This window comes from Paraburkholderia sp. MM5384-R2, from assembly GCF_014201025.1.
GTDB classification, from domain to species: domain Bacteria; phylum Pseudomonadota; class Gammaproteobacteria; order Burkholderiales; family Burkholderiaceae; genus Paraburkholderia; species Paraburkholderia tuberum.
In genome coordinates, this window is record NZ_JACHDI010000002.1 from 341,713 (window position 1) to 457,055 (window position 115,343).

Annotated in this window: 86 protein-coding genes and 1 pseudogene (2 of these 87 only partly in view); 45 read left to right on the forward strand and 42 right to left on the reverse strand. The window is 62.3% G+C overall.

Features of this window, described 5'->3' with window-relative positions; translation table 11 throughout:
• On the forward strand, nucleotides 1-101 hold the 3' portion of the coding sequence (locus HDG37_RS05530) for a 2-oxoglutarate dehydrogenase (protein WP_184045073.1). It extends 298 nt beyond the left edge of the window; 101 of the gene's 399 nt are visible here — the last part of the coding sequence; the start codon falls outside the window, past its left edge; it ends in the stop codon at nucleotides 99-101.
• Between the two features lie 116 nt (nucleotides 102-217).
• On the opposite strand, the gene HDG37_RS05535 is transcribed toward HDG37_RS05530, so the two are convergent.
• On the reverse strand, nucleotides 218-631 hold the full coding sequence (locus HDG37_RS05535) for a VOC family protein (RefSeq protein ID WP_090810736.1): 414 nt from the start codon (nucleotides 629-631) through the stop codon (nucleotides 218-220).
• A gap of 328 nt (nucleotides 632-959) precedes the next feature.
• Nucleotides 960-1,493 (reverse strand): helix-turn-helix transcriptional regulator, encoded by a 534-nt coding sequence (locus tag HDG37_RS05540; RefSeq protein ID WP_184045075.1) that lies wholly within the window; start codon nucleotides 1,491-1,493, stop codon nucleotides 960-962.
• 737 nt (nucleotides 1,494-2,230) lie between these two features.
• Here HDG37_RS05540 and HDG37_RS05545 point away from each other — a divergent pair.
• Nucleotides 2,231-4,345: a glycoside hydrolase family 28 protein gene (locus HDG37_RS05545; RefSeq protein ID WP_184045077.1), complete on the forward strand. Its 2,115-nt coding sequence runs from the start codon at nucleotides 2,231-2,233 to the stop codon at nucleotides 4,343-4,345.
• 159 nt (nucleotides 4,346-4,504) lie between these two features.
• Here HDG37_RS05545 and HDG37_RS05550 read toward each other — a convergent pair whose 3' ends face one another.
• Complete coding sequence (locus tag HDG37_RS05550; RefSeq protein WP_184023719.1) at nucleotides 4,505-5,578, reverse strand: AI-2E family transporter; 1,074 nt, start codon at nucleotides 5,576-5,578, stop codon at nucleotides 4,505-4,507.
• Nucleotides 5,579-5,994: 416 nt separating this feature from the next.
• On the opposite strand from HDG37_RS05550, the gene HDG37_RS05555 reads away from it, so the two are divergent.
• Complete coding sequence (locus HDG37_RS05555) at nucleotides 5,995-7,236, forward strand: hypothetical protein (RefSeq protein WP_184045079.1); 1,242 nt, start codon at nucleotides 5,995-5,997, stop codon at nucleotides 7,234-7,236.
• Between the two features lie 39 nt (nucleotides 7,237-7,275).
• On the opposite strand, the gene HDG37_RS05560 is transcribed toward HDG37_RS05555, so the two are convergent.
• Nucleotides 7,276-8,064 carry a hypothetical protein gene (locus HDG37_RS05560; RefSeq protein WP_184045081.1) on the reverse strand — a complete coding sequence of 263 codons (789 nt, stop codon included), beginning with the start codon at nucleotides 8,062-8,064 and terminating at the stop codon, nucleotides 7,276-7,278.
• Between the two features lie 380 nt (nucleotides 8,065-8,444).
• On the opposite strand from HDG37_RS05560, the gene HDG37_RS05565 reads away from it, so the two are divergent.
• Nucleotides 8,445-10,031, forward strand: a complete 1,587-nt coding sequence (locus tag HDG37_RS05565; RefSeq protein WP_184045083.1) for a phospholipase D family protein — start codon at nucleotides 8,445-8,447, stop codon at nucleotides 10,029-10,031.
• An 8-nt stretch (nucleotides 10,032-10,039) separates the two neighbouring features.
• Here the strand turns inward: HDG37_RS05565 and HDG37_RS05570 are convergent, their stop codons facing one another.
• The 3 genes and pseudogenes from HDG37_RS05570 to tssH form a co-directional block, all read right to left on the reverse strand.
• Entirely contained in the window at nucleotides 10,040-10,594 is a 555-nt protein-coding gene (locus HDG37_RS05570; protein ID WP_409259948.1) for a hypothetical protein, read from the reverse strand.
• 106 nt (nucleotides 10,595-10,700) lie between these two features.
• Nucleotides 10,701-11,084: an SHOCT domain-containing protein gene (locus HDG37_RS05575; RefSeq protein WP_184045085.1), complete on the reverse strand. Its 384-nt coding sequence runs from the start codon at nucleotides 11,082-11,084 to the stop codon at nucleotides 10,701-10,703.
• Between the two features lie 545 nt (nucleotides 11,085-11,629).
• Nucleotides 11,630-14,323, reverse strand: a pseudogene (tssH, locus tag HDG37_RS05580) (type VI secretion system ATPase TssH).
• A 650-nt stretch (nucleotides 14,324-14,973) separates the two neighbouring features.
• Between tssH and HDG37_RS05585 the strand changes: the two are divergent.
• From HDG37_RS05585 to HDG37_RS05620, 8 genes are all read left to right on the forward strand, one after another.
• Entirely contained in the window at nucleotides 14,974-15,555 is a 582-nt protein-coding gene (locus HDG37_RS05585; RefSeq protein WP_260332758.1) for a TagK domain-containing protein, read from the forward strand.
• Entirely contained in the window at nucleotides 15,539-16,375 is an 837-nt protein-coding gene (locus tag HDG37_RS05590) for a type VI secretion system accessory protein TagJ (RefSeq protein ID WP_184045088.1), read from the forward strand. The genes HDG37_RS05585 and HDG37_RS05590 overlap by 17 nt, the downstream gene beginning before the upstream one ends.
• Complete coding sequence (gene tssE, locus HDG37_RS05595; protein WP_184045090.1) at nucleotides 16,372-16,890, forward strand: type VI secretion system baseplate subunit TssE; 519 nt, start codon at nucleotides 16,372-16,374, stop codon at nucleotides 16,888-16,890. The genes HDG37_RS05590 and tssE overlap by 4 nt, the downstream gene beginning before the upstream one ends.
• A gap of 1 nt (nucleotide 16,891) precedes the next feature.
• Nucleotides 16,892-18,772: a type VI secretion system baseplate subunit TssF gene (gene tssF, locus HDG37_RS05600; RefSeq protein WP_184045092.1), complete on the forward strand. Its 1,881-nt coding sequence runs from the start codon at nucleotides 16,892-16,894 to the stop codon at nucleotides 18,770-18,772.
• A gap of 2 nt (nucleotides 18,773-18,774) precedes the next feature.
• Nucleotides 18,775-19,842 (forward strand): type VI secretion system baseplate subunit TssG, encoded by a 1,068-nt coding sequence (gene tssG / locus HDG37_RS05605; protein WP_090811834.1) that lies wholly within the window; start codon nucleotides 18,775-18,777, stop codon nucleotides 19,840-19,842.
• Complete coding sequence (locus HDG37_RS05610; protein ID WP_184045094.1) at nucleotides 19,839-20,912, forward strand: ImpA family type VI secretion system protein; 1,074 nt, start codon at nucleotides 19,839-19,841, stop codon at nucleotides 20,910-20,912. Before tssG ends, HDG37_RS05610 begins: the two co-directional genes overlap by 4 nt.
• A gap of 72 nt (nucleotides 20,913-20,984) precedes the next feature.
• Nucleotides 20,985-22,001, forward strand: a complete 1,017-nt coding sequence (locus tag HDG37_RS05615; RefSeq protein WP_184045096.1) for a fimbrial protein — start codon at nucleotides 20,985-20,987, stop codon at nucleotides 21,999-22,001.
• Between the two features lie 41 nt (nucleotides 22,002-22,042).
• Nucleotides 22,043-23,446 carry a GlcNAc-transferase family protein gene (locus HDG37_RS05620; protein WP_184045294.1) on the forward strand — a complete coding sequence of 468 codons (1,404 nt, stop codon included), beginning with the start codon at nucleotides 22,043-22,045 and terminating at the stop codon, nucleotides 23,444-23,446.
• Here HDG37_RS05620 and HDG37_RS05625 read toward each other — a convergent pair.
• The 17 genes from HDG37_RS05625 to HDG37_RS05705 all read right to left on the reverse strand — a co-directional run bounded on the left by HDG37_RS05625 (nucleotide 23,351) and on the right by HDG37_RS05705 (nucleotide 48,350).
• The gene (locus HDG37_RS05625; RefSeq protein WP_184045098.1) at nucleotides 23,351-26,785 is read right to left on the reverse strand and encodes an RHS repeat-associated core domain-containing protein; all 3,435 of its coding nucleotides are present in this window, start codon (nucleotides 26,783-26,785) and stop codon (nucleotides 23,351-23,353) included. The genes HDG37_RS05620 and HDG37_RS05625 overlap by 96 nt on opposite strands.
• Before the next feature lie 16 nt (nucleotides 26,786-26,801).
• Nucleotides 26,802-27,068: a PAAR domain-containing protein gene (locus HDG37_RS05630; RefSeq protein ID WP_090810707.1), complete on the reverse strand. Its 267-nt coding sequence runs from the start codon at nucleotides 27,066-27,068 to the stop codon at nucleotides 26,802-26,804.
• Between the two features lie 89 nt (nucleotides 27,069-27,157).
• Nucleotides 27,158-29,872, reverse strand: a complete 2,715-nt coding sequence (locus HDG37_RS05635; RefSeq protein WP_184045100.1) for a type VI secretion system Vgr family protein — start codon at nucleotides 29,870-29,872, stop codon at nucleotides 27,158-27,160.
• Between the two features lie 33 nt (nucleotides 29,873-29,905).
• Complete coding sequence (gene tssM / locus HDG37_RS05640) at nucleotides 29,906-33,871, reverse strand: type VI secretion system membrane subunit TssM (protein ID WP_184045102.1); 3,966 nt, start codon at nucleotides 33,869-33,871, stop codon at nucleotides 29,906-29,908.
• A 13-nt stretch (nucleotides 33,872-33,884) separates the two neighbouring features.
• The gene (gene tssL, locus HDG37_RS05645; protein ID WP_184045104.1) at nucleotides 33,885-35,219 is read right to left on the reverse strand and encodes a type VI secretion system protein TssL, long form; all 1,335 of its coding nucleotides are present in this window, start codon (nucleotides 35,217-35,219) and stop codon (nucleotides 33,885-33,887) included.
• Nucleotides 35,216-36,565 carry a type VI secretion system baseplate subunit TssK gene (gene tssK, locus HDG37_RS05650; RefSeq protein ID WP_184045106.1) on the reverse strand — a complete coding sequence of 450 codons (1,350 nt, stop codon included), beginning with the start codon at nucleotides 36,563-36,565 and terminating at the stop codon, nucleotides 35,216-35,218. Before tssK ends, tssL begins: the two co-directional genes overlap by 4 nt.
• 5 nt (nucleotides 36,566-36,570) lie before the next feature.
• A complete protein-coding gene (tssJ, locus tag HDG37_RS05655) occupies nucleotides 36,571-37,116 on the reverse strand; it encodes a type VI secretion system lipoprotein TssJ (RefSeq protein ID WP_184045108.1) in 546 nt (181 codons plus the stop codon).
• A 140-nt stretch (nucleotides 37,117-37,256) separates the two neighbouring features.
• Nucleotides 37,257-37,739: a type VI secretion system tube protein Hcp gene (locus HDG37_RS05660; RefSeq protein WP_184023663.1), complete on the reverse strand. Its 483-nt coding sequence runs from the start codon at nucleotides 37,737-37,739 to the stop codon at nucleotides 37,257-37,259.
• Between the two features lie 109 nt (nucleotides 37,740-37,848).
• Nucleotides 37,849-39,351, reverse strand: a complete 1,503-nt coding sequence (gene tssC / locus HDG37_RS05665) for a type VI secretion system contractile sheath large subunit (RefSeq protein WP_184045296.1) — start codon at nucleotides 39,349-39,351, stop codon at nucleotides 37,849-37,851.
• Nucleotides 39,352-39,397: 46 nt separating this feature from the next.
• Entirely contained in the window at nucleotides 39,398-39,931 is a 534-nt protein-coding gene (tssB, locus tag HDG37_RS05670; protein ID WP_184045111.1) for a type VI secretion system contractile sheath small subunit, read from the reverse strand.
• A gap of 205 nt (nucleotides 39,932-40,136) precedes the next feature.
• Nucleotides 40,137-41,816, reverse strand: coding sequence for an OmpA family protein (locus tag HDG37_RS05675; RefSeq protein ID WP_184045113.1), 1,680 nt, complete (start codon nucleotides 41,814-41,816; stop codon nucleotides 40,137-40,139).
• Nucleotides 41,813-42,520 (reverse strand): DotU family type IV/VI secretion system protein, encoded by a 708-nt coding sequence (locus HDG37_RS05680; protein WP_184045115.1) that lies wholly within the window; start codon nucleotides 42,518-42,520, stop codon nucleotides 41,813-41,815. Before HDG37_RS05680 ends, HDG37_RS05675 begins: the two co-directional genes overlap by 4 nt.
• A gap of 27 nt (nucleotides 42,521-42,547) precedes the next feature.
• Complete coding sequence (locus HDG37_RS05685) at nucleotides 42,548-43,108, reverse strand: fimbrial protein (RefSeq protein ID WP_260332759.1); 561 nt, start codon at nucleotides 43,106-43,108, stop codon at nucleotides 42,548-42,550.
• 74 nt (nucleotides 43,109-43,182) lie between these two features.
• On the reverse strand, nucleotides 43,183-46,020 hold the full coding sequence (locus HDG37_RS05690) for a fimbria/pilus outer membrane usher protein (RefSeq protein WP_184045298.1): 2,838 nt from the start codon (nucleotides 46,018-46,020) through the stop codon (nucleotides 43,183-43,185).
• A 12-nt stretch (nucleotides 46,021-46,032) separates the two neighbouring features.
• Nucleotides 46,033-46,797, reverse strand: coding sequence for a fimbria/pilus periplasmic chaperone (locus tag HDG37_RS05695; protein ID WP_260332760.1), 765 nt, complete (start codon nucleotides 46,795-46,797; stop codon nucleotides 46,033-46,035).
• 99 nt (nucleotides 46,798-46,896) lie between these two features.
• The gene (locus HDG37_RS05700; protein ID WP_184045117.1) at nucleotides 46,897-47,445 is read right to left on the reverse strand and encodes a fimbrial protein; all 549 of its coding nucleotides are present in this window, start codon (nucleotides 47,443-47,445) and stop codon (nucleotides 46,897-46,899) included.
• Between the two features lie 254 nt (nucleotides 47,446-47,699).
• Nucleotides 47,700-48,350 carry a response regulator transcription factor gene (locus HDG37_RS05705; protein ID WP_184045119.1) on the reverse strand — a complete coding sequence of 217 codons (651 nt, stop codon included), beginning with the start codon at nucleotides 48,348-48,350 and terminating at the stop codon, nucleotides 47,700-47,702.
• 763 nt (nucleotides 48,351-49,113) lie between these two features.
• Here HDG37_RS05705 and HDG37_RS39055 point away from each other — a divergent pair.
• Nucleotides 49,114-49,242, forward strand: a complete 129-nt coding sequence (locus HDG37_RS39055; protein ID WP_260332761.1) for a hypothetical protein — start codon at nucleotides 49,114-49,116, stop codon at nucleotides 49,240-49,242.
• 32 nt (nucleotides 49,243-49,274) lie between these two features.
• On the opposite strand, the gene HDG37_RS05710 is transcribed toward HDG37_RS39055, so the two are convergent.
• The 5 genes from HDG37_RS05710 to HDG37_RS05730 all read right to left on the reverse strand — a co-directional run bounded on the left by HDG37_RS05710 (nucleotide 49,275) and on the right by HDG37_RS05730 (nucleotide 57,879).
• Nucleotides 49,275-50,702, reverse strand: coding sequence for a basic amino acid/polyamine antiporter (locus HDG37_RS05710; protein WP_184045121.1), 1,428 nt, complete (start codon nucleotides 50,700-50,702; stop codon nucleotides 49,275-49,277).
• 69 nt (nucleotides 50,703-50,771) lie between these two features.
• Nucleotides 50,772-52,208, reverse strand: coding sequence for a basic amino acid/polyamine antiporter (locus tag HDG37_RS05715; RefSeq protein ID WP_184045123.1), 1,437 nt, complete (start codon nucleotides 52,206-52,208; stop codon nucleotides 50,772-50,774).
• A 141-nt stretch (nucleotides 52,209-52,349) separates the two neighbouring features.
• On the reverse strand, nucleotides 52,350-53,852 hold the full coding sequence (locus HDG37_RS05720; protein WP_184045125.1) for an efflux transporter outer membrane subunit: 1,503 nt from the start codon (nucleotides 53,850-53,852) through the stop codon (nucleotides 52,350-52,352).
• Nucleotides 53,849-56,908 carry an efflux RND transporter permease subunit gene (locus HDG37_RS05725; RefSeq protein ID WP_184045127.1) on the reverse strand — a complete coding sequence of 1,020 codons (3,060 nt, stop codon included), beginning with the start codon at nucleotides 56,906-56,908 and terminating at the stop codon, nucleotides 53,849-53,851. The genes HDG37_RS05720 and HDG37_RS05725 overlap by 4 nt, the downstream gene beginning before the upstream one ends.
• A complete protein-coding gene (locus HDG37_RS05730; RefSeq protein WP_184045129.1) occupies nucleotides 56,905-57,879 on the reverse strand; it encodes an efflux RND transporter periplasmic adaptor subunit in 975 nt (324 codons plus the stop codon). The genes HDG37_RS05725 and HDG37_RS05730 overlap by 4 nt, the downstream gene beginning before the upstream one ends.
• A gap of 982 nt (nucleotides 57,880-58,861) precedes the next feature.
• Between HDG37_RS05730 and HDG37_RS05735 the strand changes: the two genes are divergently transcribed.
• Nucleotides 58,862-61,057: an alpha/beta fold hydrolase gene (locus HDG37_RS05735; RefSeq protein WP_311541053.1), complete on the forward strand. Its 2,196-nt coding sequence runs from the start codon at nucleotides 58,862-58,864 to the stop codon at nucleotides 61,055-61,057.
• A gap of 2,030 nt (nucleotides 61,058-63,087) precedes the next feature.
• Here the strand turns inward: HDG37_RS05735 and HDG37_RS05740 are convergent.
• Together HDG37_RS05740 and HDG37_RS05745 are read right to left on the reverse strand one after the other, a co-directional pair.
• Complete coding sequence (locus HDG37_RS05740) at nucleotides 63,088-64,062, reverse strand: ParB/RepB/Spo0J family partition protein (protein WP_184045131.1); 975 nt, start codon at nucleotides 64,060-64,062, stop codon at nucleotides 63,088-63,090.
• Nucleotides 64,059-65,270, reverse strand: a complete 1,212-nt coding sequence (locus tag HDG37_RS05745; RefSeq protein WP_167368785.1) for a ParA family protein — start codon at nucleotides 65,268-65,270, stop codon at nucleotides 64,059-64,061. Before HDG37_RS05745 ends, HDG37_RS05740 begins: the two co-directional genes overlap by 4 nt.
• A gap of 1,047 nt (nucleotides 65,271-66,317) precedes the next feature.
• Between HDG37_RS05745 and HDG37_RS05750 the strand changes: the two genes are divergently transcribed.
• The gene (locus tag HDG37_RS05750) at nucleotides 66,318-67,721 is read left to right on the forward strand and encodes a replication initiation protein (protein WP_184045304.1); all 1,404 of its coding nucleotides are present in this window, start codon (nucleotides 66,318-66,320) and stop codon (nucleotides 67,719-67,721) included.
• Nucleotides 67,722-67,836: 115 nt separating this feature from the next.
• On the opposite strand, the gene HDG37_RS05755 is transcribed toward HDG37_RS05750, so the two are convergent.
• Together HDG37_RS05755 and HDG37_RS05760 are read right to left on the reverse strand one after the other, a co-directional pair.
• Nucleotides 67,837-69,333 (reverse strand): GntP family permease, encoded by a 1,497-nt coding sequence (locus tag HDG37_RS05755; protein WP_184045133.1) that lies wholly within the window; start codon nucleotides 69,331-69,333, stop codon nucleotides 67,837-67,839.
• A gap of 2 nt (nucleotides 69,334-69,335) precedes the next feature.
• On the reverse strand, nucleotides 69,336-70,379 hold the full coding sequence (locus HDG37_RS05760) for a patatin-like phospholipase family protein (RefSeq protein ID WP_184045135.1): 1,044 nt from the start codon (nucleotides 70,377-70,379) through the stop codon (nucleotides 69,336-69,338).
• A gap of 546 nt (nucleotides 70,380-70,925) precedes the next feature.
• Between HDG37_RS05760 and HDG37_RS05765 the strand changes: the two genes are divergently transcribed.
• The 7 genes from HDG37_RS05765 (at nucleotide 70,926) to HDG37_RS05790 (ending at nucleotide 77,474) form a co-directional block, all read left to right on the forward strand.
• Nucleotides 70,926-71,297, forward strand: coding sequence for a GFA family protein (locus HDG37_RS05765; RefSeq protein ID WP_090810665.1), 372 nt, complete (start codon nucleotides 70,926-70,928; stop codon nucleotides 71,295-71,297).
• Nucleotides 71,294-71,416, forward strand: a complete 123-nt coding sequence (locus HDG37_RS39060) for a hypothetical protein (protein ID WP_260332763.1) — start codon at nucleotides 71,294-71,296, stop codon at nucleotides 71,414-71,416. The genes HDG37_RS05765 and HDG37_RS39060 overlap by 4 nt, the downstream gene beginning before the upstream one ends.
• Nucleotides 71,417-71,423: 7 nt before the next feature.
• Complete coding sequence (locus HDG37_RS05770) at nucleotides 71,424-72,164, forward strand: response regulator (RefSeq protein ID WP_018422680.1); 741 nt, start codon at nucleotides 71,424-71,426, stop codon at nucleotides 72,162-72,164.
• On the forward strand, nucleotides 72,161-73,504 hold the full coding sequence (locus tag HDG37_RS05775; RefSeq protein WP_090810663.1) for an ATP-binding protein: 1,344 nt from the start codon (nucleotides 72,161-72,163) through the stop codon (nucleotides 73,502-73,504). The genes HDG37_RS05770 and HDG37_RS05775 overlap by 4 nt, the downstream gene beginning before the upstream one ends.
• Nucleotides 73,505-74,031: 527 nt before the next feature.
• Complete coding sequence (locus HDG37_RS05780; protein ID WP_184045137.1) at nucleotides 74,032-75,453, forward strand: basic amino acid/polyamine antiporter; 1,422 nt, start codon at nucleotides 74,032-74,034, stop codon at nucleotides 75,451-75,453.
• A gap of 125 nt (nucleotides 75,454-75,578) precedes the next feature.
• Entirely contained in the window at nucleotides 75,579-76,769 is a 1,191-nt protein-coding gene (locus HDG37_RS05785; protein ID WP_409259961.1) for an arginine deiminase, read from the forward strand.
• 369 nt (nucleotides 76,770-77,138) lie between these two features.
• A complete protein-coding gene (locus HDG37_RS05790) occupies nucleotides 77,139-77,474 on the forward strand; it encodes an RcnB family protein (RefSeq protein ID WP_184045140.1) in 336 nt (111 codons plus the stop codon).
• 98 nt (nucleotides 77,475-77,572) lie between these two features.
• Here HDG37_RS05790 and HDG37_RS05795 read toward each other — a convergent pair whose 3' ends face one another.
• From HDG37_RS05795 to HDG37_RS05810, 4 genes are all read right to left on the reverse strand, one after another.
• Entirely contained in the window at nucleotides 77,573-78,829 is a 1,257-nt protein-coding gene (locus tag HDG37_RS05795) for an MFS transporter (protein ID WP_184045142.1), read from the reverse strand.
• Complete coding sequence (locus HDG37_RS05800) at nucleotides 78,826-79,389, reverse strand: GAF domain-containing protein (RefSeq protein WP_184045144.1); 564 nt, start codon at nucleotides 79,387-79,389, stop codon at nucleotides 78,826-78,828. The genes HDG37_RS05795 and HDG37_RS05800 overlap by 4 nt, the downstream gene beginning before the upstream one ends.
• A 38-nt stretch (nucleotides 79,390-79,427) precedes the next feature.
• On the reverse strand, nucleotides 79,428-80,855 hold the full coding sequence (locus HDG37_RS05805; RefSeq protein ID WP_184045146.1) for an MFS transporter: 1,428 nt from the start codon (nucleotides 80,853-80,855) through the stop codon (nucleotides 79,428-79,430).
• 69 nt (nucleotides 80,856-80,924) lie between these two features.
• Entirely contained in the window at nucleotides 80,925-82,709 is a 1,785-nt protein-coding gene (locus HDG37_RS05810) for a gamma-glutamyltransferase family protein (protein WP_184045147.1), read from the reverse strand.
• A gap of 220 nt (nucleotides 82,710-82,929) precedes the next feature.
• Here HDG37_RS05810 and HDG37_RS05815 point away from each other — a divergent pair, with 220 nt between their 5' ends.
• A complete protein-coding gene (locus tag HDG37_RS05815) occupies nucleotides 82,930-83,607 on the forward strand; it encodes a FadR/GntR family transcriptional regulator (protein WP_184045149.1) in 678 nt (225 codons plus the stop codon).
• Nucleotides 83,608-83,647: 40 nt separating this feature from the next.
• On the opposite strand, the gene HDG37_RS05820 is transcribed toward HDG37_RS05815, so the two are convergent.
• Both HDG37_RS05820 and HDG37_RS05825 read right to left on the reverse strand, forming a co-directional pair.
• Complete coding sequence (locus HDG37_RS05820; protein WP_184045151.1) at nucleotides 83,648-84,973, reverse strand: type II toxin-antitoxin system HipA family toxin; 1,326 nt, start codon at nucleotides 84,971-84,973, stop codon at nucleotides 83,648-83,650.
• Between the two features lie 2 nt (nucleotides 84,974-84,975).
• The gene (locus HDG37_RS05825; RefSeq protein WP_184045153.1) at nucleotides 84,976-85,419 is read right to left on the reverse strand and encodes a helix-turn-helix transcriptional regulator; all 444 of its coding nucleotides are present in this window, start codon (nucleotides 85,417-85,419) and stop codon (nucleotides 84,976-84,978) included.
• 894 nt (nucleotides 85,420-86,313) lie between these two features.
• On the opposite strand from HDG37_RS05825, the gene HDG37_RS05830 reads away from it, so the two are divergent.
• The 3 genes from HDG37_RS05830 (at nucleotide 86,314) to HDG37_RS05840 (ending at nucleotide 88,958) form a co-directional block, all read left to right on the forward strand.
• Nucleotides 86,314-86,694, forward strand: a complete 381-nt coding sequence (locus tag HDG37_RS05830) for a hypothetical protein (protein WP_409259962.1) — start codon at nucleotides 86,314-86,316, stop codon at nucleotides 86,692-86,694.
• 11 nt (nucleotides 86,695-86,705) lie between these two features.
• Nucleotides 86,706-86,924 (forward strand): YMGG-like glycine zipper-containing protein, encoded by a 219-nt coding sequence (locus HDG37_RS05835; protein ID WP_018422694.1) that lies wholly within the window; start codon nucleotides 86,706-86,708, stop codon nucleotides 86,922-86,924.
• 468 nt (nucleotides 86,925-87,392) lie between these two features.
• Nucleotides 87,393-88,958 (forward strand): carboxylesterase, encoded by a 1,566-nt coding sequence (locus HDG37_RS05840; protein WP_184045155.1) that lies wholly within the window; start codon nucleotides 87,393-87,395, stop codon nucleotides 88,956-88,958.
• A gap of 113 nt (nucleotides 88,959-89,071) precedes the next feature.
• On the opposite strand, the gene HDG37_RS05845 is transcribed toward HDG37_RS05840, so the two are convergent.
• Nucleotides 89,072-90,232 carry an endo-1,4-beta-xylanase gene (locus tag HDG37_RS05845; RefSeq protein ID WP_184045157.1) on the reverse strand — a complete coding sequence of 387 codons (1,161 nt, stop codon included), beginning with the start codon at nucleotides 90,230-90,232 and terminating at the stop codon, nucleotides 89,072-89,074.
• A gap of 364 nt (nucleotides 90,233-90,596) precedes the next feature.
• Nucleotides 90,597-90,905, reverse strand: coding sequence for a BON domain-containing protein (locus HDG37_RS05850; RefSeq protein WP_184045159.1), 309 nt, complete (start codon nucleotides 90,903-90,905; stop codon nucleotides 90,597-90,599).
• An 846-nt stretch (nucleotides 90,906-91,751) separates the two neighbouring features.
• Here HDG37_RS05850 and HDG37_RS05855 point away from each other — a divergent pair.
• The 9 genes from HDG37_RS05855 (at nucleotide 91,752) to HDG37_RS05895 (ending at nucleotide 101,739) form a co-directional block, all read left to right on the forward strand.
• Entirely contained in the window at nucleotides 91,752-92,906 is a 1,155-nt protein-coding gene (locus HDG37_RS05855) for a porin (RefSeq protein WP_184045161.1), read from the forward strand.
• A gap of 198 nt (nucleotides 92,907-93,104) precedes the next feature.
• A complete protein-coding gene (locus tag HDG37_RS05860) occupies nucleotides 93,105-94,196 on the forward strand; it encodes a LacI family DNA-binding transcriptional regulator (RefSeq protein ID WP_184045163.1) in 1,092 nt (363 codons plus the stop codon).
• A 189-nt stretch (nucleotides 94,197-94,385) separates the two neighbouring features.
• Complete coding sequence (locus tag HDG37_RS05865; protein ID WP_184045165.1) at nucleotides 94,386-95,633, forward strand: ABC transporter substrate-binding protein; 1,248 nt, start codon at nucleotides 94,386-94,388, stop codon at nucleotides 95,631-95,633.
• Between the two features lie 129 nt (nucleotides 95,634-95,762).
• Nucleotides 95,763-96,797, forward strand: a complete 1,035-nt coding sequence (locus tag HDG37_RS05870; RefSeq protein ID WP_184045167.1) for a carbohydrate ABC transporter permease — start codon at nucleotides 95,763-95,765, stop codon at nucleotides 96,795-96,797.
• Entirely contained in the window at nucleotides 96,794-97,624 is an 831-nt protein-coding gene (locus tag HDG37_RS05875) for a carbohydrate ABC transporter permease (protein ID WP_184045169.1), read from the forward strand. Before HDG37_RS05870 ends, HDG37_RS05875 begins: the two co-directional genes overlap by 4 nt.
• A 58-nt stretch (nucleotides 97,625-97,682) precedes the next feature.
• A complete protein-coding gene (locus tag HDG37_RS05880; protein ID WP_184045171.1) occupies nucleotides 97,683-99,020 on the forward strand; it encodes a GH1 family beta-glucosidase in 1,338 nt (445 codons plus the stop codon).
• Nucleotides 99,021-99,133: 113 nt separating this feature from the next.
• Nucleotides 99,134-100,264 (forward strand): ABC transporter ATP-binding protein, encoded by a 1,131-nt coding sequence (locus tag HDG37_RS05885; RefSeq protein ID WP_184045173.1) that lies wholly within the window; start codon nucleotides 99,134-99,136, stop codon nucleotides 100,262-100,264.
• Nucleotides 100,265-101,020: 756 nt separating this feature from the next.
• Nucleotides 101,021-101,350, forward strand: a complete 330-nt coding sequence (locus tag HDG37_RS05890) for a type II toxin-antitoxin system Phd/YefM family antitoxin (RefSeq protein WP_409259954.1) — start codon at nucleotides 101,021-101,023, stop codon at nucleotides 101,348-101,350.
• A complete protein-coding gene (locus HDG37_RS05895) occupies nucleotides 101,350-101,739 on the forward strand; it encodes a type II toxin-antitoxin system VapC family toxin (protein WP_184045175.1) in 390 nt (129 codons plus the stop codon). Before HDG37_RS05890 ends, HDG37_RS05895 begins: the two co-directional genes overlap by 1 nt.
• Here HDG37_RS05895 and HDG37_RS05900 read toward each other — a convergent pair.
• Complete coding sequence (locus HDG37_RS05900; protein WP_311541059.1) at nucleotides 101,718-102,794, reverse strand: LacI family DNA-binding transcriptional regulator; 1,077 nt, start codon at nucleotides 102,792-102,794, stop codon at nucleotides 101,718-101,720. The two genes, HDG37_RS05895 and HDG37_RS05900, sit on opposite strands and share 22 nt — an antisense overlap.
• A 245-nt stretch (nucleotides 102,795-103,039) precedes the next feature.
• Between HDG37_RS05900 and HDG37_RS05905 the strand changes: the two genes are divergently transcribed.
• The 10 genes from HDG37_RS05905 to HDG37_RS05950 all read left to right on the forward strand — a co-directional run.
• Nucleotides 103,040-104,335, forward strand: coding sequence for an extracellular solute-binding protein (locus tag HDG37_RS05905; RefSeq protein ID WP_184045179.1), 1,296 nt, complete (start codon nucleotides 103,040-103,042; stop codon nucleotides 104,333-104,335).
• A 60-nt stretch (nucleotides 104,336-104,395) separates the two neighbouring features.
• A complete protein-coding gene (locus tag HDG37_RS05910; protein WP_244144714.1) occupies nucleotides 104,396-105,313 on the forward strand; it encodes a carbohydrate ABC transporter permease in 918 nt (305 codons plus the stop codon).
• Between the two features lie 3 nt (nucleotides 105,314-105,316).
• Entirely contained in the window at nucleotides 105,317-106,147 is an 831-nt protein-coding gene (locus HDG37_RS05915; RefSeq protein WP_184045181.1) for a carbohydrate ABC transporter permease, read from the forward strand.
• 69 nt (nucleotides 106,148-106,216) lie between these two features.
• Entirely contained in the window at nucleotides 106,217-107,347 is a 1,131-nt protein-coding gene (locus HDG37_RS05920; protein ID WP_090810616.1) for an ABC transporter ATP-binding protein, read from the forward strand.
• A gap of 279 nt (nucleotides 107,348-107,626) precedes the next feature.
• The gene (locus HDG37_RS05925; protein WP_184045182.1) at nucleotides 107,627-110,032 is read left to right on the forward strand and encodes a glycoside hydrolase family 3 N-terminal domain-containing protein; all 2,406 of its coding nucleotides are present in this window, start codon (nucleotides 107,627-107,629) and stop codon (nucleotides 110,030-110,032) included.
• A gap of 65 nt (nucleotides 110,033-110,097) precedes the next feature.
• A complete protein-coding gene (locus tag HDG37_RS05930) occupies nucleotides 110,098-110,865 on the forward strand; it encodes an SDR family NAD(P)-dependent oxidoreductase (protein WP_184045184.1) in 768 nt (255 codons plus the stop codon).
• Nucleotides 110,862-111,746, forward strand: a complete 885-nt coding sequence (locus HDG37_RS05935) for an SMP-30/gluconolactonase/LRE family protein (RefSeq protein WP_184045187.1) — start codon at nucleotides 110,862-110,864, stop codon at nucleotides 111,744-111,746. Before HDG37_RS05930 ends, HDG37_RS05935 begins: the two co-directional genes overlap by 4 nt.
• Nucleotides 111,747-111,902: 156 nt before the next feature.
• Nucleotides 111,903-112,898: a LacI family DNA-binding transcriptional regulator gene (locus tag HDG37_RS05940; protein ID WP_184045189.1), complete on the forward strand. Its 996-nt coding sequence runs from the start codon at nucleotides 111,903-111,905 to the stop codon at nucleotides 112,896-112,898.
• Nucleotides 112,899-113,079: 181 nt separating this feature from the next.
• Nucleotides 113,080-114,486, forward strand: coding sequence for an MFS transporter (locus HDG37_RS05945; protein WP_184045191.1), 1,407 nt, complete (start codon nucleotides 113,080-113,082; stop codon nucleotides 114,484-114,486).
• A 32-nt stretch (nucleotides 114,487-114,518) separates the two neighbouring features.
• Nucleotides 114,519-115,343: the 5' portion of an IlvD/Edd family dehydratase gene (locus tag HDG37_RS05950; RefSeq protein ID WP_184045193.1), read on the forward strand. 960 nt of this gene lie beyond the right edge of the window; the window shows 825 of its 1,785 coding nt (coding positions 1-825); the start codon lies at nucleotides 114,519-114,521; the stop codon falls past the right edge of the window.

Consider the following 115,343-nt stretch of genomic DNA (forward strand, 5'->3'; position numbering starts at 1 on the left):
TCGGCTATATCGCCAGGCATTTTGACGAGATCGATACCGCGCATTCGGGCCGCGTGACGTTGAACGACGTTCGGCAGTATCTGCAGCAGCATCAGCAGTGAGAGTCAGCTAGTCCAGTGGTCCGGGATGAAGGCCGGCGGTGCTTCGCGATCGTGCGACGTGGCGTCGGCCGTATGCGGCTGCGCGCCGCGCCCGGCGCGCGGCGGATCGCTCACGCTCACTTGCCCGTTGCCGCCTGGATCATCTTCCATCCATTGCCCGCCGGATCGCGAAAGCCCGCATCGACGCTGCCGAAACGATCCACCGGCTCCTGCGTGAATTCCACGCCGCGCGCCTTCAACTGCTCGTAGCTCGCGCGACAGTCGGCAACGGACAGCACCAATGGCGGCATTGCCCCCTTCGCGACCATCGCGCGCAGCGTTTGTGCGGTCGCTTCATCGTGGACCGGCGGCCCCGGCGCGAACAGTCCCAACTGGAAAGTCGGCTGTTCCGGGTGCTGGACCGTGAGCCAGCGGTAAGCACCGTTGCGCACGTCGGTGTGGACGCGAAAGCCGAGTTTGTCGACGTAGAACGAAAGCGCCGCATCCTGATCGTCGACGTACAAACCGACCACATTGATACCCTGATTCATAACTCCTCCTCGCTGGTTGAGGGTTCGACTGTATCGCTGGCCACGCGGCGGCGCTTCTCCAAAACTGCGATCGGCAGGTTCGGGCGTTTGCCCGGCCTTCGGCACGTTGGCGCGCCGGCTTCGGCGACGACCGCGCGAATCTCGTCCTCCGAGTAACCGAGCGCGCCGATCGGATCGGTCGGCGACGCGACGCCGCCGGAGGCCGCGAGACGCTAAAGCGCTCCGCAACGGTAGCGGGGCATCGGTATCGCGGCGCTCGCGCGTCGAACGCGAGCGCTGCGTCCCTTCTGATCGTCGACGTGCGCGCCGACCACATCGATACCCTCATTCACGACGTCTCGCTGGTAGGAGGCTCGGCAGTGTCGCCGACCACGCGGCGGCGCTTTTCCAGAACTGCCGTAGTCAGATCGGGGCGTTGCGCGGCCTTCAGCACGCAGGCGGGCACGCGATCGAGTTCAGCGGGATTGGCGCGTGCCTGCACGCGCATCTCGCTCGGGCTCAGGCCGGTAATGTCGCGAAAGACGCGGCCGAACGTGCCGAGGCTTTCCCAGCCGGTCGCGAACGCAATGTCCGTAATGCCGAGGTTGGTGTCACGCAGAAGCGTGGTGGCCTGTTCGATACGCCGCGTCAACAGATAGCGGTGTGGCGGCACGCCGAAGGCCCGCTTGAACGAACGCGCGAAGTGCGCCTCCGACACGCCGCTGACTTCGGCCAGCCGCCGCACGGGCCAGGCTTCGTGCGAGGCGGCATCGATGCGGTCTTTCGCACGCAGCAGGCGACGCAGCAGAGCCGGGTCTTCAAGTGCTTCGGCGCCGCCCGGGACGGGGGTCGGCTGGACTGCAGGGTCGTGTAAGCCGGGCATATGTTCGCGTTAGAACCGATAGCCGATGCCCGGCCGCCGCCGCGCCAGGAACGATCGCGGCCATGAGGAGCGTCCAGGCCAGGCTTTGTCATCGAGCGGCGGGCCTCGTGTTGATGGAAAGACGCACAAGCTGCGGCCGCTGGCCCTGACCGCAACCCGAGGCCATTGTTGCACGGCTTTCCGTGAACTTCGCATCAAAGGCCGCTCGAAAATTATTCGATTTATTTAAAGCGATGACAACGGTGCTGTGGACTCACTGTCATCAGGCGCAGCATCTCTTGTTATACGTTGTCGTATGACAATGACTGACGAGAGTGATCGGCCAAGCGCAGCATGGACGGCCGGTCGCCCTCGAAAGCCGCAACAGTCCAGGAACATCAAATTGTCACGGTGTAAGTTCGGGTAAGTACTGCATGTACCTAGACGCGGCATTCACCTAAGATTCATATGTCGTCATATAACTATCGCGCATCGCTACGCCCATCGACGTGTACCAGACCAACTCAGGCTGATCGATAGATGTCCTTCCGAGCGACGCTTCAGCAGCACGCCCCGCCGCACTTGCGCGCACCGCCCACCGGGCGAGCGCGGGTGTCCGATGCGCGGCGTCGCCCGGCATCCGGCGCCGTCGTACCCCCGCCCCGTCAAGAATAAAGACAGCCAACCATCGAGATCCGTCTCCCGGAGCCGGAACACATCTAAATACTTAGTATTCTTACCAACAAAAGGATGACCCCATGCTTTACAGAGTCACCGTCATAACGTGCCTGACCGCGCTACTCGCGGCCTGCGGCAGCGGCGATAACGCGCCGCCCGCGTCGAGCACGAGCAGCACCACGCCGCCGGCATCGGCCGCGCCTGTCGCCTTCAAGGTCGGCACCACGACCAGCGACCCCGATCTGCCCACGGCTCCGCAATTGCCCACCGCCGCTCAGGTCTGCAGCACGCTCGAAGCCAGCAACAACCTCGTGAGCCAGCCGAGCGGCGCACTTGGACCCGAAGCCGACAATGGCACCACGTCGGCGATTCTGAATCCTGACCAGGCGCGCATCCAGGCCGCACTCGACGCCTGCGGCGCCGCCGTGGACGCCGAGGTCGGCGCCAGGATCTACGCCGCGGACTCCGCAGCTGCCGCGTCGCAAACCGCGGCGGCCGTGCCGAACATCAACATCAAGGGCGCGTCGGCGCAAACCCTCGCGGGCTCGCAGTATCGCGCGACGAAGTACGCGGTGCGCCTCGTCGTGTCGAGCACCGGCGCGGGCAACGCGTTCATCACGGGTCCGCTGACGCTGCCATCGGGCGTGACGCTGTGGATCGACAACGGCGTGACCGTCTACGCGACGCGTGACGTGATGGCCTATTCGCCGAACCCGGCCGGACCGTACTGCGCGAACACGGCCGTCAGCTCGACCAAAGCGGGCAGCTCGGGCAACTGCACGGCGCTGATCAACGGCAGCTACCTCGTCAACTCGGCGGTGGTCGGCGGCGGCACGATCGATAGCCGCGCGGCATCGGAGATCGTTAGCTCGAACAGCCTCTATCCGCTGATGCGTGTCGACCTGAGCTGCACCAACACGTACGTCGCGTATAAGGCGGGTACGCAAGCGACGGACGGCACGGCTTGCGACGATGGCGGCACCTTCGTGAACTCGAAGGCTTCCGCGCGTCACATGACGTGGTGGGATCTCGCATGGCTCGGCAACATGGTCGAGAACGGCACGACCGGCGTCGGCTCGCAGTCGAACTTCCGCATGATGGTGTTCAACTACGCGAAGAACCTCACGCTGTTCGGCATCACGCTGAACAACAGCGCGAACTTCCACGTGGTGCCGAGCGGTGTGGACGGCCTCACGGTGTGGAACGTCAAGGTGCAGACTCCGTCGGCATCGGCATCGGCGAACCCGGCTGGTAACGGCAACCCGAACTACCTGGGCATGGTGCCGACCATCGATACCGCGAAGAACACCGACGCGTTCGACCCGGGTTCGGCCTCGAAGGCGGCCACGCAGGCGCTGACGACCGGCAGTACCACGACTTCGTCGGCCGGCAAGATCGCGTTCGACGGCTACCTGAAGAACGTCGTGTTCGCCTACAACTACATCAGCACCGGCGACGACGACATTGCGATCAAGGGTTCGAACAACCCGAGCCCGGCAGGTTCGGGCCTGTATGGTGTCGACGGCGATCGCGACGTCGCGACCGATCGCAAGTATGGTTTTGTCATCGCGCACAACCATATTTACGCGGGTCACGGCGTGTCGGTCGGCAGCGAGACCAATGCGGGCGTGACGAACGTGCAGGTGTACGACAACTCGTTCGATGGCTCCGAACAGGCGCTGCGCATCAAGTCAGACTGGGCGCGCGGCGGTCTCGTGACGAACATCAACTACAACAACATCTGTATCCGCAATAGCGGCCAGGCGCTGTTGTTCACGCCGTACTACAGCACCAAGGCGCTGTCGAATCCGACTTCGCCGCTCTATCCGGACTTCCACGACATCACGCTGTCGAACATCCACATCATCGGTGGCACCTCGGCGATCTTCGAGGGCTTCGAGGCGAACTCGGGCGGCATCGCGCACGCGCAGATTCCGCTCGGCATGACGCTCAACAACGTGCTCGCCGATTCGCCGGAGAACGTCGCGGTCACCACGTCGGATGCGAATCTGACGCTGAACGAAGTGAACCTGCCCATCTTCCCGTCGACCGCGAACCGTGTCGTGCTGAACGGCTCCGCGTCGCAGTCGCTGTCCACCAGGAAGGCGGTCGATTGCAGCGCCGCTTACGTCGACTTCCCGGCCATCGGCGATTCGTCGACGAGCGGCCAGACGTGGTCGGGTTCTTCGCAGTAAGCAGCAAGCTTTAAACGCTGATGGCAGCAGCGTGCGGCGGCGGCAAGCCGCACGCGTCGAGATAGACGTGTTTCATTCGACGGCCCGCGCGGACTATTCCGCACGGGCCGTCTTCATTTCATGCGCCGGGTCGATCATATGTCCGCCATGGTCGGCGCTTCACGCGGTCTGTTCGGTCTTGCCGTAAGTGAGCCGGCCGTTTTTCGACAGCAGCACCGCAACCGGCCGCGTCATTTCGAACTCGGAGAAAATGATCGTCATGCTGGCGGTGATCGGCACCGCGAGAAAGGCGCCCGGCACGCCCCACAAAGCCGACCACACGGCCATGCTCGCGAGAATCGCGAACGGGCTCAGGTTCAGGGAGTTGCCCGTCAGATACGGATCGAGAATATTGCCGATCACGAAGTGAATCGCGGTCAGCGACACCAGCACGACCAGGATCGAATTCAGGTCGCCGAACTGCAGCACCGACATCAGCACCGGGAACACGATCGCGAGCACCGAGCCGATATAGGGCACGTAGTTCAGCAGCGCGGTCAGTATCGCCCACAGCCCGGCGAACTCGAGGCCGACGCTGCGCATCGCGAGCCAGCAGATCCCGCCTAGCAGCACGCCGAGGAACGTCTTCAGCGCGAGATAGGCGCCAATGCGCCGGTTGATGTCGGTGACCACGCCCCGGATGCGCGCCGCGTTGGTCGAATTGGCGGTCATGTTCGTCAGCTTGTCGCCGAACGTCCGGCGCTCGATCAGCAGAAAACTCGCATACAGCACGATCACGAACAGGTCGATGATCACCGACGACAGCGACGCCAGCATGCCGGTCACCATCGCCTGAATATTCAACTGTGTGAGCATGTTCCGCCGCAGCGATTCCCACGTCGGCTCGCTTTCGAGGTGCAGCAGCGTCGAAATCTTGTGGATCATCAGCAGGACCGAGTCCTGGTAGCGCGGCGCGAGCGCGACGAGCGCGTCGTAGTTCTCGACGAGCATGTCGACCGCGAAGAAGATCGCGGCGCCGATCAGGAACATCGAGAGTCCGTAGCGCAACTGGACCGGCAGCCGCGGGCCGATCACCGGAATGCGTTGCAGCAGCCGCGTGAAGTCGACCACCACGTATACCGCGATCGCGCCGAACACGATCGGCACGAAAACCGCGCGCCCGATATACAGCACCCAGCCCACAATCAGCAGCAGCACCACTACATATACGGACGCTTGCAATCTGTCGGTCATTGGTCAGTGCTCCATGAATCCGCAAACAGGTGCGCCAGAGAGTCACCCCAAGGTCACCCGAGGACAAAGGCGATGGCCGGGCACCCGCCCGCCGTGCGATCCCCTTACCAGCCGGTCGCGCGATGGACAGCACCGATCTTCGCACAGAACGATGACAGCTCGCATAAAAAGCGCGCCAGATCGCTCCGCCGGCAAACTCCGGGCCGACACCTCGAAATGCGCCAGCAGAATGTCGCGAAACGTTGTGATGCGCCGGATTCGCTCGTGAAACCCATCTGCTACGCTCCCCTAATCGGTTTCAATCACCTGACGATGCAGTGAAGCCGCGCTGCGCGTGCCCGTGCGATGTCCGCGCTATATCTGTGCGCGATGTCCGATTGCACGCATCCTCTCACCTCACGACATGGGAGTACGAGATGCTGCAACGGCTGGGGTCGCGATTCGTCGCAGTGGGTCTGATGTGGACATTGTCCGCTTGTGGCGGTGGCGGGGGCGGCAGCGGCGCCGACCCGGCCAGCACCGGCTCGAACGGCGCGGCTGGCGCGACCACGCCAGCATCGAGTCCGGCCCCAGCGTCGAGCCCGTCGAGCGCATCCGACGCGAGCGCCACGACACCGAAGCTCGCCGCCGCGACGCCGATCACCGACGGCACGACACTCGGCGCCGCCATCTGGCCCGCGGGCGTCACGGCTTCGGGCGCAACCGGTCAGCCCGTCAGCGGACTGAACTGCGGGTTGCGCAGTACCGCGTACACGTACGCGCATCTGTCGATCTACCAGAACGGGCAGCTACTGACGCTGCCACCCGACATCGGCATGGTCGAGCCGACCCTGACCACGCCGACTGGCTGCGCGTATCCGGTGCACACGGTCGATTCGAGCGGCAAGATCCATATGGACGCGACGACCGGCGCGACCTATACGCTCGGCCAGTTCTTCTCGATCTGGGGCGAGACGCTGAGTGCGTCGAACGTGGCGGGTTTGACCGCCTCGCCAATCGCGATCTACGTGAACGACGGCGGCACGCTCACGCAATATACGGGCGACCCCGCGAGCCTCGTGCTGAAGCCGCATACCGAAATCACGGTCATGGTCGGCACGCCTGTCACCCAAGTGGCCACCTACACCTGGACCGATCCGCCGCCGTTCGACCCGAACCCGATCACGCTCGTCTTCGGAGGCGTGGTCGGCTCGTCGTTCTGGCCGAACGGCACGACCTCGACGGGCGGCACCGGCACGCCGGTCGACGGCCTGACCTGCGCGCCGGACATGAGCGTGCTGTACCACGTGCACGCGCACCTCGCGATCATCAAGGACGGGCAGTGGCTCGCGTTGCCGATGAACGTCGGCATCCTGTCGCAATGCACGTATGAGATGCATACGCACGACAACACCGGCATCATCCATATCGAAGCGCCGAACCTCAAGACCTATACCCTCGGCGAGTTCTTCGATATCTGGGGCGAGCCGCTGACGAACACGAACGTCGCGGGCATCATGGGCGACGTGGTCGCGTATATCAACGACAACGGCGATTCGCGCCGCTATATGGGCGACTTGCGCAGTATCGAGCTGACGTCGTTGCGCGATATCACGCTGCAGATCGGTACGCCGCCGGTAAGCACGTTGGCGACGTATTCGTGGTACGAACCGCAGTGACGTCGGCCGGAGGCCGCGTCACTTCGCCATGGCGCGGCTTCAACGCGACGTACCCGAATGCCCGATACCGCCCGGCCCGCGCGGCACGATGCCCGCGACGGAGCGCGGCGCCGCGTTCGCGACCAGAATCATCGCCGCGCCGGCGAGACCGCTCGCCACGTGCTTCAACGCATGGCCGGCGATCACGTGATGCGTCAGCTCCCATATCTGCCAATCGAGGCTTTCGAAAATCTTCGCGACCCCGTAGAAGACGATCACGAGCGTCCATGCGATCACGCCGTCCACCTTGCGCGTGAGCGTCAGGCCGACGATCAGCATGAGCCCGCCGAACTGAAGAATCGCGTAAGGCCACAGGCTGTTGAACACGAGCCAGTAGCCGACGGTGGCGGGCGACACGACCACCATGATCAGCATCTGCGCCCAGCCGACGCGCTGTCCGCTCCACGACGTCCATAGCATGGCGAGGATGCCGGCGAACACGATGGTCATCGGCAGGCGGTCCCAGACGAGCGTCGCATCGTTCGGCGCCATGTGGTAGTAAGCCGAGCCGAACGCGGTGAAGAGCAGCCCGAGCGCGGCGACGACCATGCCGGGAAATTGCGCCGGCTGGTTGGACGCATGCCGCCTGACCCAGCCGAGACTAAGCACACCGGCTATCAGAATGACGACGTTCGACAGCACGTCCGCCGCATGGTGCAGCGGCCCCAGCGAGCGTTGATCGGCGAAGTGGTGATACGAGGCCGGCTGCGCGAGCGGCCATATCATCTGCAGCGCGGTGCCCACCACGAAAAGCAGCACGCTAGCAAGCAGCAAGCGGGAGATCTTCACGTTGCTCGACTCCACAGTGGGCGAAACGCTCGAAGGCGCCGTGAACCGGACCCTTTATGACCCTTTACGCTGACACGGAGCGGGTCACGCTCGATTGCATGGAAACCATGCGGTCGATGCGCGGCCGGGTTGGCCCCCGTTCGAATTCGCGCAGCCTGCTCGTATCATCGGACAAAGCGCTTTGCGCAACAAGAGCGTCGGGCGGCGCACCGATGGGCATGCGCTCATAGTATTCTTCTCAACCAATGCAAGTTGCGTGCAAGCATGCGCGCGACACCGTCAGTACAGGCGGTCGAGCGAAGCTTTGTCGAGCAACGCCACGCGATGTTCCGATTCTGGAACCGGCCGGCTCGCGCGACCCAAAGGAAGACCTGGACTCCATGCAAGCGCAGATACACCACCCGTCGTTCCCGCACCGCCGATGGAGAGGCGCGCTGTGCGCGCTGCTGTGCGCAAGCCTGCTGGCCGGCTGCGCGCCGTTACCGTCGCTCGAGGGTCGCCAGCAGTCGCATGCGTTGTCGCCCGCGGTGGCCGCCACCACGGATCTCGGTCGCGCGGTCGCGCCCGAACTGGCCGCGCACGCGGGGCTGGCGGGCATTTATCCGCTGGCGGATGCGCATGTCGCGTTTGCCGCGCGCATGGACCTGATCCGTTCCGCGCAACGCACGCTCGACATCCAGTACTACATCTGGCGCGACGATCTGACCGGCACGCTGCTGCTCGAACAGATCCACGAAGCGGCGGACCGGGGTGTGCGGGTGCGCCTGCTGCTCGACGATCTCGGCATCGCCTCCGCGCTCGACCCGACACTGGCGGCGCTCGACGCGCATCCGAACATCGAGGTGCGCCTGTTCAACCCGTTCGTCGTGCGCAGCCCGAAAATCCTCGGCTTCGTGACCGACTTTTCGCGCGCCAATCGGCGCATGCACAACAAGTCCCTGACCGCCGACGCCACCGCGACGATCCTCGGCGGCCGCAACATCGGCGACGAGTACTTCGATGCCACCGACGGTGTCGTCTTCGCCGACCTCGACGTACTCGCGGTCGGACCGGCCGCGACCGACGTCTCGCGCGATTTCGACCGCTACTGGGCAAGCGCGTCGGCGTATCCGGTCGGGAAGATCCTGCCGCACGAGAGCGTCGATGAGCTGGCCACGCTGGAGCGTAATGCGCAGGCGATCGAGCAGGATCCTGCCGCCGCTGAGTATAAGCAAGCGCTGCGCGGCCCGCGCGTCGTGCAGAACCTGCTCGACGACAAGCTGCCGCTCGACTGGGCCAAAACGAAGATGATCAGCGACGACCCCGCGAAAGGCCTGAACGATGCGCCGCCGGAAGCGCTGATTTCCCACCAGCTCCGCGAAGTGATGGGCCAGCCGACGAAGTCGCTCGACCTCGTCTCCCCGTACTTCGTGCCGGCAAACACGGGCACGCAGTATCTGAGCGGGCTCGCCGCCCAAGGCGTCGACGTGCGGGTGTTGACGAACGCGCTCGAAGCGACCGATGTCGTCGCCGTGCACTCGGGGTATATGAGGCGGCGCGTCGAGTTGCTGCAAAACGGCGTGCACCTGTATGAATTGCGGCGCGTGGCGGGCGCCACCTACAAGAAAGAACAGTCGCCGGGGCCGTTCGGCAGTTCCGGGTCGAGCTTGCATGCGAAGACTTTCATCGTGGACTCCCAGCGGGTCTTCGTCGGTTCGTTCAACTTCGATCCGCGCTCCGCGCATCTGAATACCGAGCTTGGACTCGTCATCGACAGCACCGAGCTCGCGACGCGGGTCGATCGCAAGTTTCTCGCGCTGCTGCCGACCGTCGCATACGCGGTGCATCTCGACAAAAACGGCAAGCTGTACTGGATCGAAACCAACGGCGACGTCCAAACCCGCCACGACACCGAACCGAATACGACGTGGTACGCACGGCTCGGTGTTTGGATGCTGTCGATTATGCCAATTGAGTCGCTGCTATAGCTCGCAGTTCAGAATCGTCGCAAATCGCGATCTCGCAGGGGATCGGGCGTGCGCTGCGTCTCGCGCAACACGCCGTTGGTGTCGAACGCGAAATTGAACAGCATGTGGTGGATGTTGCTTTCGATATAACGGTATGACCAGACTTCGCGTTGCGAGAGCCGGAAGAACTGCGTTTGCACGGGGCGGCCAAAATTGATCAGCACATCGTCGCGCGTCCATTTGCCGATTTCCGCGCGATTGAATTCGCTCAACTGCAAGACCTGACGCACGTTCACGATCTTGCCTGAAGCGTCGATGTCGGCGGCGACGGTGGTCGAGCCCATCGGCTGGGTCGGCCACATCAGTCGGCGGCCGCCCCCCGGCAGGTCATAGACTTCGCGCGGCGGACCCATGCGGGCGACGATCGCCGCTTGATCCTGACCCGCCTGGAATTGCTGCCACGGTTGCGCGCAAGCCGCGAGCATCAACGCCGTCGCGCACGTGAGCGCGGCGCGGCGCAATGCCAGCGGCGCGCGTGCGGTTCGCGCGGCAGCGTTCCGAACGTGGGCGAGGCGGGTAAGCAAGGGTTCCTCCCGTTACGTTCGATCGCGCGGTCCCTCACCGCGCAAAAGCCGAGGCGACACGGGCTGCGCGCCCGCTCGCCCATGGCTGCAGTCAGGTAACCGACGCTTATTGCACGAGCTTCGCGCGCAGACGCGAGTGCTCTTCCCCGGAAATCGAACCGGACGCTTTCAGCTTGTCGAGCTTCTCGATTTCGTCGGCGACACTGAAGCCCACCACATTGCGCAGATCTTCGCGCACCTGCTTGGCCCGCGCCTGATCGCGTTCCGCCATGCCGCGATGCTGCGTGAGCAGATACGCGAAGATGCCGATATACGGCAGGATGATGAGAAAAATCACCCACAGAACCTTGCCCCATCCGGACACGTCATGGCGGCGGAACAGGTCGCTCGATACCGTGATCAACAGCCAGAACCACAGGATAAAGATGAAGATGGAGAAAACGTCGGCCAGAAAATTCGGGAATGTGAAACCATCATTAAAGAAAAGCATTGTTGTTCTCCAGTCATTCCGGTTGCAATTGAAAGGCTTAACGGATTTCGACCTATGGTTGCCCCGCTATGGATGGCGCATACGATCAGCACGGCAGCGCCGAAAATCTACCATGGCCGCATGTCGATTTCGCACGCGTATTCATACTGTATGAAAGACATGCATGAGTTTCAATGGCTCGTTTAAACCACAAACTCGCTGTTCGTCACGTCTTTCGTTGGTGCTCCTCACTTCGGGCGCCGCAAATGCATGATGCGGACCTTTTTGTCTTTATAGCTTATCCCGATCGTGTAACGCGAGCAATTTTTAAGGATTCCGTTCGATTGACGATTTGTGGTGGTGTGGCGATCATGCCGCGTGGCATTGAACATGCATATGTGAAAATGATGTCAAAAAACAGTGCTTTTGCCTGGCAAAAAAAATGCCAAAAGAGACGTTTGCGAAGCATCCATGCAGCCCCTGACCGGCCGGCTATGCGCCTCGTCACGCCGCTGCACGATCAACGACTCGTCATTCGCGATGCAGGTCACCGGGTGCGAAGCCGACTACACATGGCAGGACGACCGAACCACGAGCGCTTCAACAGGCGCCGCGGCTGGATCGGTCACCTCGATCGTCATATGCGTGAGCGCGCTTTTCGCTGCAAACGCATCGAGCCACTGCCGGGCGAGGCGCGGCAACACGTGCTGTTCGATGAAGCCGATCAAAAGACGCGCACCGGTCTCCTGCACGAGGCAGCGCCCGACGATGTAGTCGACCACCTCCGCCGCATAACTCAGCGCGATGCGGTTGTTGTCCGCCATCCGCCGAACGACTCGATCGAGATGCAAACGCACGATCCGCGCGAGCGAATCCGAGCCCAGCGGACGATATGGCACCAGCGTCACGCGTCCGAGGAAGGCGGCCGGAAACGCCTTCAGCAATTCCGTCGAAAGCGCGGAACGCAGACCGTCAAAGTCCGGCGCAAGCATTTCGTCCGCGCATAGGCTCGCGGTCAGATCGGAGCCGACATTGCTGGTCATCAGGATGGTCGTATTGCGGAAATCGATATAGCGACCATCGCCGTCTTCCATGTAGCCCTTGTCCAGCACCTGGTAGAACATTTCGTGCACGTCGCCGTGCGCCTTTTCAATCTCGTCGAGCAACACGACCGAGTACGGACGTCGGCGCACCGCTTCGGTCAGCACGCCGCCATCGCCGTACCCGACGTAGCCGGGCGGCGCGCCCTTGAGTCCCGAGACCGTATGCGCCTCCTGCTACTCGCTCATGTTGATCGTGATGAGGTTCTGCTCGCCGCCATAGAGCGCCTCCGCCAATGCGAGCGCGGTTTCCGTCTTGCCGACGCCGGACGGCCCCGCGAGCAGGAAGACGCCGAGTGGCTTGCGCGGGTCCGCGAGCCCGGCGCGCGCCGTCTGCACGCGCTCGCCGATCTGCTGCAACGCGTCGTGCTGGCCGATCACGCGCGCTGCCAGCGTAGCGGGCAGCACCTGAACGGCGCTGACCTCATCGGTGATCATGCGTCCGACTGGAATACCGGTCCAGTCAGAGACGATGTCGGCGACGATCGCTTCGCCGACTTCCGGGAACACGAATGGCGTATCCGCCTGCAGGTTCGATAACGTCCGCTCCAGCTCGCGCAACGTCTCCAGCGCGGTCGCCGCGCGATCGCGCACTTCGGCCTCAGGACCGGCTGCGGCGGCGCGCTCGCTTTCGACCTCGCGCGCGTGCGCCAGCGCCTTCGCCACATCGGACTGGGCCTGCCAGGCGGCTTCGACAACACTTTCCTCGAGCTCGAGCGTCGCGATGGTCGCCTTGACGTCGGCCAGCGCAGCCTCGCTGCCGAGCCCGATGCGCACCTCGTTACCGAGCAGCTCGGCTTCGACGCGCGCGGCTTGCAAGCGCTCGCGTATCCGCTGCAATTCGCGCGGCGGCGCATGCTGCGATAGCGCGACGCGCGCGCAGGCGGTGTCGAGCAGGCTGATCGCCTTGTCCGGCAACTGACGCGACGGGATGTAGCGATGCGACAGTGTCACGGCTGCGCGAATCGCTTCGTCGAGAACCACGACGCCATGATGGCTCGCGAGCGTGCGCGCGAGTCCGCGGACCATATCGATCGCGGACGGCTCCTCGGGCTCGGCGATCTGCAGCACCTGAAAGCGCCGCGTGAGCGCCGGGTCCTTCTCGATGTGCCGCTTGTACTCGGCCCACGTCGTCGCGCCGATCGTGCGCAACGTGCCGCGGGCGAGCGCCGGTTTCAGCAGGTTCGCCGCGTCGCCGGTGCCGGCCTGGCCGCCAGCGCCGACCAGCGTGTGAATCTCATCGACGAACAGCACGACCGGCGCCGACGACTTCGCCGCCTCCTCGAGTACCGACTTCAGCCTGGCCTCGAACTCGCCCTTCATGCTCGCGCCGGCGAGCAGCGCACCGACGTCGAGGCTCAACAGCCGCACGTCGGCAAGTTTCGGCGGGACTTCGCCGGCCGCGATCGCGCGCGCGAGGCCTTCGACCACCGCCGTCTTGCCAACCCCGGCGTCGCCGGTCAGCAACGGATTGTTCTGACGCCGGCGCAACAGCACGTCGATCATCGTGCGAATCTCGACTTCGCGCCCAACCACCGGATCGATTTCACCGGCGCGCGCGCGTGCGGTCAGATCCGCGCAAAACTGCGCGAGTGCCGCGCCCTTCACCGATGCAGCGAGCGCACCGGACGCCTCGCCCGGCACCGCCGACGAAAAGTCACTCTGGTCGTACGGGGTGTCCTCCGCTTCGGGGGAGCCGGCAATCCACGCCGGCAACGCATCGTGAAGGCCGTCGACGGCAATCTTGCCGAACTCCGGCGAAATGGCCAGCAGCAAGCGCCGCAACTCAGGCGTCTCGACAAGCGCCGCCATCAGCCATGCGCCGCGGATCCGACCGTCGCCGAATGCCAGCGTCGCGACCACCCACGCGCGCTCGATTGCCGTCTCGACGTGATGCGAAAAATCCGTGAGCGCGCTCGCGCCTGACGGCAGCGCGGCAAGCGCGGTCTGCAGGTCCCGCTCGAGCAGTTCGCGGCTGATGCCGCAGTGTCTGACGATGCGGTGCAGGTCGCTATCGGACTGCGCGAGCAACTGGTGCAGCCAGTGCGCGAGCTCGATATACGGGTTGCCGCGCAGCTTGGAAAACGCCGTTGCGGATTCGATGCTCCTGAAGAGCGTTGCGCCGAGCTTGCCGAACAACGCGTGGCGTGAAATGGACATGATGACGTTGCAGGTAAAGATGTTTGTAGCGGAGAGGCATGGCCTCGCGTCGGCATCCCGCGCTCCGCGGGCAGGTATCCGAAACAGCGCGCCGGCCAGACTGATCGAGCGACAAAGGATAGCCGGTCGATCGCTGCGTGTATTTGGGCCGTCGCCCATATTCCGCTCGAGGAGCGCGAAGTAGCATTCATATCTTCCACGCGCCAACCCACATTTTCAGTTGGTGATCCTTTTATTTCTGCGGCGAGAGAGTTTTTACAAATGCGCGCTTTCCAGGCAAATCTCATTCGCCGTTGCATACCGGTCAGGCCATGACTGGATATCACGCACGCTGGGACCATTCGCCCTTCGAGGCAAGCGCGCTCAGGACCTTCGCACGAACGATCCAGTCTTTCCGGCTCGCTCCAACCGTTTCGCGAATCGATCTGTCGGAAATGAGTGAGGCAAGGCAGCGGGCCGTCGCACGCGAGAACAGTCACGCCGGCGTGGAGTGTTCTCCTCGCGCTAGACCGAGCGCGCATACCGACCTTCAGCCTATGCCCGATCTATTACGGAACCCGCCTCTCGAAATAGCGAATACGTCTGGAGACTTTGTCCAGGCACCACCGTCGAGCGTGAATTCTGCCGCGGACCGGATCGAGCCCGTGCTCATGCAGCCGGACGACTTCAGCGACCTGATCGCACTAGCCGACGAGGACGATAACGATCCGCTGCAGTTGCGGCGCGAACCGAATCCAGCGGAACCCGGCGCACACGACGGCATGGCAAAGCTTCTGGCAGCCGACATCGACGAAGCGGACCCGCTCGCCGCGCTCACGCTGGAATATCGTCACGCGCTGTTGAGCCAGGAGAGCGGCAACGCGCACGAGCCCAAGGCGTCGGCCGAAGATCACGGCGAGTCGATCATCGGCTCACCTCACGATCCGTTCGCCGAGCTTGTCGATCCGTCGCGTGCTGAAGCGTCGGTGTTCGACCTGCTGACGAAGGGGAAGAACATCGACACCCTGCTCGATAGCCTCGACTCGTTCAGTGCCGAGCAGATTTTCGAGGCGGACCAAATGCACGAGATCCTCGCGCTGCTCGCGCCGCGCGGAATTCCCGCGCACCGTGCCAGCAGAACCGCGCAGCTTGCGCGCGAAGAACATCACATGATCAGTATGGACAGCCACATCGCCATGCCTGAATCGATCGAATACGAAGAGCCTGAATTTTCAGATGAAAATAACCGCTGACCTGCCCAAGTCGGACACGCCAACACTTCGCAGCCTGCTCGACGCGCAGACTTACTGCGAACTCAAGGAGCAAACCATCGACAACGTGCGCAAGCATCCGTCGAACGTGCGCGAACGCTGGCTGTTGTTCGAGCTGTTGTGCCTCGACGGTGAATGGAAACGCGCGTTACAACAGCTGCAAACCTGGGCCACGCTAGAGCCGGAAGGCACATCGCGAGCCCAGATGTATCGCGGGCTCATTCGCAGCGAGATGTTCCGCGCCGAGGTGTTCGCGGGTCAGCGCGCGCCGGGCGAGATCAATCCGCTGCCCGAGTGGGTGAAATCGCTGCTGCAAGCCAACGTCAAGCTGGGCGAGGGCAACCTCGCCGCCGCCGACGAACTGCGCGGCGCCGCGTTGAACGCCGCGCCGGCCACGCGCGGCGACAGCACGCAGATCGGCGCATTCGAGTGGGTGACCGATAGCGATAGCCGGCTGGGCCCCGTGTGTGAGCTGACGGTAGCGGGTGGGTATCGCTGGGTGCCGTTCGACTCGATGAAATCGCTGACACTCGGTCCGGTCACCGCGCTGGCCGACCTCGTCTGGCGCTCGGCCGTCGTGAGCCTACGCGACGCGACTATCCTGCGCGGCTACCTGCCGGTGCGCTATCCCGGCTCGGAAAGTGGTCCCGCCGCCACCCGGCTCTCGCGCGAAACAACCTGGAAAGACGTAGGGGAAACCGGCGTGATCGCGCTCGGCCAGAAAACCTGGAGCACCGACAAGGGCGACGTCGGCCTGCTCGACATCGGCGAATGCCGGTTCAATCACGACGAGCACGTATGACCACCTCCGACGCGCGACACCGGCAAGCCTACATGCCGTCGCTGATCGACCGCCTGCTCGACGATGCGCCCGCGCGGCGCAGCGAGCGGCCGGAGGCCTATGCGCCCAACAGCGAAGGCATGCGCCGCATCATCCAGCGTGATCTCGGCCTGCTGCTCAACACGACGAACCTGGACGACGAAATGGACATCGCGCGCTACCCCATGCTAGCCGCGTCGGTCGTCAATTACGGCATTCCCGCGTTGTCCGGCAGCTACCTCACCAGTCGCAACTGGGAAACCGTCGAGAAGATGGTCCGCAACGCGATCGTTCGCTTCGAGCCGCGGCTAATTCCGGAGTCGCTGCGCATCCGGCCGCTCAATAGCAGGAACCCGGTACGCTACAACCAGCTCGAGTTCGAGATTCATGGCCTCATGCGCTGGTCGCCCTATCCACTGGAATTTCGCATCCAGAGTGCATTCGACATCGAAATGAATCACGTCACGTTCGAGCTGGGCTCCGGCAAGGGAAGTTGACATGGACCCACGATTTCTCGACTACTACAGCCGCGAACTGACCTACATGCGGGAAATGGCCGGCGAGTTCGCCGCCCAGCACCCGAAAATCGCGCGCCGCCTTGGCATGGAGGGCATCGACGTTGCCGACCCCTACGTGGAGCGGCTCATCGAGGCGTTTTGCTTCATGTCGGCGCGCACGCAGATCAAACTCGACGCCGAATTTCCGCGCTTTACGCAGCGCCTGCTCGAAGTGGTCTATCCGAACTACGTCGCGCCGACGCCGTCGATCGCCGTCGCGCAGTTGCGTCCGAGCCTGCGCGAAGGCGATTTCACGAGAGGGCTGAAGGTGCCCCGGCAAAGCATGCTGCGCTCGGCGATCCCGCCCGGCGAGCAAACCGCGTGCGAATTCCGCAGCAGCCAGGACGTCACGCTATGGCCTATCGAGATCGCTGAAGCCCGGCTCAGCGCCGTGCCGCCGGATATCCCCGACACCGATCGCCATCTGTTGCCGCACTTGCAATTGCGCGGCGCGTTACGGCTGCGCCTGCGCACAACAGGCGAAGTGAAGTTCAACCAGCTGACAGACTTCGACCGGCTGCCCATTTACATCGGTGGCGACGAACGTATCGCTTCGCATCTGTTCGAGCTGATCCACGCCGGTAGCGTCGCCTCCGTCGTGCGCGCGTACGGCGCGTCGAGAGACGAAGGGCACGTGGTCGCGAAAACACCGGTCGAATTTGAAGGTCTGCAAGCGCAACAGGGTCTGCTGCCGCTCACGTGGAATACGTTTCACGGCCACAACCTGCTTCAGGAATACTTCGCATGCCGCCAGCGCTTCTATTTCTTTGCGCTGACGCAGCTCGCGGCGGGTCTCGCGCGCGTGGACAGCAAGGAGGCCGAGGTCGTGCTGCTGCTCGACCGCCTGCCGGAAGAGCTGGCCGCGCACGTCGACGCAGCGCGTTTCCTGCTGTTCTGTACGCCGGTCATCAACCTGTTTCGCAAGCGTACCGACCGCGTCGAAATCAATCGCGCGCAAACCGATTTTCATCTGCTCGCCGACCGCACCCGGCCGCTCGACTACGAGATTTTTTCGGTGTCGCGCGTATTCGGTCAGCGCGCGCAAACATCGCTCGAAGTCGAGTTCAATCCGCTTTATCAGACGCTGCATAGCGACGTGGGCAACCACGGCCGCTATTTTTCGGTGCGCCGTGAGCAGCGCGCGCTGTCGGCCAATGCACGCAAGTACGGCACCCGTACGCCGTATATCGGGACCGAGGTCTACGTGTCGCTCGTCGATCAGGCGGAGGCGCCGTACGCTGACGACATCCGCTACCTGTCGGTCGAAGCGTGGGTCACGAACCGTGACCTGCCGCGCCTGATCCCGCGTAACGGCAAAACCGACCTCACGATGTCGGACTCCGTGCCGATCGAGGGCGTGCGCCTCGTGCATGCACCGAGCGCGCCGCGCGCGCCGTACGCGAGCGGTGAAACGGCGTGGCGTCTGATCAGGCAGCTGAGCTTCAACTACATGCCGCTCGCCGAACTCGACCACGGCGACGGCGGCCAGGCGCTGCGCAACATGCTCGGCCTCTTCATCGCCCCAGGCGAGCGCGAACAGGCACGGCAGATCGAGGCACTCGTCGGCGCACGCACTGAACCGGTGGTCCGGCGTCTGCCGGGCGACGGACTACTCGTGTATGGGCGAGGCGTGCGCTGCGAACTGACGGTCGACGAAACCGGCTTCTCAGGCATCAGCCCGTATCTGCTCGGCCTCGTGCTCGAGCATTACCTCGCGCGCCACGTCTCGATCAACGTGTTCACCGAAACCGAACTTCGTTCGATGCAACGTGGCCTGATCACCCAATGGCGGCCGCGCATGGGCGGACGCGGAGCGGTATGAGCATGGATGGGGCAATGGCGAGCGCCGTCGCGCCAACGCGATCATCGCTCGATCCGCAATCGCTCGACGCGTGGTTCGATCCGGACACGCCGTGGCAGTCCGGCTTCCTGAGCCTGCTGCGGGCTATCGCCGCGCGCGACCCGCTGATGCCGTTGCCGGGCACCGCGAGTCTGCCGCAAGAAGAGCCGTTCCGGATCGGTCAGCAACCCACTCTGGCGTTTGCGCCACGCGAAATCGCGTCGCTCGGCATGCGAGACGGTCGCCTCGACGTGCGGCTGTTCGGGCTCGGCCTGTGGGGGCCGCAGGGGCCGCTGCCGCTGCATATGACGGAGCTGGCTCACAGCCGTGTGGAAAGCCACCAGGATCATGCGCTCGTCGGGCTGGTCGATCTGTTCCATCACCGCGCGCTGTCGCAGTTTTATCGCGCGTGGGCATCGGGGCAAGCCACCGCGTCGCTCGACCGTGCCGGCGACGAAACGTTTTCGTTCTACGTCGCCAGTCTGATCGGCGTCGACCCGGCCGAGGCGGAGCAGTCCTGTCTGCCCACGCACTCGCGCTACAGCGCGGCGGCGCACCTCGTGCGCGAGGCGCGGACTCCGCACGGCATCGCGGCGACGCTCTCGCATTACTTCGGTGTTCCGATGACGATCGAAGAATTCGTGCCGCACTGGATCCATCTGTGCGCATCGGAACATACGAGGCTCGGGGTGCCGGGGCCCGCGGCGATCATCGGTGAATGCGCCCAGCTCGGCGAGGCAATTCCCGACCGGCAACACAAGTTCCGGCTCGTCGTGGGTCCGCTCGACCTCGATCAGTATTTGCGCCTCACGCCGCACGGCGAGGACTTGCCGACGTTCGTCGAATGGGTGCGAGCCTTCGTCGGCCACGAATACGCGTGGGAGGTCAAGCTGCTCGTCAACCCCCGCGCGGCGCCACCCGCCTGCATCGGCACGTCGCAGAGACTCGGCTACTCGACGTGGCTCGGTGATTCCCTCGACGACCTGCCGGTCGTCGGCATGGTTTTCGAACCTGAACAGTACAACGACCGACCCCGGAGTTCCCTCGCATGAACGCCAACACTCCCGCCGTCGTGCTGCGCTACACCGATCTGCTCGAACCGGTCTCCGCACACGCGCCTTGCGGTCCCGATCTCGAATACGATCCGGCCTTCGTGATGCTGCAGGCGGCCGCGGCCCCACGCGCCGAAGCGCAGTACGGCGACTTCGTCGACGTGCCGCCAACGGCCAATTGGGCCGACATTGAACGCGACTGCCGCGCGCTGCTGCTGCGGACAAAAGACATCCGCCTCGCGGTGATCCTGCTGCGTTGCCGAACCCGGCTCGACGGCGCGGCTGGCCTGCGCGACGGACTGGCTTTGCTGATGGCGATGCTCGAATGCTATGGCGAAGCGCTTCACCCGCTGCCCGTGTTCGAAGGCGAGCGAGACCCGGCGATGTTCGCCAACGCGATCGGTGGACTCGTCGAACCGGATGGCACGCTGGCCGATGCGCGCGACATCCCGATGCCGAGGGCCGCGGGGCTTCAACTGCATTTGCGCGATATCGAAAAATCATTCGCGACGCCGCGCCAGAAGGACGCGCTCGCCCCTGAATCCGTCGCCCGGTTGCTAAAGGAATTGTGGGGCCGACGCGACGCGGCAATGGCCGCACTGGTCGAAGCGCAGTGCCTGACGCAGCGCATTGCCGCTTGGTGCGACGAGATGCTCGACGCCGACGCGCCCGATCTCGGCGCGCTGTCCCGAGCGCTGGAGCCATTCGCGCAGCATCGGGTGGGCGGCGGCGGGTCCGCGCCAGCGCCCGCCCGAGCCGTCAACGAGCGGGACAACAAGCAGGACAACGACAGCGTGCGTGGATCGGCGTCGGCGATCGTGGCTACGGCGACCCTACCGCAGTCCGATGCGCCGGCCGATCTGCCAATCACTGCGCCTTCTCCAATGGATCGCTGGAGCGCGCTCGCAGCCATTCAGGAAACACGCATGTGGTTCGAGCAAAACGAACCGAGCAGTCCTGTCATTGTTTTGCTGCGCCAATCGGAACGAATGGTGGGCAAACGGTTTTCAGAACTCGCCCATATCATTCCCGCCGATTTACTCGCTAAATGGGACGTAGCCGACAGTTGAGGCGACGCGCGCGCATGTGCGACTTTCCCCGCTGTCAGCCCATTCAGTCCGCCGCTCAACCAACAACTTCCAATGAAAAGACTCATTCATTTTCTTATCCTGGTTTGCTTCGCAATACCCCATTTCGCGTTCGCCACCTGCACCCAGTTGAAGCCTTCGCAAGTTTCCGAACTGCTGTCTCAAGGCTACATCGCGGGACAACCATTAGCGGTCAACATACCGTTCCTGGAAAGCTCGGTATCGATCGATCCGGCGTTACCGGTCGGCTCGGTGATCGCCACGGGCTTGTCGCCGGCGTACGCGACCTATGCGAACTTCGCGGACTGCACCAACGGGGGCACGGTATCAATACAGTATTCCAACGCAACGCCGTCCGTTGTATTGGGGGCTACCGTCTATAACACGAACGTCCCAGGCATCGGCTTTCGTTTGACCTATCTTCGTGCAACCGGCGTGAACTCGCCACTTCCGTTTACGCCGTCCTTTCCCGCGGGCGAACCCGATCAGGTGATCTATGGGCGCTTCGGCATTGGCTCGCAATTCGAGATCGAACTGGTCAAAACCGGCGACATCGCAAGCAACGTCAACGTGATACTCAACACCGTGGGAGCCGGCGTCGCCGAGGGTGACGGCAATCGGGTCGTGACCATCACGGGCGGCAGCATCAACGTCAAGGTTCTTCCAAGTTGCTCGGTCAATACCAGCACTCTGAACATCGATTTCGGCACGTTCGGCCCAAGCGATGTGTCGACCACAAGCGGGCCAACCCAGCCAGTCGACTTTACGGTGCTCTGCACCGGGCCCACGCCACCGGCTTCGATTACTGCCGTACTTTCCGGAACCCCCGATACAGAAGATAGCAGCATGTTGAAGAACACCGGCGCGACGCATCTCGCGATTCGTTTGCGGGATGTTTCAACCAACACAATCTTCAGGCCCAACGATCCGACGAGCACCCTCGTCCACACACCGCAGGGCGCGATGCAATCGCCGTTTGCACTCGAGGCGACGGTGCTGCGCGTCGGAACTGCAACGCCGAGCGCAGGCAGGATCCAGGCAACCGCAACAGTCACGATGACCATTCTTTGAATCGACTATTCAACGACGAAGGTCCACCAGAATCAACGCGCATGACCCAGTTATCCGTCACACCGCCGAACTCGATCTTCGTGCAAATCGCGAGTTATCGCGACCCGCAGTTGATTCCCACCCTGCTGGATTTGATCCAGAAAGCTAGAAAACCTGATCTACTACGGATCATCGTCTGCTGGCAGCATGCGCACGACGAGACGATGATCCAATTCTGGCAGCAAGGCTTTGGCAATTGGCGAACCGAGCAGACCGACAGTTGGACCATCCAACATCTCAGTCATCGTGAAGCGAAAATCGAATTGATCGACGTGCCCCACATGATGACGCAGGGCGCATGCTGGGCTCGCAATCTGGTCCAACAGCGATACGGCGGCGAGCGCTACACGCTGCAACTCGATTCGCACCACCGCTTCGTCGACGCATGGGACACGCTCGCAATCGAGATGCTGGAGTCTTTACGCGAGGCAAGTCCGAAACCCGTGCTGACCGCCTACCTTCCGATGTACGACCCCGAGAACGGCGACGCTCGATCCAGCGACGAGCCGGGGATATTGGCCTTTGGAAGGTTCTCCAGGGAAGGGGTGGTCCTGTTTCGCTCGAAGACACTCTCCGACTGGAGAACGCGCATTCGCCCGGTCCGTTCGCGCTTCTTCAGCGCGCACTTCGCATTTGCCGACGGTCACTTTGCCCAGGCGGTCCAGCACGATCCTGACTATTTCTTTCACGGCGAGGAAATTTCGCTTGCCGTCCGTGCGTTCACCCACGGCTATGATCTGTACAGTCCGCACAGGCTGATCGGTTGGCACGAATATCTGCGCTCATACCGCGTCAAGATGTGGAACGACCACAATCACGAGGCCAAGGAACGGGGCGAAATCGACGAGCCCTGGCACGAGCGCAACGAGCGCTCGTTGCAGCGCAATCGTGCTCTGCTCGGTATCGACGGAGAAACGTTGGCTGACGTTGAGTTCGGCAAGTATGGACTCGGCGCGGAACGCACGCTCGCCGATTACGAGGCCTACGCGGGCATCGGCTTCAAGTGGCGCGGTGTCCAGCAGTCGGTATTGAATGATGTTCCACCAGTCGCGGGCACGCAACGTCCCGACGAAGCGACATGGAAAGCTTCTCTGCTACGCGCAAATGACGTCCGTGTGTGCGTACATCAGAATGGATTCGACAGGCATCTGGTCACGCCCGGCGTCGAGCACGCGCTGCGGGCCGCGACGTCAGTCACCGTCGTGATTTACGGCAACGACGAGACGGTACTGCGCCGCGAGACCGTCGACGGCAGCGGTCTTTCCCGATACCGGAAAAACGGCTGGCTCGACTTCCATGTAATTTTCGAATCAGAACTTGGCCAGCTCCCGGCCTGCTACGTCGTGGAGTTGTTCGACGACGCCGGCAAGGTATTGAGCCGGGTCCGGTGCGCCATCGATGCATGACGCATCCGCGACGACGACGCACGGAAACGCCTCCGGCGTCGCGCGGCCGACAGGATTGCACCACGTCAGCGGATTCGGCGCGTAGCGATACGGACTGGCTCCGCCGTCGCCGTTGCGATCGGGGCTGATGTAGCGGCCCGCGTGAGGATCAAAAAAACGCGCACCGTTGTAGTACAGCGTAATTTCATCGTCCGCGAATTGGCCGGCATAACGAAGCGGCTGCGCAAACGCGTCGCTGCCTGGCCACTCCGGCGTCACGAGACTGCCCCACGCCCGGTAACGCCCGCGCCATGCCACCTGGCCGGTCTCATCCGTGAGCGCGACGGCCGTACCGGCGACGTCAGTGTGATAGTGATAGACCTGCGTGTTCTTGATCGCGCCATCATCGGTGAGGGTCTGGTCCACGCAAGCGAGCGGCGCGAAGCCGGTTGAGCGGTCGGGCTCGGGTTGATACAGGTATGTGCGCAGTTCCATCGCGCGCTGCTGCTGGATCAGTCTGTGTCCTTGCCACAAATAGCGCGTGAGCTCGTCCTGTTCCGGCGTCGATGACTGCTGCGCGCGCCGTGACGAAGCGGGTTCGACACGCCTGCCGATACGCCGACCGATTGGGTCGTACTGATAGCGCACGGTATAGCCCTTGCGATGCGCGGCGATGACGTGCCCCTCCGCATCCCAATCGAGCGATAGCGTATGGTTGCGGCCACGCCTACGCACCAATTGCCCCCACACATCATAGTCATAACGATGTCCGCGGCACTCCCGTAACCGGTGGTCCGGATACACGGCCGGGAACCAGCTGCCGCCAGGCGTATCGAGCAGATTGCCAGCGGCGTCCCACGTGAAATACTCGATGTCCCCCTTCTCCGACACCGAGCGCAACAGACAGCCACGCCGGTCGTAGTCGTACCACGTCTGACCGTCGGCCTCGGCGCCCGTCCTGACGATCACGTCAGCGAGACTGTAATCGGCTTCGCGCCACAACCCGGCGACAGGTTCTGTCGCGCAGCCCGGCGTATCCACGTCGCGCCCCGTCACCGAGCGCCACCACACCGGCAAGCCGAGCGGCGAATAGCCCGTATGCGTGCGCAAACGGCCTTGCGTGCGCGCAATCGGACGCCTCATCGCGTCATACCAGAAGCGCGCAATCTGTCGATCGTCCAGTTCGACGAACGCGACAGCGCCAGTTTCGAAGCGGCGCATACGCAACTCCTGTCCCTGTGGCAGCTGAATCGCGACAAGGCGGCCAACGACGTCGTACGTGTAGCGCAGTGTGCCGTTTGCGCCGTGCTCGGCGATCAGGCGGTCACCGGCGTCGTGTTCGAAGCGGATCTCATCCGCTCCGATTCCGAGTAGCTCGCCTTCTCGTGTTGGCTCGCGGCTCACGCAGTCGAGCAATCCGCGCGGCCCGTAGCGATACATATAGCGGTTGTGCGCGGTCTCACGCCGGATCAGACGGCCCGCGCGGTCGTAGTCGAACGTTTCGCGACGCTGTTGCGCGCCCGCCTTCCACGTGAGACAACGGACCCGCCCGGTATCCGCATAGTCGAAGTTGCGTTCCACGCCATCTGCATCCGTGATCGACAGGCAACTGCTCGCATTCCACCGAAGCAACTGCACCGCGCCGTTCGCGCTTTCGATTCGAACCGGACGCCCATGCGCATCGTATCGACGCACGATCACGTGCCCCTCTTCGTCGACCGCGCGTACGACATTGCCGCGCCGGTCTCGATACCAGTGCCGGCTTCGGTCACTCGGGCCGACGAACGACGTCCGCTGGCCAGCCGCATTCCACACATGACGCTCGGCCTGTCCGTCCGGACGCGTGATGGTCAACGGTCGGCCGAGCCCATCGCGCTCGATTCGCGTGACCGCGCCGAGCGCGTCGGTCACACTGACGACGTAACCATTGACGTCATACTCGTAGTCCGTCGTGCTTCCGCCAACTCCGGTGCGACGTGTCACCTGCCCCCACGCGTTATGCGCGAAGGTCGTGGCGACCCCCTGCGCATCCGTCGAGCACACGACATCGCCATCGTCACCATATTCGAAACGCGTGAATTCTCCAGACGGGGTTTGATAGTGCAACGGCTGCAAGCGATCGTTGCGTGCCCACATCCACACACGGCCATCGCTCAACGCAACTGACACCGGCTCGCGTGACGCAAACGCATACTGCGTCGAGCGGGTTGCGCCCTGGAGATCCGTCTCACACGCGACGCGTCCGAGCCCGTCGTATTCGACGTGAACCACCCGCTCGCCGGGCAGTTGAATGGTGAGCGGCGCGACGGCGTCGCCGTAGTCGAACCGGTAGCGCCGGTCGTCGAAGTCTGTGTGCGACAGCACGCGGCCCTGCTCGTCGTATTGCCAATGCGCCGTGTTGCCGAAGACGTCGCTGACCTCACTGGTCCGGCTATCGAAGTCGTAGGCGAAGCGCTCACGCGCGCCTTCTGACGTGACTCGTCGAATCACGCGCGCGGCGCCGCCGATCGTCTGCCACACATAGCGTGTCGCCATTCCGAGCGCGTCTGCTTCTTCGACGATCCGCCCATCGCGGTATGCAAAGCGACGCACGATTTCGCCGACCCGGTTGCGTACCTCGGTGAGTTCGCCGCGCTGGCTATAGCCGTACTGGACCAGCGCGCCGGTGAGACCGCCGTCGACACACTCGACAGCGCTCAGACGCGCGCCCATCCGCGCTTCGTAGTGCATGCGCAGCTCGTGGCCGCAGGTCCCACGCATGCGCAGCAAGCGCCCGCCGGGATCCCAGATCAGGCCGATCCGCTGCTGACGAAGATCCTCGACGTATTTGAGCCGTGCGATTCCGTTCGCGTCGAACTCGCCGAACACGCGGTAATGCGGCGTCAGATCCGCGACGACGAGACGTCCGTCGCTCAGATGCGCGATGTGCAACTGCGCAGCCGACGCAATTACCTGCGACCCGCGCTCGGGAAACGGCACGCTGAGCGTGCTGCCGTATTCGTCGGTGTAGAGCAGTTGATCGTCCCGCTTGTGCAGCGTGACTTCCCAACTCGTGCGCCAACCGACGCCGAGCAGCCCGAGCGCGTGCTGCTCGCTCGAATAACAACGCGACCATACGAGCGGAAGACGGCCTCGCAGCCTGAAGTCGGTTTCGTCGGTAGGTAGGCAGACTTTGCTGCCGCTGATTACCTCGACCGAGCCGCACAGAATGCCCGACAGCGCACGACGCATCCGCAAGCGGTCGACGACGTCGCCGAGCCGCTCACAGCGATCGAGCAACGGTCCGACTCTGGCGAGGGGCAATACGACGCCGGGCAAGCCGACCAGCTCGCCGCCGATTCCCGCGACTCCCGTCGTCACATGGCCCCCATCGTCATCATGAACCGATGCGCACGTCTGGCGAGCCAGCGGAACACGGCGCGCCACACGAAACCTTGCCGCCAACCAATGCCGCCGGCACGTTGTTGATCAACACCGTACCCGAACCCGCGACCACAGCTTGCGAGCACGGGTGCAGCGCGCAAACGGCAGAGCTCATACCGACGAGCGCCGCAGGCAATCGATTGATGAAGACCGTCGGGGAACCCGAGACGATCGAACCGCCATGTCCGATCGCATCGCCTTTGCGAGCCGCTGGAAACATGATCGATTTTCTCCTCATGGAAACTGAACGTCCGTGCAGGGCGATGCGCGAACGCATTCGCCGTCTGCACGGTATTGCGAAATACGCTGTTACGCGTCAATGCCGGTTTCCGGCGGTGTTTCGATCGGCGGCGGCGGTTCCTCCGACGGTGCCGGCTCTTCCGACGGTGGCGGCTCCTCCGACGGTGCCGGCTCTTCCGAGGGCGGCGGTTCTTCCGACGGCGGCGGCTCTTCGGACGGCGGAGGCTCCTCCGACGGTGCCGGCGCTTCCGAGGGTGGCGGTTCCTCCGACGGCGCTGGCTCTTCCGAGGGCGGCGGCTCCTCCGACGGCGGCGGCTCTTCCGAGGGTGGCGGCTCTTCCGAGGGTGGCGGCTCTTCCGAGGGTGGCGGTTCCTCCGACGGCGCTGGCTCTTCCGAGGGCGGCGGCTCCTCCGACGGCGGCGGCTCTTCGGACGGCGGCGGTTCTTCCGACGGTGCCGGCTCTTCCGATGGCGGCGGTTCTTCCGATGGTGCTGGCTCTTCCGACGGTGCCGGCTCCTCCGATGGCGCCGGCTCCTCCGACGGCGGCGGCTCTTCCGACGGCAGTGGTTCTTCCGTCGGCAGCGGACATATCGTCGGAAGCGGCTCGTCCGATGGAGGTGGCGGAATAACTGGAACGTCCAGCGCATCGAGCACCACGACAGGAACTGGCACCGTCACTGAGCTGCCGCATTCCTTGTCACCGGGGTTAAGGTCCAGCGGCGTGCCTTGCACCACGACGCGGGTGTCACCCTGGATGCGGATCGACTTACCGATGAGCTTGATCTCGCCATCCTTGTTCATGGTCAGCGACGACTTGCCGCACACGATAGACAGCGCCCCCCCGGCCGACAGCGAATAGGCTCCGCCTACCGCGTGCGTCGACGCGCCACCAACCGTGACCGTACGTGCACCGCCCACCGTCAGAAGGGAGGCACCCCCAACCGCGGTCTCCTCCGCCCCGCCAATCGAGACAAAGTGTGCAAGACCCACGGAATAGAAGGCGACACCCTTCACCCTTACCGAGTACTTGCCGCCGACGATCGTGCTGGACGTCGCGCCGACGGTCATGCTGTGCGCCGCGGCCACGCCGATCGTGTAGTCGGCACCGACGACGTGTGACTCATTCAGCTTCGTCAGGCGGTTCATGTCCCGTTCCGCCTGCAACGTGAATTCCTCGGCACCCGCCTTGTCCTCGAAGCGGATGCTGTTGTAGTTCTGCAGGCCCCCTTCCATCGACCGGCTCATGAAACCGCTCTGCGTCGCGTTGCCTGGCAAGTCATAAGGCGGACGCGTCGCCGCGTTGTACAGGCTCCCGGTGATCAGCGGGCGATCCGGGTCGCCGTTCCAGAAGTCGACGATGACTTCCTGGCCGATGCGCGGAATGTAGATGCCACCGAAACCCTGACCGGCCCACGCCTGGCTCACACGGACCCAGCAGGAGTCGGTTTCGACGTTTTGGCCGTAACGGTCCCAGACGAAGCGGACCTTCACGCGGCCGAATTCGTCGGTCCACAGTTCCTTGCCCTCGGGACCCACGACGACAGCCGACTGCGGCCCGTTGACGACCGGCTTCGAGGTCTCCCGCGGCAGTCTGAACACTTCGCTTGTCGGTTGCGCGTCGAACTTGTTGCTGCAGGTGTATTCGTAGCCGCTACCCGATTCGTCCGGCGTACCGGTCAGGTCGAGCTTCGTACCGATGACGAGGTATTCGCAGTTCGCGACCGTATAGTCGTAGTTGGTCAACACGAACGTCTGCCCGCACGCGAGTCCCCGTACGTTACCTTCGCCTTTCGCTCGCGTACCCGGCGCGCGCAGTGCTTCCATGCGCGTACGCGCCAGCAGTTCACCGTGGCTGCTGTCGGTGTAGTCTCCCGGCCAGTCGTAGCGCTCGAGCAGGTTCCAGCTGGTGTCGCGCGGTTGCTGATTGATCGCCCGCATGTCGGCGCGCGAACGCGTGAAGTCGAAGTCGCTCGTCACGTAGTGACCGGTGCACAAGACTTCGGCCGTCGAAAACGCGCTGATGTATTCGGTGTCGGTCTTGCCGCCCTGCGGTTGGAACGCCAGCGTCCGGTATGAGGGGTTCGGCGAGTGGCGGTGCGCGCCAATGTGGTCGCACAGCACGAGCCGGTGCTTGCCGTCGGCATGCTCGAAAAACCAGTAGATGCCCCACTCTTCCATCAGGCGATGAATGAAGTGGTAATCGGTCTCGCCGTACTGGACCTGGAACGCGCGCGGTTCGTTGGTCGGACTCTCACCCTCGAGCGCATAGCGGCTCACCTCGAGGCGCTTTTCGACCGGGTACGGATAGTCCTTCAGCACCTCGTCGATGATCTCGATGACCGTCCTGTTCTGGAAAATCTTGTAGTCGGTCGTCAGGGTCGCCAGCCACAGCCACGGCTTCAGCACGACACGATAGACGTTGTAGCGGCCTTCCCGACGCAGGTATTGCGCGGCGACGACGAGTCCGGTGATTTCGCGCTGACATGCTTCGGTGTCGGCGCTCGGCTGGAGGTCGATCGCGACGGTCATTTCCTTGCCTAGCAGCGCCTTCAGGTCGAGGTTGGCACTGACGGCAAGCGGTACCGTGTAATCGTCAGGCGTGCGCAACAGCAGTTCGTACTCAAACAGCTTGCCGAGATGCTCGTCGCCGTTCAGTGACAGGAACTCCAGCGCCGGCTGCGTCTGTCCGTCCGCGGTCTGCCCCGGCCACCGCGGTATCGCCGCGCTGGATACGGTCACTGCGCGGCTTTGCACACTTATCGCGTTCAAGGGATTACTTGACATGCACTCCTCTAAATTCTCTATATCGAAAAGACCCTACAGCTCGTCGGCGGATGCGGAGCCTGACGACGCGTCCGCTCGCCTTGCCATCGCGTTTCCGCTACCGGGACAACGAAAATCGCGCAGCAACGCCGTGAGTTGCGGTCCTGACTGTCCGCCCGATGTCAGTTCGATGACCGCGTGCCGGTCGTCGAAATTGAAGTCCACGGCCGAGCGGCTCGACGACAACGTCGACGTCACGCGGCCCCGGTCGATCAGACGGAACAGCGCCCACGGACCTTCGGTCATGACGGTCGACGTGTCCGGACGCACGCGCGGATTTGCGGTGAGGCCGGCCATCGAACCGCCGCGCGGCCCCGGCCAGGTGATCGGGGACGTCGTGACCGGACCATGCGCATAGCGCAGGTTTTGCCCGTCGACGTCGATGAGCAGATCGGTAATCTCGGGGTCCAGCGACACGACCTTGAGGCCCGCGTTCCACGACATCCGGGTCGCGCCTGGATCGCGGAAAAATGTCTGACGGATCGCCGCGGCGCGCTCGAACGGTTCGAGGCCCGGTCCCTGCATGGGCGGCATGCCGGGGCTGACCGGCTTATAGCGCCATGGCCGCATGCTCGTATCGACGCGGCTGGCGAGCGTCTTGTGGAAGAAGTCGTCGAGCAGGCCGCCGGCCGCGAACACGCGATTGAAATCGTCGATGTCGACTTCCTGGGCGCTCGCGGCAAACGGATATTTGCCTTCGACAGCACGACGGCATTGCGCGCCAACGCTCGATTCGACCTGCATCGAGAGCAGGGAGCCGACATTGCGGTCCACCTTGCGCATCGACTGCGACGCGAGGCCCGCGAGCACGGCCCGAAACGGCGGCGGAAGCTTCTGCGCCTCGAGCTGCATCGTGGAGCCGAGGTCGTCCGTGGGCGGCATGCTGTTGGTGGCGAGCACGTCGCCGGCCGTCATCAATCGCGTGTACTGCTCGTTGATCAGCCCGATGACGCCGCCCAGCTGCAGCACGCCGCTGCCGCCAGGCAGCGCGCTCCCGCTATCGGCCTGGCCGGTCACGACTTCGCGCAGCGCGGCAAAGCGTCTGTCGACCAGTTCACGTTCCATCTTCTGTTGCGCGAGCTGACCGATCGTGGCGGTTGCGGCCACGGCGCTCGCTGCGCGCGCCGCCTGCGAGCGACGCATGATCACGTTGATGGCACTACCGGCGGCCGACGGCTCGTCCGCGCCATCAACGATCGACAGCGACGTCTCGCGCGCGGCCGTTCGCGCGAGTCTCGCCAGCGGCGAATCCGGCGCAGCCAGCGTACGCAGCGTCTGCAGATCGGGCGCCAGGGAGCCTTCGCTGCCGGACACCGGTCTCACGTCGTCGAGAAACTGGCTCCAGTAATTGCCATAGTCGGTCAGGTATTGGCGACGGATATCGTCGGCGAGCCTGTCCTTGCGCGGTGCGTTGCCGTTTGCCATCCGCCGCCACCGCGCCGATGCATCGGCCTCGCCCATCACCCAAGCGTCCTGTTTTCGCGCCTGCTCGAGAAAATCAGGGAGGCGCTTGTTAAAAACGGCGTGATAGCCGTCGTAGGTATAGAGACCGGGGATACCTCGCGCGAGCGTCGAACCGCCGGCCAGCATGAACACGGTAGTGGCCTGCGGACCCGCGGCGCTCAGCAGCGTGACGTTCTCGGGCGCCTCGGGAGCCATGGCGTTCATCGCACGTTCGTAGAGCCGTCCGGACGCCGGATTGCGGCCAAGGAACTCGCGCGCGCGGCGCACGAGCCGTGCATTCACCGGTCTTGCCGGCACCGCGGGCACCCCTTCCACGATCAGCGCATCGAGGTGACGCGCCATCACGTTGCGCGCGCCGAGCGATGCGACGCTGTTGGCGTGTTCCCAGTCGCCGAGCACCCATGCCTTGACCGCTTTCGCGTCGTAGTGCGAGCCATCGAACAGCATCAGGTAGACCATCAGCGTGCGATAAACGCCGTCCGCGTCCTGTACGCCGATTTGCGTATCGAGCACCGTTTCGAGCCGGCCGACGACTTGCGGCAGCAGCATCTGTTTCAGCAGATTGTTGTAAGTCTCGCCGGCGGCGACGCGGATGGCGGGCGCCGTGTAGAGCCCGTAGTGCCATGCGACACCGGGACTGTCGAGGTCCATGCCGTCGAACTGAGGCAGGTCGCGCGACGCCGACAGAAGCGTCCCCATCGTCCCGGGCTGCGGCGCCTTCCGTTGCGACAAGACCCGCGCGGCGAGCGCATTGGCCTTGCCATCGATCGCGGCGAGATACTCGCGGTTGTTGCCGAAGCTCACGACGAGCGCACCAATCAGCCACACCGCCACGACGATCGCGAGCAGATGTCCGATAAGACGCAACGCGCGGAAGCGGACTTCCCAATACAGGTTCGGCCGCACCAGATGCGCTTCGGCCAGGATCACGCGCTGAAACAGATTGCGCAAGAAATAGCCGCGATAGCCGGTAGGCGTAGCGTCGCCGGACGACGGCGAGACCGTTTTCGGCGCGGCACCGAACCAACCCGCGAGCCCGCGACGCAGCCGCTGCAAGAGCGTGGAGCTGTCGGCGGACACGGCCTCGTGAGTTTGCGCCGCGCTCGTGAAATAGACGCCGCGCAGCGTGCTGTTCAACTGCGTGTCGTCGTATTTCGAATCGAGAAACACCAGCGCGAGCAATTCATTGAGTTCCGCGCACAGGCTACGAAATTCTGACGGCAGCGCATAAAGTTTCTTGCGCAGATCGACCTCGTACACCTCTTGCAGCCTCGTGTTGACGCCGTCTTCGAGTCCCTGCTCCAGCTCACGCATTTCGGCCGCGCAGTTCAGGCGCAGTGTGTCGCGGCCTTGTTCTTCCGCCGCTTCCTGATAAGGCAGTGTGAAGCCGAAAATCTGCGCGCGGCTTTCCGCCGTCAACGACTGGAAATACTCCCCGAAGCCGGGCAGCAGATCGAGCTTCGTGACGAGCACGTAGACGGGGAATCGAATCCCCAACTGCTGGCGCAACTCGCCGAGCCGAGCGCGCATCGACGCGGCGAGCGCCTTTCGTTCGGGCGCGGGGCGCGTCAACAACTCTTCGACCGAAACGACCAGCAACGCACCGTTGATCGGCGCGCGCGGGCGCCGCTTGCGAAGCAGCCCCAGAAGGCCGTGCCACTCGGCCTCGTTCACGCTCTTCAGGTCTTCCGGATCGACGTCAACCTTCGCGGCGTCTTGCGACGCTGCGTCCTGAACCGTATAGCGGCCAGCGATGTCGATCAGCACCGCTTCGTTCGCGAACCACCAGTCGCAGTTCGCCGTTTCGACGCGGCTTCTCAGCGACGCCGCGACCATCTGATCCGCCTCCGGAAAATCCAGACCCGAGTTCAGGACCAACGTCGTCTTGCCGGCGCCTGGCGAGCCCACCACCATGTACCACGGGAGTTCGTACAGATAGCGCTGGCTTTCGAGCAGACGACGCAGCCCTGCCGGTCCGCCGCGCATGCGTTTGAGCTTGTCGATAGCCTTCGCGACGACCGCGTGAAGCGCGCGGATTTCGTCTCGTGCGACAGGGGTCGCGGCCGACTTCTTCGTGAACGGGTTCAGAACGCGCTGCAGCAGCACGTCATCGCTGCGCACTGCCCGCCACAGACGATACAGCCCATAGATCGCGTAGCAGGCAAGCAGCACCGAGATCAGCAGCACGCGGGACCATGTGGTACCGAGTGGATGCGTTTCGCCGAACGCGAGTATCGGTCCGAAATACCAGAGCGCGAGACACAGCAACGCGACGCCGATGACGCCAGGCGACCAGCCGAGCAGCCAGAACAGCAGCAGCAATAACAGCACGACGATCGACAGCGTGCGCGAGAGCACGCTCTCGAGTGGGCGGTAGTCGCCAAATGCAATCAGAGGTCCCACGAACCAGACGGCCACAGCCGTCACGAGGATCGCGGCGAGCACCAGCGTCTGGCGCGTGAGCACAAGTTTCGATAAGCGGTTCAAATAAGACATCAAGGCTTTCCCGTTAATGCGTGACGAAGACTTCCACGCGTCGATTGCGGGAACGACCTTCCGCTGTACTGTTGTCCGCGACAGGTTGTGTATCGCCCTTGCCGACAGCCTCGATGCGATTGCCGGGCATGCCGTGCGCCTTCAATACGTCGGCGACGAACGCGGCGCGCTTTTCCGATAGCGCCAGGTTGTCAGGAAACTCCGCCGTATGAATCGGCTGGTTGTCGGTGTGCCCGGTCACCGTGACATTGCCGCCGACCCGGACGACCTCCTGCGCGACCTTGGTCAACACCGGATCCAGTTCCGGTCGAATGCGGCTTTGCCCCGGCAGGAACACGTAGTCGCCACGGAACACGACCCGGCTGCTGCTCGCGGTCTCTTCGACGGAGACCTGGCCGCGAGCGATCTCGTCTTTCAGCAAAATCGACAGGCGCAAGCGCTCGTGAACGACCGGAGCCGCGGCCTTGATCGGCTCTCCGATCGCGAGAATCTTCGCTTCCAGCGCATTGCTTTGCGCCAGAAGCCGATACTTGTACCAGGCGAACAGCGAGAACACACATAGCGCAGCGACGCCCGCCGTCGCCCAGACCGGCACGCTTTTCAGCAGCCGCATCCTGCCCGGCTCCTCGCCGCGCCAGTGCGGCGACAGTTCGAGCCGCATCGTGTCCCGCGTGCCGCTGATAAGCGTCAGCATTCGCTGCCGGATCTGCTCCAGATGACGTGGACCGTCCGCGGCAACGCTGTAGCGTCCTTCGAATCCAAGGCTGAGAATGCGATACAACACCTCGAGGACGTCGATGTACTCCTGGGGATCCGTTGCCATGCGGCCGATCAGCAGGAAGAACTTCTCGCCGCCGTCCACTTCTCCTTCGAACTTGAGCAGCAGCCCCCCCGCGGCCCAAATTCCGCCGCTCCCCCAACGCGTGCGGTTGGCGGCTTCGTCGAGCGCGGTGCACAGCGCGTAGCGAACAGCCGCCACGTGCTTCCACGGCAAACTCGCTTTGTCGCAGACCTTCTGGAATGCGGCGACCTCACGCACCAGCAGCGAGCGCAAGCTCGCGACCGCAGCCAACGAATCGAGCGAAGCCGGCATGTCCGCCAGCATGCGCAACAAAGGCTGCGCGGCTTCACACAACGGATTGCGCGCAGCCTTCATGCGCTCCAGACGCGTCTGCACTTGTTCCGGCGGATCGAACGCGGCCGCATCGACCACCGGTTCCTGATTGGCGACGCCCGCGGTTGTGGGACGCCCAGCGGGAATAGCAGACGGCTGGCTCTGGCCAGAAGCAGAGTTGTCGGGGTTCAACAGAAACTCGAACGCGTCGTCCCCGTATGCACCGGTACTCATTTTTGACGCACGCCCCACAGCTCAAGCTTGAGTTCCGGGAAGTGCCCGGCGACATGCATGGCAAGCCCTCCGTGCCGCGCAATCTGTTCCCAGAACGGTCCGGTACGCGACAGTTCGAAATAGATAAAGCCCGAGTTGAACGGAATCTGGCGCGGAGGAACCGGCAGCGCCGCTACTGTCAGACCCGGCAGGTGCGAACGGATCAATTCCGGCAAGCGCTGCGGATGACTGATCTTCGTTTGGGCAAGAAACTGCTGCTGCAGCAATTCGGAAGGCATCTGCGCGCCCACGGCGAGCACGAGGCTCGAATAGCCGGCCAATTCGTTCGGCAGCATGGCGGCCGTACGGATGCCATGCGCCTGCTCCGTAAGCGGAATGGGCTGCGCACCACGAATCAACACCTGGTTCAACAGATAGTGAACCTCCTCGACGAGGGGCCTGATACTGCGGTAGAGCTGCGCATGGTCATAGCCCGGCGCCGCCCGCGGACGCCGCGTTTGCGGACGCACGAAGGTCGAAAGCTCGCCCGCGAAAAGCGCGAGCTCGCGATACAGGGTCACCGGCGCGGTCTCCTCGAGTTGGCAAACATGCTCGAGCAGCGGCTCATAGCGATTGAGCACCTGGAGCAGCAGATAGTCGGCCACTTCGGCCGCCGCGCCCGTACGGCCGTCAGCACCTGACAGACGGGCGGCGAGCGCGTCGGCGCGTAGTCGCGCGAGGCCGTGCAGCTGCATCGCCCATTCCCGCAGCAGTGGATTCGCGCCGTAACCGGTCACGGGCGGAATGTGGTCGGCGCTGTGCAGCGACACGGCGCCGTCGGCGTGCAGCGCCTTCACGCGCGTCAGCGCAAGCCCGATCCACGACTGCGTCAGCTCTTTCTCGGGCAACAGCCGCAAGCGCAGATTCGAGAGTTGGACGGGCTTCGGACCTTGGCCGATCGCGTTGCTGTCGCGCAGTTCGGCGTCGTACGCATGGTAACGGGCCAGCGATCCGCTCTGCTCGGTGAAGGCGGTTTCCTCGGTGTTAGGCAAGCGAAGCGGGACCGCCAGGTAAATCACCTGCTCCTGATGTTCCGGTCCGATCGTCAGTGGGGGCGGGGGCAGCGTCAGGCCAGGCACCTCGAACGGTGTGCCGTCTGGAAATACGCCGAGCCCGCTCTTGAACACCAGCTTGCCGAACGCGAGCGATTCCTGATCGATTTCATAACGGCTGAAGCCCCAGAAAAACGGGCTCAGCGGCGCGCTCCGGCGATGCGCGAACGACTCGAAATACCGCTCCTGCTGCTGAAACAATTGCGGGCGCAGGAAGAGTCCTTCGCTCCAAACAACTTTGCTATACCAACTCATCGAAATTAGTCTGACTTTGAAATCGAAACAGTGCGCTGATCGAGCTGGATCGTCAGCTTCTGTTCCTTGTCTGGAAGAGCCATCCTGTACCATGCGGCGTCGGGCGCGATTGGCAACCGGTAAACCGCGCGCCAGACCGATTTCCCGAGATCCCGGTAGCCGGCCAGCACGCCGATTGCGGTAGTGGCGGGGTTCGACTTCCGGACGATCTCGCGTGTATCGCCGGGACGCAGAATAAATTCGTCAACGACCAGCACGTCGTCGCCAAGGATTTTTTTGTCGTCGCTTTGCAGCGTGAAAAAGTCGCCGGTTTGAAACGCCGTCGGCGACTTCAGTTCGTAGACCCGCACGAGGATCGGCGCCGCCGTTCCCCACTCGTTCGGATTGACGTTCTCGCTTGCCGCGATCTGAAGCCGGAGGGTCGTTCGCTCCTTGACAACGGGAGCCGACGCGGTAGCGCACCCGGACAGCCATGCGCTCGCCCCGCTTAGGACTAGCCAGCCTCCGATACGCAGCCATATCGCGAAGCGGGAAAAAAAGATCGAAACCATCTGACGGTATCAAGGTGATCTCGCACGTCGCCCTGAATGAACCGGGATGCCTGCATCCAGCCGGGCATCCCGGTTAACAACCTTGACACGGCGTCCAGGACAAAAGGGTCGTCGTGCCAAGATTCAGGAAAATGTGCGATTTAGGCTGTGTTCTTCTTGATATCGAAGGTCGCCGTGATCGCACCACCGCTACCGCCTTGCGCGTTCTGCACCACATATTCCTGCTTCAGGCGAGCAAAGGACAGACGCACCGTTTCGCACGGACGCGATTCACTATCGCTGACGCCGGACGGATGCACCGAGGTAACCAGCACGTCGTTCATCGTGAATTTGATGTATTCGAGCGGATTACCGCCAGCCTTGCGCACGACGAGTTTGGCTTCGTCGATGTGCTTACCGGTCAGGCAGTATTGCGTCAGGTTGGGCGTTGCACGATCGATGAAATGCTCGAACGTGAAGTCGTCGACCGTGGCTCGGCCAGCGCCACCACCGGAACCAACGTGCATATTCGATTGCTGCGTAACGCCCCACGCCCAGCTCAGAACATCGATTTCGTCCTTGTGGTTAGCGTCTGCCGACTCACCATCAATCCCGTTAATCTTGAGAAAGATGTCTTGCGCCATAAAAGTACTCCTTGATACCGATTAGTTTTAAAGATGCTCAATGAAAGTCAGGCATATTTAGTGAGCGCCTGTCCGTCGCTCAATCACCGAATGAACGGTAGACGTCAGATCAGGCTGCATCCTTCACGAGCGGCAGCTTCGCGACGAGACGCAAAGAAACCGTCAGACCTTCAAGTTGGAAATGCGGACGCAGGAAGAACTTCGCCTGGTAATATCCCGGATTTCCCTCGACGTCCTCGACGACCACTTCGGCCGCGGCCAGCGGTCGACGTGCCTTGGTTTCCTGCGACGAATTAGCGGGATCGGCGTCAACGTAGTTCATGACCCATTCGTTGAGCCATTGCTGCATTTCGTCCCGCTCCTTGAATGCGCCGATCTTGTCGCGCACGATGCACTTCAGGTAATGCGCAAAGCGCGAGCACGCGAACAGATACGGAAGACGTGCCGATAGATTCGCGTTCGCAGTTGCGTCGGGATCGTGGTACTCGATCGGCTTCTGCAACGATTGCGCACCGATGAACGCCGCGTAGTCAGTGTTCTTGCGGTGAATGAGCGGTATGAAACCACTCTTCGACAATTCCGCTTCGCGGCGGTCGGAGATCGCAATTTCCGTCGGGCACTTCATGTCGATGCCACCGTCGTCCGTCGGGAACGTGTGACACGGCAGGTTTTCAACTACCCCACCGCTTTCCACGCCGCGAATCAGCGTGCAGCAACCGTAGTTCTTGAACGAACGGTTGATGTTCACCGCCATTGCGTAGGCCGCGTTCGACCATACATAGCGTTGATGATCCGCGCCGGCGGTCGCCTCTTCGAAATTGAATTCGTCGACCGGATTCGTCTTGACGCCATACGGCAGACGTGCAAGGAAACGCGGCATTGCAAGGCCGATGTAGCGCGCGTCTTCCGAACTACGCAGCGAGTTCCAAGGTGCGTACTCGAGGTTTTGCGTAAAAATCTTCGTCAGGTCGCGCGGGTTGGCGAGTTCCTGCCACGAGTCCATCTGCAGCACGGACGGTGCCGCGCCCGTAATGAACGGCGCATGCGACGCTGCGGCCACCTTTGCAATCGAGCCCAGGAGGTCGACATCGGCCGGCGTGTGATCGAAGTAGTAGTCGGCGACGAGACAGCCGTACGGCTCGCCACCCAACTGCCCGTATTCTTCCTCGTAAATTTGCTTGAAGAACGGACTCTGGTCCCACGCAATCCCTTTATAGCGCTTCATCGTGCGACGCAGGTCGTCCTTCGACACATCCATAAAGCGGATCTTCAGCTTCTCATCGGTTTCCGTGTTCGCGACGAGGTGATGAAGCCCACGCCATGCGCTTTCAAGACTCTGAAAATCTTCATGGTGGAGAATCAGGTTGATCTGTTCGGATAATTTGCGATCGATCTCCCCAATAATTGACTCTATGTTTTTGTACGCGTCGTCGGACACCGTTGCCGATGTAAGCAGTGCTTGTTGAGCGAGCGTCCGGACAGCCCCCTCGACAGCCTCGCGCGCGCGCTCCGTTTTGGGCTTGAATTCGCGCGATAGGAGTGCGTTGAAATCGGACTGATTGGTCACGCTCGCCGTTGCCTTGGCGCGCGTGTTCGCTTGAAGTTCGGCCATCATTTCCCCATTGTTTCAGGCTGTGCTTTCGTGCGGAAAGCAAAAATCATTCGTTGGTCACCGGTTCGCCGGTGGATGCCGCTTCCGGCTTTGGCGCCTTTGCGAGCGCTTCGAGTAACGCTGGGTCTCTCAACACCTTGCTGACCAGGTTTTCCGCGCCACTTTTGCCATCCATATACGTTTGCAGATTGGCGAGTTGCGTACGCGCCTCGAGTAGCTGCGCAAGCGCGTCAACCTTCTTCGCGACGGCTGCGGGCGAGAAGTCGTCCATGCTTTCGAACGTGATGTCGACCATCAGATGACCTTCGTTCGTCAGCGTGTTGGGCACCGCGAACGCGACACGCGGTTTCATGGCCTTCATTCGCTCATCGAAGTTCTCGATGTCGATATCGAAGAACTTACGATCGCCGACGGCGGGCAACGGTTCGAGCGGCTTGCCCGACAAGTCGGCGAGGACGCCCATCACGAACGGGAGTTCGACTCTCTTTTCCGAACCGTAAATTTCGACGTCGTATTCAATCTGGACGCGGGGGGCACGATTACGTGCGATGAATTTTTGAGAACTGGTAGAAGCCGACATAATGCTCTGAGGTTGTTCGCTCAAGTAAAAGAAGAAGCGGCGACACCGCTCGCTTTCGTATGAAATCCGCAAGCTGATGATGTTATGTCTCGGAGCAGCGCGGCGATATGGGCGGTTGCCCAAAAATCTGTCCCGTTCGCAAAAGCGAGGCCGGGTTGGCGTGCGCGAACGCAGGCTCCCAGAGGGCTACCCGCGACGAGTACTTTCAGTGCGTGCCTGAATCGGGAACAACGGTGATTTCGACACGACGATTCATTTCGCGCCCCTGACTAGTTTCGTTGCCGGCGATCGGCCGGGTATCGCCATACCCCTGAATTGCAAAACGTGTGACGGGCAACGTAGCCGTGTTGACGAACCAATCGCGGATGGCCCGCGCGCGTGCCTCGGAGAGCTTTTGATTCGCGACGCTGGCACCCACGTTGTCAGTATGACCCGCGATGAGAATTCGCTTGTCGGGATTCGCGCGAATCAGATCGAGAACCGCGTGGAGCCTTGGCTCTGCACCTGACTTGAGCGTCGTCTTGCCGCTGTCGAATAACAAGAGGCTGTCGATCGTCACTGCAAGGGGCGGGGAATGCGCGGCGATCGTCGGGGAATGCGATGTCGCGCTCACGCGTTCAAGCGCGACTTGCAACTGCTTGCCCCGATACAGTCCCCAGCCGAGCCCGGTCGGCACACCGTTGCTCGCATAGCGAGCCAGCTCGGCGGATTGTCTGCGCAACGATTCGAATCGCTCACCCTTCGCATCCGCGCGGGCTGTGGGTATATGCGTGTAAGCCTCGAGATCGTCGGCGACTCGCGTGACCAACCTGCTGTTCGACCATGCGGAGACACCGATCGACACCATCAGGACGACCGCCGACGCAGCCAACGCGTGCAAGCTTCCGGAATACGACCGGGCCCACTCGCTCTTCGAAACCCGGAATCTGTCGTTCCGCGCGATGGTCGTAAGTAAAGGCAGAGACAGCGGCTTCGGTTGAGCCTTCGGCCTCGTCAGCAGCGGCCGCAGCGCGGTCTTGCCGGTGAGCCATCGCGTCCACGCGCCTGGACGCATCGGCGGGTGTCCGATGTCGGCCAACAGCAAGCCGCGCAGCGAGAACGGCGCGGTGTTCGCGAGCGATGAAAGTATCGATAGCAGCGCCTCATCTTCTAGCCAGTCGAACACTGCATGCCCCAGACCGGCACGCGACGCACGTTCCGGGTGGGCGACAGCGAGCCAAGCCTGATCCAACTGTTGCCTGAGCGCTTGCACATGTTGCCGCGCGGTTGCGGTCGCGGGTTGCATCGTCGAGATAGTCATGGCATTGCCGAACCAGACCGGTTCCACTGCGTGGTCGCTATTCGAGCCGAGGTACGCGTAGATCGCGATATAGCAGGGTAATACGAACGCCCGGGGACCGATGCAAGCGTCGATTTGATGCTTCCAGCGGGAAAATTCGCGGCGAATCACAGCATCGTCGCACTCACCGTCGGGAACAACGGGCATCAACACGGCATCCGGCGGACGTTGATGCGACTCCATCACCGTGGCCAACACGCTGGACAACTGCTGCGGGGACGGGACACGCAACCACAGCGCATCACCGTTACGTCGCACTGTGGATGTCTGGCCATCGTGTGCAAACAACGCGGCGGCATGCGGCCCGACGACGAGAACGATCGATAACTGACGCACGTTCCCGAGCTGAAAATCCTGATCCTCGTGGGTCGGATGCGATCGCCCGTAAGCTGGCAAAACGGCGGCGCCCGCCGCCGTCAACAGAACAAGACTGAGCACAACGGGCCACGATGGTTGGAGAGCAAGCGGCAAACATAGCCATATCAGTCCAACTACGGAGACAGCGATCCAGATCAGCGCCGCCCGGTAGCTGTTTCCGGAAATCATTGCGAACGCTCCGTCTGCATAGGACTACTCTGCGGCGACGACGTTTGAGGTAGACCGCGTGTCGCAACGTCCAGACTAAGGTCCATCGCCGTCCATAGTGACGCGATGGCAACCGCACCAGCAATCACCCCGCCGGCGGTTCTGCGTGAATGCGAGATGCGTGACACGTCCGACAACCGAAGCGAATTGGTCGGTGGCAGGGCGTTATCCGGTGCGTCGGGTATGGAGAACACCGCCCTATTACGCAGATGCCCGTTTAACGCCGATTTCGCACGCTCCAGATATGCGTTGGCGTTTTCGCGTCCGCCGTCGAAGCCCAACCCCAGCAACATGGTGTAGAACTCAAGTCTGGCGGGGTCCGGATCGCCGCCGTCCACCACCGCCGCGATCCGGTGCCATACCCATGCGGCGCCATCGCGCACGCCATGAAAACGCATCTGCAGCGGGTCACGCAACCATTCCTCGCGCTGCCTGGACGGCAATGCATGCAACGTCAGTTCATCTAGCAGAACGCATTGTGCGAGGCTGACTTCCCGGATGTCCGTTGCCGGAAAAGTTCGATCCAGCATTTGCTGCTGTAGCGTCTCGACCAACGTACTGCAACGCGCGCGCCAAAAAGGAATAGCCGGCAGCTCCGCGCCGTCGGACAGCAGTGCTGCATGCAACGCAGTCGCTCGCATGAGCGCGACTGTTGAGTCAAACATAATAAGAAACGTATTCGCGCCGGCACCTCAGGGCATTTCGACGACATAGGTGACGAATGTATTGACGGTGCCAGCCGTGGCTCGACCGGTTGCGTAGTAGCTGGCAATGAAATCCACCGGCGTCGGATCCGTGGACGTGATCGGAACGACTCTCATCGTAGACCGGTCGCCGACCTTGATCCGCGATCCGTCCGCATTGGCCAGCATGACCTGTACATTCGTTGCCGACGCCGCCCCGCTTGCATTCTGGAGGTCCAGATTCCCGGTGTTGGGATCGGTCGACGAACCGCTCTCGAAATACACGCGCGCCCCCGTTACACCGCTTGGACATTGAATCGTGATGGTAAAGAACTTTGAGCCATCTATAACTCCGGCCGTCGGCAGCGATCGCGTCGAAAGCGTCGGCAACGTGACCGTCATGTCGGGCGAACTCACCAACGGACACGTCTCCGCGTTATAGGTGCCACTAAAATTGAGCGTGACCGAAGGCGAGCCTTGCGCATGTACGCAAACCGATCCCAACAGCGCACCTGCGATCAATCCGGAAATTAGTCCGGCAATCCGAAAGTATCTGCAAATATTTTTCATTTTCTGACCTCTACTGTCGGCGGAATCATCTAAGCGCGCAGCGCTGGAACTGACCGGGTATCGACCTTAGCACTTCAGCGAAGCGAACTGACAAGCGCGGCCCCCGCTGAACGTCGCGCTACGGACTTTGCCGGCGGAGACCAGACTAGCGCTGGATCACAACTCAGCTTGATGCGCGCAACGATCCCCGTGCGCTGACCGCGGTCCGCCTTGTCGTCGTCCGGCACCGTGTAGGGCATCACGCACTGCTCCGCTGCGCGATTGCCCCAGCGCACCAGCAGCTTGCCTTCGTGCTCGAGGCCGCGCAGGTACGAGAGGCCACCCTGACCGACGATGCCCACCGATTTCTCGGACTCGTCGAATAACTCGGTGCCCATCGGCATGGCTTTGCCTTCCCGATCCAAAACCTCGGCGAAAATCGGCGTGCCCTGCGTGGTCGCAATCTTCACCTTGACGAGCGAACTCGCGCGCGGCACGACTTCCTCACTCGTGTTGCCCAGTTCAACGTCGAGCGACACGTCGCTCGGATCCAGCGCGACCGTGTTGACCCGGTATGGCATCAGCGAAGACACCACCGCATAGCCGTTAGCGTCAATCCTTGCACCCTGGCCATTGATGATCCGGCCACCTTCCGCGCCTTTCGCTTCGACGAGCGCGAACGCCTGCCCAAGCGGTGGGCTCAGCGTCATGCCGCCACTGTGAACGACGACCGCGCCGTCGGCGTTGAACGCAGCTTGACGGGTCTGATTGCTGATCGATGCATTGACGTTGTAAGTAGCAAACGGCGCGCGATACATCGCGTAACCACCCGCGGAAACGGTCCGATTGTCGCCGGCGACGATCCGTGACGCGTTGACACCGTAGGTGATCGGCGTGGCTCCGCTCGTGTTGCCCGACGCAGTGGCCTGAATTGTGCTGTCCCCGTTCGAGCCGCGCGAAACGTTGGTGGTCAGATAGTCGAACATATGATGCTCGTTCGAGTCGACCTTGCCGAGCGGAATCGTCAGGTTCAAACCTACCTGCGTGCTGATCTTCGAGTTTTGCAGGCGCGTGCGTTGCGCATATAGCGAGTAGGACACCCGCTTGTACGCGCTGTTGAAACCAACCTGATATTGCAGATCGTAGCCCTTCGACGCGCCCCAGTAGTTCTGCGAACTGCCGGCGATATAAAAAGAACTCGACTCGCCGATTGGCTGGTTGATATTCAGCTGCAGACGGCTGCGCGTGCGGTAGTCATACTGACCCGTGGTGTCTCGGGAGCCATATCGCGCGTACATCGCGTCATGCAGGCTATAGAAGCGTGAGGTCGAGTATCGGTAAGCCGCAACCGAAAAATTCGTGTTGGGCCCTGGAAGGAGCTTGCTGTAGCTGATCCGCGTACTGTAGCCGGGACGACCACCAGACACGCCGGGAATATTCGTTCCCGCCGCCGTTACGTCAAACGCGAATGCGCCGAGCGGCGTATTGAGCGCGACACCCACCAGGCCAGCCCAGTAACCTTCCGCAAACTGTGCACCGGTGTAGCCGGTCAACAGGTTTGTCAGGCCGCGCTGATAAACCGCCTGCGCCACCCACGGATGGTTATTCAGCACGGTATCGCGATAGACACCGGTCGTCAGATTGAAACGTGCAACACCAGGCCGCAGCAACTGCGGGACGGACGCAAACGGCACCAGAAAAGTCCGCTGACGGCCGTCAGATTCTGTAATAGTGACCTGAAGGTCGCCGCCATAACCCGTAGCCGGCAGGTCGTTCAGTTCAAACGGCCCCGGCGGCACGCTGGTCTCGGCCACGATGATGTTGTTCTGACGCACTATGATGCGTGCATTGGTATCAGCCACGCCACGCACAACCGGCGCGTAGGAGCGCATGGAATCCGGCAACATGCGGTCGTCGCTCGAAAGCTGGACGCCACGCACGTTGAATGAGTCGAAGACGTCACCGCTCGTCGAGCTGTCGCCGATCGTCAGTTGGCTCTTAAGCGCCGTGACATCGTGTTGCGCAAACAGCGCGACACTTTGCCAATGCGTGCCGGAACCCCGGTTCTGCGAGCTTACCGTGGACCACTGGCGGAAACGCCAGCCGTTCACGTTGAATCCGCTTTGCAGACCGAGGTAGACACTGCTGAAGTCTCCGCTACCATTGTTCTGGTGAGTCGTATAGCCGGCGAGACTGTATTGCACGAAGCCTGCGTTGATCCCGTTGTCCCAACGGGACGGATCAACGTAACCGGCAGCCTCCTTGCGCAATTCGATCTGTGGAATCGACAGATCGAGTTGCAGATCGGCGGTGTTGAACGATGCAACCGATCCCGGTACGGCTTCAACCAGCGGGACGCATTGCACTGACGCGTCCGTATCGTCGAAGTCGCCCTTTCCTGCTTCCTTCAACCGCTGGGCCACGCGCTCGGTGTCTACGCCAGCGCGGTCGAGGCCAGGCATCGTGAAACAGGGCGTTGCGATATCCGAGCCCGGCACTGCCTGAAACAGGACATCGAAGCGTCCACGCTTCTTACCATTGACGAGCAGTTCGAGCGGATAAACACCGGGAGCAACAGGATTGCCTCGCGTATAGCGTGACAAATCGGCGACGTTGCCCGTAAAGAATGCTGGATTGAACTCGACTTCTTGCGGAACTTCCGCAGCGGGCGCATTTGATGTCGCCGTGGTAGATGACGCATCCGTACGCGCAGCCTCTCCGTCGACACCGGCTGCCTGTTGCGGCAACTCGGACGCCGAGCAGTCGCTGGATGGCGTCGCCGCTGACTCCGGCGCGCACGCGGCGACCGCGGAATTTGGGCAAAAGACCCAGCCCGACGCTATGATTGCCGCCCAAGCCAGTGGGTGAAACCGGAAAGGGACATTACTGAATACTCTTTCAACCGCCGTCTTACTATTCCGCACGCCCGACATCCCGTATTTCAATTATTGATTCTTTTGCGCTTCCGCGCTTTGAGCACCTGTCACTTCCGCCGAGTCCTTGATCGCTGTACCGAAGTCGTTCAGAACCGTATAGGAAACGGTGGCAGGAGCTTTGATATCCAGCTTTCCATCTTGTGGACGGAGATCGACGTGCCCGAACGGCGGTGCCATATCGGGCAAAAGAGCGACTTTCCTGCCTGCCGTTTCCACCTCTGCCGTGCCGACGGAAATGTAGTAGGGCGATGGGTTGTCCAGACGAACGATGCTCTGACCTTTGTCATTTGGCTCGACACGCCACTTCAGCTGGGCCCGCCCCGCCGTTGGGTCATCGAGCAACGATACCGGCCGGTAGAACATCTTGATACGCGTTCGGAACGCGAGCTGAATCATGTTCCGGTCATCAGCGTCCTTAGGCTTCGGCGGAATTTCGAGAACGTTCAGCCAATAGACGGCCTCACGGTCCTTCGGCATGTCGCCGCCTGTGAACATGATGCGCAAAGCTTGCCCTCTGTGAGGCTCGACCCGAAATACCGCCGGCAGTAACGTGAACGGCACCTTGATTTCATTCGGGGCAGCTGCCGCATCGCCGTCGTCCAGCCACGCCTGGACCAGGACCGGACGGCTGTCAACATTGTTCAAACGAACATTGACTTCGCGGTTTTGCGCCGGATAAATAACTCGGGTACCGGTAATGGTGATAGCAGCTTGTGCAGCAAACGAGGTCACACTTAAGGTGACAGCTGCGGCGAACAACATTGGAAACTTCATTGAAGACACTCGCTCCTCCACGCGACAGATAAGCGGAATACCACTTCGGGTTGCCCTCGAACTAGAAGAGCAACCCGATGCCATTCGGCTTAGATTCGCTTACGGGTATGCCAACGTGTAGCGAACAACAGCCGTCACGTTACCGGCCGTGGCTCTGTCTGTTGCATAGTACTGGCCGGCGTAGTACATCGTTGCCGTACCGTCGTTCCCAACATCAACGAACTCGCCCGTGCTGCCCAGCGGAAGCACCTGCGCCACGCCATTCGTGAAATTGTGGTCAAGCAATTGCACTTCGACGTACTTGGCCGGCGAGGTAGTTGCCTGGTTAATGGCATTACGCGTAACCGGGTCCATGTTCGTGGTCTCGAAATGCGCCGCGACCTGTTTCAGCGTTGCCGGGCACTGCGACACCGAAATCTTGAAAGGCGTGGACCCGCCGACTACGCCAGCCGCAGGGAGCGTCTGCGAAGACACCCGAGGCAGCGTGACCGTTTGGTCCTCGTCACCCGAGTTGATCACACAGGTGTCGTCATACAGTTCTCCATTGAACGTTACCTGACCTGTGCCCGGTACAGCTTGAGCGAAAACCATCGGCGCGACGGACAGGCCCATCAGCGCGATCATGAGTTGCGTTACTTGTTTTTTCATGAGATTCCTCTTTGTTGCCATTTCAGAACTACAAACCCTTGTGAAGCCGGGACGTTCAGCGATCGTCAAGGCAGAGGAATGATGTCATTGAAGAAGATCGGTGTTAATGGGCCGATACCCAAAATGAAAGACCAAATAGGTCAGTCGAGAACCGGCGTGTCGATTCCTCGAACTGAACAGGTCACAGGACCACCCTACGATAGGGAGAAGGCGCCACGAGAACGACAGAATCCGCCTGAGAATCGCGGCAATTGCTAGGAGCAGGACCACTCGCGCACGATTGTGACGAGTTCTACGTCGTTTCTGGCACCGAGCTTCTTCATGCCAGCGTTCTTCTGATTGCTCACGGTCTTGGGACTGCGATTGAGCCGCTCGGCAATTGTTGCGATCGACATCCCGTCGCAGATCATTCGCACGACCGTCGATTCTTTTTCAGATAGCAAATTGAGAGAAGATCCGCGTTGCGCTGCGCGCCCCGTTGCGCGCAACATCTTGTCGGCAATGGAATCAGGCAGAAACACGCTTTTATTTTTGGCAACGCGAACGGCAGCAGTAAGGCTGACAAAGCCCTCGGGACCCTTGCCGACGAAGCCGGCCGCCCCTCCGTTGAGCGCGGCTGAAATGATGTGCGTGGAAGAATGCGTGCTCAGAAAAACTACTCGTATGGATGGGGCGACACGCCGGATCCGGTCAAGAAGATTGAGACCGTCGGCATACGGATCGCCTTCGAATTCGTAGTCGCACACAAGAACATCGACCGGCACTTCAACCAACCGCTGGAGAAGCAGGCCGATACTTTCGCTTTTGAAGCAGACCTGGATGTCAGGACAACGCTGAAGAAGATGCTCGACGCCGAGGAGAATAAATGGATGATCGTCGGCGATACCCACTCTTATTTTGTTCACTCACACTCCATACCACGCAGGTGAATACCTTTTCCTTGCCGAAACACCCTGCATGACTTGTCACCAAAGTACCATGTCATTTCACGCCGTTACATGATGAGAAAGGCGCAGGGCATCTCGTCCCATCCACTCGTCGACTTCCCTGATCCTGTGTGTCGCCACGGGACGCTGCGTTTGCGTGGGCCTAGCCGCACACCTCAGCAGCAAGATCGAGAGCCGCAACCTTCCTGCTTCTAATGAAGCGAACGGCGTCGGGAACGCCTATCATCTAAGCGCACAAGTCGGTGCGGTCCAAATAGCGCATATCAAATTGTCTTGATCGTTCCACAAAGGCATTTTGGCACCACGCAAATAGAAGTTTTCGAACCACTGTTTTTTAAACGATGCAAAATCGGTGAGAAAGCCGGTGTGCTTTGGTAAAGACAAAGCAATTTTTGGGCATACAACCTAGCATGGATCAATCATGAAGATGGGATAGCGCAACGCACCCCAACTCGTCGGCGAGGGATTAAAACATCTTCGCCTTGCGCAGAGGCGGATTGTACGATGCGCTAACAAGAAAAAAGTCAGCAGAGTCCTATATGCGTCATAGGTGCAAGAAGTGCTTTCAACATCCAGCCCAGTCGGCCCGTCGCAATGCCCCATCGCCGCCGGCGCCACCGCCGTGTTTCTTCTAGCGGACCGCGCGACAGCAGGTCCGCCCTCGCGGGCCCATTTGAACCGAAACCGCTAGTTGCTGCCCGCGTGCTGAATTCCGTTGAAGATGAAAAAACTGGATTTCATTGAAACGTCGCGCACGGGGAGACTGCATCTGATGCAGCGCGAAGGCGCGATTCACATGCGCCCGGCCGACTATTCCATCCGCTGCATTCGCCAGGCCGCGATCATGTGAGCCACGCGGCGCGCGGCGCGCGAGCGCGAGCCTTAGGCCGCAAAATGATTGCGCACGAGATCGACGAACGCGACCAGCCCGGTAAGCAGAACCACGATGAACAGCCAGCGTTCGAGCAGCGTAAACACAGGCCGTTTCCCCTTGCGACGCTCGGCGACGTAAAACCACACGGTCGCCGCCGTATAAAGCACGGTCGACATCAACAGATAATGCAGGCCGCCCGCGTACACGAGAAAGAGCGCGTAGCCGCAGCCCAGCAGCGCGAGCATGAAATCGATGCGACGTGACCACGGCTGCCCCGCATACGATTCGCCGCTTGCTGCGAGCTTCAACCCATAGCCGGCGACGAGCAGATACGGGATCAGGCTCATCGACGTCGTGAACTCCTTGGCCAGCGTGAACGCTTCTTTCGAAAACAGCGTCACGATCAGAAAGGCCTGAATCACGAGGCTCGTCATCCACAGTGCGGCGACCGGTACGTGGTTGCGGTTTTCTCGCCCGAGAAACGCGGGCATCGTGCGGCTCTTGCCCGCCGCGTGCAGAATTTCGGCGGCGAGCAACGTCCATGCAAGATAAGAACCGAGTACCGATATCACCAGGCCGAGCTTGACCGCGACCGCGCCCCAGGCGCCGACCGCGGCGCTCAGCACGCCAGCCATCGACGGATTTTTCAGCGTGCCCAACTGCTCGAGCGGCAACACGCCATACGACAACATCGTGACCATGACCATCAACGCAAGCACGCAGAGAAAGCCGAGTACGGTCGCGACCCCGACGTCGCGCCGTTCGCGTGCATGCCGTGAATAGACACTCGCGCCTTCGACGCCGAGAAACACGAATACCGTGCCCAACATCGTCTTGCGCACCTCGCCGAACAGGCCGGTCGCCGACGGCTCGGGAACGGTCCACAGGTTCGCGACGAACAACTGCCACTTGACACTCGATAGCACGAGCACCGCGAACAGTCCAAGCGCGAACAACTTGGCGGCCGTCATCGACGCATTCACTACCGACGAGCCCTTCACGCCGCGCAGTATCAGGAAGTGAAACACCCAGATCATCAGCGAGGAACTGACGATCGCGCTAAACGTATTGCCAGCGCCGAATGAAGGCGCGACGATCGCGAGCGCGGACTTGATCAGCACGAGATAGGCCACGTTGCCGAGACAGCTGGCGCACCAGTAGCCGAACGCCGACAGAAATCCCGTGTAGCGTCCAAACCCGACGCGCGCATATGTGTAGACGCCAGCGTCGAGTTCCGGCTTGCGCCATGCGAGCCGTTGAAAGATCAGCGCGAGTATCAGCATGCCGGAGCCGGTGATGGTCCAGCTGATCAACGAACCGACTACGCCGGTATATTTGCCGAGCGCCTGCGGCAGCGAAAAGACGCCCACCCCGACCATCGAGCCGATCACCATCGCCATCAGGCCCGGCGCTGAAAGTCTGACGCGCTTGTCCATTGCTGCGATCGCTCTCCCGCGAACACGTTCCGATCGAGCCGCGCTCGTGCGACTACGATGATCGACCGCTCAAATGACGATCGTGCCGGTCGCGAGGCCGATCAGCGCGCCAATCGCGCCGCAGGCCGCGACGGCAAAGATGACCCACTCGACTTTCGAAAACACCCGATGAGCGCGCTCGCGTTTGGCCACCACATACAACACCGTACCGGGCGCATAAAGCAGCGCCGATAGCATCAGGAACTTCAGGCCGCCCGCGAACAGCAGAAAGGCCGTATACAACGTCGCGAACATCGCGACGAAATACTCGGTGCGCAACGCGCCGCTCAAGGTGCCGCCATTCTGTCCACTATCGTCACCCGCGGCCTTGATGCCGTATGCGGCCACGAGAAAATAGGGAATCAGTACCATCGAGCTCGTGAGATTGAGCATCAGCGCAAATGCATCGGTCGACCAGTACGTGCTGATTACGAAACACTGCACCACGGTACTCGTGAGCCAGATCGCGGCGACCGGCAGCTTGCGCTCGTTTTGTCGCGCGAAGATACGCGGCATCGTCTCGAGACGCGCGGCGGCGAACAGCACCTCGGCACAGATCAGCGACCATGCGAGGTACGCGCCGAGGATCGAAATGATCAGACCGGCGCTGACGAACACGACACCGAACGGGCCGAGCAGCGCGCCGAGTACCGCGGCCATCGACGGCTGGCGCATCACCGCGATATCGGCGCGCGGCAAGGTCGCGTAAGGCAGCAGCGTCACCAGCACCAGCAGACACAGCACGGCGACGAAGCCGGTGATCGTCGCGGCGCCGACGTCCGAGCGCTTTTTCGCATAGCGCGAGTACACGCTCGCACCTTCGATACCGACGAACACGAAGACGGTGACGAGCATCGTCGCGCGAACCTGCGAGAACAGGCCCTTGCCGATCTGATCGCTGCGTTCCCACAGATTCGCGCGAAACATGTCGGCGCGAAACAACGCGATCAGCATCACGATGAACAGCACGATTGGAATCAACTTCGCGACCGTGACGATCGTGTTGATCATCGTGGCCTGCTGGACACCGCGCAGCATCACCAGATGAAACAGCCAGATGCCCACCGACGACACGATGATCGCGGTCGCGGTGTTGCCGTTGCCGAAGGCCGGCACGAAAGCGCCAAGCGTCGATTTGATCAGCACCCAGTACGACACGTTGCCGAAGCAGCCGGCCATCCAGTAGCCGAATGCGGATAGAAAGCCCGCATAATCGCCGTAGCCCGCTCGCGCGTATGCGAACACGCCCGCATCGAGCTCGGGCCGTCGCTGCGCGAGCGCCTGAAAGACGCGCGCCAGCGCATACATGCCGATGCCCGCCACGCACCATGCAATGACCGCGCCGAACGGTCCGGTCGCGCGCGCGAAATTGCGCGGCAACGAGAAAATCCCTGCGCCCACCATTGAGCCGACGACCATCGCGGTCAATGCGGGCAACGACAGTTTCGTCTCGACCTGGGTTGCCATCGTCCACCCTTCAGAGAAGCTGATTTCTTCCAGACAGGGACTTACGCGGAGCAGGTACGCGTGCATTGCGCATCTCCTGTTAGTCCTCCCCGACTGAAGCCAACGGCCTTGCGGGTACCGGACCGCACTCCTCCTGGTCGTTCACTTTGAGGCCGGCGCCGGTGCCCTCGCGGTGGCGGGCGCGGGTTCCGTCGGCGCTCGTGTATTCGAGGCCACTGGCGGATTGGTCAACCAGCCGCCTCCCATCGCCCTGAACAGCGCGAACTGTGCCTGCAGTTCGCCGACCTCTTCCCTCGCCTGCGACGACTGGCTTTCGAGCAGCGCAACCCGCACCTGATCGATATCGACGCGGCCGGTATCGCCGAGTTCGTAGCGACGTCGCACCTGGCTCAACTGCGTGGTGCGACGCATGACTTCTTCATTGCGTGCCTTGAACAACTCGTCCTGCCGGTTCAAACGCGCCAGCGCACGGTCGACGTCATAGAACGCACCGAGCGCGGTCTTTTCGTAGTTCAACATGGCCTGCTGCGCCTGCGCATCCGACGACTCCACCTGCGAGCGCCGCGCGCCAAAGTCGATCAGCGGCAGCGCCATCGCCGCGCCGAACAGCCAGAACGTGCTGGCCCCGAGGCTTTGACCCGCGATCTCCCAACCATTGCGTGCAAGCAAACCGCTCAACGACATGGTCGGCCAGTAGTTGAGCCGCGCGACATCCGACTGCCTGAGCGCCGCATTCACGCGTGCCTGCGCCGCGATCAGATCCGGGCGCCGCATCAGCAGGTCGACCGGCTGGCCGGGCTCGATATGCGGCAGCGCGGTCATCAGCGTGTCGCTTTGATCGAGAATCCCCGCGAAGTCCGCGGGCTGCACGCCGCATAGATTCTGCAAATTGAGTCGTGCCTGCGCGATGCCGTTCTCCACGTCCTGCAAACGCGCATCGACCTGCGCGCGGCCGGCGCGCGCTGCTTCGATGTCCGTACTCAGCACGAGACCCGCGTTAAAGCTCTTCTCGGCGATGTTGACGAAGTCGTCCGCGATCGCGCGGCTCTGCAGCAAAATCGCGCGCTGACGCAGCAGCCCACGATAGGTGACGTACAGATCCGCGACACCCGACACCACGCTCAGGCGTACCGCCTCCGCGTCGCCCGCGGCCGCGCGTGCCTGTTCGCGTGCCGCCGAGAGCCTTGCGCGTCCCTGACCGAACAGGTCGATCTCCCATCGCGCCTGCAAGCCGACACGCCAGAACTGCGCATCGGTATTGTTGATGCCGAGGAATTCCGCGAATTCGAGCTGCGTCTCGGCGCCGTGGTACTTCGCAGCGCTCACGCCGGCACCGACCGACGGCAGCAGTTGCGAGCGAGCCAGCCGGATCCCGGCCTGCACCTGATCGACCCGTGCGTAAGCGGTCGCGATGTCGAAGTTGTGCGCGAGCGCGAGATCGATCAGTCTGTTCAGCGTCGGGTCGTTGTACTGGGTCCACCATGCCGCGAGCTGCTGCTCGGACATCGGTGTCGCCACGCCCGGTTGCGCCTCCGAATACTGCGGCGGAAACGCGGCGGGCTTTTGCAGCTGCAATGAACCCGTACAGCCGGCTTCGAGCAGCAGGGCCGCGATGGCGAGAAGATAAGGGCGCGCGCGGATCATTTTGCTTCCGGGTGTCGACCCGGCTCCCATTCCGCCTGCCTGATCGAGAACAGCATCGCATACAGCGCCGGCACGGCGACCAACGTCAGCACGGTGGCAAAAACAAGGCCCGCCATAATCGTGATCGCCATGTCCTTGAAGAAAGGATCCCACAACAACGGCGCCATGCCGAGCGCCGTCGTACCGCCCCCCAGTATCACCGGCCGCAGACGGTTCATCGCGCCGTGGGTCACCGCCTGCATGCGCGGCACGCCCGCGGCGATCTGCGAATCCATCTCTTCGACGAGCACCACGCCGTTCTTGATCAGCATGCCGATCAGACTCAATAGACCGAGCAACGCCATGAAGCCGAACGCGCCGCGAAATAGCAGCAGACCGAGCGTGACGCCGACGATCGACATCGGCACGACGAGCAGCACGACGAGCGCCGGCTTCAGGCGTCCGAACATCATCAGCACGAGCAGCGCCATGCCGATGAAGCCGAGCGGCAGTTGACGGAACAGGCTCTGCTGCGCGCGCGTCGACGATTCGTGCTCGCCGCCCCATTCGAAGCTATAGCCCGGTGGCAGCTTGATGTTCTCGATGCCCGAGCGTATGCGGTTGAACGCGTCGACACTGTTCTGGCCATAGATCGGGTTGCCCGAAACCGTAAGCGTGCGAATCCTGTTTTCGCGCGCGATCTGGCCTTCCTCGGTACCGACCGTGAAGCCGTTGACCACGTCGCCGAGCGGCACGTAACGGCGCAGCCCCGCGCTGAACACCTGCAGGTCCTGCAGACCCGCGACGCCACGCGTGTAGTCGGGCGAACGCAGCATGATCGGCAGTAGCTGATCGCCTTCGCGATAGATGCCCGCCCGCAGGCCTTCGGTTGCATAAGCCATCGTGTCGCTAACCTGACGGCGCGTCACACCGAGCGAGCGCGCCCGCGATTCGTCGAATTCCGGCCGCACGATGCTGATCGGGTTCTCCCAGTCGTCGCGAATCGCGATGATGCGGCCGTCGGCCTTCAGCACGTTCTGCGCTTCCTGCGACAAGCGGCGCAGCACCATCGGATCGGGTCCGGAGAAGCGCGCCTGAATCGCCGCACCTCCACCGGGGCCGAAGTTCGGCCGCGTGACCGTCCAATGCTGCTCGGGGAAGCGCTTCTTCAGATCCGCTTCGATGTCCGGAATCATGTCGTCGATCAGGCCCTGGTCTTTCGCGCCGACGATGAACTGCGCGTACGACGGATCACGCGTCTCCGGATCGTAGGCGAGGAAGAAACGCGTCGCGCCCGAGCCGATATACGTCTGCACGTTGGTGACGTCCGCATGCTTGAGGAGCACCTTTTCCACCTCGCGGCTCTTCTCGACGACCGCGCGAATATCGGCGCCGCGTTGCAAGCGCATGTCCACATAAAAGATCGGCGTAGTCGACGCGGGGAAGAAGCTCTGCGCGACGAAGCGGAACGCCCATCCGGCCAGCACCGTCAGCGCAACGAGGCCGATGACCACGAGCACGCGCCGTCTGGTGACCCATGACAACAGCGCGCCATAGCGCTTGTACAGCTTCGACTTGAACGGGTCTTCATCGATGATGTCCGCGGGCTTGAAAAGATACGTGCCGAACAGCGGTGTCAGGGCGATGGCGATCACCCAGCTGAATAGCAGCGAAATCGCAGCGACGGCGAACAACGATGCACAGAATTCGCCGACCGCATCCGGCGACAGGCCGATGCCCGAGAAAGCCAGAATTCCCACAATGGTCGACGCGAGCAGAAGCCATTGGCTTTGTTTGAGAATCTCGGTCGCCGCCTGGAGATGCGACTTGCCTCGTTGAACCTTCACGAGCATCCCCTCGACCACCACGATGCTGTTGTCGGTCAGCATGCCCATCACGATGATCAGCGCGCCGAGTGAGATACGCTGCAGCTCGATGCCTGCCGCGTACATGACCAGCAGCGTGCCGAGGATCGACAGGAACAGCTCGACGCCCAGCACGACGCCCGCGCGCCAGCCGAGCGCAATGCCCAGCGCGACACCGACGATCGCCACGGACAGGAACACATCGAAGATGAAGCCACGTACGCTTTCGTCGACGATCTGTGGCTGATCGTAAAGCGAGTACAGCTTGATGCCGATCGGGCGATCACGTTCGAGTTCGGCGAGCTTCGCCTTGATCTTCTCGCCGACCTTCACCACGTTGACGCGCGGCCGCGCGCTGATACCGATCGTGATCGCGGGCTGACCGTTGAAGTGAATGACCTGGTTCGGAATCGTCGCATAGCCATGGCTCACGCGAGCGATGTCGCCAAGCAGCAGCGGGCCCGGTGTATTGTTGACGGGCAGCGAACGGATGGCCTGCAGCGAATCGAGCGATCCAGTCGGCGCAATCCGCAACGACAGGTCGCCGACGCGTTCGCGGCCGGCGGGCCGAACCTCGTTCTGCAGGAACAGCGTCTGCGCGAGATCGTCGGTGGACAGATCGTTGGCGATCAGTTGCGACTGGTCGACGTCGACCGAGATCTGCTCCTGCTGCTCACCGGCGATCACGATGTCGGACACGTCGCCGAGTGTCAGCAGTTGGCGGCGCAGTTCGCGCGCGTACTCATACAGTTGCGCCTGCGAGTAGCCCTCGCCGGTTAGCGCGTAGAACATCCCGTAGACGTCGCCGAAACGGTCGAGCACGAGTGACGGTCCCGCGCCCGGCGGAAGCCGGGGCTGTGCATCCGATACCGACTTGCGCACCTCGTCCCACACCTGCGGCAATTGCGCCGACGTGTACTGGTCGCGAATCTCGACGCGGATTTCCGAGTAGCCCGGCATGGAACGCGAGGTCAGCTTCTCGACCTGCGGCATCTGCTGGATCGCGCTTTCGAGGCGGTCCGTCACTTCCTGCTCGACTTCGTGCGCGCTCGCGCCGGGATACAGCGTCACGACGACCGCGGCCTTGATCGTAAACTTCGGGTCTTCAAGCCGCCCGATGTTGAAGTACGCGAAGATACCGCCCAACAGCGAGATCAGCGTCAGAACCCACGCGATCAGCGGCTTTTCGATAAGGGGGCGCGCGAGGTTCATTGAGGCGCATCCATTGGACGAACCGCCATTCCCTCTTTCATAAACTGCGAGCCGCCGGCCACCACGCGGTCGCCCGCCGCGACCGCCCCCGCGACGACCACATCGTCATTGCGAATTTCGCGCACGCTGACCGGCACCGCATGCACACGGCCGGACGCGGCATCGTAGCGCCACAGACGGCGCTGACCGTCCGCGCCGATCGACACCGCCGCGATCGGAATCGCGAAGTAGCCGTGGTTCTCGTTTTGCGCGACCTGACGCGCCGTTTCGGAAATCTGTACGCGCAGCGCCATGCCGGGGAACAGCATCGTGCTTTGCGGTCCTTCGATCGAGAACACGAGCCGGTAGGCCGCCGAAGTCGGCGAGGTCTGCGTGGTCCGTTCGCGGAACACGAGCGGGAAGCGGTTCTGCGGCCGCCCGGGCAGCCACGCCTCGGCTCTCAGCGTCTTGTCGACGAACAGCCGTTCGGCAATGCTCTGAGGCAGATCGACGCCGACATCGGCACGGCCGATGTTTTCCAGATTGAACGCGGGCGCCCCAGCCTGCACGACCTGCTGGATCTCGATGTTGCGGCGAGCGATCCGGCCGTCGAATGGCGCGACGAGCTGGGTATTGCGCAGGTCGCGGCTCGCCAGGTCGCGTGCCGCGCGTGCGGCGTCCGTGGAAGCCGAGAGCTGCTCATAAGCAGCCTGAGACAGAATGCCGTCCTTGCGCAGCACCGCCTGGCGCTTCAGGTTGTCGCTCAGCTGCTGATACTGCGCGTTCGCGCGTTGCAGTTGCAGCTTGTAGGGTTCCTCGTCGATCCGCGCGATCAGTTGCCCGCGTTTCACCGACGCGCCTTCGAGCACCGCGATCTGCACGACGCGGCCCGATACTTCGAATGCGAGCGGCGAGATGCTGGTCTGCTCGACCCGCCCGGTAAAAATGCGAATGGCGGAAGCGTCGGCCGGTTCGACCCTGGTGAGCTGCACGGCTGGCCTCGTATCGCCACTCTGTGTTTCGGTCTGCCGTTGGCAGCCCGACAGTGAAACGACAAGCGCGCAGGTCAGCGCGCACGACACTACGCCGGTCAGTGCGATTCCGCCTGATCGGCGAGGCCGCGGTGCATCGGAGCGGTTTGCATTCATGACGTCCTCGGCTGACTGCTGGCGCAACCCATGTCGTAAGCCCAGCGGCAACGTAGCTCACGGGCCGGCGAATACGAGACCCTACAGGTTGCTCAGCAATTCATAGGGGCCCATAACAGTGGACCGACGGGTGCATCCGATGCGACTTCCACGGCCAGGTCAGACTCGAGGAACAGCGGCATCCCTTCTGTCGAACCGGCAACGTCGTTCAAAGCAGTCTATCGGCGACAATGGTGTTGTGGCCGTCCAGACTACAGCTGCAACCTATGTGTCGTCATTCCGGCTCCGTTCATCAGGCATCCTGTCGAACTGCCAAACTGCTTCGCCATGCCGAAACAAGACTGAGGAAATTGACGAATCCGCCCTGTATGGAATGCACGACGATTCCGCATAACCTGAAGACGAATGAATATGCGGGCGGATTGCAGCGTTGAATCAGATCCCTTCGATTGAACCTTGCTGCAAAATTATTAAAGTTCCCAAACAATTCGCTGTCAAGAGCCTCACAGGCGCAGCACGATCGTATCGATTGCTTACCTTAAGCGGTATATCAAAGCCGTCATATGCGTTCATGACTTCGCGCAGTTCACCGGTGTTTTCCCCGTGTCATGCGTGCGTCATTGCCCCCTTTCAGTTCGTCACAGGCATCATGGCCGAACAGTGCGCAAGCCGTCAATCGATTCGCGACTTGCTACGGTCATACCGACTCGTTCTATGGTTGCTTCGGCTTCTGTTGATGAAATATCAGCATGGCTATTCTGCTGTACTAGTCACGAAATGCCATAGGGAAAAATGCTATAGGTTTCAAGGAATTTTTGTTTCGCCGATGGGTGACGCAACTCTGCGTGAAAAGAAAGTTGGCAATTGCAACGTCGCGGCCGCCGCCAGCGTTCATCGCTTGCATCGGCGTAGCGCGGCTGCCCTCTCGCACGAACCGGTTCGACGCATCATGACGCGCTCGCTCGCATCGTGGACATCGCGGTGCGCGGCACTCGCGCTGCTTACCAGCAGTCTTCTGTGCGGTTGCGCGATGGTGACCGTCAGCTCGCAAGGCCCGGAGCAGTACATCGCGATGCGCCGTGGCGACATTCTGTCGACCGGCCGTCTGAGCGCCGCGACGCGAGACACCCTGCACATCGCGGCACTCGATGGGAACACCTGCCAACGTGAGCCACTCGATTGCATCAATACGATCTCGACCGTCGGCGGAATCAATACCGACCGGCGATTGTCGAGCCTCGCCGAACTGTCGTTGCTGATGGCCATCACCAACACGCCGGCCAACACCAGCGATTGGAGCGACGCGCAATTCGATCTGTGGCTCAGGGCCACGCGATTCGCGTATGCGTTTCTGTTCCTCGGTGAACGCACTGCTGGCGAATGTGCATTCGAAGATCGTCAGACCCAGGTCCGTGACTACTACAACTACGCGGTGCAGGAGCTTGCCCACGCGCTGTTTCTGCGTGGCGCGCTCGCTACCGATGCCGGCAACGGCGTGCCGGGCACGCAGTACATCGCAGGCTGGTCCATTCATCTCGACCTGAGCCGAACCCGGTTACCCGAAGGCGTGCGCGAACCGCGCGAAGTCATCCCGGCGTCGCGGCTGTCGTTCGCGGGGATACGTAGCATTTATCGACGCGATGGTTTGGGGGCGGAACTCGTTGCTGTGATGAACGTGCCGACGCCTGAAGATGACGTCGATGCGGGTGGCGATGCGGGTGGCAATGCCCGCGCCGACACGCGTGTGTCCGCCCGCGTCGATGGTCCCGCGAGCGCACCGTTCAACCCCGGCCTGTCTTCAGCAGCCGCGGGTCGGCCAAGGCCGGCGTCGCGCTTTTTCCGCGAGATGCCGTCGCCGAACGTCACCGCGTTGATCTGGTTCAGCCAGGGCACGCTCGAACAGGTGCTTGCCTCGCATGAGCTCGTGCTGTCCGTCTATGATCCGTATCGCGAAGACAGTGTCGAGCGACACGGCCAGACTGTGCCACTCTCGGCCAACTTCAGCGCCGGCTACAGCATCTGGCTCGCGCGCTCCGGCTTCGCCGGGCAATCGTTGCGCACGCTGTTTGGACGCGCACACGGTATCGATACGCCCCGCATCTACATGATGCAACCGTTCGATCCCAATCGACGGATCATTCTGATGCTGCACGGCCTCGCGAGCAGCCCCGAGGCATGGGTCAACGTCGCCAACGATATTCAGGGCGATGAAGTGCTTCGCCGGCATTTCCAGGTGTGGCAGGTCTACTACCCGACCAACGTGCCGATTCTGGTCAACCTCGCGCGCATCCGCCGCGCCACGCAGCAGACGCTCGCGCACTTCGATCCAGACGGTACGGCGCCGGCGTCGCATGGCATGGTGTTGATTGGTCATAGCATGGGCGGCGTTCTGGCGCGGCTGCTCGTGTCGACTTCCGGCGACGCGCTTTGGGCGACGTTCGAGGACAAATACGTGCCCGAGGGCACCGATATCGATCGCGAGGACGAGCGGCTCGATCGGCTACTGAACTTCACGCCGATGCCGCAAATCGAGCGCGCCATATTTATCGCGGCCCCCCATCGAGGCACGCCGTTCGCGAGCAACCGGCTGTCGCGCTGGGCGGCCAACCTCGTGCGTCTGCCGCTTGCCCTGCTGAACGAGATCGAGGAAGTGATGCAGACGGCGACGAACATCGAACCGCAGGGACGGACCTTCCATGTGCCTAACAGCATCGAACAACTGCGCGAAACCGATCCGTTGATTCGCGCGACGTCGCAGTTGCCGATCAGCCCCGAGGTTTGCTTCCATTCGATCATCGCGCGGCGCCGCGAAAACGGACCGCTCGAAGATTCCGATGATGGCGTGGTCCCTTATCGCAGCGCGCATCTCGTGGGCGCGCTGTCGGAGAAGGTGATTGTTGCTGGACACAGTGTGCAGGAGACGCCGCGGGCGATCCTTGAGATTCGGCGGATCTTGCATGAGGATATTGCGCAGATCGATCAGCGCGGGGAGGTTTGCGGGGAGGCTCGGATAGCGAAGTGAGGGCGGAGGGGCCAGCTGTCTTTTGCGGCGGCTCGGACTTGGGCTCGGACTTGACGAGCTTGCGGTTGCTGGGCTCTGTTCGAATCACTGGTACAGCGTCCCGAATCAAGCCAGCGTGATCGAGGCAGGAGCGGAAGATTGGTTCGGATGAGCGGTCAGGTCGGCGGAACGCTCGAAAGATCGCGACGGCCGCTCGAAATTCTTTCGCTACAAATTACGTATTGAATGTTACGGATTGGCGGGGCATGTGTGTTCATTCTGGCGCGTTGTCGCCGTTTGGTGGGAGTAATCGGGTATCGTGCACCAATTTGATTGATTGGCGTGAAACAATGGCGCGAATTGGTGAAAAAAGTCTTTTAAAACAATAGGTTGGCGCGCATAAAAGATGTTTTGTTATGTTTCACGCAGTGTCGGTTGGCGAGATTGGCCGAAGAATCGAAAATTCTCGATCGTATTGGCTAAGAGTCACTCGTTTTTCGATATTTAGTTCGCAAAAGTGGACCGGTTGTTCTGTCCCCGCATATTGTTAGGTTGCCGATGCGCGACTGCTGCATCTGCTGAAGTTCAAGTTGGCCACACGCGTGGCGGTTGACAGTCGCTCGCATTGCGGACGCGCGATCGTCTTGCTATCAATATCACGGGGCGGGCCGGGAGAAACTCTTTACGTTCGCGAAATTTGCGCGCCTGCCCTCACCTATCCTGCCGTCCATCGTCCGACGGATTTCTTGCGGATGCTCTGAGAGCAGCGATGTTGATTTCGCGCTGAACGAGTGGTCTGACGCAGGCCCATCCGTGTGGCGTGACATACGATTGGACGGAGATCATTCGTTGCGGTCGAGTCACTCATTGCTCCGGTGCTTGCCCAAAAATGATCGGCGCGGTCGCGATGCATACCTTCGAGTACGTCTACCTGGGCGTCTCCTCGGCGGGTAAGTAAATCGGTAGGCGTGAGACCGACATCAACTATCTTTAGAGTGTCCTCTCTTGACGACGGTGGGATGTTGGTTCACCGCGATTACGGCCAATTCATCGCGGCCGGCAGGCGTTCGCGATTGACTTTCTGGTCGTCGATCGAACACCGTTTGCGGAACGGCGACTGCACCGTTTGAGAGAACGCGTGATACATGATTCGGGGTGCCTTAACGCGACGTTCCAGTAATAACTGGCTCCCGCCGGATCTTGACGCATGTCGTCTGTTCGCTAAGGCAAGCCCCATTCACAGCCTTCCTTTGCGCGTTTGTTCGTGCCGCTTTCATTGCTAATCGTACGGAACAGCTTTTCCGGCAGAACGACTGCCGACTTTGCGGTCGATAAGCGGTGGCGTCAACGCTGCGCGCGTTCATTGCCTGAGGTACACCGGGAGAGTGAAGCATTCTTGCGGGGCGTCGACGATCTTCGCCGAGGTTTGCTACGGCCGAAAGCGCCATCATGAACACAGGTGTTCACGGACAACCATGTGCAATGCACGTCGCGCACTAAGGGCCGCGACCTTTCTCATTGAGAAGATTGGGACCGACGATAGCGGAGTCGAGTCGTCTCGGGGAAACGCGCTGATGCGGCATTGGGTTGAGAACGACCGTGGATGGTACAGAGGGCTGGCCCTCCATCCCGTCCGTCATATGTCGCCTGTGCGATTTTGTATGTGCTCCGGGTAATGCGACCGTCAACGAAGCAGCCGAACCCGGCTCAATGGATGCATCAGAAATCCCCAGTCATTGGCTGTCTCGCTCATGGCGAGCGGCTGAGCCGCCGCAGGTGCCTGCGAGATCGCTGCGAACGCAATACTGCGCGAATCGCTCCACGGGTCGTGCAAGGCACGAAGGATGTACGTTCGCGCGGACGCGGCACGCTTTCATCGGCATCGGGGGTACGTCGTCAAGAGTGTCTAGAGTCTAGACACCGGATGGCGCAAAGGTAGGGCTGCGGAGTGAGTGTCTAGACTCTAGACACTCTTCGAGTGGACCGATTTGATTGACCCAAAAAAAAGCCCGCACTAAGCGGGCCTTTTAACACTACAACCGAACCACCAATTAGCTCGTCTTCGGCTGCGATTGGAACATCTGTCCGATCAACTGTCGTATCTGAACTTCTTGCGCCTCGGTGATCACTCCGGTCTTGATCTTGATCGTGAAGTTACTCACATCCTTGGTGATGCTCCCAGCGTGCTCTCGTCCCGCGAAAAATTTCTCGATGCTGCGTCCGCCGGTACCGCCCGACGTCGTCTGCCGGGTCGCCAGGGCGGTGATTCCCGCCGCGACCTTGCCCTGATCCATTTCGCCTCTCACCAACAGAGGCCAAATTTCGCGAGCGGCTTTAACGCCATCCTCGCCATGTTTTTTGATAGCCGCTGCAATTGCTTGCGCCGCAGTCCCGCCCAATAGTCGCGGTTGAATATCGAGATCTTTCTTGATGAAGTCCGGCAGATTGTCGAACGACAAGAACTGATACAGACCTGCCCGCGACAATCCCATCGCTTCCGCCAGTCGCTTGCGATTCGGGAACTCTGTTTCCGATCGACGAATCGCCACGCCGATTTCATAGTCAGCAAGGTCGTCGCGGCTAATGTTTTCAACCATTGCGAGCACGGCCATATCCGAGTCGGAGCAATCCGCAACCACGGCCTTGATCGTGTCCAGCCCCAACATCTTGTGCGCACGCCAGCGTCGTTCGCCGGCGACGATCTGATAGTCGTCCGCAACACGACGGACCACGATCGGCTGCATCAGTCCAACTTCGCGGATCGACTCCGCAAGCTCGGCTAACTTTGCTTCGTTGAACACGCGACGCGGCTGCCAAGGGTTCGGCAAGATGCCAGCAACCGCCAGTTGCGATGCGACGCCAGTCGATTCCAGTTCCTGCACGCGAAGTTGCGCAACGGCCAGCGCGCCGGCAAGGCCGGGCGCCGTTTGCGTGCGGTTGCTGCGCTTCACCTCGTCCTCGTTGATCGACGAAGTTTTGCGAATGCCGGACGTCTTGGCCAGCAACTGTTCTCGCATATTGCTCATTGCGCGTTCCTCCATTTTTCCGAATAGATCTCGTCGATCCAGCGACAGTAGTCGACGAGAGGTTGCCGCACGCGTTGCAGCGACTTGGCCGCGCTGTGATTGCTGCTGATGTCGAAGACGGTCGAGAACGCCAACGCCCCGGTGCTCATCACCGAGCTCGCCGGTACCTCGATCGAATGCAGCCAGTTTTCGTACGCGCTTTGCGCCCACGCGCGCACGATCGGCGCCGACGAGTTCCGCCCATAATCGACCCGCGACAACACCAGCGACACGAAGTCGTACTTCTTGTCCGTCTCGAATTTGATAAAGCTTTTGGACACGTCCGAGAAAAGTCGCCAGAACGACAGCGAGCTGATGAAGTCCAGGTTTTCCGGCACCATCGGCATCACCATGGCATCCGCGGCCATCAGCGCGTTCAGATTGAGGTACGACAGCGACGGCGACGTATCCATGAGAATGTAGTCGTACTTCTTGCGCAGCGGCTCGAGCCCTTGACGAAGCACGGTCCAGAAGCGAAAACCCGGTCGCATCTTTTGCATCGCCGGCAGATGGAACTCTGCTCCAATCAGTTCCGTGTGCGCAGGAATCACGTCGATGCCATCCCAGTACGTCGACTGGACCCGCCCCTCGAGGCCACCTTCGATGTCCTGGTCGTAGACGTACGGCAATACTGTGTCTTCAGGCGTCACGTCTTTTTCCGCGTACAGTCCGCACAGTTCCGAAAGCGACGCCTGCGGGTCGAGATCAACCACCAACACTTTGCGTCCCCGCAGCGACAGCCCCTGGGCGAGGCACATCGTCGTCGTCGTCTTGGCGGAGCCACCTTTGAGCTGCGCGGTGATAATGATCTTCCCGTCTGGCTCCTTCAGGCGCGTGACCAGTGGAGTCTGGTAGATGTCGGAAATCTTTTGTACCCAGATCCGCGCCTCCTCCAGCGTGAAGGTCCGGGTACGGCCCGTGCCTGCCGCCGTGCCCGAAGGCAGTTCTCCGTCGCCTTTTGTCGCGAGATACTGAACCTGCGAGTGTGAGACGTTGCACATCTCGGCAATCTCGCCGGTCTTGAAAACGGGAGCCGTTTTTCGAGGACGCGGAGCCAGAATCGTGTCACGCAGCTCATTAGTGAAAATGGTGACTTTTTCTGCGAACTCACTGATCTGCTCAAAGTGAACGGTTCGGTCTACGGCAGGAAGTTGGCTCGTTCTGACCATTCTGAGGTTTTTCCATAAAATTCCAGAAACCTCAGAATACAGGAAATACTTGAAAATAGCTTTTTAAATTACTGTTTTTATGCGGATTTTCTGCAAATTTCTGTATTTCCAGACCGTTTTCTGTTGCGGAATCGCCATGGAAACTAAACGACCCTCGAAACACTGCGTCCTCGAAGGCACAAATGACCTCACCTTTCTTCGCAAATCTCTTAGCGGAGTCGGCACACCTGCTCGAGACTTAGGCACTTGGTGAGGTCATTTGTGCACTTTCTCGTTTCCTGAAAGAGCGGTCCGGCAATCTTCTGCACAACCGACCTCACCATTGTTAGATTTTCGCCACTCCCTGCGAGCGCTCCCCGCACTTGGAACGCAAATGCACAATCAACCTCACCTACAGAAGCGGCAACACACCAGCGCCGGGTCGTCAGCCAGAGGTTCAGCTCATCACCAAGTGTTACCAATCACCGTAGCAGCACAACCAACCTCACCTTGGCAGCAGCTCCTCCAAAGCCGCTCAACGTTTCGCACAATCAACCTCACCATGCTGCATCGCGCAATCTTCAGCCGCATTTATTTGTGTGTGCCGGGTTGGTAGGTTTTTTTTAAAACCGAGAACAAACCCACAAACCAACGCAACCAAACACTATTCAATCGGTTCAAGCACTTAAGTTCCAAAAGGTGAGGTGCGTTGTGTCGAAGGTGAGGTTCGCTGTGCTCAAAGGTGCGGTTGGTTGTGCAGCAAGGTGAGACCGATTCCCCACCAAGGTGAGGTTCGATGTGTTTGTCACTGCGCCAAATCGCGAAGGTGAGGTGGGTTGTGCAGCTACTGGGAACGAGGTTGAAAAGGGCCGTCGCATAAGGACTTGCCGCGCGAACGCCCGCGCGCAAGGTGAGGTTCTTTGTGAACATGGTGAGGTTCTGTGTGCCGAAACGCGGAAGGGACGCCGAAACGGCCTCCGTCGCGGTCGTTTGATGGTGAGGTTCTGTGTGTTGACAGCTCACCACCGCATGCTTACAGTCCCGGGAGCGAAAAAGTGGATGAAGAACATGGCCGCGGACAATCCGGAAGAGGGCAGGTCGAAAGCGACGTCACGCCAGATGGCGCTCGCGCTGTTCGAAGACATGTTCGATCAGGGATTGCGCATCAACGAGGCCAATCGCGAGATCGGTTATCAGCGCAACGATTTCTTCACCGAAATCGTCAATATGGGGCTGCCGGCGCGACGCTTTCTCGATGCCGCGTACTTCATCGTCGCGCAGGAGCCCGAGCAGCGCGATCAGTACGACGTCGAACTCAACTACTTCAAGTGGCTGATGCGTTACGACAGCCGCAACCTGAAGCACTTGCGCACGATCGCCGACGAAGCTCAGAACGCGAAAGTTCGCGTGACGAATACGCCCGCGGACCGCGATCCCAACGAAGACGATCTGTGGGTGCAGGTTCAGTTGATCGGCATGGTCGGCTTTCATCGCGGACGTATGCGTTTCGACGTCCATCCGCGGCTCGTGCCGCATATCCGCGATCCGCAGAAATCGCATTGGCTGAGCTTGCGCATTTCCACCGCGTTCACGCGCAGTCTCGCGCGCGCGATCTACGACAAAGTGTTGCCCAACGTGCCCGCGGGACGCACCGACTGGATCCAGCTCGAGGAAATGCGCAACTGGCCCGGCAAAATGGGCGCGAATGCCGCCATCTTCAAATACTTCAAGCGCGATTGGCTCGAGCCGGCGGTGCGCGAGATCAACGAAGTGTCGGACGTCGAGATGTCCTATGAGACGCGGACTGCATCCACGACGTCGAAGAAAATCGACCGCATCCGCTTCCTGCTCAAGCGCAAGGACACAGCCGACGCGGTACTCGCGAGCCTCGCCGACGCGAGCCATCTGTACAAGATTCTCACCGACGAATTCGGGCTCTCGACCAAGCAGTTCAGCGAGATTTCGGAGAACCGCGAACTCTGGACCGACGAACGTATCCAGCAGGCCGTCGAATACACGCGCTTCAGGGTCAAGCGCGGCCAGGTCAAGAAGAGCCCCGCGGGCTATCTGATGCGCGCGCTACGCGACAACTGGAAGATCTCCGACGCCGAGCGCACGATGGTCGACGTACAGGCCAAACTGCTCGCCGACGAAACGCAGGAACAGGTGGTCAAGACCGAAACGAGAAAGACCGTGGCGCACAGCATCGCGACGCGCGAAGAAGAAGTGCGCGCGCGCATGAACGAGGATTCGCGCAAGGGCCGCGACCATTTCAACGCCGCCGATGCGAAGACGCGCAAGGAACTGATGCATGCGTGGACGACGTCGCGCGAAGGCAAGCTGATGCTGCGTCGGATGAAGCTCGAACCGTCGACGGTCACCGAAGATGCGATTTTCGCGAATACCGAGCTGGTCTGGTATCTGGGGCAGTTCGTGTTCGGCCGGATGAATGCGGCGCGCGCGGCGGCGTGAAGTGAGCCGGAAATCGGCTGCAAAGCAGCCCAAACTGAGCCGACCGGCAAATAGAAAGGGGTCTTGCACTGACGGATAGCAACGTCAGTGCAAGACCCCTTGCTACTTCAGACGCTCAGAACGACCCGAACAGCGAGCCCAGCACGATCACCACCACCAGCGCGAGTAACGCGCCGAGAATCCCGACGATCACGATGTCGCGATAGCTGTCGCGGTGGTTCGACCCGCACACGGCAAGCAGCGTGACGACCGCGCCGTTATGCGGCAGGCTGTCGAGTGTGCCTGAGGAAATCACGGCGACCCGATGCAGCAGCGCCGGGTCGATGCCGTATTGCGCAGCCAGTTGCAGATAGGTGCTGCCGAGCGCGTCGAGCGCAATGGTGAGACCGCCCGAGGCCGAGCCGGTCAGCGCCGCGAGCAGATTGGTGGCGACCGCGAGCGATACGAGCGGACCACCGCCGATACCCAGCACCCATTCGCGCACGAGCGCGAACGCCGGCAGCGCGGCGATCACCGCGCCATAGCCGACCAGACTGCCGACGCTGAGCACCGGCAGCACCGATGCATTCGCGCCCGCATCGATCGTCTCGCGCAGCGCTGGCAGACGATGCCGATTGAGCAGCACGAGCACGACGATCGCGACGGTGAGCGCCACGCACACGCCCCACACACCGCCGACCGCCGCAAGCGACGTCTCGCCCCAACGGACCTCGGCCAGATAGTCGGCGTCGATGCGCGGCAGCACGATCACGTTCATCACGAAGTTGGTCAGCACGACGAGCACGAGCGGCGTGAGCGCGACGCCGAACGAGGGCAGACTCTCGCTGACATGCCCGCGCTTCGCTTCCTCCGGATCGAAACTCTGCGATACGCTTGCGCGCTCGCGCACGAGGTTGTCGCTGGCCGGCGCCCGGGTGGATTTCCCCGCCGCTTCGAGTCCGTCGAATCCTTCATTGGCCCCCTTCGCGCGCGATTGCTGCAAGGACAACCACCAGAGCCCGAACACCACCATCACGATACTCGCGATGATGCCAAGCCCAGGCGCCGCAAACGGCGTCGTACCAAAGAACGGCATCGGGATCGCGTTCTGGATAGCCGGTGTGCCGGGTAGCGCGGACATCGTGAACGTCGACGTGCCGAGCGCGATCGCGGCCGGCATCAGACGGCGCGGAATATTGGCGGCCTGGAAGAGGGCGGTGGCCATCGGCGCGAGCACGAAGAACGCCACGAAGAGGCTGACGCCGCCATAGGTGACGAGTGCGCCACCGATCACGACCGCGAGAATCGCCCGATGCGCGCCAAGCTTCTCCGTCATGTAACTGGCGATCGCCTTCACGGAACCGCTGTCTTCCATCAGCTTGCCGAACAGCGCGCCGAGCAGGAACAACGGAAAGAACTGCGCGAGAAAGCGCGCGGCGCTGAGCATGAAGGTCTGGGTCCAATGCGCGAGAATCGGTTCGCCCGAAATCGCGGCGGCCAGCATCGCGGCGAACGGCGCGAGCAGCAGCACGGTCCAGCCGCGGTACGCGAAGCCGATCAGCAGCGCGAGACTCGCGAGCATGCCGAAAAGCCCTAGACCGATCGCGAGCGGTGACAGGGTGATGACTTCCATGGTCAGACTCCGTCGAGCAACGCGTCAAGATCCAGCGAGGAGCGCACGCCGATCGAATCGCCGTGCTCGGCGAGGAACGCGTCGGCGGCACGCCGGCCTTCGTCGCGCAGCATCGTCAGAAAGCTCCACTCGGCGTTCAGCTTCGACGAGTAGCCGAGTTCGGTCATCAGCTCGCTCGCGATCCGATGGATGCGCATCGCCGCCCAATGGCGGCCTTCGTCGCTGCCGGGGTCCGCCGCGCGGCGCAGCAGCGCGATCATGCGCAGCTCTTTCAGCAGCGGCGCGTTGAAGGCAACTTCGTTCAGGCGACTGATGATGTCGCGCGCGGTGCGCGGGGTTTCGTCCCGCACGACGGGATTGACCTGAATCAGCAGCGTGTCGCTCGACGTGCATTCGCGTACCAGCGGCGTCATGGTCGGATTACCGGCATAGCCGCCGTCCCAGTAGTCTTCACCGTCGATCTGCACGGCCTGAAACAGCGTGGGCAGGCAGCCGGAGGCGAGCAGCACGTCAGGCGTCAGGTCGCCATTGCGAAACACACGCGCCTGGCCCGTGCGCACGCGCGTCGCGGTGATGAACAGCTTGATCGGCGCGTCGCGCAGATGCGCGAAATCGATCGAGTCCTGCAGAATCTTCGCCAGCGGATGTACGCCGCGCGGGTTCAGGTCGTATGGAGAAAACACGCGCGCCGCGAGGTCCATCGCGATGAAGAGCGGCGAGTAGTCGAGCGTCCAGCGGCCCATCAACACGTCGAACGGGGTACGGCGAAACGGGCTGTACACCGATGCTTCGAATACTCGTCGCCAGAAGGCTTCGAGCGCGGCGCGCGCGCCGGCCGCGCCGTCTGCCTGATAGCCGCTCACCAGCACCGCGGCGTTCATCGCGCCAGCCGACGTACCCGATATTCCTTCGATTTGCAGCCACGACTCTTCGAGCAAACGGTCGAGGACGCCCCATGTAAAAGCACCGTGCGATCCGCCGCCTTGCAATGCGAGGTCGATAAGGGCGGGTTCGCGGTGGGTGGGTTGGTTTTTTGTTGCAGCCAAGACGACTCCGGTAGTGAGGAGTGCTCCATTTCGCGAGCTGACGCCGCATGCACGGCGGACGAATGAACTGCTGGCCAATGCTGTGAACTACCGAATGAAGTGAGGCGTGTTTCAAAGGCGAAACGTCGCACTGCACCATTGGTATTGGAAGTGGCCAGTGACTAAAAGTCAAGCGTTGCCGGCCATTCAAGCGGAATATAGAAAAGCCGGTTGGTCACGCCGAGGTCAAAAACAGCGTGTAGGGAGGCCGGCCGGCGCGCCCCGTCGCGCCGCTTACATATAAGCCGCTCACATAATCATGGATAGGCGGAGTATCTTTGCACGGTTGAGCGCGATAATGCGGTGGCAATCATGCAATCTGCGTTATCCGTTTGCGCGTGCCGCTTAAATGCTAACTCGCGTGTATATCTTCGCTGTTTCGCCCTGCGCTAATCGCCGCGGCGTATTGCAATGTAATGTATCGTCTCGGCCGCCGGATACGTTACGACATAATTCGACTGATGAACCGGGCTATAAAGCAGGCATCGCCAAATCACGGAGAGCATCATGAACGCCGGGTTGCTGCAAGGGTCCTGTCACTGCGGGGCCGTCAAGTTCGAAGTTCGCACCGAAATCGTTCCGGCTGGTCGTTGCAACTGCAGCCTGTGTCGCCGCAAGGGCGCGCTGATGACACCGCTCTTTCCCGCCAGTCAGTTGAAGATTCTGAGTGGCGAGGATTCGCTGACGCTATACCAGTTCAACACGAAGGTCGCGAAACACTACTTCTGCAAGCATTGCGGCATCTATCCTTTTCATCAGACGCGCAAGGATCCGCAGCAATGGCGCGTCAATATCGGCTGCCTCGACGGGGTCGATCCTTACGCGCTCGAAGCCGGCGTGGCCGATGGCGCGAGTCTTTCCGTGCTGGAGGACGCATGAAACGCCTGTTTGCCATCGCTGTGTTCGTGGCGGGCGGCTTCGCGGCCGAACTCGCGCATCCGTTGCAGTGTTCATTGATCCAGTCGAGCGGCGTGCAACTCAAACGCCGCAGCAGATAATCCGTCGATGGAAACCTCCGACCACGTACTGATCGTCGATGACGATCGCGGTATCCGTGAACTGCTCGCGGGATACCTCGAGAAAAACGGCGTGCGTGTCTCGCTCGCGGCCAATGGCCGCCAGATGCGCGCCGCGCTCGAGAACGGCGCGCCCGACCTGATCGTGCTCGACCTGATGCTGCCCGGCGAAGACGGCCTCGTGCTGTGCCGCGAGTTGCGCGCGGGCAAGTTCCGCACAGTGCCGATCCTGATGCTGACGGCGCGCAGCGAGGAAGCGGACCGGATCGTCGGCCTCGAAATGGGCGCCGACGATTACCTGACCAAACCGTTCGCCGCACGCGAGTTGCTCGCGCGAATCCGTTCGGTGCTGCGCCGCGCGCGCATGCTGCCGCCCGGCATGGAGGTGACGGAGTCGGCGCCGATGCTGTGCTTCGGCGACTGGCGGCTCGACACGACCGCGCGCCATCTGCTCGACGCGGACGGAACCGAGGTGGCGTTGAGCGGCGCGGAGTACCGTCTGTTGCGTGTGTTTCTCGATCATCCGCAGCGCGTGCTCACGCGCGATCAGTTGCTGAACCTCACCCAGGGACGCCAGGCCGATCCGTTCGACCGCTCGATCGATCTGATGGTGAGCCGCCTGCGTCAACGCCTGCGGGACGGCGCGCGCGAGCCGCGCTACATCAAGACGCTGCGCAGCGAGGGCTATGTGTTTTCAGCGGCCGTGACCGCGATCGGAGATCCGCAATGAGCGCATCTCCATCACCGTCGTTGCTGCGCTGGCCGCATTGGCCGCGCACGCTGTTCGCGCGGCTCGCGGTGATTTTGTTCGTCGGGCTCGCGCTCGCGCAGGCGCTGTCGTTCTGGCTCACGATGACCGAGCGCGACCAGACGATGACCAACATCATGATGGGCTACATCGAGCGCGAGGTGGCGAGCTCGGTCGCGCTGCTCGATCATCTGCCGCCCGACGAGCGCGCCCAGTGGCTGCCGCGGCTCGCGCGGCGCAGCTATGAGTTCGTGCTCGGCCCGGGCGTGCCAGGCACCCCGGTCGACGCGAGCCTGTCGGCGCGCGTCGCGCAGTCGATCGGCGATGGCATCGGCACGCGCTATCCGTTGACCGTCAACGCAGTGCCGGGCGATCGCGAGCGTCTGCAGGTGCACCTGAAACTGAGCGACGGCACGCCGCTCACCATCGACCTGCGGCCGATGCCCGGCGCCCCGTTGTCGCGCTGGCTGCCGCTCGTGCTGACGCTGCAGCTGCTCGTGCTCGCGGCCTGCTGCTGGCTGGCGGTACGGCTCGCGACGCGCCCGCTCAATCAGCTCGCAGTCGCGGCCGACACGCTCGGCCCCGACCTGAAGGCCGCGCGTCTGCGCGAAGCCGGTCCGTCCGAAGTGGCGCGCGCCGCGCGCGCGTTCAACGCGATGCAGGATCGGATCGCCACGTACATGACCGAGCGCATGCAGATTCTCGCGGCGATTTCGCACGATTTGCAGACGCCGATCACGCGCATGCGTCTGCGTGTCGACACGATGGACAACGACAGCGAGGCCGCAAAGCTGCGCCAGGATCTGCAGGAAATGGAGGCGCTGGTCAAGGAAGGGGTCACCTATGCACGCACGATGCATGGCACGACCGAGGTGCCGCGCCGCATCGATCCCGATGCGCTGTTCGACAGCCTGGTCTGCGACTACGTCGACGCGGGTCAGCAAGTGTCGCTGCAGGGCCACTTCGGCCAGTCGCTGACGATGCGTCCGCAGGCGTTGAAGCGCATCGTCGGCAATCTGGTCGATAACGCGCTGAGGTACGGCGGCGCCGCGCAGATCGATATCGGGGCGTTGCACGATGGCGAGGCTACCGTGTCGGTGCTCGATCGCGGTCCCGGCATTCCGGTCGAGTCGCTGGAGACGGTGTTCGAGCCGTTCGTGCGGCTCGAAGGGTCGCGCAATCGTCAAACGGGCGGCACGGGGCTGGGGCTCGCGATCGCGCGGCAACTCGCGCTCGCGATGGACGCGACGCTCACGCTGCACAACCGCGTCGGCGGCGGTCTCGAAGCGCGACTGACGTTGAGGAAGTTGCGCGAGTCATAGTTGGACCTCTTGCGGCGCGGCCACGCGGGCGATTCCGTCAGAAAAATTCACAAAGCCCGCCATTATGAAATCGTCATCGGGTTTGGACTATTAATGACCCCCGCGCGCCATTTCGAGCTGTGGCTCTGGTGCTTCTCAGTAGTTCTGAACGACCACCGGTTCAGCTCGCTTCAGCGATTCCCCATCATTTGAGAAAACCGCTGCGGTGATGCGGCAGGTCGCATCATTGTTAAATCATCGATATTCAAAGCGACTTATCGATGCGAGCGATTCAGATGCGTGGTGAATTGTTAATTCGCAAATTCAACCAGATTCGGCAACGCAGCATCGATGGATTCGATCGCATAGCGAGGCACAGTCCGTTACCTTGTCTTCGATAAATTGACAAACACCAACGGACAGACCATTCTTTTCGTGTGGTGGTTGCAGAGTAGCGCGGCTGATCAACAGCAAGATTGGCCGAGAGACACGTTTCGTTCGAATCTGATTACAGATCCTTGTTAAAAAGGTAACTAAAAGGAATCCGAATGGCGTCCACTCCACAAAAGATGTCAAAAATGCAACTCACCGGGATGGTGGTGGGCGGCATGGTCGGAGCCGGGATCTTTTCCCTGCCGCGCACTTTTGCCAGTGCCACCGGTCCGTTGGGCGCCGTGATTGCCTGGCTGATTGCGGGCACGGGCATGTATATGCTGGCGCGCGTATTTCAGGCGCTGGCCGAACGCAAGCCCGAACTGGACGCCGGCGTGTTTGCGTATGCGAAAGCGGGCTTTGGCGACTATCCGGGCTTTCTCTCCGCATTTGGCTATTGGATCGGTAGCTGTATCGGCAACGTTTCTTACTGGGTGCTGATCAAGTCGACACTCGGCGCGTTTTTTCCCGTGTTCGGCGACGGCAATACGGTCGTCGCGATCGTCGTTGCATCGATCGGCATCTGGCTATTTCATTTCATGATCCTGAAGGGCGTGCAGCAGGCGGCCTTCATCAACAGTATCGTCACGGTCGCCAAGGTCATTCCGATTCTCGTGTTCATCTTGATCCTGATCTTCGGTTTCCGGTTGGACCTGTTCCAGGCCAACCTCTACGGCGGAGGACTCGAAGGCAATATCCTCGAGCAGGTGCGGGCCACGATGCTGGTCACCGTGTTCGTGTTCATCGGTATCGAAGGGGCGAGCGTTTATTCCCGTTATGCGAAGAAGCGCTCCGATGTCGGCCAGTCGACGATTCTCGGCTTCGTCGTCGTGACCTCGCTGATGGTGCTCGTGACGATGCTGCCTTACGCAGTGCTCCAGCGCGCCGACATCGCGGCCATGCGGCAGCCGTCGATGGCGGCGGTGCTCGAAGCGGTGGTCGGTCATTGGGGCGCGGTTTTCGTCAGCATAGGTTTGCTGATTTCGGTACTGGGCGCTTATCTCGCCTGGTCGCTGATCTGCGCCGAAGTGCTGTTCACGGCGGCAAAGACCGAAGACATGCCCGCCGTATTCGCGAGGGAAAACGCCAACAAGGTACCTGCCAATGCATTGTGGCTGACCAACATCGTGGTGCAGCTGCTCGTCATCAGCACCTACTTCTCGCGCGATGCGTTCGCGCTGATGCTGAATCTGACGAGCGCGATGTCGTTGATTCCGTACCTCTTCGTCGCGGCGTTCGGCTGCATGAACGCGAATCGCGGCGACGGTTACGACGTGCGCGCCGACGAGCGCCGGCGTGACTTCATCATGGCCGCAATCGCCTCGATCTATACGGTCTTCATGATCTGGGCGGGTGGCCTGAAATTCATTCTGCTTTCCGCCGTGCTGTATGCGCCAGGAACGGCGCTTTATATCTGGGCTCGGCGCGAGCAGAACAAGAATGTCTTCATCGTTTCCGACTGGATCATTTTTATCGTTGCGATCATTGGCGCGATCATCGGCATCTATGGCCTCGTAACCGGAAGGATCGCGATTTAGCTTTAATGAAATCCGATTGAACAGAGCGGGCCAACATTGGCATTCAGGAGATCATCATGGCGAACACGGACGCGAAAGCGGGTGAATTGGGTGTCTACTCGGAAGTCGGGCAGCTGCGCAAAGTGATGGTCTGCGCACCGGGGCTCGCGCATCAGCGTCTTACCCCGAGCAATTGCGATGAACTGCTGTTCGACGACGTACTGTGGGTCGAGAACGCGAAGCGCGACCACTTCGACTTCGTCACGAAGATGCGCGACCGCGGCGTCGAAGTGGTGGAGATGCACAATCTGCTCGCCGAAACGGTCGCGGTGCCCGAAGGCAAGAAGTGGATTCTCGACAACCAGGTGGTGCCGAATCAGGTCGGCCTCGGCTTTATTGATGAATTGAGAAGCTATCTGGAAGGGCTCGACAATCGCAAGCTTGCCGAAACGCTGATTGGCGGGCTATCCACTCACGACTTCCCGGAAGCGCATGGCGGCAAGGCGCTGGAGGTCGCGAAAGAAGCGGCGGGCGGCACCGAATATCTGCTGCCGCCGCTGCCGAACACGCTGTACACGCGCGACACGACGTGCTGGATCTATGGCGGCGTCACGCTGAATGCGCTGTACTGGCCGGCCCGCCACGAGGAGACGATCCTGACTACGGCGATCTACAAGTTCCACCCCGATTTCGCGGGCAAGGTCAACGTGTGGTGGGGCGACCCGACTCAGGACCACGGTCTCGCCACGCTGGAAGGCGGCGATGTGATGCCGATCGGCAACGGCGTCGTGCTGATCGGCATGAGCGAGCGCACCTCGCGGCAGGCCATCAGTCAACTGGCCGCAATGCTGTTCAAGAAGGGCGCGGCCGAGCGCGTGATCGTCGCGGCGATGCCGAAGATTCGCGCGGCAATGCACCTCGATACCGTGTTCACGTTCGCCGATCGCGATTGCGTACTGGTCGCCCCGGACTTCATGGCGAAGACGCGCACCTATTCGTATCGGCCGAGCAGCCATCCGAGCGGCGTCGAGTTGCACGCCGAAAACAAGCCGTTCACCGACGTTGTCGCCGAGGCGCTCGGGCTGAAGCATCTGCGCGTGGTCGAGGCGGGCGGCAGCGACTATCAACGCGAGCGCACGCAGTGGGATAGCGGTGCGAACCTCGTGTGCGCGTCCCCGGGCGTCGTCTATGCATACGACCGCAACACGTACACGAACACGCTGTTGCGCAAGCAGGGCATCGAGGTGATTACGATCGTCGGTGCGGAACTGGGCCGTGGACGTGGCGGCGGTCACTGCATGACCTGCCCGATCATCCGCGATGCGGTCGACTATTGATCAGTCAAGCGAATCAATCTGGCCGGTGACGGGCAAAGTGTCGCGCGCGCGTCCGCCGCCGCCAGGAACGGCGCGATCCGTCCAGATGACGCGACGAATCGAATCGCCCCGCTAATCGCCGGGTTGACGCACGCCGTAGTGGTGGGCAGGTCCGGCTTGAAGTCGAACTTCCTTTTACTATACTTTTTAACGACTTCGCGCCTGAATTATCGAATTTGATATCTCGCGATTTGCAAAGATTACATTCGATAGACCAGTGATCGCTGCAATGAAGTTCGAGTTAATGAATCTGCGAGTAGCTGGACAATCACTTTTCACGTCAATCGCGTGAATGCTCGGAGCTTTTTTCCACCGCACGGAGGTTCGAACATGAATAATCGCTTTGTTGCGCAACTCGTCGCCTTGTCGTTTGCCGGTATGTCCGCGCTCGCGATTGCGGCTGGGCCCCACAAGGACGAGGGCGGCGGCCAGATGGCCGGTACGGGCCGTCAGCAGGTGATGCCGTCGATTCCGCACCGTGACTGGCATAAAGGTCAACGTGTGCCGGCCGAATACCGTAACTACAACTTCATGATGGACGACTGGCGCGGACACGGCCTCAATGCGCCGCCGCGCGGGCACAAATGGCTGGGTGTCAATGGCGACTACGTGCTCGTAACGACGAACAACTGGACCATTTCAGACATTGTCGCCGGAACCCAGTAATGCTTCCTCGTGGTGCCCGGGCTATCCGGCGACCAGTTTTAGCGCCGGAACCTGGGCTATTCATCGACACGACATGATTTCGTCATTTTCGCGTCGATTTAATGCTGCGTGTCGTATAGCCGGTCGGGAACGAACAATGCAGTCACGCCGCTCAAAAAGAACACCGCGCCGACCACGAGAAAGCCAAGTCCGATCGAGAACTGCGTCGCGATAAAACCGATGACGATCGGCGCCGCCCCCGAACAAAAGCGCCCGAGATTATACGAGCCGCCCACCGCGGTGCCGCGCACCGACGTCGCAAAACTCTCCGACATGAATGTGCCGATCGTGCCGAGTGGCACGCCGTACAGAAAGCCGAAGACAAGCATCAGCGTGGAAATGTTGTCGTGGGTGTGCCAGAAAATGATCACGGGCAGAAAGAGTGCCGCACCGATGCAGCCCAGCACGTACACGCCGCGCCGGCTCCAGCGGTCACCGAGCCAGCCCGCGAAGATCTTGCCGATGAAGGCGACCACGTATGTGCCGATCATATAGCCGGTCAGCGAGCTGAACTTGATGTGCAATTCCTTCTCGAGATACGTCGGCAGCCAGTTGTTCAGGCCGTAAAAGCCGGACAGCACGAAGGTCGACGCGAAGGTCCACAGGATGAACATCGTGCGCGCCTGGCGGTCGCGGAAAATCTGCGCGTAGCGATTGTCGACGAGCCGCGTTTTGCTCGCACGGTCGGCAGCCCGGCTAGCGAGCCATGCCGCCGGTTCGGGCACCGCGAACTTGATCGCGAACGCGAGCAGCACCGGCACGGCAGACACGTAGTACAGCGTGCGCCAGCCGTACTGCGGCAGGATCCAGTTGCTGAGTGCGATCACGACGATATAGCCGGCCGAAATGCCGGTTTGCAGCATGCCGAGTACCAGCGAGCGCCGTTCTGTCGGCACATATTCGGCTACGAGCGTGGTGACCAGCACCATGCAGCCAATGCCGAGCGAACTGATAAAGCGCACCGCCGCGAATTCGACGAAGCTGTGCGTGAACCCGAGCATCCCCGCGCCGAGCGAGAACAGCGCGAGCGCCCATGCGATGACCCGCACGCGGCCGAGACGATCGCTCGCCCAGCCGCCGACAATGCCGCCGATCGCCATGCCGAGCAAGGTCAGACTGCCGAGCGCGCCCGCTTCGACATTGGTCAGCCCGAAGTCGTCCTTGATGCGCGACAGGGTGAGGCCGTACATCATCACGTCGGCGCCATCGGCGATCAGCGCGAGGTAGGCGAGCACGAAGACCAGCACCCAGCGGCCTTGCGAGACGGCGGAATGGGTCACCGCTCGATAGTTTTGCAGGTCGGATGGTGTTTTCATGAACGGGCGGCGCAAGCGGGGGATGCCGTATTCTGCTTGAGCAGAGCGGGGACAAGGAAGGCGCCGATCAGGAGGCCTATGCTTTCATGACGGCTGGTGTACCAGCCTTCCTTGTGGGTCAGGTTCATCGTACCGATGCACACGCCGTCATAGGCGATCGGAATGTTGAGGATCGAGCCGAGACCGATACCTGTCATCACCGCATGATCGTCGAAGACCTCGCGAATGCCTTGCGACGTGGCGGCACGAAACGGCTTCAGATCCTGAAGTATCTGTCGCGCCCACGCGGTGCCTTGCTTCTTTTTGCGGCCGCCCAGTGGATAGATGTCCGGCAGGTTCGTGTAGACCCGCTCGACCTCGTGACGCCGCGCATCGTAGGACATGATCGTGAACAGGCTTAGGCCTATCGCCTTTGCCGCCACCGCGTGAACCGCGCGGAACAGCTCGAGCGGTTGGTTCTTCAGGCGCATCGCCAGCGCGAGACGCTCGAGGTCTGCGATATCCAGCATCTGCGTATCGTGCGGTGCGGGTTCGGTCAGGTTGCCTTGCATCATTTGCATCGCGTTTGCATCGGAAAGTGTGAAAAGTCGCAGTGCGTTCAGCCGTGCATGCGGGTGGAGTTCAGCTGGCCTCGCGCGTCGCGAGCCGGTTCGAGTTCGCTCGCCTCGATATCTTCGAGCGAGCGGTTGCGCGTTTCGATGCCGAGGAAGAACACCACGCATGCGCCGATCACCAGCACCGTCGTGGTCATCGCGAATATACCGAGGAAACCGGACAGCGGATAAACGAGGCCGACGAGGATCGGCGCGCTGACCGAGCCGATGCGGCCGAACGATGACGACGAGCCCGTGCCAGTCGTGCGTACCGCGGTGGGAAACACTTCCGGCGTGTAAGCGTAGACGCCGGCGAATGCGCCGTTCATGAAGAACGACAGCGCGATGCCCGCGGTCATGATCTGTATGCCGGTGTGAGAAAACGCGAGCGTGATCGCGGCGATGCCGCCGAACAGCATGTAGGAAGCGACCACCGCCTTGCGGCCGATCTTTTCGTTGAGCCACGCCGCCGAGAAGTAACCGGGAATCTGCGCGCCATAGATTGCAATCGAATAGCCGAAGCTCTTCGTCATCGTCAGCCCTTCCTTGACGAGCAGGCTCGGGATCCACGCGAAGAACGAGTAGTACGCGAACGCGACCGAGAACCACATCAGCCAGCTGACGGCGGTCGTGCGCGCGAGTCGCGGCGACCACAGCGTGAGCACGTTGCGCCACGCGTTGCCGCGCGCCGGCGTCGAGGCCGGCGTGGGCAGCGCGTGAAGCGCGTGGTTCGCAGTCACGGGCGCAAGCGCAATGCCGCGCTCGACGAACGCCGCTTCGATGCGGCCGACGATGCCGTTCGCTTCGGCCGCGCGGCCCTGGCTTTCGAGCCAGCGCGGCGATTCCGGCAGCGTCCGGCGCCACCACAGCAGCATCACGACGGGCAGCGACGTGATCACGGCCAGATAGCGCCAGCCGTCGGCGAAGTTGCGCACCACCGCGAAGCCGAGAATCGACGAGGTCAGATAGCCGAACGACATGAAGCCGACCAGCGCGCCGCAGAAAATGCCGCGATAGCGGCGCGGCACGAACTCGGCGAGAAACGGCGCGATCACGACCGTCTCCGCGCCCGAACCGAAGCCCGCGACGACGCGCAGCGCGAAGAACGTGTGCCAGTCGTGCGCGGTCGCGCTCGCGAGAGACGCGACGCAATAGATGGCGAGCGCGCTCATCATGATGCGGCGCCGGCCGATCACGTCGGCGAGCACACCCGACAGGAACGCGCCGAAAAAGTAGCCTATATAGGTGCTGCTCGCGACGAGCCCGGTCTCAGCGCTCGTCAATTGCCACAGCTTGCTGACGACCGGCAGCAGGAACGCGAGCGACGACGAATCGAGCCCGTCAAACATGTACCCGAGGCCGCCGATCAGCAGCAGTCTGCGGTGAAAGCTCGACAGGGGAAGTCTTTCAAGACGGGCGGCGACGGCGGACACGGCAACTTCTCCTGAAGGAAATGGCGCGGCGAGGCCGCGCGTTCTGCGCTGATGGATGCTTCGGGCCGCTTATCGGCCGATTGCGTAGGCCTGCATCTGACGCGGTGTAGCGGCGCCTCGCATCAAACCATTGCGGATCGCGACCGCGCAGACCCGGCCGAGTGCCCACGGTTGCGCGACGGTGAGGTCGTGGCCCCGCGCGTGCAGTTCGGCGAGCGTGCTGTCCGGAAAGCGCGACTCGGCCGACATCTTGCCGAGCTGCATCGCGCGCGGATAGAACGAGCCGGGGAAGTGCGCGGTCTGGAACGAGGGCGCATCGGCGGCGGCCTGGAAGTTCATGCCGCCATGCACGTGCTTGAGGAACAGCTGCAGCGACCACTGATCCTGCTGGTCGCCACCCGGCGTGCCGAAGGCCGCGTACGGTTTGCCGTCGCGCGTGACGAGCGTCGGCGACAGCGTGGTGCGCGGCCGGCGGCCCGGGCCGAGTGACGAAGGCAGGCCTTCTTCCATCCAGAACATCTGCGCGCGCGTGGTGACGTTGAAGCCAAGACCCGGCACCGCCGGCGACGCCTGCAGCCAGCCGCCCGACGGCGTAGCCGACACCATGTTGCCCCAGCGGTCGACCACGTCGAGATGCACGGTATCGCCGCGCAATTCGGGCAGCGGAGCGAAGGTCGGCTCGCCCTGGCCAAAGCCGCCGGCCTGCTCGCGCCCGGCATTCGCGACGATGCGCGCGGCGCGTTGCTCGCTGTCGCCGAGCAGCCCGGGGCGGAATTCGAACGACGCGCGGCGCGGATCGATGAGGCGGCGCCGCTCGTCGTTGTACGCGTCGCTGAGCAGCACGTCCATCGGCACATGCGAAAACGCCGGGTCGCCGTAGAACACTTCGCGATCGGCGAATGCGAGCTTCGAGCACTCGATCACCGTGTGCACGAAATCGGGCCCGAGGGGGTCCATCGTGCCGAGATCGAAACCCTTCAGCAGCGCGAGCTGTTGCAGGAACATCGGGCCCTGGCCCCACGGGCCGGTTTTGTGCACGCGCATGCCCGCGTAGTCGTAAGACACCGGGTCTTCGTAGGTTGGCTCCCAGCGCGCGAGATCGCCCGCATCGAGCAGACCGCTATTGCGCAGGCCCGAGGTGTCGAGCACGGCGGTCGAACGGAAGTACTGGTCGATCGCGTCGGCGACGAAGCCGCGATAGAAGACATCACGCGCGCGTTCGCACTGCTCGGCGCGATCGCTGCGCGTATTCGCCTCGCGCAGGATGCGCTTGTAGGTTTCGGCGATCGCGGGATTCGCGAACAACTGGTTCGGCATCGGCGCCTCGCCGTTGCTCAGCCATTGCTCGGCCGAGGTCGTCCATTCGGTGCGGAAGAAGTCCTGAATCGCGAGAATCGACGATGCCATGCGTGGCAGCACCGGATAGCCGTTTTCCGCGTAGCCGATCGCATAGCTCAGCACTTCTTCGAGCGGCAACTGGCCATAGTCGCGCAGCAGCGCCATCCACGCGCCGAATGCGCCCGGCACGACCGCGGGCAGCAGGCCCGTGCCCGGCACCACGTCGAGCCCCATCTTGCGCATCCGCTCGATCGTCATGCGCGCGGGCGTCACGCCTTGTCCGCACAGCACGCGCACGCGTTCTTCGCGCGCGCTGTAGAACACCACCGGCAGCTCGCCACCCGGACCGTTCAGATGCGGCTCGACGATCTGCAGGACGAAGCCGGCCGCGGCGGCGGCGTCGAACGCATTGCCGCCTTTTTCGAGGACCGCCATCGCCGATGCGCTCGCGAGCCAGTGCGTCGAGGCCACCATGCCGAAGGTGCCGATCAGTTCTGGACGGGTTGTAAACGACATGCGCGACTCCTTGGCGACGACGGTCCGAATGGAAGAACCAATATGGAATGGTTCAATTGGAGAAAATGAAAGCGTAAAACTAACGAAGCCGGGTTGCACCCGGTGTTAACCATCAACATACGACCAGGTATAGCGAATCAAAAATCACCGGGTGCTGGTATGTCATGCCGCCGCGATTCTGATATCGTTGAGACCAATACAAATTGGTTCAGTGGACAACATGGACAAACCGGTACTGGATGCGCTGCTCGACTACATCGCCGATCATCAGTTGAAGGACGGCGACGCGCTGCCGCCCGAACGAAAGCTCGCCGAGGAACTGGACGTGAGCCGCCGCGAGCTGCGCGCGGCGCTCGCTTCGCTCGAGGCGTCGGGGCGCGTGTGGCGCGGCGTCGGCCGCGGCACCTATCTGGGCGCGCGGCCGCTGAAGTTTGCGCCGACGCTGCGCGGCTTGCGCGCCGGCACCAGCCCCGCGGATATCGCCGAAATGCGGCTGCTGTTCGAGCCGGCGCTGGCCGCGCTGGCCGCGACGAAAGCGAGTGGCGACGACCTGCAGGAACTGGAGAAATGCGCACGCAAAAATGCCGCCGCGAAAAACGACGACGAGTGGCAGCAATGGGATCATCGCTTTCATTTGCTGATCGGACATGCCACGCGTAATCCCGCGTTGATTGCGTTGATGGAGGTGATCAACGGTATGCGGGTGAAGCCGGAGGTGCGCGAGAAAACGTCCGCGCAGGAGACGCGGCAGTTTTTCGCGCAACAGCATCAGGCGATCGTCAATGCGCTGAAAGCGCGCGATGCGGATGCGGCCGCGCAATGCATGCGCGAGCATCTGCTGAGCGTGCAGTGGCGTGCGTCGGCGAAGACCGATGGTGCGGCGGCGCGGCGTGCGTGAGTCTGCCGTGGTGCCGCGCGTCGATCAGGATGGCGGCGCTTTACTGCGCAAGCTTCCGGTTCAGCCGGCGCATGCCGTCGAAGACCGCGTCGGCCACGTCCAGCGGAAAGTCGGCGGGCAGTTGCGACGAGACTGTGTCGATCACCGTCTCCGTTTGCGCGGTCAACTGATCGATCAGCGTATCGACGTCCGCGGCGGAAAAACCGACGCGCTGTCCTTCGGCCACCCAATGCCGGCGCTGGATCTGATTGAGCAGGTAGTGGACGTTCTTGCCGCGAACCGCCATCGCCAGTTTCACTTTTTGCGCCGCGAGGCGCCCCGCGCCGCTGCCGATGATCGGATGTGCGGACAGCACGTCATAAAGCGGCGTGGATTCGTAGCGATTGCCGGGCAGATGCGCAATGCTGAAGTTCTTCGCGTGGCCATCGGTCGCGGCGAGCAGCCAGAAAACCAGCTGCGTCGCGAAGAAGTTGCGCCGGTCCGTCGTCGCGCGTGTGGACCTCGCGAGTATCTCCATGATCGCCTCGATGCCCGGACCGCCGTCGGACTCGTACTTGTGCAGCGCCGACGTGCCAGTGGCCTGGCACATGTCCTCTTGCGGCAGACGCACGATCCACGTGGCGTCGCTCGACAAGCGGCGATCGAAGCGCTCGACGATCAATACCTTCTGCTCATCGAATCGCGCGATTTCGCAACGCGCGACGGGCAGCCCGTAGGCCGCGACGATCTGCGAGCATAGCCATTCGTTTTCCACCGACGTGCGCATATCGGCGCGCATGTTGCCGACGAGCCCGAGCGGCAGCTTGAAGATGTGCGTGGTCGGCGTGCTGCCTTCGGGCAGCAGCCAGCGATTGCGATGACGGAGCAGCGCGGTTTTTTCCTGCGCGCCGGCGATCGACAGACGCAGGTCTTCGAGCGGATCGTGCTGCCCGAGCGGCGCGGCCGTCGTCGTGCCGCGTAGCAACGCCGCGATGTCGCCGTCGCTGAGTTCGCGACCGTGGATGCTCGTCAGATCGCTCGGCTCTTCGTCCGGCGACAGCAGTTGCAATGCGCCGACGCAGTCGCGGCCGAGCGCGGTGAGCAACGCAAACGGCGCGGCGCTGCCGGTCCGGTAGCGCGCGGCGATGCGGCGCCGGATCGGTTCGCTGTCGGGCAGCAGGTTGTCGAAATAGTCGGCGACGATCTGGCCGCGATACGCCTGATTGCCCGGTGTAAACGGCAGCGACAGCGATAGCGGACGTCCTTGCGGATCGTCGATCCATTCGTCGGCATAGCTCAGACGTTCGCCGCTGCGTGTCGTTTCCCAGGCGCCGACCCGCAGGCCGTTCATCCACAGATTCAGACGGTTCGGTGTGCTGCGCGCCATGCTTACCAGTCCTCCCGTTTCTTGCTGATGCTGGCCGCTTTGGTTGCCTTGGCGGGTTTGACCGCTTTGGGCTTTTGCGCCGACGGTCCCGGTTTGAGCGGCATGCGCATGGCGCGTTTAGCGTTGCCTTTTGCCTCGACCGGCGTTCCGGCGACCGGCATTCCGCTCCCTGCGCGGCGGGAGCGGTTCGGCGCCGGCGCGGCGTCTTCCACGGCCACGCTTTGCGTCGATCCGCTCTGCGCGAGCTTCAGATCGACCTGCAAGACCCGCAACACCCTGAAGAGCCGTTCGACGCTGACGGTCGCCGGATTCGCTTCGAGTTGCGCGTAGGTCTGTTGCGTGACCCCGAGATGCGCGGCCATCGCGGCCTGAGTGAGGCCGGCGGCCTTCCTGAAGCCCTGCAGGATCGGTCTGAGCTGGCTCAGTGTCTTGATGGCGTAGTCCACGGTCGATCTCCGGTTCGGCTGCGGCGGCGTAACAGCCCAAATCCTGTAAATAACAGATACAGTCTATACTCTGTATTTAGCAAATACAAGCTAGAGACTGTTAATGACGAGCACGGACGCATTTGAAACGGCGTCCCGTCACGCTACTCACCACGCAACTAACGGTCAACCGCGCACCCCCACTCCCTTCGCTGCTGCGCAGCCCCTCCGCCGCAGGCAACATGTGATCCACTGAAAATAAAGATGATGGACAAACGCAACCATAAAATCGCATCTGTTTCACTGCTGGTTGGTGCCGCCACCAGAAGAAGCAACGCCTCGACCGGAAATAGATAAATCCGAATCGTTTTCGATTGACGATCTAATCAGGAAGCCGAACATTCAGGCAAAACAAAAGCGGTTTTCGCATTGCGTGGCTAGAGTACTGAATGGCCGTCGATAACGAATCGCTAGCAATATCACGAGCGCTCAAATCGAGCGCAGGATAACTGACGAGTGTTGACGCGCATTGCATCGTATCCTTTCGCTCGCTGAATGAAATTTGACACAAATGTCACGCGCCGCGCATCGAGCGGAAACGGGCTTGGAAATTACAGAAAAGGCTGTAGACTCTATAGCGTGTATTACGCGGCGAGGCCAACACGAGTCCAATCGTTGCGCGCCTACAGCATGTGTGCAAATCACTCCAATCCGCCATGAGATTTTCTGACATCAAGGTGTCTATTCGCTGATACGACCCAACGCCAATAGAAGCCGAACCGGCGAACCACGCCGACCGGTGAACCTGAAAGGAGATTCTACGAGACACACAGACCATTCTTCCAAATAACGCGATCGACGCCGCCGGATGCGGTTGCCGGCGGGCCGCTGGAGAACATAACTTCTTTGGAGTATGTGATGGCAAGCAAACCACAATGGCGAACGCTGTTATCTCTGACTTTTCTATCGCTGGCAATGATGGGCAACGTCGCGCGTGCGGAGAGCATTCCAATTGTCACAGGCCAGCAATGGATGCAGTCGACCGATGAGCAGAAGAAAGCGTATCTGGTCGGCATCTCGAATTTGATCGACGTCGAGCGCGCCTATGCCGGCAACAAGGCGAACAGCAATGACATCGCGCAGCGCTTCGGCAAGGGCATGCAAGGGCAGACACTCGACAGCGTGCGTCAAGGCCTCGACGGCTACTACGCCGCCAATCCCACGATGATCCAACACCCGGTGATCGAGACCCTCTGGTTCCAGATGGTCATGCCCGGCCTGAAGAAAAATCAGTAAGGAGAACGATCATGAAACGACTTGGGTGGATCGTCAGTATTGGCGCACTGGCTGCGATGATCGGTTGCACGGACATGAGCCCGCAGACGCAGGGAACGGTGAGCGGCGCGGCACTTGGCGCGGGCGCCGGTGCGGGCATCGCGGCGATCTCCGGCGGCGATGCGTGGACCGGCGCGATCATCGGCGGCGCGGCGGGCGGCGTGGCCGGCAATATCCGCGGCCGTCAGTAATAATCGGCGAGCAGGCAAGGCTGGGGCGCGACCTGGGTCACGTCCCGGCTTCGTTACTGAAGCGCACGGCCCGATCAGACCGTGATCAGGCATTCCACGGCCGTCGAGTGAAGCGATTTCCGAGGCGTCGCTGAAGGACCGTTCTTCCATGAGGCACCTCTCCCTTCCCCGCGACGCCGTATGCATTCCGCGCCATTTTCCTCACGTCGAATGTCAAGTAGCGAAGCGAATGGGGGCGAATTCATTCGCGCTCGCGACATCGCGCATCCCCAGTTCGTCATGAAAATCATCCGTTCATACTCGAGCCGCTGTCGACGTCGCGTTGCGCGCCCGGCCGACAAAGTTTGAACCGGTGATTAAAAGCCCTTAGGATATCCACATCGGAAGCCGCCGCGATGGCGGCATGCGCACACCTCGCAGAGAGCAGCCTGCGCGCGGTGCAACCTTCATCTCATCAAGAGAACACGAATGCTGCGCACGTCACTGAAGGTAATAAAGATAAGTGCATGGGTTCTGGTGCTGCTGGCGGTGCTCGCATTGGGGCTACGCGCGTGGTATTCGCAGCGCGGGCCGGAGCTGTCGGTATGGCACACCTATGTGCCGCGCGAAATGACCGTCGAGGAAATGGACACCGCCGACTGGAACGCATACATCAAAGCGGAAAATCGGATTTTCGACGACGTGCGCGTCAATGTCGTCGAAAAGCTGCGGCCGTCCGAGCGCATTCCGGCGAACCGCTATTACGAGGGCTCGCCGATTTTTCCGTGGCATTTCGCCGAAAACTGGAATCACTCGTACATTCTCGAGCCGTCGGGGCCACCCGTCGGCGCGGTCGTGCTGCTGCACGGCATGACGGATGCGCCGTACAGCATGCGGCATATCGCGCGTCGATATCGTGATCGCGGTTTCGTCGCGATCGGCATCCGCTTACCAGGACATGGCACGGTGCCGGCGGGGCTCGTCGACGTGCACTGGCAGGACTGGACCGCGGCCACTCGGCTCGCGGTGCGTGAAGCGCGCCGTCGCGTGGGGCCGGACAAGCCGATCGAGCTGGTCGGGTTTTCGAACGGCGGCGCGCTCGCACTGCAATATGCGCTCGACGCGATCGAGAATCCCGCGCTCGCGCGTCCGACGCGCGTCGTGCTCATCTCGCCGATGATCGGCGTCACGCGTTACGCACGCTTTGCCGGTCTCGCCGGATTGCCCGCGGTGCTGCCGGCCTTCGCGCGCGCCGCGTGGCTCGGCATCGTGCCGGAGTTCAACCCGTTCAAGTACAACTCGTTTCCTGTGAATGGCGCGCGACAGTCCTTTCTCCTCACGAGCGTGATTCAGGAACAGATTGCGCGGCTCGAGCGCGAGAACCGGCTCGATAAGTTGCCGCCTATCCTGACGTTCCAGTCGGTGACGGATTTCACGGTCAGCACGCCAGCGGTGATGTCGGCGCTCTACGACAAGCTGCCGGAGAACGGCAGCGAAATCGTGCTGTTCGACGTGAACCGCAGCGTGCGCTTCAGGACCTTCCTGCGCTCCGCGTCGTACACGGCGCTCTCGCGCCTACTGCGCATCGGTCCGCAGAACTATCGCACGACAGTGATCACCAACGTGTCGCCGGATTCAGCGCATACTGTCGAGCGCAGCGTTTATGCGGGCGAAGTGCAAACGCGTGTCAAGCCGCTGGATATCGACTATCCGCAGGATATTTTCTCGTTGTCGCACGTCGCGATTCCATTCCCGATCACCGACGCGCTGTACGGCATCGCGCCGGACGATTCGGAGAACTTCAACGAGAACCTCGGCACGCTCGCGCCGCGCGGCGAACGCGGCACACTGATTTTGACGCTCGATTCGATGTTCCGCATCGCGTCGAATCCGTTCTTCCCGTATCTGCTGCAGCGTATCGACGAAGGCATCGGCAAGATGCCGCCGCCGGTCGTCAAGTCACCGCCGCGCACGCATGAAACCGCCGACGGTCCGCCCGACGATTTCCCCGAAAATCTGAATGCGCTCGAGCAGGTCGGCTCGGACGAGCCTTGAAATCTCGATGCTTTGAATCAAGCTGACGGCAATTGCACTGCCACCCTCGCGAGATGTGACCAGACGGCCTGCACCTACCGCGGGCCGCCTGCTTTTCGGCTCGAAGATCGACGTTACGGCTGATACGACGAATCGACGATCGTCCACAGCGCCGCTTTCGGCTGCAGGTTCGCATCGAACGGCAGCGGCAGGTTGTTGCGCGGCACCGGCGTCGACTTCAGCCACGTGTGCTTGTCCGAATAGCCCCAGAACGTGACCGCCTTGATGCTCGGCTCCTGCTCGAACAGAGCGAACACGGCGCGATAACGCTCGGCCTGCGCGCGCATGATGTCGTTCGGCACTGGATGCCCGAGGTCCGGCAGACATGCATGCGGATCGCTCCAGCATTCACCGGGATCGGCATAGAGACTCACGTCGAGCTCGGTCACCTGGTTTTCGAGGCCGAGCGCGGCGACGTCGTCGAACGCCTGCTTGATGTTCGGCAGCGGCGGCCAATTTACGCTGATATGCATCTGATGCCCGACACCGTCGATCGGCACGCCCTGCGCGCGCAAATCGCGAATCACCGCGAGCAGCTTTGCGCGCTTGCGCGGATCCTCGGTGTTGTACTCGTTGATATAGAGCTTCACGTTCGGGTCCGCCGCGCGCGCCGCGCGGAAGGCGATCGCGATGTAGTCCTTGCCGAGCGTCCGATACCACGGACTGTCTTCGCGATACACCTGACGCGGATCGTCGCTGATCACTTCGTTGACTACGTCCCACGCGTAGACCTTGCCTCGGAAGTGTGTGACGACGTCGGTTACATATCGATCGAGCCGCTTCGCGACGATGTCGTGATAGAGCGGATCTTTCGGATCGCCGGCGAAGAACCAGTTTGGCGCCTCGGTCCAGTCGCCGGCCTTGAAGTGCCACAAGAGCGTGTGCCCGCGCACCGCAATGCCGTGCGCTTGCGCGAACGCGACGATCCTGTCGGCCGGTTCGAAGTTGTACTTGCCTTCCGCAACGCCGATCGTGCCCGGCTTCATCTTGTTCTCGGCGGTCAGGCTCGAGAACTGGGCGGCGACGAGCGCCGCGTCGGCGGGACTGTCGATTGAATCAGGTTCAATCGCCGCGCCGACCTTGAAGTGCGCGGCCATCACACTGCGCAATGACGGCAGCGCTTCAGCGGGCGCCGCGGCGAGCGGCCGGCCGTCATGAGCGACGGCGGCCTGGTTGTGCGCGCAGCCTGCGGTTGCGAGCGCGCAAACGGCGACGGCTGCGCAGAGCATGCGCATTGAAGTCCTCAAAGGACGCACTCCTGGTCTCCTTGTGACGGAATGCCGGTTCGGATGTCTTCTCTAACTATGTCCAGCGTTACCGGTAACAGTGAAGATGTTAAGCAGCCTCTGTCAGCCCCGCTATGAGGGATTTACCTGACATATCGACGAGACATGGATGGTGAATCAGCGTCGAGTCGACCGGCTTGACACGGCGTGCTTGAAAGCGCTTTCAGATGGGGATTGCACGGAACCGCCGCGCGGCTAACGGCGCGAAACAGGGCGCCAGTCACTGAATCCCAACTGGCGAGACAGGAAAACCGAATCCGTTCAACGCGCGGGTCTGGTTCAATCGTCGTCCGCGCGGCGATTCAGTTTGATTTCAATGCCCGTTCAGCGAGCCAGCGTCGGGCGAGAGCCGGTTGTCCACCGAGGTGACACCCGGAACCGACATCGCACTCTGCTCGGCACGCGCAACATGGTCCCGCTCGGGCACCCATCCGAGCAGCGTGATCTGCCCCGAGTGGGCAAAGACGAACACATGTGACATCCCGACTCCGCTGTGCGCCTCCGCGACCCGCACGCTATGGGCGAGTTGTTGGTCGGTGGCTTGCGAATCCTGGGCATGGGCCGCCGGCGCTATTGCGCTTGAAATCAGCAGCGCGAGTGTAGAAACAAAGGCTGTTTTCACGATACCTCCTTAGAGTGCCAAGGTGTGCCGGCAAAATCCGCCGGCAAGTCTTCCGGTTCGACTCGATGCGAGGCGTCGGAAGTGCACTGGACAAAATCCTCATTCCACTGCATGCGTCGCGGTTATCGCGGTTGCGCGCCGAGGTTTTGCCAGTCGGGGCGATGGGCCGTCGTGCCTTCGCCCGCAGAAAAGATGCAAGGGCAGCGTGTTCGAACGGGACGTCGCATGTGCGGCGTGGCGGGGGAACAGCGAGAGCCGAGGGTTGGGAGCTGGTTGGAGCGGTCGTGATGGAGCGCGAGAGCCAGACGGATGCGCCGACAATCTCGCACTCAGCCGGCTACGCCGCTGAGCCCGGCTCGTTGCCTAGCATCGTATGCATTGATGATAGTCGCTAATGTCCACCATTGCTGGCGGCTCCTGCGCCAGTTCGTCGAGCCCAAACCGGCAATGCAAGCGAGGCGGCTCGTTGCATCTTCGCAACATCAAGCGCGAAATTTTGCTTGCATTCGAGCGCGTCTTCCTTGTTAAGCAAGCGCTGAGCGACGCGCGAGACGGATTCGCGCATCGTTTCGGTGCATGAGTTCAAACGGATTTCCGACGCTTGTGACCATCACGTAATGGTCACAAAGCAGGGTGCTACTGCGGGATCGGGCAGCGCGCAACTGTTATCGATAACAGCGTTTTCCCTGAGCAGTTACTTTGATGCGCGGCGCAAGGTCATCCCTATAATCGCCTCGAAATGTGAAGCGAATAAGTAGCGAGCATTTCGGCAAGAGGGGACACGTGTGAGAACGCGTGCGTCCTGTGCGGCTTGGAGACGCCAAAATATATATATAGGATATCTAAATGAAGAAGAAGCTTATTGCTGTGTCGGTGATGGCAGCCGCGACGACGGTGGCCCATGCGCAGAGCAGTGTCACGTTGTACGGCCGTATCGACAACGGCATCCAGTTTGAAACCGGCCTCCCGGGCGGCCATGCGTGGTCAGCCCAAAGCGGCGACTGGGGTTGCTCGTGGTTCGGCCTGCAGGGCGCCGAAGATATCGGCGGCGGCACGAAGACGGTCTTCCAGCTCGAAGGACAGCTCAACACGATGACCGGTGCATCGGCGGGCAATCTGTTCGGCCGCCACGCGACAGTGGGCCTGACGAACGACCACTGGGGTTTGTTCAAGATCGGTAACCTCGGCGCCGGCGAACTTTCGCAGGACAGCTGGGGCACCGACCCGCAGGTGATGCAGCGCTACGCGATCTCGACACTGGTGCGCGGTCGCAACTGGGCGAGCACCAGCAACGGCGCGGAGTACAACTCGCCGGTGCTGTTCGGCGGCCTCGTGCTGAAGGGCCAGTATTCGCTGACCAACAACACGAGCTGGAACTCGGCGCCTGTCAACTCGGCTGGCGTGCCGACCGGCCAGGGTCGTACGAACGCGGTCGAAGGTGTGTACACGTGGGGCAACGGCGACGTCCGCGTGATCTATGACGAAGTGCGCGGCGCCAACGGCTCGTTCAACAACGTCTACTCTGCTTCGCGGATGGCCCTTGTCGGCGGCACGTACGTGATCGGACCCGTGAAGCTGTATGCGGGCTACCAGCACCTGAGCGCGCCTGACGCGACCAACGCGAGCGTGGGCGTAACCGATGCGTCGCAGCCTCTCGGCGTGAGCGCGCCGACCAGTGTGAACCACGAATGGGTCGGCGCTGCATGGCAGGTCACGTCGCCCACGCTGTTGACGGCTGCGGTCTACCACGCGAACGCGAACAACGGCAACGGCAATGCAACGCTGTTCACGCTCGCCGCGACGTACGCGCTGTCGAAGCGCACGTTCCTGTACACGGAAGCCGGCTACGTGCACAACAGCTCGACGTCGAACCTGAACCTCGGCAACGGGCCGTACGGCAACAACAACTTCGATGCGGTGACGGGCACGTCGTCGAACAGCAACCCGAACTATGGTCATAGCCAGACCGGCGTCTTCGCCGGGATCATGACCTCGTTCTGAGTTGAGGTTGCCTGATCAGCAATCGCAGTGATCTCTTTGTTTCAAGGACTGTTTATTTCTCTTTCATAGAGAGGCCGGTGCGACGCCTCCTCCACCCTCGTCGCATCGGCTGCTTTTTCTTTTTTCGAATTCATCACCGGACGTACTGCGTTTCTTGATATCTGAAAGCGGTTTCATCACAGGATTCAGGCAGAACTCATGACCCACGACGGCTCCAACGATAAACCCGGCGCGCCCAAGGTATCCAACGTACCCGCTGCGCCCAACGTGACGCTCGAAGCCATCGCGCGCGCGGCCGGTGTTTCTCCGAGCACCGTATCGCGGATCCTGAACGGTTCTGCGCGCGTGCTTCCCGCCAAGCAGCAGGCGGTGGAAGCGGCGATCGCGCGTTTCAACTATCGGCCGAACGTGCTCGCGCGCAGTCTCGCGAGCGGGCGGACCGAAACGATCGGCGTATTGACGCAGGCGGTGTCGAGCCCGTTTTACGCCGAGTGGCTGCGCGGCATCGAGGAGTCGTTGTACGAGCCGGGCTTTACGCCGATCTTCGTGAGCAGCCGCTGGAACATCGACGACGAAAAGGCGCGCCTCGAGCAGTTCATCGCGCGGCGCGTCGATGGAATCATCTTGCTGCACGCGCAACTCGATGAGTCGACGTTGACCGACTACTCGCGGCACGCGCCAATGCTCGTACTCGGCCGCTCGGTACAAAACAGCGCGACGCTCGCTGGCCTGCCGATCGACAACATGCAGGGCGCACGCGACGCAACCCATCATCTGATCGAGCAAGGCCATCGCGAGATCGCCTTCATCGCCGGGCCGGCGAGTCACGAGGATGCGATCGAGCGCCTCGTCGGCTACCGGACCGCGCTCGAGGAAGCGGGCATCGGCTTCGATGCCGATCTCGTCGAGCAGGGCGATTACCTCGAAACGGGCGGCGTCGCCGCGATGGAGCGCCTGATGGCGCGCCATCCATCGTTCAGCGCGGTGTTCTGCGCAAACGATCAAACCGCGTACGGCGCGCGCCTCGCGATGTTCCGCCGCGGCGTGCGGGTGCCGGACGACGTGTCGCTGGTCGGCTTCGACGATTTGCCGACATCGTCGTACATGACGCCGCCTTTGACGACGGTCCGCCAGCCGACTTACGAAATCGGCCGCCTCGCCGCACAGGGCATCGTGCAGATGATCCGCAAGCAGTCGATCGCGCTAAGCCCGATACCGCTCACGCTCGTGACGCGTGAAACCACGCGGCGAATCACGCCGCCGGTAAAACGGGGGGATACGCCTACGTAGTGGCTGTTTTTTCGCCTCAACGTGAAAGCGCTTTCAGGTATCGGCAGTCAAGCAGAAATTCAGCAGCGCATTCAGCGCCAGGCAAAGCAGCACCGAGCAAAGCAGCAACAAAAACAACAGGGGAAGTAGGTCGCAGCAACCGGGTATTCATCGAATGCAATTCAAACAGGGTTCTTCAGGAGACGAGTAATGAAATTCCGCTTTTCAGGCTCTGCCGCCGCCGTTCTGCTCAGCCTGGCCGCAGTCGGCGCGCACGCCAACACCACGTTGACGGTCGCGGTCTTTCCGAAGCTGGATCAGGAAATCAAGGACGCGCTTCCGGCGTGGAAGAAGCTGCATCCGGACGTCGACATCAAGGTGTCGTCGCTCGCGATCGCCGATCACCACAACGCAATGACCACCGCACTCGCGACGAACTCCGATCTGCCCGACGTGATGGCGGTGGAGGTCGGCTTTATCGGCCGCTTCGCCTCGGGCGGCGGTCTCGAAGATCTGTCGAAGGCGCCGTATAACGCGGGCCAGTACAAAAGCCAGTTCATCAACTACACGTTCGCGCAGGCGACCACGCAGGACGGCTCGATCGTCGGCATGCCGGCCGATATTGGTCCGGGCACGCTGTTCTATCGCAGGGACATTCTCGACAAGGCGGGCGTGACCGAAGCCGACCTGACGAAGTCGTGGGACTCGTATCTGGCAGCCGGCGTGAAGATCAAGAAGGCGACGGGCGCGTACCTGTTGGCATCGTCGCGCGATATCGAGGACATCTACATTCGCGCCGACCTGAAGGAAGGCGATGGCGTGTACTTCGACAAGGCCGGCAATCCGGTCGTCACGTCGCCGCGTTTCGTGAAGGCGTTCGAGCTCGCGAAGAAAGCGCGCGAGCTCGGTCTCGACGCGAAGATCACGCCCTGGTCGAACGAGTGGGCCGAAAGCTTCAAGCGCGGGACCGTCTCGACGCAGATGATGGGCGCGTGGCTCGGTGGCCACCTGTCGTCGTGGATCGCCCCGGACACGAAGGGTCTGTGGCGCGCGGCCAATCTGCCGAACAACGCGTACGCATCGTTCGGCGGCACGTTCTACTCGATCCCGGCGAAGGCGACGCAAAAGCCGATGTCGTGGGAATTCATCAAGTTCCTGACGACGCGCCAGGACACGCAGCTCGCATCGTTCCGTTCGATCGACGCATTCCCCGCGCTGCTCGCCGCGCAGAACGACACGTTTTTCGCGGAGCCGGTCGCATTCCTCGGCAACGAGAAAGCGCGTCTGATCTGGCGTGACGCAGCCTCCCACATCCCGGCGATCCAGCGTAGCAAGTACGACCAGGTCGCCGAGGAAGCAGTGCACTCGGCGCTCGACAAGGTCGTCGACGACGGCGCAGACGTGCATACGGCGCTCCAGGAAGCGCAGGACCAGATCGCGCATCGGGTCCGCCGTTAAGCGGTATCGATGCAAAGTCGCGGCACGCTGCGTGCCGCGACCGAAGTGTGTCGCAGTGCGCTGCAAGTCTGCTGCAAACAGCGTGGCCGGTCATCGATCCCGGCTACGCCCGACTGGACGGAACTATTGATGAACACCCCGCTGCCCACGACCCCAGAGGTCGCCCGCGATGCGCGCGCGAGCGATGTGCTGAGCTCGCCCGCGCCGTTCGCCGCGCCGCGCAGAACTTCGCGGCTCGATCCGGTGAAAGTCGCACCCTACCTGTTTCTCGGGCCATTTTTCCTGCTGTTCGCGCTATTCATGGCGTTCCCGCTGCTGTTTTCCCTGTACCTGTCGTTCCAGAGCTGGGACGCGACGGCGGGGCTCGCGAGCATGAGGTGGGTGGGTCTGTCGAACTTCACGTTCACGCTGACCGACCCGTGGTACTGGAAGTCGCTGTACAACACCGCGTCGATGGCGATCATGTCCGGCGTGCCGCAACATCTGGTGGCGCTGCCGCTCGCATTCTTTCTGCAAACCGCGTTTCGCCGCTGGCGCAACCTGGTGGTCGGCCTGTACTTCCTGCCGTTCATCACGTCGAGCGTCGCGATCGCGCTGATCTTCTCGTCGCTGTATTCGACCGACTTCGGCATGATCAACCTCGCGATCGCCGAGCTCGGCAAGCTGCCCGGCCTGCACTGGATCGTCCCTGCGCATCCGATCGAGTGGCTCTATAACCCGAAGAACGTCAAGCCGGCGGTGTCGGTGGTGATCTTCTGGCGCTATGTCGGCTGGAACACGGTGCTGTATCTGTCGGCGCTGCAAACCATTCCGAAGGACCTTTACGAGGCCGCGCGCATCGACGGCGCGAACGGCTGGCAACAGTTCACCCGCATCACGATTCCGCTGATCAAGCCGATGATTTTCTTCGCGGTCACGCTGTCGATCATCGGTGGGCTGCAACTGTTCGAAGAGCCGTTCATCCTGCTGCCGAACGAAGGCATGGGTACCAGCCAGTCCGGTCTGACGACGGCCGTCTATATGTATCGCACCGCATTCCACGACGGCGATTTCGGCACCGCGAGTTCGATCGCATGGCTGCTGTTCATTTCGATCGGCGCGTTGATGTGGTTGAACACGCGGATCTTTCACCGCAGCGGCATGAAGGAGGAGACACAGCGATGAAATCGTCGAGCAACAAGGGCCGTTATATCGGCTACGCGATCGTGGTGGCCGGTGCGCTGCTGATGTTCTCGCCGTTCTACTTCATGTTCGTGTTCGCGACGCACACGAGTTCCGAGATTTTCTCGATGCCGCCCCCTCTGTGGTTCGGCAGCGCGTTTCTCGACAACATGGCCTCGCTGATGCGGCACATTCCGTTCTGGCGCAATCTCGGCTGGAGCTTCTATACGGCCACGATGCAAACCGTGCTGACGCTGCTCGTCACGTCGATGGCCGGCTACGCGTTCGCGATGTACGAATTCCGCTTCAAGAAGACGCTGTTCGCGATCGCGCTGACCGCGATGCTGGTGCCGCCGTTCCTCGGCATGATTCCGACCTTTATGACGATGAACCTGCTCGGCTGGATCGATCAGCCGCGCGCGCTGTACGTACCTGGCGCGGCCGCCGCGCTCGGCGTGTTCCTGATGCGCCAGTACGTCGCGGCGGCGATTCCGTCCGAGCTGATCGAGGCGGCGCGCATCGACGGCTGCAGTGAATTCCGCATCTACTGGAGCATCGTGATGCCGCTGCTGGGACCGGCGCTGGGTACGCTTGGACTGATCAGCTTCATTCAGGCGTGGAACAACTTTCTGTCGGCGCTCGTCGTGCTGCGTTCGCCGTCGATGTACACGCTGCCGCTCGCTCTGCGCATTCTGCAAAGTCCGACCAATTCGGATTGGGGCGCGGTGATGGCGGGCTCCGCGGTCGCGGTGCTGCCGTTGCTGGTGCTGTTCGCATTCACCTCGCGGCGTCTGATCGACGGTCTGACGACCGGCGCGGTCAAGGCTTGAGATTCTCTCTTTCATTTTTCACGCCCTCGCGGGCGTGACATTCAGGACAACATCATCTATGTCGACGTATCGATTCAACGAAGACTTCGTCTGGGGCGTCGCCACGAGTTCCTACCAGATCGAAGGCGCAGCGCATGAGGACGGCCGCGGCCCGTCGATCTGGGACGCGTTCTGCAACGTGCCGGGCAAGGTCGTGAACGGCGAGAACGGCGATGTCGCATGCGATCACTATCACCTGGTCGAGGAAGACCTCGACCTGATGGCCGAACTCGGGGTCAAGGCTTATCGCTTTTCGATCGCCTGGCCGCGCGTGCAGCCGACTGGCCGCGGCGCATTCAACGACAAGGGCCTCGCGTTTTACGAGCGCCTCGTCGACGGTTTGCTCGAGCGCGACATCCAGCCGTTCGCAACGCTGTACCACTGGGACCTGCCGTTGTCGCTGCAGCATACGCAAAACGGCTGGGAAAGCCGCGACACCGCTTATCGCTTCGCGGACTACGCGCGCAAGATCGGCAGCGTGCTCGGCGATCGCATTGCATCGATCGCGACGCACAACGAACCGTGGTGCACCGCGTGGCTCGGCAACGCAACCGGCTATTTCGCGCCGGGCAACGCCGATCTGAAGAAGGCCGCGCATGTCGCGCACCATCTGCTGCTGTCGCACGGTCTCGCGTTGCAGGCACTGCGCGCCGATGGCGTGAAGGCGCCGCTCGGCATCGTGCTGAACCAGTCGCCGGCGCATGGCGCGACGGATGCGCCCGAAGATCAGGCCGCCGCGTCGCTCGAATACGCGAAGTTCGTGCGCTGGTACATGGACCCGCTGTTCAAGGGCGAGTATCCGGCCGAGGCGCTGCAATGGTATGGCGCGAACGGTCCGCAAGACGTGATCCGGAGCGGCGATTTCGACGTGATCGGCACGCCGATGGACTTCCTCGGCGTCAACTACTACACGCGGATCTTCGCGAGCGCATCGGGCGAGAAGCGTCCGCCGGGCGCGCTCGGCTTCACTGACATGGATTGGGAAGTCTATCCGCAAGGTCTCACCGAATTGCTGACGCGCATCAACGCCGACTACAAGCTGCCGCCGATCTACATCACCGAGAACGGCTGCGCGGCGAAAGACGTGCTCGATAACGGCCGCGTGCACGACGCCGAGCGCGTGCGCTTCTACGACCTGCATCTCGCCGCCTTATCGGACGCGGTGAAACAGGGCGTCGACGTGGCGGGCTATTTCGCCTGGAGCCTGATGGACAACTTCGAATGGGCGTCGGGCTACGACAAGCGCTTCGGCATGGTCTACGTCGACTACGCGAGCCAGGAGCGCACGCTGAAGGACAGCGCGTTGTGGTATCGCGACGTGATCGCGCAACACGCCGGCGTCGCGGCCGTGCGCTGAGGCGCACGCCCGGCGGCGGGGCGCATCGAACCTCGCGTGGCGCGACAGTAGTGCGGCAGTGGGATAGCGTCACGCGGGGTCTGCAAGTACAAGGATTGAGGAGGAGACATCAAATGGGCGAACTCGTATTGCGCAACGTCACGAAGACGTATGGCGAAGGACCGCAGGTGATCCAGGGCATCGACCTGCACATCCCGGACGGCCAGTTCACGGTGTTCGTGGGACCGTCGGGCTGCGGCAAGTCGACGATGCTGCGCATGATCGCGGGGCTCGAGTCGGTGACGGGCGGCGACATTCTGATCGACGGCGTACGCGTCAACGATCTGCAGCCCACGGACCGCGGCATCTCGATGGTGTTCCAGAGCTACGCGCTCTACCCGCACATGACGGTCGCGGAAAACATGGGCTTTTCGCTGAAGCTGTCGGGCAAGTCGAAAAAGGAAGTGCGCGAGGCGGTGGGCCGTGCCGCCGAGATCCTGCAGATCACACATCTGCTGGAGCGCAAACCGAAGGCGCTGTCGGGCGGCCAGCGCCAGCGCGTCGCGATCGGGCGGGCGATCGTGCGCAAGCCGCGCGTGTTCCTGTTCGACGAACCGCTGTCGAATCTCGATGCGGCGCTGCGCGTGCAGATGCGTATCGAGCTCGCGAAGCTGCATCGCGAACTCGGCACGACGATGATCTACGTCACGCACGATCAGGTCGAGGCGATGACGCTGGGCCAGCAGATCGTCGTGTTCAACAAAGGCCGCATCGAGCAGACCGGCGCGCCGCTCGACCTGTATGAGCGGCCGTCGAACCGCTTCGTCGGCGGCTTCATCGGCTCGCCGCAGATGAACATGCTGGCCGCGACGCTGGTGTCGCGAAGCGATGCGCAAACCGTCCTGGCGCTCGCCGGCGCGAGCCAGCGCATCGTGCTGCCCGGCCGGCTGGCGCAGCCGGTCAGTGGCGAATTGACGCTCGGGGTGCGCGCCGAGCATCTGGGCATCGGCTCGCTCGACGAAGGTCTCGCCGCGCGCGTCGAACTGGTCGAGCATCTCGGCGACGTCTCGATCCTGCATGCTCGACTCGATGGCATGGCGCGCGCGATCGCGCTGAAGCTCGACAAGAAGGACGCGCAGCACGCGGTCGGCGCGCGTGTCGGGATCAAGGTGGCGTCGTCGTCGGTCACGCTGTTCGATGCGAACGGCGCCGCGGTGAGCCTCGCGCGACCCGAAGTCGGCGAGGACGTCGGCGCGGTGGTTTGACAGGCCGATGTCGGCGAGTGAGCAACGGTACACCGATGGCGGATAGTGCGATGGAGAAAAATGTAGCGAACGACGATGGCGAGGCCGCGGCTAGCAATCCGTCCGGGCACCGGTCTGACCGGACGTCTGGTGAAACCGCTGCTGCCGCGAACCGCGGGCAACCGGCTACCGAACGAGAGCCGCAGCAGCGCGGCAGGCTGAAGAAGCCGCGCGAATCGTTGCATGCGTGGATCGTGCATTTCGATGCGGAGCCTTCATCGGGGCCCCCTGCATCGAACGACGAAAAGTGACGCGAGCAGCGATGACGTTAGCCAGTTCGCATTAAATATTACTCAATACTTTCGACGCCTTGCATCGAGCTTTCTCCTTGCCGGGCTTGATCTAGAGGATCCAGTCGAGGGGTCGGATAGTGGTTCGGAGCTTAGGTAAACTCCGCATGGCGGCCGCGAACATGCGCCATTAACATCCGCTAACGTTAAGGGTAACGTTAAGCAAGTTTGCATCTATTCGAAGATCTATAACACGGGGCAAAACATTGCAAGCCAAGACGCGCCGCGCCGCTATCCGGCACGACCCGGTATGGCCAGAGCGGTCTGTGTAAAACCAATTGATTAGATGAACGTGCATCGGTTGCGCACAGGAATTGGCGCGACCGTTGCAGGCTGTGTCGCGGTTACGGTAGTTGTCGCCGCAAGTTGGATTGGAGCTCGAGGGAGCTCCTGGCAGTAGGCTGGGAAGCAACGACTGAGAACAAGGTTGATAAAGAATGTCGGGCACGCACCGCGGGTGTTCGCCTGCGGGCGCACCGGCCCGATAAAAAAAATACCGTTGGATTTTTGCTGGGTGGAGAGCGTCATGGAAAAGCGAGTATCTAAAGCCATTTTCAAGTCCCGGGCCTGCGAGCTGTTCCGTCAGGTCGAGGCATTGGGCGAAACCGTGGTCGTCACCGACCGCGGGCAACCCACCATCGAAATCCGGCCGTATCGCAGCAAGCAGGAAAACCCGCTCGAGCTGCTGCGCGCGTCGATTACGCATTTCAACCTGAAGCACGCGTTGCAGCCTGTCACTGCCGAGCAGGACGAGTAATGATCACGCTCGACACGCTTGCGCTCGTGTGCTGGCTCGGCAGGCAAAAAGCGCTGAGCCAGGCCGCGCACGATGCGATCGATCAGGAGCTCGCCGGCGGCGAGATCCTGATTTCGGCAATCAGCGCGTTCGAAATCGCGGAGTTCGTGAAGGTCGGCAGTCTCGGACTGTCGATGGACGCGCGCAGCTGGATGTCGACGTTTCTGTCGCTCGACGGCGTGCGGATGATTCCGGTCGACACCGAGATCGCGTTTCGCGCGGCCACGCTGCCGCCCACGCTCGCCTTGCATCAACGCCTGATCGTCGCGACCGCGCGCACGCATGGCGGCGCGCTCGTGACTTCGGATGCGAAGGTGCGCGCGTCGACTTACGTCGAAACGATCTGGTGACGGCCGCGGCGCTGCCTGGTGCGGACTGGGCCGGTGGAATCGCGCACCACCAGTTCCGCCGGCAGCGTGATGCGCTGCGAAGCGGCGTCGATCCCGGCGATCTGCGCGAGCAGCGTGTTGACCGCCGAGCGCGCCATTTGCTGGAACGGTTGGCGGATCGTGGTGAGCGCCGGGTGAAACTGCTCGGACATCGGGATGTCGTCGAAGCCGATCACCGAGATGTCGTCCGGCACGCGCAGACCCGCTTCGCGAATTGCGGCGATCACGCCGAACGCGCTCTGGTCGTTGGCCGTGAAGATCGCGGTGGGCGGCTCGGCGAGATTCAGCAGGTCGAACGTGACGTCGAACGCCATCATTTGCGACAGGTCGCCCGCGGCGACCAGCGCGTCTTCGCGCGGCAGGCCGAGGCGAGCCAGCGTGTCGTGATAGCCGCGTTGCCGGTCGCGCACGCCTTCGATCGTTTCGTCGCCGGCCAGAAACGCAATGCGCTTGTGACCGAGCTCGGCGAGGTGCTCGACCGCGAGACAGGCGCCGCCGTAGTTGTCGACCGACACCGACGGGAAGCCCGTCAGCGTGCCGCGCTGATCGACCACGACGACCGGTACCTTCGCGGTGGCGAGCGCCTCGAGGCACAGCGACTCGCGCGGAAGAATGGCGAGGATACCGTCGGAGAATTGCTGGATGAGCCCGAGCAGGTCGTGATGCGTATGACGATCTTCGTCGAACACCGTGTAGACCAGCATCTCGCAGCCCGCGCCACGCGCCGCGCGGCCCGCGCCGAGAATCAGTTCGCTGGAGAATTGCGTGTCGAGTGTCGGCGTGATGATGCCGATGATGCCGTTGCGGCCGCCCGACAGTTTCTGCGCGGTGCGGTTGACGACGTAACCGATGTCCGACGCGATTCTCAGGACTTCGTCGCGGGTTTCGCGCGACACGCCGGGACGGCCGTTGAGAGCGCGCGACGCGGTCATCTGGGATACCCCGGCAAGCTTGGCAACGTGCTCAAGCGTTGGGGTCTGTCTTGCCATGCGGGTCGAAGGTGTGCGAGAGGTCATTGGATGGGTCGACTCGCTAATCGCGTTAGCGATAACGTTTATGTAGTCGTTATTCTAGCAGAACCCTTTATATTTCAGCTTTCCCACAATCGGTCAATCTTATGCGGCAGTTGCGTCGCAGTCCGCCGGGACCAGGTAAAATCCCGCATAGCCTTACTTCACGCATCGACCTAACATTCACTAACGTTAAGGCTAACGTTAATGTTTCGGTGATTTCTTATAAATCCAGAAGAGGGGACACACCCATGGCGTACCCGGCTTTGTTTAAAGCGCGGTCCATCATCGGCGCGACGGCGCTGCTGTTTTCGTTGTCTGCAGTTGTTTCGAACGCCGTAGCGGCGGACTCCAAGACGATCACGGTATGGGACCAGCAGACCAATGCGTCGTCGAGCAAGATCATTCGCGACGCGTCGGATCGATTCGAAAAGGCGGTTCCGGGCTACAAGGTCGAGAATTCGCACATCCTGAACGAGGCGTACAAGACCAAGCTGAAGGTCGCTTTCGGCGCGAACCAGCCGCCGTGCGTGTTCGAGAACTGGGGCGGCGGCGGGTTGCACGAGTACGTGAAATCCGGCCAGATCGCCGACCTCACGCCGTACCTGGAGAAGGATCCGGCGTACCGCAGCCGCTTCATGCAAGCGTCGTGGAATGTCACGACGTTTGACGGCAAGACCTACGGTGTTGCCGCCGAAAACGCGGCGGCCGCGGTGATCTTCTACAACAAGGAAGTCTTCAAGAAGTACGGCATCACGCCGCCGAAGACGTGGGATGAACTGATGCACGTCGTTGAAGTGCTGAAGTCGCACAACGTCGCAGCGTTCTCGCTCGCGAACAAGAACAAGTGGACCGGTTCGATGTACTACATGTACCTCGTCGACCGTATCGGCGGTCCGCAAGTCGTGAAGGACGCGATCGAAGGCAAGGGCAAGGGCTTCGAAGATCCGGCGTTCGTCGAAGCCGGCAAGCGCATTCAGGAACTCGTGAAGGCTGGCGCGTTCGCACCGGGCATCAACGGTCTCGATTACGACTCGGGCGCCTCGCGTCGCCTGCTGTACACGGGCAAGGCTGCCATGGAGCTGATGGGCGCCTGGGAAGCTTCGACGATCGCGAACGAAAATCCGACGTTCTCGAAGGACCTCGACTTCTTCGCGTTCCCGAGCGTGGCGGGTGGCAAGGGTGATCCGCGCGACCTGATCGGCACGGTCGGCGACGGCTTCCTCAGCATCTCGACCGAGTGCAAGACGCCGGACGCAGCGTTCAAGCTGATCCAGGCACTGACCGACGAGCAGGCGATGCAGGCTCGCGCGTCGGATGACCACAAGCTCCCGCCGGTCAATCACGTCAAGATCGACGATCCGTTCACGCAGCGTCTGCAGCAAATGCTTGCCGCCGCTCCGAGCGTGCAGCTCTGGTACGACCAGGCACTGCCGCCTGCCCTCGGTGAATTGCACAAGGACACGACGCAGGCACTGTTCGGTCTGTCGCTGACGCCTGAGGCTGCTGCGCAGCAAATGGAAGCCGCTTCGAAGAAGGGCGGCTGATCTCCAGTCCTAAAGAAAAGTCCGACCGGCACCGCGAGGTGCCGGTCGGCATACAAGCCCGTGAATATCGCCCTTTCCGCTACACCCGAACGCCGGCTGAGATTTTCATCGCAAACGCTCGTCACGGTTGTGTTTCTTGCGCCGTCGCTGCTGCTGCTGGCCGTGTTCCTGCTTTATCCGCTCGTCTCCAGCCTGCGGCTGTCGCTGCTCGACTGGAACGGCCTCGGCAACACTGCCCGTTATATCGGGCTCGCGAACTGGGCGCGGCTCGCGCACGACATGGTGTTCTGGCAATCGCTGAAGAACAACGTGATTCTTGCTGTCGCGTCGATCGTCGTCCAGCTTCCGATCGCGCTCGCGCTCGCCGTGCTGCTGGAGAAGGCCGGTCGTGGCTCGCGCTTGCTCAAGGTTCTCTATTTCCTGCCGCTGCTGATGTCGAGCGTGGCGATCGGTGTGCTGTTCAAGCAAATCTACGATCCGAATTTCGGTCCGATCAACGTCGCGCTGCAGGCATTCGGGCTCGATGGCCTCGCGAAGGACTGGCTGGGCGATCCGCATTTTTCGCTGGCTGCGACCATCGCCGTGATCATCTGGCAGAACGCGCCTTTCTACATGATTCTGTTCCTCGCCGGCCTCTCGTCGATGCCGGCCGAGGTCAACGAGGCTGCGCTCCTCGACGGCGCATCCGAGTGGACCATTTTCTGGCGCATCAAGCTGCCGCACCTGCAAGGCACGGTGCGCACCGCTGTGCTGTTGTCCGTGCTCGGTTCGCTGCGTTACTTCGATCTCGTCTTCGTCATGACCGGCGGTGGGCCCGAAGGCTCGTCCGAGGTGATGGCCACCTACATGTATCGCACGGTGTTCAGTTCGTTCCAACTCGGCTACGGCAGCACCATCGGCTCGGCGATGTTCCTTATCGTCATCACGGTGGCGGCGGTGTCGATGTACTTCACCCGCCGTTATGCAACCGAGGTCTGAACCATGAACAAGAAACTACGCTTCCCCCGCGTGGGGGTTCCTCTGCTGGCACTGATCTGGCTGGCCGTCACGACGATTCCGTTTCTCTTCATGGTCGCATCGAGCTTCAAGAGCCAGGAAGAGACCTTCGCGACGTCGGTGTGGGCGCCGCCGAGCCACCTGTATTTGGGTAACTACGCGGCTGTGCTGCAGGGGCCGTTTTTCACTTATTTCCGTAACAGCGTGTTCACGGTGGGCGTGTCGGTGCTGCTGATCGTCATCATCAGTGCGATGGCGGCCTACGTGTTTGCGCGCTTGCGCTTCTCGCTGAACAAGACGCTGTTCGGTCTGGTGGTCGCCGGCATGATCGTGCCGCTGCATGCGACGCTCGTGCCGATCTATCTGCTCACGCGCAACCTCGGCCTTTACGACACCGCGTTCGCGCTGCTCGGCCCTTATGTGGCCCTCAGTCTGCCGGTGTCGATCTTCATCCTGACCGAGTTCATGCGCCAGATTCCGCGCGAGCTCGAAGAAGCGGCGCAGCTCGACGGCTGCAGTCCGTTCCGCATCTTCTGGCGTATTTTCTTCCCGCTTTCGGCACCGGGGCTCGCCACCGTGACGATCTTCAACGGCATTGGTCTGTGGAACGAGTTCATCTTCGCGTACATGCTCACGTCGACGGCCGAGCACCGTACGCTGCCGCTCGCGATTTGGGACTTCATGGGGCAATACGCGTCGAACATACCCTCGATGCTGGCCGTCCTCGTGCTCACGTCGCTGCCGCTGATTGTTGCCTACGCGTTCGGTCAGGAGCGCGTGATCAAGGGGATGATGGCCGGCTCGCTCAAGGGCTGATCCGCATCGCACCTCACCTCGAATCGTGTGGGCCAAAGTGGCCCGCACACCGAACTTCGCATAAACGATATGGCAAGCATCTCTCTCACTAACGTACAGAAGTCCTATACGAGCGGTAACTCGGTGATCCGCGACGCCAACCTCGAAGTCGGCAGGGACGAATTCTGCGTGTTCCTCGGGCCGTCGGGCTGCGGCAAGTCCACGCTGCTGCGCATGATCGCCGGTCTCGAATCGATCACCGACGGCGAACTGCGCATCGACGGTCAACTGATGAACAACGTCGAACCCGCGAAGCGCCAGGTCGCGATGGTGTTCCAGAACTACGCGCTCTATCCGCATATGAGCGTGTACGAGAACATGGCATTCGGCCTGCGTCAGGCGAAGGTCGATAAGGCCATCATCGACAAGAAGGTGCGCAGCGCCGCTGCCGCGCTGCAACTCGACAGCTACCTCGAACGCCGCCCCGCTGCGCTGTCCGGCGGCCAGCGCCAGCGCGTGGCGATCGGGCGCGCAATCGTGCGCGAGCCGGGCGTGTTCCTGTTCGACGAGCCGCTGTCGAATCTCGACGCCTCGCTGCGCGTGCAGACGCGTACCGAAATCGCCCGTTTGCATCGCGAGTTCAACCGCGCGAGCGCGGTGTACGTCACTCACGACCAGATCGAAGCGATGGCGCTCGCCGACAAGATCGTGCTGCTGCACGCCGGCGCGGACATGGAAAAGCACGGCAGCATCGCGCAGATCGGCGCGCCGCTCGATCTGTACCACCGGCCGAAGAGCCGCTTCGTCGCCGGCTTCATCGGTTCGCCGAAGATGAACTTCATGCCGGCCACGGTGCTCGCGGTCGACGACAAGGGCATTCAGGTCGAGCTGACCACGGGCGAGCGCGTGCGCGCCGAGGTCGACGGCCGCAGGCAGCGCGTCGGTTCGCAGGTCACGCTCGGCATCCGGCCGGAGCATCTTGCCCTGCCGTCGGCGCAGGCCGGCGTCCAGACAATCCGCTGCGCCGTGCGCCTGGTCGAACGGATGGGCGAGCACAGCTACGTGCATGTGGACGGTGGCGTGCGCGACGGCAACGCGATGATCGCCAAGCTGCCCGGCGACGGAGGCGTGACGCACGACGAACGCGTCGAACTGGCGTTCGCACCGCACGCGTGCCACGTGTTCGACGACAAGGATTTCGCGCTGCCGCGTCTGCACTGATCCGCTTGCGATCGCGCTGCTTGCACGACGCGAGCAAGCGCGGTCCCATTGCATCGCGTCGCTAGACGCGACGAACGACCCGTAGTCGATCAAACACGGCGAATTCGAGTCGCGGCTGCGTTCGATCGATTAGCAGGACTGCGAAGTCTGGAAAGGTATCTGAAATAGAAGGGATGGCATCCGGGCTGAAGCGACGCCATGCCGCACGCTTGTCAGAAACAACGGATTTGTCGGCGCTTCATGCGCTTCGTACACCACGATAAAAAAAAGGAGTTTTCGATGTTGCTTCGCCAAAGTGAGGTCCCGCTCTACCGCAATCCAGCGGCAGCCGTGGAAGAGCGCGTGGCCGATCTGCTCGCGCGCATGACACTCGACGAAAAGATTGCGCAGCTTCACGCCGCGTGGCTGAAGCTGTCGGCCGATGGCAATCACAAGGCGCGTAGCATCGATTTCGCGCAGAGCGCCAACCAGATCACGGTCGACGAGATCCTGCAGCATGGCCTCGGCCAGATCACGCGCCCGCTCGGCACGCATACGGTCGATCCGAAAGAAGGCGTACGCGCGCTCAACGAGCTGCAGCGCAAGATGGTCGAAGACACGCGCCTCGGCATTCCGGTGATGTCACACGAGGAATGCCTCGTCGGGCTCATGATCAAGGACGCGACGCTGTTCCCGTCGCCGTTGAACTATGCGGCGACGTGGAATCCGCAACTGGTCGGCGAAGTGGGCACGATCATCGGCGAGCAGGCACGCTCGATCGGCTGTCATCAGGGGCTCGCGCCGGTGCTCGACGTGTCGCGCGACCCGCGTTGGGGCCGCACCGAGGAGACGCTCGGCGAAGACCCGTATCTGGTTGGCGTGCTCGCGTGTCATTACGTGAAGGGCCTGCAGGGCGAACAGCGCGATCTGCTCGCGACGCTCAAGCATTTCGTCGGTCATTCGGCGAGCGAAGGCGGCCGCAATCATGCGCCGGTGCATGTCGGTCCGCGTGAGCTCAACGACGTGTTCATGCTGCCTTTCGAAATGGCCGTGAAGCTCGCGAACGCGGGCTCGGTGATGCCCGCCTATCACGACGTCGACGGCGTACCCTGTCATGGCGATCGTGCGCTGCTGCACGACACGCTGCGAGAGAAATGGGGCTTCGACGGTCTCGTCGTCGCCGATTACGCGGGCGTCGACCTGCTGTTCAGCCATCATGCGGTGGCGCGCGACAGCGCGTCGGCCGCAGCCCTCGCGTTCAACTCCGGGCTCGACGTCGAGCTGCCGGGTCACGAGTGCGCGGTGCATCTGAAGGAAGCGCTCGAGCGCAACGAGATCAGCGAAGCGACGATCGACACCGCCGTCTCGCGCGTGCTGCGCGTGAAATTCCAGCTCGGCCTGTTCGAGAATCCGTACGTCGATCCCGAACGCGTCGACGTGAAAAGCGCGACCGCGGGCGATACCGCGTATCAGGTCGCGCTCGAATCGGCGGTGCTGCTGCGCAATCAAGGCGACGTGCTGCCGCTCGATGCGCGCGGCCCGGACAAGATCGCGGTGATCGGCCCGACCGCCGACGATCCGCTCGCGCTGCTCGCCGGCTACAGCTTCCCGGTGCACCTGATCAACAGCGGCGAGCAGTCCACTGCTTCGATCGCGACGCCGCTGCGTTCGCTGCGCGCGTTGCTCGGCGACGAGCGCGTCATTCACGCGCAGGGTTGCGACCTCATCAAGGAGCGCCGCGCGGGCGCGCCGGTGTTCCCGGGCGACGTGTCGCTCGATCTGACCGGCGACGCGCATTGCGACGAGCTGATCAGCAAGGACACCGACGGCATCGCGGCCGCGGTCGAGGCCGCGCGGCAAGCGGGCGTCGCGCTGGCGTTCGTCGGCGATCTGGCGGGCCTGTTCCAGTCCGGCACGGTCGGCGAAGGGTCCGATACCGACAGCCTCGACCTGCCGGGTGTGCAGCAGGCGTTGCTGCAGGCGGTGGTCGATAGCGGCACGCCGACGGTCGTCGTGATGACGGGCGGCCGTCCGTACAATCTCGGCGGCCTCGAAGAGCGCATCGCCGCGCAGATCATGGCGTTCGCGCCGGGCGAGCGTGGCGCCGAGGCGCTGGCCGATCTGCTGGTGGGCCGCGCCAATTTCAGCGGCCGTCTGCCGCTGTCGGTGCCGAAGAGCGCGGGCGCCGTGCCGTACGTGTATAACCATCGTCTGAAGAGCGCGGGAACGCCGATTGCATACCATTTCGGCTGCCGCTATCCGTTCGGTTTCGGTCTCGGCTATACGCAGTTCCGTTACGGCGATCTCGCGCTCGCGCACAGCGAAGTGCCGATCGAAAGGGGTACGATCGAGTTGAGCTTCACGGTCGACAACATCGGCGCGCGCGACGGCACCGAGATCGTGCAGATCTACGTGCGCGACCGGCACGCGTCGGTCGCGCGGCCGGTCCGCGAGCTGAAGGCGTTTGCGCGCGTGCCGCTCGCGGCCGGTGCGTCGGCGCGTGTGCGCGTGAAACTGCCGGTCGACATGCTGAACCTCACCGACGCGTGCGGCGAGCGTATCGTCGAGCCCGGTGACTTCGATCTGCTGGTCGGCAGCTCGAGCCGCGACATTCATCTGAGCGGCACGGTCGCCGTCGCGGGTTCCGCGACGAGAACGCTCGAACGCAACTGGCGCATGCTGAGCGAGGTCGAGATCGTGGCCTAAGCGGCGGGTCAGGGCGGCGAGCGCCGTCCTGTGTGTGGTCCTACTCGTAACAAGTGGAAAATCTGATGTCGTACGCAACCTATCCAAGTTTGTCGGACAAAACCATCGTCGTGACCGGCGGCGGCGGCGGGATCGGCGCCGCGATCGTCGAGGCCTTCGCGCAGCAAGGCGCGCGCGTGTTCTTCCTCGACGTCGCCGAGCACGATTCGCTCGCGCTGCAGGAAACGCTTCGCCACGCGAAGCATCCGCCGCTGTTCCGCCGCTGCGACCTGAAAAATGTCGACGCGATCGAACACACGTTCGCCGAAATCGTCGATGCGGCGGGCCCGATCGACGTGCTCGTCAACAACGCCGGCAACGACGACCGGCACGAAATCGGCGAGCTCACCGCGAGCTACTGGGACGACCGTATCGCGGTGAATCTGCGCCACCAGTTCTTCTGCGCGCAGGCCGCCGCGAACGGTATGCGTCGCGCGGGGCGCGGCGTGATCCTGAATCTGGGCTCGGTGTCGTGGCATGTCGCGCTGCCGAACCTCGCGATCTATATGACCGCCAAGGCCGGCATCGAAGGGCTCACGCGTGGTCTCGCGCGTGATCTCGGCAGCGCGGGCATCCGCGTGAATTGCATCATCCCCGGGGCGGTGAAGACGCCGCGGCAGATGCAACTGTGGCAATCGGCTGAGAGCGAAGCGAAGGTCGTCGCGAGTCAGTGTCTGAAACTGCGCATCGAGCCCGAGCACGTCGCGCGTATGGCGCTGTTCCTCGCGTCCGACGACGCATCACGCTGCTCCGGCCGCGATTACTTCGTCGACGCAGGGTGGTACGGAGAATGAGCATGCCGGTCCCAGTGTGCGTATGGGCGGTCGGCGCCGAGCTGGCCGAAGGGCCGCTATGGCAGGCCGCCGAAAACGCGGTGTATTTCGTCGATATCAAGGGGCGCCGGATTCATCGGCTGTCCGTCGCGACCGGCGAGCAGCGAACGTGGCAGGCGCCCGACCAGCCCGGTTTTCTGGCGCCGCTCGCGGACGGCGCGTTCGTATGTGGGCTGCCATCCGGCTTGCATCGCTTCGATCCGGCAAGCGGCGAGTTCAGCAAGCTCGCCGAGGTCGAACCGCATCTGCCGGGCAACCGCCTCAACGACGGTTTCGTCGATGCACGGGGACGCCTGTGGTTCGGCTCGATGGACGATGCGGAAGAGGCGCCGAGCGGCACGCTGTATCGGGTGAACGAGCAAGGCGCGGCAATCGCGCAGGACGACGACTACGTGATCACGAACGGCCCGGCGATGAGCCCGGACGGCCGCACGCTGTATCACAACGACACGATGCGGCGCGTGGTTTATGCCTTCGACGTCGCCGCGGACGGCACGCTCTCGGGCAAGCGCATCTTCGCCGCCATCTCCGGCGACGGCCATCCCGACGGCATGGCCGTCGATGCCGACGGCTTCGTGTGGATCGCGCTGTTCGGCGGCTGGCGGATCGAGCGTTACTCGCCGGCGGGCGAGCTGGTCGATCAGGTGCCGTTGCCGTGCGCGAACGTGACGAAGCTCGCGTTCGGCGGCGACGATCTGCAAACCGTCTATGTGTCGACCGCATGGAAGGGACTGACGGCGGTCGAGCGCCAGCATCAGCCGCAGGCGGGCGGGCTGTTCTCGTTTCGCGCGCCGGCGGCGGGGCAGGCTCAGGCGCGCTGCACGGTGGGCTTCGAGCGCTAGACGACAAAAGCACAGCGACAGGACAGGCCGCAAAACGCAACCCTGACGTTGCCTGGTCGCTCCGCAAGGAGCGGCCCGCTATCATGTGCGTTCCATGACTTTCGCGCATTCGCCCCGATACCTATCATGACGTCCAGGCCGCCAGTCCCGCCCCGCATGTCCGATGTTGCCGAACGCGCGGGCGTCTCGAAGATGACCGTGTCGCGCGTGCTCGCCGGCCGCAACGTGTCGCAGGCGACTCGCGAACGCGTGCAGAAGGTCATCGACGAACTCGGCTACGTCGCCGATGCGGCGGCGGGCGCGCTGTCGTCGGGACGCTCGGCGTTCGTCGCGGTGCTGGTGCCGTCGCTGTCCAGCTCGAACTTCTCCGACACCGTGCGCGGACTGAATGCCGCGCTGGGCCCGCACGGTCTGCAACTGCTGCTCGGCGACACGGACTACCGTCTGGAACAGGAAGAACTGCTGGTGCGCTCGATGCTGCGTCACCAGCCGCGCTGCGTCGCGTTGACGGGCGGCCGGCACACCGAGGCGACGCGCATGCTGTTGCAGCGCGCCGGCATTCCGGTCGTCGAAATGTGGGATCTGCCCAGCGATCCAATCGATACGGTCGTCGGCTTTTCGAACTCGGCGGCGGCGCGCGCGATGGTCCGGCATCTGCACGAGCGCGGTTATCGGCGGATCGGCTTCATCGCGGGTGCCAGCGAGCGGGACCGGCGCGGGCACGACCGGATGCGCGGCTACGTTGCCGAAATCAAGGCGCTCGGTCTCGGCGAGCCGCGCGTGATCCGGCTCGGCGATTCGCCGATCACGATGAGCCACGGCGCACCGGCGATCGGCGCATTGCTCGACACGTGGCCCGATACCGAGGCCGTGATGTGCGTGAGCGACATGTCGGCGTTCGGCGCGATCATGGAGTGTCACCGGCGCGGGCTGTCGGTGCCGGGCGACATCGCGGTCGCCGGGTTCGGCAACTTCGAGGTGTCGTGGTGCTGTCAGCCGAGCATCACGACGGTGTCGGTCGACGCGTACGGCATCGGCCTACGCGCTGGCGAAACGCTGCTCGCGGCGCTCGCCGATCGCGAAGCGGGTGAGGTGCAGCGCAGGAAAGCCGTGAAAATCGATTTCACGGTGATTGCACGCGATAGCGCGTAGATGGCGCACTAGCACTCCCCTTAATTAAACAGATCAGGGATATCCCTCGGTTGTCCGGCTGGTAAGCCGGGCGTAACATCCACAGCTAGAAATGTTACCGGTAACTTAGCCGGCGGTGCAAAATCGCACGAGCCGCGAGGCAACGGCATTTCCGACCAAAAATACGCTGATGGAGAAACGAATGACCGCTGTACCGCCCGCCATCGTCGCGCCCGCCGCGCGCGTCGACGAGTTCGAGGAAAGGACCTATCGCAAGGTCGTGCGCCGGCTGCTGCCGGTACTGTTGTTGTGCTATGTGGTTGCGTATCTGGATCGCGTGAACGTCGGCTTCGCGAAGCTGCAGATGCTCGACGATCTCGGCCTGTCCGACACGATGTACGCGATCGGCGCGAGCGTGTTCTTCTGGGGCTATTTCATCTTCGAAGTGCCCAGCAACGTGTTCCTGCATCGCTACGGTGCGCGCTTCTGGATCGCGCGAATCATGTTCACGTGGGGGCTCGTGTCGATGGCGCTCGCGTTCGTCGCGCCGCTCGCGCGCGTCGCGCACGTCGAAACCGCGACGATGTTCTACATCCTGCGCTTTCTGCTCGGGCTCTGCGAGGCCGGCTTCTTCCCCGGCGTGATTCTGTACCTGAACTTCTGGTTTCCGTCGCAGCGCCAAAGTCGCGTGATGTCAGGCTTTCTGATCGCAATGCCGGTCAGCCTGATGCTCGGCGGCATCGCGTCGGGCTGGCTGATGGACCATACGGCCGGCCTGCTCGGCTATCAGGGCTGGCAATGGATGCTGCTGATCGAAGGCGTGCCGTCGCTGCTGACCGCGTTCGTGGTGTACTTCTCGCTCGACGACGGCATTGACCGCGCGCGCTGGCTCACGCCGCAGGAGAAGAGCCTGCTCGCGGCGAATCTGCAGCGCGAAAGCGCGCACAAGACAGCGCGCTTCGGCTCGGCGGTGCGCGATCCGCGCGTCTGGCTGCTGGTCGCGATTTTGCTCACGTTCAATACCGGCTTCTACGGCCTCGCGTTCTGGCTGCCGTCGATCATCAAGGCGACCGGCGTGCAGGATCCGTTGCATATCGGCCTGCTGACCGCGATCCCATACGGCGTGGCCATCATTGCGACACTCGCGAACGCCGCGCATTCGAAGAAAACCGGCGAGCGGCGCCTGCATGCGGCGATTCCGGCGCTGATCGGCGGAATCGGTCTGATCATGAGCGCGGCTTTGGCGCATCATGTGGTGTGGGCGATCACGTTTCTGACGATCGCCACCGCCGGCATCCTTGCGCTGATGCCGATTTACTGGACGTTCCCGGGACAGTTGCTGTCGGGCGCCGCCGCGGCGGCCGGCATCGCGATGATCAACGCGATCGGCAATCTGTCCGGCTTTACCGGTTCGATGATCACCGCCGTAGCGAAAGATTTGACCGGCGACATCAACAACGGCACTTACGCACTCGGTGCGTGTCTGCTGGTCAGTTGCGTGCTGATCCTGCTCGTGCCGCGCACGATGCTGACGCGGGCCGCCTCGAATGAAGGCAGCGGCCCCGGCCGCGAGACAGCGCGGGCACAGAAACAAGCAGAGCACGCATAAGAAACCCTCACCCAGACAGAGAGACAAGCATCATGTCAGCATCCACCCCGCGCCGGCTGCGCAGCCAGGAATGGTTCGACGATCCCTCGCACGCGGATATGACGGCGCTGTACGTCGAGCGTTTCATGAACTACGGTCTGACGCGCGAAGAGCTGCAGTCGGGCCGGCCGATCATCGGCATCGCGCAGACCGGCAGCGATCTCGCGCCGTGCAACCGGCATCACATCGAGCTCGCGGCGCGCACGAAGGCCGGTATTCGCGACGCGGGCGGCATTCCGATGGAGTTTCCGGTGCATCCGCTCGCCGAGCAGAGCCGCCGGCCGACCGCCGCGCTCGATCGCAATCTCGCGTATCTGGGCCTCGTCGAAATCCTGCACGGCTTCCCGCTCGACGGCGTCGTGCTGACCACCGGCTGCGACAAGACCACGCCCGCGTGCCTGATGGCGGCGGCCACCGTCGATATGCCGGCGATCGTGCTGTCCGGCGGTCCCATGCTCGACGGCTGGCACGACGGCAAGCGCGTCGGGTCGGGCACCGTGATCTGGCATGCACGCAATCTGCTGGCGGCCGGCGAGATCGACTACGAAGGCTTCATGGAGCTGACTACCGCGTCGTCGCCGTCGATCGGTCACTGCAACACGATGGGCACCGCGCTGTCGATGAACAGCCTCGCCGAAGCGCTCGGCATGTCGCTGCCCGGCTGCGCGAGCATTCCGGCCGCTTACCGCGAGCGCGGCCAGATGGCCTACGCGACCGGCAAGCGCATCGTCGACCTCGTGCGCGAGGACCTGCGGCCGTCGAAGATCATGACGAAAGAAGCGTTCGAAAACGCGATCGTCGTCGCATCGGCGCTCGGC

Bases quoted from the DNA above. Each gene is read 5' to 3' on its own strand.
- HDG37_RS05635 (WP_184045100.1), bottom strand. From the start codon at position 29,872: ATGTCAAGTAATCCCTTGAACGCGATAAGTGTGCAAAGCCGCGCAGTG.
- HDG37_RS05885 (WP_184045173.1), top strand. From the start codon at position 99,134: ATGGGCGAACTCGTATTGCGCAACGTCACGAAGACGTATGGCGAAGGA.
- HDG37_RS05940 (WP_184045189.1), top strand. From the start codon at position 111,903: ATGTCCGATGTTGCCGAACGCGCGGGCGTCTCGAAGATGACCGTGTCG.
- HDG37_RS05880 (WP_184045171.1), top strand. From the start codon at position 97,683: ATGTCGACGTATCGATTCAACGAAGACTTCGTCTGGGGCGTCGCCACG.
- HDG37_RS05785 (WP_409259961.1), top strand. From the start codon at position 75,579: ATGGTCTGCGCACCGGGGCTCGCGCATCAGCGTCTTACCCCGAGCAAT.
- HDG37_RS05875 (WP_184045169.1), top strand. From the start codon at position 96,794: ATGAAATCGTCGAGCAACAAGGGCCGTTATATCGGCTACGCGATCGTG.
- HDG37_RS05535 (WP_090810736.1), bottom strand. From the start codon at position 631: ATGAATCAGGGTATCAATGTGGTCGGTTTGTACGTCGACGATCAGGAT.
- HDG37_RS05935 (WP_184045187.1), top strand. From the start codon at position 110,862: ATGAGCATGCCGGTCCCAGTGTGCGTATGGGCGGTCGGCGCCGAGCTG.
- HDG37_RS05800 (WP_184045144.1), bottom strand. From the start codon at position 79,389: ATGCAAATGATGCAAGGCAACCTGACCGAACCCGCACCGCACGATACG.
- tssJ (WP_184045108.1), bottom strand. From the start codon at position 37,116: ATGGTTTCGATCTTTTTTTCCCGCTTCGCGATATGGCTGCGTATCGGA.
- tssC (WP_184045296.1), bottom strand. From the start codon at position 39,351: ATGGCCGAACTTCAAGCGAACACGCGCGCCAAGGCAACGGCGAGCGTG.
- HDG37_RS05555 (WP_184045079.1), top strand. From the start codon at position 5,995: ATGCTGCAACGGCTGGGGTCGCGATTCGTCGCAGTGGGTCTGATGTGG.
- HDG37_RS05585 (WP_260332758.1), top strand. From the start codon at position 14,974: ATGCAGCCGGACGACTTCAGCGACCTGATCGCACTAGCCGACGAGGAC.
- HDG37_RS05915 (WP_184045181.1), top strand. From the start codon at position 105,317: ATGAACAAGAAACTACGCTTCCCCCGCGTGGGGGTTCCTCTGCTGGCA.
- tssB (WP_184045111.1), bottom strand. From the start codon at position 39,931: ATGTCGGCTTCTACCAGTTCTCAAAAATTCATCGCACGTAATCGTGCC.
- HDG37_RS05685 (WP_260332759.1), bottom strand. From the start codon at position 43,108: ATGAAAAATATTTGCAGATACTTTCGGATTGCCGGACTAATTTCCGGA.
- HDG37_RS05680 (WP_184045115.1), bottom strand. From the start codon at position 42,520: ATGTTTGACTCAACAGTCGCGCTCATGCGAGCGACTGCGTTGCATGCA.
- HDG37_RS05855 (WP_184045161.1), top strand. From the start codon at position 91,752: ATGAAGAAGAAGCTTATTGCTGTGTCGGTGATGGCAGCCGCGACGACG.
- tssL (WP_184045104.1), bottom strand. From the start codon at position 35,219: ATGAGTACCGGTGCATACGGGGACGACGCGTTCGAGTTTCTGTTGAAC.
- HDG37_RS05695 (WP_260332760.1), bottom strand. From the start codon at position 46,797: ATGAAGTTTCCAATGTTGTTCGCCGCAGCTGTCACCTTAAGTGTGACC.
- HDG37_RS05815 (WP_184045149.1), top strand. From the start codon at position 82,930: ATGGACAAACCGGTACTGGATGCGCTGCTCGACTACATCGCCGATCAT.
- HDG37_RS05630 (WP_090810707.1), bottom strand. From the start codon at position 27,068: ATGTTTCCAGCGGCTCGCAAAGGCGATGCGATCGGACATGGCGGTTCG.
- HDG37_RS05840 (WP_184045155.1), top strand. From the start codon at position 87,393: ATGCTGCGCACGTCACTGAAGGTAATAAAGATAAGTGCATGGGTTCTG.
- HDG37_RS05810 (WP_184045147.1), bottom strand. From the start codon at position 82,709: ATGTCGTTTACAACCCGTCCAGAACTGATCGGCACCTTCGGCATGGTG.
- HDG37_RS05545 (WP_184045077.1), top strand. From the start codon at position 2,231: ATGCTTTACAGAGTCACCGTCATAACGTGCCTGACCGCGCTACTCGCG.
- HDG37_RS05945 (WP_184045191.1), top strand. From the start codon at position 113,080: ATGACCGCTGTACCGCCCGCCATCGTCGCGCCCGCCGCGCGCGTCGAC.
- HDG37_RS05775 (WP_090810663.1), top strand. From the start codon at position 72,161: ATGAGCGCATCTCCATCACCGTCGTTGCTGCGCTGGCCGCATTGGCCG.
- HDG37_RS05780 (WP_184045137.1), top strand. From the start codon at position 74,032: ATGGCGTCCACTCCACAAAAGATGTCAAAAATGCAACTCACCGGGATG.
- HDG37_RS05690 (WP_184045298.1), bottom strand. From the start codon at position 46,020: ATGTCGGGCGTGCGGAATAGTAAGACGGCGGTTGAAAGAGTATTCAGT.
- HDG37_RS05565 (WP_184045083.1), top strand. From the start codon at position 8,445: ATGCAAGCGCAGATACACCACCCGTCGTTCCCGCACCGCCGATGGAGA.
- HDG37_RS05540 (WP_184045075.1), bottom strand. From the start codon at position 1,493: ATGCCCGGCTTACACGACCCTGCAGTCCAGCCGACCCCCGTCCCGGGC.
- HDG37_RS05860 (WP_184045163.1), top strand. From the start codon at position 93,105: ATGACCCACGACGGCTCCAACGATAAACCCGGCGCGCCCAAGGTATCC.
- HDG37_RS05930 (WP_184045184.1), top strand. From the start codon at position 110,098: ATGTCGTACGCAACCTATCCAAGTTTGTCGGACAAAACCATCGTCGTG.
- HDG37_RS05900 (WP_311541059.1), bottom strand. From the start codon at position 102,794: ATGACCTCTCGCACACCTTCGACCCGCATGGCAAGACAGACCCCAACG.
- HDG37_RS05575 (WP_184045085.1), bottom strand. From the start codon at position 11,084: ATGCTTTTCTTTAATGATGGTTTCACATTCCCGAATTTTCTGGCCGAC.
- HDG37_RS39055 (WP_260332761.1), top strand. From the start codon at position 49,114: ATGAAAAAACTGGATTTCATTGAAACGTCGCGCACGGGGAGACTGCAT.
- HDG37_RS05845 (WP_184045157.1), bottom strand. From the start codon at position 90,232: ATGCGCATGCTCTGCGCAGCCGTCGCCGTTTGCGCGCTCGCAACCGCA.
- HDG37_RS05820 (WP_184045151.1), bottom strand. From the start codon at position 84,973: ATGGCGCGCAGCACACCGAACCGTCTGAATCTGTGGATGAACGGCCTG.
- tssM (WP_184045102.1), bottom strand. From the start codon at position 33,871: ATGTCTTATTTGAACCGCTTATCGAAACTTGTGCTCACGCGCCAGACG.
- HDG37_RS05590 (WP_184045088.1), top strand. From the start codon at position 15,539: ATGAAAATAACCGCTGACCTGCCCAAGTCGGACACGCCAACACTTCGC.
- HDG37_RS05765 (WP_090810665.1), top strand. From the start codon at position 70,926: ATGAACGCCGGGTTGCTGCAAGGGTCCTGTCACTGCGGGGCCGTCAAG.
- tssK (WP_184045106.1), bottom strand. From the start codon at position 36,565: ATGAGTTGGTATAGCAAAGTTGTTTGGAGCGAAGGACTCTTCCTGCGC.
- HDG37_RS05660 (WP_184023663.1), bottom strand. From the start codon at position 37,739: ATGGCGCAAGACATCTTTCTCAAGATTAACGGGATTGATGGTGAGTCG.
- tssE (WP_184045090.1), top strand. From the start codon at position 16,372: ATGACCACCTCCGACGCGCGACACCGGCAAGCCTACATGCCGTCGCTG.
- tssF (WP_184045092.1), top strand. From the start codon at position 16,892: ATGGACCCACGATTTCTCGACTACTACAGCCGCGAACTGACCTACATG.
- HDG37_RS05870 (WP_184045167.1), top strand. From the start codon at position 95,763: ATGAACACCCCGCTGCCCACGACCCCAGAGGTCGCCCGCGATGCGCGC.
- HDG37_RS05675 (WP_184045113.1), bottom strand. From the start codon at position 41,816: ATGATTTCCGGAAACAGCTACCGGGCGGCGCTGATCTGGATCGCTGTC.
- HDG37_RS05700 (WP_184045117.1), bottom strand. From the start codon at position 47,445: ATGAAAAAACAAGTAACGCAACTCATGATCGCGCTGATGGGCCTGTCC.
- HDG37_RS05735 (WP_311541053.1), top strand. From the start codon at position 58,862: ATGGGTGACGCAACTCTGCGTGAAAAGAAAGTTGGCAATTGCAACGTC.
- HDG37_RS05925 (WP_184045182.1), top strand. From the start codon at position 107,627: ATGTTGCTTCGCCAAAGTGAGGTCCCGCTCTACCGCAATCCAGCGGCA.
- HDG37_RS05745 (WP_167368785.1), bottom strand. From the start codon at position 65,270: ATGGTCAGAACGAGCCAACTTCCTGCCGTAGACCGAACCGTTCACTTT.
- HDG37_RS05835 (WP_018422694.1), top strand. From the start codon at position 86,706: ATGAAACGACTTGGGTGGATCGTCAGTATTGGCGCACTGGCTGCGATG.
- HDG37_RS05720 (WP_184045125.1), bottom strand. From the start codon at position 53,852: ATGATCCGCGCGCGCCCTTATCTTCTCGCCATCGCGGCCCTGCTGCTC.
- HDG37_RS05755 (WP_184045133.1), bottom strand. From the start codon at position 69,333: ATGGAAGTCATCACCCTGTCACCGCTCGCGATCGGTCTAGGGCTTTTC.
- HDG37_RS39060 (WP_260332763.1), top strand. From the start codon at position 71,294: ATGAAACGCCTGTTTGCCATCGCTGTGTTCGTGGCGGGCGGCTTCGCG.
- HDG37_RS05610 (WP_184045094.1), top strand. From the start codon at position 19,839: ATGAACGCCAACACTCCCGCCGTCGTGCTGCGCTACACCGATCTGCTC.
- HDG37_RS05620 (WP_184045294.1), top strand. From the start codon at position 22,043: ATGACCCAGTTATCCGTCACACCGCCGAACTCGATCTTCGTGCAAATC.
- HDG37_RS05740 (WP_184045131.1), bottom strand. From the start codon at position 64,062: ATGAGCAATATGCGAGAACAGTTGCTGGCCAAGACGTCCGGCATTCGC.
- HDG37_RS05865 (WP_184045165.1), top strand. From the start codon at position 94,386: ATGAAATTCCGCTTTTCAGGCTCTGCCGCCGCCGTTCTGCTCAGCCTG.
- tssG (WP_090811834.1), top strand. From the start codon at position 18,775: ATGGATGGGGCAATGGCGAGCGCCGTCGCGCCAACGCGATCATCGCTC.
- HDG37_RS05710 (WP_184045121.1), bottom strand. From the start codon at position 50,702: ATGGACAAGCGCGTCAGACTTTCAGCGCCGGGCCTGATGGCGATGGTG.
- HDG37_RS05895 (WP_184045175.1), top strand. From the start codon at position 101,350: ATGATCACGCTCGACACGCTTGCGCTCGTGTGCTGGCTCGGCAGGCAA.
- HDG37_RS05750 (WP_184045304.1), top strand. From the start codon at position 66,318: ATGGCCGCGGACAATCCGGAAGAGGGCAGGTCGAAAGCGACGTCACGC.
- HDG37_RS05790 (WP_184045140.1), top strand. From the start codon at position 77,139: ATGAATAATCGCTTTGTTGCGCAACTCGTCGCCTTGTCGTTTGCCGGT.
- HDG37_RS05725 (WP_184045127.1), bottom strand. From the start codon at position 56,908: ATGAACCTCGCGCGCCCCCTTATCGAAAAGCCGCTGATCGCGTGGGTT.
- HDG37_RS05715 (WP_184045123.1), bottom strand. From the start codon at position 52,208: ATGGCAACCCAGGTCGAGACGAAACTGTCGTTGCCCGCATTGACCGCG.
- HDG37_RS05770 (WP_018422680.1), top strand. From the start codon at position 71,424: ATGGAAACCTCCGACCACGTACTGATCGTCGATGACGATCGCGGTATC.
- HDG37_RS05615 (WP_184045096.1), top strand. From the start codon at position 20,985: ATGAAAAGACTCATTCATTTTCTTATCCTGGTTTGCTTCGCAATACCC.
- HDG37_RS05905 (WP_184045179.1), top strand. From the start codon at position 103,040: ATGGCGTACCCGGCTTTGTTTAAAGCGCGGTCCATCATCGGCGCGACG.
- HDG37_RS05550 (WP_184023719.1), bottom strand. From the start codon at position 5,578: ATGACCGACAGATTGCAAGCGTCCGTATATGTAGTGGTGCTGCTGCTG.
- HDG37_RS05920 (WP_090810616.1), top strand. From the start codon at position 106,217: ATGGCAAGCATCTCTCTCACTAACGTACAGAAGTCCTATACGAGCGGT.
- HDG37_RS05795 (WP_184045142.1), bottom strand. From the start codon at position 78,829: ATGAAAACACCATCCGACCTGCAAAACTATCGAGCGGTGACCCATTCC.